This is a genomic window from Pseudomonas sp. BB438 (genome assembly GCF_057180225.1).
In genome coordinates this window covers 1,163,600-1,274,699 of record NZ_CM170001.1, presented here as the reverse complement: position 1 = coordinate 1,274,699, position 111,100 = coordinate 1,163,600, and the positions used below count along the sequence as shown (strand labels likewise).

Annotated in this window: 110 protein-coding genes, 1 other RNA gene, 1 pseudogene and 1 riboswitch (2 of these 113 cut by a window edge); of the genes and pseudogenes, 38 read left to right on the top strand and 74 right to left on the bottom strand. The window is 63.8% G+C overall.

Annotation, left to right across the window (positions count from 1 at the left end; genetic code table 11):
- Both AC1ZV1_RS06115 and AC1ZV1_RS06110 read left to right on the top strand, forming a co-directional pair.
- On the top strand, positions 1–682 hold the 3' portion of the coding sequence (locus AC1ZV1_RS06115; RefSeq protein ID WP_484295943.1) for a pseudouridine synthase. The gene continues 248 nt to the left of window position 1, outside the view; only the last 682 of its 930 coding nucleotides appear in the window; its start codon lies beyond the left edge, outside the window; its stop codon occupies positions 680–682.
- Positions 683–760: 78 nt separating this feature from the next.
- A complete protein-coding gene (locus AC1ZV1_RS06110; RefSeq protein WP_017519380.1) occupies positions 761–895 on the top strand; it encodes a hypothetical protein in 135 nt (44 codons plus the stop codon).
- 180 nt (positions 896–1,075) lie between these two features.
- Here the strand turns inward: AC1ZV1_RS06110 and AC1ZV1_RS06105 are convergent, their stop codons facing one another.
- On the bottom strand, positions 1,076–1,381 hold the full coding sequence (locus tag AC1ZV1_RS06105; protein WP_484295942.1) for a PsiF family protein: 306 nt from the start codon (positions 1,379–1,381) through the stop codon (positions 1,076–1,078).
- 223 nt (positions 1,382–1,604) lie between these two features.
- Here AC1ZV1_RS06105 and AC1ZV1_RS06100 point away from each other — a divergent pair, with 223 nt between their 5' ends.
- The 3 genes from AC1ZV1_RS06100 to AC1ZV1_RS06090 all read left to right on the top strand — a co-directional run bounded on the left by AC1ZV1_RS06100 (position 1,605) and on the right by AC1ZV1_RS06090 (position 4,895).
- Positions 1,605–2,681: a sigma-54 interaction domain-containing protein gene (locus tag AC1ZV1_RS06100; RefSeq protein WP_484295941.1), complete on the top strand. Its 1,077-nt coding sequence runs from the start codon at positions 1,605–1,607 to the stop codon at positions 2,679–2,681.
- 240 nt (positions 2,682–2,921) lie between these two features.
- A complete protein-coding gene (locus AC1ZV1_RS06095; protein ID WP_259759449.1) occupies positions 2,922–3,137 on the top strand; it encodes a hypothetical protein in 216 nt (71 codons plus the stop codon).
- 285 nt (positions 3,138–3,422) lie between these two features.
- A complete protein-coding gene (locus AC1ZV1_RS06090) occupies positions 3,423–4,895 on the top strand; it encodes an inorganic phosphate transporter (RefSeq protein WP_484295940.1) in 1,473 nt (490 codons plus the stop codon).
- Positions 4,896–4,955: 60 nt separating this feature from the next.
- On the opposite strand, the gene AC1ZV1_RS06085 is transcribed toward AC1ZV1_RS06090, so the two are convergent.
- Positions 4,956–7,736, bottom strand: coding sequence for an ATP-binding protein (locus tag AC1ZV1_RS06085; RefSeq protein ID WP_484295939.1), 2,781 nt, complete (start codon positions 7,734–7,736; stop codon positions 4,956–4,958).
- Positions 7,737–7,745: 9 nt separating this feature from the next.
- A complete protein-coding gene (locus tag AC1ZV1_RS06080) occupies positions 7,746–8,216 on the bottom strand; it encodes a TadE/TadG family type IV pilus assembly protein (RefSeq protein ID WP_484295938.1) in 471 nt (156 codons plus the stop codon).
- A gap of 183 nt (positions 8,217–8,399) precedes the next feature.
- Here AC1ZV1_RS06080 and AC1ZV1_RS06075 point away from each other — a divergent pair, with 183 nt between their 5' ends.
- Entirely contained in the window at positions 8,400–8,879 is a 480-nt protein-coding gene (locus tag AC1ZV1_RS06075; protein ID WP_484295937.1) for a prepilin peptidase, read from the top strand.
- A gap of 148 nt (positions 8,880–9,027) precedes the next feature.
- Positions 9,028–9,861 (top strand): response regulator transcription factor, encoded by an 834-nt coding sequence (locus tag AC1ZV1_RS06070; protein ID WP_484295936.1) that lies wholly within the window; start codon positions 9,028–9,030, stop codon positions 9,859–9,861.
- An 18-nt stretch (positions 9,862–9,879) separates the two neighbouring features.
- Here AC1ZV1_RS06070 and AC1ZV1_RS06065 read toward each other — a convergent pair whose 3' ends face one another.
- From AC1ZV1_RS06065 to cpaB, 9 genes are all read right to left on the bottom strand, one after another.
- Entirely contained in the window at positions 9,880–11,655 is a 1,776-nt protein-coding gene (locus AC1ZV1_RS06065; protein WP_484295935.1) for a pilus assembly protein TadG-related protein, read from the bottom strand.
- 17 nt (positions 11,656–11,672) lie between these two features.
- The gene (locus AC1ZV1_RS06060) at positions 11,673–11,954 is read right to left on the bottom strand and encodes a DUF3613 domain-containing protein (RefSeq protein ID WP_484295934.1); all 282 of its coding nucleotides are present in this window, start codon (positions 11,952–11,954) and stop codon (positions 11,673–11,675) included.
- A 19-nt stretch (positions 11,955–11,973) separates the two neighbouring features.
- On the bottom strand, positions 11,974–12,774 hold the full coding sequence (locus AC1ZV1_RS06055) for a tetratricopeptide repeat protein (protein WP_484295933.1): 801 nt from the start codon (positions 12,772–12,774) through the stop codon (positions 11,974–11,976).
- Positions 12,771–13,679, bottom strand: coding sequence for a type II secretion system F family protein (locus tag AC1ZV1_RS06050; RefSeq protein WP_484295932.1), 909 nt, complete (start codon positions 13,677–13,679; stop codon positions 12,771–12,773). Before AC1ZV1_RS06050 ends, AC1ZV1_RS06055 begins: the two co-directional genes overlap by 4 nt.
- A 10-nt stretch (positions 13,680–13,689) precedes the next feature.
- Positions 13,690–14,574 carry a type II secretion system F family protein gene (locus AC1ZV1_RS06045; protein WP_484295931.1) on the bottom strand — a complete coding sequence of 295 codons (885 nt, stop codon included), beginning with the start codon at positions 14,572–14,574 and terminating at the stop codon, positions 13,690–13,692.
- On the bottom strand, positions 14,571–15,818 hold the full coding sequence (tadA, locus tag AC1ZV1_RS06040; RefSeq protein ID WP_484295930.1) for a type 4b pilus Flp biogenesis ATPase TadA: 1,248 nt from the start codon (positions 15,816–15,818) through the stop codon (positions 14,571–14,573). The genes AC1ZV1_RS06045 and tadA overlap by 4 nt, the downstream gene beginning before the upstream one ends.
- On the bottom strand, positions 15,815–16,999 hold the full coding sequence (gene tadZ / locus AC1ZV1_RS06035; RefSeq protein ID WP_484295929.1) for a type 4b pilus Flp biogenesis protein TadZ: 1,185 nt from the start codon (positions 16,997–16,999) through the stop codon (positions 15,815–15,817). The genes tadA and tadZ overlap by 4 nt, the downstream gene beginning before the upstream one ends.
- Positions 17,000–17,064: 65 nt before the next feature.
- A complete protein-coding gene (locus tag AC1ZV1_RS06030; RefSeq protein ID WP_484295928.1) occupies positions 17,065–18,297 on the bottom strand; it encodes a type II and III secretion system protein family protein in 1,233 nt (410 codons plus the stop codon).
- 15 nt (positions 18,298–18,312) lie between these two features.
- Positions 18,313–19,233, bottom strand: a complete 921-nt coding sequence (gene cpaB, locus AC1ZV1_RS06025; protein ID WP_484295927.1) for a Flp pilus assembly protein CpaB — start codon at positions 19,231–19,233, stop codon at positions 18,313–18,315.
- Between the two features lie 368 nt (positions 19,234–19,601).
- Here cpaB and AC1ZV1_RS06020 point away from each other — a divergent pair, with 368 nt between their 5' ends.
- The 4 genes from AC1ZV1_RS06020 (at position 19,602) to AC1ZV1_RS06005 (ending at position 24,372) form a co-directional block, all read left to right on the top strand.
- On the top strand, positions 19,602–19,808 hold the full coding sequence (locus tag AC1ZV1_RS06020; protein ID WP_484295926.1) for a Flp family type IVb pilin: 207 nt from the start codon (positions 19,602–19,604) through the stop codon (positions 19,806–19,808).
- Positions 19,809–19,887: 79 nt separating this feature from the next.
- The gene (locus AC1ZV1_RS06015) at positions 19,888–20,085 is read left to right on the top strand and encodes a Flp family type IVb pilin (protein ID WP_484295925.1); all 198 of its coding nucleotides are present in this window, start codon (positions 19,888–19,890) and stop codon (positions 20,083–20,085) included.
- A gap of 119 nt (positions 20,086–20,204) precedes the next feature.
- Positions 20,205–22,100: a methyl-accepting chemotaxis protein gene (locus AC1ZV1_RS06010; protein ID WP_484295924.1), complete on the top strand. Its 1,896-nt coding sequence runs from the start codon at positions 20,205–20,207 to the stop codon at positions 22,098–22,100.
- Between the two features lie 382 nt (positions 22,101–22,482).
- Complete coding sequence (locus AC1ZV1_RS06005; protein ID WP_484295923.1) at positions 22,483–24,372, top strand: methyl-accepting chemotaxis protein; 1,890 nt, start codon at positions 22,483–22,485, stop codon at positions 24,370–24,372.
- 63 nt (positions 24,373–24,435) lie between these two features.
- Here AC1ZV1_RS06005 and AC1ZV1_RS06000 read toward each other — a convergent pair whose 3' ends face one another.
- From AC1ZV1_RS06000 to AC1ZV1_RS05940, 13 genes are all read right to left on the bottom strand, one after another.
- Complete coding sequence (locus AC1ZV1_RS06000; RefSeq protein ID WP_484295922.1) at positions 24,436–25,920, bottom strand: helicase HerA-like domain-containing protein; 1,485 nt, start codon at positions 25,918–25,920, stop codon at positions 24,436–24,438.
- Between the two features lie 113 nt (positions 25,921–26,033).
- A complete protein-coding gene (gene pncB / locus AC1ZV1_RS05995) occupies positions 26,034–27,233 on the bottom strand; it encodes a nicotinate phosphoribosyltransferase (RefSeq protein WP_484295921.1) in 1,200 nt (399 codons plus the stop codon).
- A gap of 91 nt (positions 27,234–27,324) precedes the next feature.
- Complete coding sequence (locus AC1ZV1_RS05990) at positions 27,325–27,549, bottom strand: hypothetical protein (RefSeq protein WP_081517518.1); 225 nt, start codon at positions 27,547–27,549, stop codon at positions 27,325–27,327.
- Complete coding sequence (locus AC1ZV1_RS05985) at positions 27,546–28,250, bottom strand: lipopolysaccharide kinase InaA family protein (RefSeq protein WP_484295920.1); 705 nt, start codon at positions 28,248–28,250, stop codon at positions 27,546–27,548. The genes AC1ZV1_RS05990 and AC1ZV1_RS05985 overlap by 4 nt, the downstream gene beginning before the upstream one ends.
- Positions 28,251–28,253: 3 nt before the next feature.
- On the bottom strand, positions 28,254–28,925 hold the full coding sequence (locus tag AC1ZV1_RS05980) for a class I SAM-dependent methyltransferase (protein ID WP_484295919.1): 672 nt from the start codon (positions 28,923–28,925) through the stop codon (positions 28,254–28,256).
- A gap of 82 nt (positions 28,926–29,007) precedes the next feature.
- Positions 29,008–30,282 (bottom strand): sensor histidine kinase, encoded by a 1,275-nt coding sequence (locus AC1ZV1_RS05975; RefSeq protein ID WP_484295918.1) that lies wholly within the window; start codon positions 30,280–30,282, stop codon positions 29,008–29,010.
- The gene (locus AC1ZV1_RS05970; protein ID WP_017518075.1) at positions 30,272–30,955 is read right to left on the bottom strand and encodes a response regulator transcription factor; all 684 of its coding nucleotides are present in this window, start codon (positions 30,953–30,955) and stop codon (positions 30,272–30,274) included. Before AC1ZV1_RS05970 ends, AC1ZV1_RS05975 begins: the two co-directional genes overlap by 11 nt.
- Positions 30,956–31,085: 130 nt before the next feature.
- On the bottom strand, positions 31,086–31,406 hold the full coding sequence (locus AC1ZV1_RS05965) for a DUF190 domain-containing protein (protein ID WP_484295917.1): 321 nt from the start codon (positions 31,404–31,406) through the stop codon (positions 31,086–31,088).
- A gap of 41 nt (positions 31,407–31,447) precedes the next feature.
- Positions 31,448–31,831: a fluoride efflux transporter CrcB gene (gene crcB / locus AC1ZV1_RS05960; RefSeq protein WP_448679427.1), complete on the bottom strand. Its 384-nt coding sequence runs from the start codon at positions 31,829–31,831 to the stop codon at positions 31,448–31,450.
- Between the two features lie 64 nt (positions 31,832–31,895).
- Positions 31,896–31,958, bottom strand: a riboswitch (Fluoride riboswitch).
- A gap of 73 nt (positions 31,959–32,031) precedes the next feature.
- Positions 32,032–33,672: a chaperonin GroEL gene (gene groL / locus AC1ZV1_RS05955; protein ID WP_484295916.1), complete on the bottom strand. Its 1,641-nt coding sequence runs from the start codon at positions 33,670–33,672 to the stop codon at positions 32,032–32,034.
- A gap of 48 nt (positions 33,673–33,720) precedes the next feature.
- The gene (locus AC1ZV1_RS05950; RefSeq protein ID WP_009617968.1) at positions 33,721–34,014 is read right to left on the bottom strand and encodes a co-chaperone GroES; all 294 of its coding nucleotides are present in this window, start codon (positions 34,012–34,014) and stop codon (positions 33,721–33,723) included.
- Between the two features lie 226 nt (positions 34,015–34,240).
- Positions 34,241–34,708 carry an FxsA family protein gene (locus tag AC1ZV1_RS05945; RefSeq protein ID WP_484295915.1) on the bottom strand — a complete coding sequence of 156 codons (468 nt, stop codon included), beginning with the start codon at positions 34,706–34,708 and terminating at the stop codon, positions 34,241–34,243.
- Between the two features lie 106 nt (positions 34,709–34,814).
- A complete protein-coding gene (locus AC1ZV1_RS05940; RefSeq protein ID WP_484295914.1) occupies positions 34,815–35,552 on the bottom strand; it encodes a HugZ family pyridoxamine 5'-phosphate oxidase in 738 nt (245 codons plus the stop codon).
- A gap of 107 nt (positions 35,553–35,659) precedes the next feature.
- On the opposite strand from AC1ZV1_RS05940, the gene AC1ZV1_RS05935 reads away from it, so the two are divergent.
- Positions 35,660–36,418, top strand: coding sequence for an SDR family oxidoreductase (locus AC1ZV1_RS05935; protein WP_484295913.1), 759 nt, complete (start codon positions 35,660–35,662; stop codon positions 36,416–36,418).
- 70 nt (positions 36,419–36,488) lie between these two features.
- On the opposite strand, the gene AC1ZV1_RS05930 is transcribed toward AC1ZV1_RS05935, so the two are convergent.
- Positions 36,489–37,490, bottom strand: coding sequence for a DUF481 domain-containing protein (locus AC1ZV1_RS05930; RefSeq protein ID WP_484295912.1), 1,002 nt, complete (start codon positions 37,488–37,490; stop codon positions 36,489–36,491).
- A 193-nt stretch (positions 37,491–37,683) separates the two neighbouring features.
- On the opposite strand from AC1ZV1_RS05930, the gene AC1ZV1_RS05925 reads away from it, so the two are divergent.
- The gene (locus AC1ZV1_RS05925) at positions 37,684–38,058 is read left to right on the top strand and encodes an MGMT family protein (protein ID WP_484295911.1); all 375 of its coding nucleotides are present in this window, start codon (positions 37,684–37,686) and stop codon (positions 38,056–38,058) included.
- A 42-nt stretch (positions 38,059–38,100) separates the two neighbouring features.
- Positions 38,101–39,909 (top strand): AmpG family muropeptide MFS transporter, encoded by a 1,809-nt coding sequence (locus AC1ZV1_RS05920; RefSeq protein ID WP_484295910.1) that lies wholly within the window; start codon positions 38,101–38,103, stop codon positions 39,907–39,909.
- Between the two features lie 84 nt (positions 39,910–39,993).
- Here AC1ZV1_RS05920 and AC1ZV1_RS05915 read toward each other — a convergent pair whose 3' ends face one another.
- Both AC1ZV1_RS05915 and AC1ZV1_RS05910 read right to left on the bottom strand, forming a co-directional pair.
- On the bottom strand, positions 39,994–40,839 hold the full coding sequence (locus AC1ZV1_RS05915) for a mechanosensitive ion channel family protein (protein ID WP_484295909.1): 846 nt from the start codon (positions 40,837–40,839) through the stop codon (positions 39,994–39,996).
- A 142-nt stretch (positions 40,840–40,981) separates the two neighbouring features.
- Positions 40,982–41,461: a YajQ family cyclic di-GMP-binding protein gene (locus AC1ZV1_RS05910; protein WP_259759419.1), complete on the bottom strand. Its 480-nt coding sequence runs from the start codon at positions 41,459–41,461 to the stop codon at positions 40,982–40,984.
- A gap of 136 nt (positions 41,462–41,597) precedes the next feature.
- Between AC1ZV1_RS05910 and AC1ZV1_RS05905 the strand changes: the two are divergent.
- From AC1ZV1_RS05905 to AC1ZV1_RS05890, 4 genes and pseudogenes are all read left to right on the top strand, one after another.
- Positions 41,598–42,587: pseudogene (locus tag AC1ZV1_RS05905) on the top strand (response regulator); the annotation flags it as partial.
- A gap of 38 nt (positions 42,588–42,625) precedes the next feature.
- Complete coding sequence (locus AC1ZV1_RS05900; protein ID WP_484295908.1) at positions 42,626–43,537, top strand: putative 2-dehydropantoate 2-reductase; 912 nt, start codon at positions 42,626–42,628, stop codon at positions 43,535–43,537.
- Positions 43,538–43,599: 62 nt separating this feature from the next.
- Entirely contained in the window at positions 43,600–45,651 is a 2,052-nt protein-coding gene (locus tag AC1ZV1_RS05895) for a sensor histidine kinase (RefSeq protein WP_484297513.1), read from the top strand.
- 3 nt (positions 45,652–45,654) lie between these two features.
- The gene (locus AC1ZV1_RS05890) at positions 45,655–46,227 is read left to right on the top strand and encodes a cob(I)yrinic acid a,c-diamide adenosyltransferase (RefSeq protein ID WP_484295907.1); all 573 of its coding nucleotides are present in this window, start codon (positions 45,655–45,657) and stop codon (positions 46,225–46,227) included.
- Positions 46,228–46,392: 165 nt separating this feature from the next.
- Here AC1ZV1_RS05890 and AC1ZV1_RS05885 read toward each other — a convergent pair whose 3' ends face one another.
- The 4 genes from AC1ZV1_RS05885 to secA all read right to left on the bottom strand — a co-directional run bounded on the left by AC1ZV1_RS05885 (position 46,393) and on the right by secA (position 52,412).
- Positions 46,393–47,343, bottom strand: a complete 951-nt coding sequence (locus AC1ZV1_RS05885) for a Nudix family hydrolase (protein WP_484295906.1) — start codon at positions 47,341–47,343, stop codon at positions 46,393–46,395.
- A 214-nt stretch (positions 47,344–47,557) separates the two neighbouring features.
- Positions 47,558–48,187: a glutathione S-transferase family protein gene (locus AC1ZV1_RS05880; RefSeq protein WP_484295905.1), complete on the bottom strand. Its 630-nt coding sequence runs from the start codon at positions 48,185–48,187 to the stop codon at positions 47,558–47,560.
- A gap of 148 nt (positions 48,188–48,335) precedes the next feature.
- A complete protein-coding gene (argJ, locus tag AC1ZV1_RS05875; protein ID WP_484295904.1) occupies positions 48,336–49,553 on the bottom strand; it encodes a bifunctional glutamate N-acetyltransferase/amino-acid acetyltransferase ArgJ in 1,218 nt (405 codons plus the stop codon).
- A gap of 108 nt (positions 49,554–49,661) precedes the next feature.
- Positions 49,662–52,412 (bottom strand): preprotein translocase subunit SecA, encoded by a 2,751-nt coding sequence (secA, locus tag AC1ZV1_RS05870; protein WP_484295903.1) that lies wholly within the window; start codon positions 52,410–52,412, stop codon positions 49,662–49,664.
- A gap of 290 nt (positions 52,413–52,702) precedes the next feature.
- Here secA and AC1ZV1_RS05865 point away from each other — a divergent pair, with 290 nt between their 5' ends.
- Complete coding sequence (locus AC1ZV1_RS05865; protein WP_484295902.1) at positions 52,703–53,170, top strand: DUF721 domain-containing protein; 468 nt, start codon at positions 52,703–52,705, stop codon at positions 53,168–53,170.
- A 68-nt stretch (positions 53,171–53,238) separates the two neighbouring features.
- On the opposite strand, the gene lpxC is transcribed toward AC1ZV1_RS05865, so the two are convergent.
- The 18 genes from lpxC to rsmI form a co-directional block, all read right to left on the bottom strand.
- A complete protein-coding gene (gene lpxC / locus AC1ZV1_RS05860; RefSeq protein ID WP_015475884.1) occupies positions 53,239–54,150 on the bottom strand; it encodes a UDP-3-O-acyl-N-acetylglucosamine deacetylase in 912 nt (303 codons plus the stop codon).
- 112 nt (positions 54,151–54,262) lie between these two features.
- On the bottom strand, positions 54,263–55,447 hold the full coding sequence (ftsZ, locus tag AC1ZV1_RS05855) for a cell division protein FtsZ (RefSeq protein ID WP_484295901.1): 1,185 nt from the start codon (positions 55,445–55,447) through the stop codon (positions 54,263–54,265).
- A gap of 53 nt (positions 55,448–55,500) precedes the next feature.
- Positions 55,501–56,748 (bottom strand): cell division protein FtsA, encoded by a 1,248-nt coding sequence (gene ftsA / locus AC1ZV1_RS05850; RefSeq protein ID WP_045209630.1) that lies wholly within the window; start codon positions 56,746–56,748, stop codon positions 55,501–55,503.
- 21 nt (positions 56,749–56,769) lie between these two features.
- A complete protein-coding gene (locus AC1ZV1_RS05845; RefSeq protein WP_484295900.1) occupies positions 56,770–57,633 on the bottom strand; it encodes a cell division protein FtsQ/DivIB in 864 nt (287 codons plus the stop codon).
- Between the two features lie 3 nt (positions 57,634–57,636).
- Positions 57,637–58,584 carry a D-alanine--D-alanine ligase gene (locus AC1ZV1_RS05840; protein ID WP_484295899.1) on the bottom strand — a complete coding sequence of 316 codons (948 nt, stop codon included), beginning with the start codon at positions 58,582–58,584 and terminating at the stop codon, positions 57,637–57,639.
- Complete coding sequence (gene murC / locus AC1ZV1_RS05835) at positions 58,581–60,035, bottom strand: UDP-N-acetylmuramate--L-alanine ligase (protein WP_484295898.1); 1,455 nt, start codon at positions 60,033–60,035, stop codon at positions 58,581–58,583. Before murC ends, AC1ZV1_RS05840 begins: the two co-directional genes overlap by 4 nt.
- Positions 60,028–61,101, bottom strand: a complete 1,074-nt coding sequence (gene murG, locus AC1ZV1_RS05830) for an undecaprenyldiphospho-muramoylpentapeptide beta-N-acetylglucosaminyltransferase (protein WP_484295897.1) — start codon at positions 61,099–61,101, stop codon at positions 60,028–60,030. The genes murC and murG overlap by 8 nt, the downstream gene beginning before the upstream one ends.
- Complete coding sequence (gene ftsW, locus AC1ZV1_RS05825) at positions 61,091–62,290, bottom strand: putative lipid II flippase FtsW (protein ID WP_484295896.1); 1,200 nt, start codon at positions 62,288–62,290, stop codon at positions 61,091–61,093. Before ftsW ends, murG begins: the two co-directional genes overlap by 11 nt.
- Positions 62,290–63,636 (bottom strand): UDP-N-acetylmuramoyl-L-alanine--D-glutamate ligase, encoded by a 1,347-nt coding sequence (murD, locus tag AC1ZV1_RS05820; protein WP_484295895.1) that lies wholly within the window; start codon positions 63,634–63,636, stop codon positions 62,290–62,292. Before murD ends, ftsW begins: the two co-directional genes overlap by 1 nt.
- A gap of 13 nt (positions 63,637–63,649) precedes the next feature.
- Positions 63,650–64,732: a phospho-N-acetylmuramoyl-pentapeptide-transferase gene (gene mraY / locus AC1ZV1_RS05815; protein ID WP_081517491.1), complete on the bottom strand. Its 1,083-nt coding sequence runs from the start codon at positions 64,730–64,732 to the stop codon at positions 63,650–63,652.
- On the bottom strand, positions 64,733–66,097 hold the full coding sequence (locus AC1ZV1_RS05810) for a UDP-N-acetylmuramoyl-tripeptide--D-alanyl-D-alanine ligase (RefSeq protein WP_484295894.1): 1,365 nt from the start codon (positions 66,095–66,097) through the stop codon (positions 64,733–64,735). It lies immediately after the preceding gene.
- Positions 66,090–67,553: a UDP-N-acetylmuramoyl-L-alanyl-D-glutamate--2,6-diaminopimelate ligase gene (locus tag AC1ZV1_RS05805; RefSeq protein WP_484295893.1), complete on the bottom strand. Its 1,464-nt coding sequence runs from the start codon at positions 67,551–67,553 to the stop codon at positions 66,090–66,092. The genes AC1ZV1_RS05810 and AC1ZV1_RS05805 overlap by 8 nt, the downstream gene beginning before the upstream one ends.
- Positions 67,553–69,301: a peptidoglycan D,D-transpeptidase FtsI family protein gene (locus tag AC1ZV1_RS05800; RefSeq protein WP_484295892.1), complete on the bottom strand. Its 1,749-nt coding sequence runs from the start codon at positions 69,299–69,301 to the stop codon at positions 67,553–67,555. The genes AC1ZV1_RS05805 and AC1ZV1_RS05800 overlap by 1 nt, the downstream gene beginning before the upstream one ends.
- Positions 69,298–69,591 (bottom strand): cell division protein FtsL, encoded by a 294-nt coding sequence (gene ftsL, locus AC1ZV1_RS05795; protein WP_024764058.1) that lies wholly within the window; start codon positions 69,589–69,591, stop codon positions 69,298–69,300. Before ftsL ends, AC1ZV1_RS05800 begins: the two co-directional genes overlap by 4 nt.
- Positions 69,588–70,529, bottom strand: coding sequence for a 16S rRNA (cytosine(1402)-N(4))-methyltransferase RsmH (rsmH, locus tag AC1ZV1_RS05790; protein ID WP_484295891.1), 942 nt, complete (start codon positions 70,527–70,529; stop codon positions 69,588–69,590). The genes ftsL and rsmH overlap by 4 nt, the downstream gene beginning before the upstream one ends.
- An 8-nt stretch (positions 70,530–70,537) precedes the next feature.
- Positions 70,538–70,993: a division/cell wall cluster transcriptional repressor MraZ gene (mraZ, locus tag AC1ZV1_RS05785; RefSeq protein WP_024764056.1), complete on the bottom strand. Its 456-nt coding sequence runs from the start codon at positions 70,991–70,993 to the stop codon at positions 70,538–70,540.
- Between the two features lie 307 nt (positions 70,994–71,300).
- Positions 71,301–71,657, bottom strand: an RNA gene (gene rnpB, locus AC1ZV1_RS05780) — RNase P RNA component class A.
- Between the two features lie 40 nt (positions 71,658–71,697).
- Entirely contained in the window at positions 71,698–72,546 is an 849-nt protein-coding gene (rsmI, locus tag AC1ZV1_RS05775; RefSeq protein WP_484295890.1) for a 16S rRNA (cytidine(1402)-2'-O)-methyltransferase, read from the bottom strand.
- 127 nt (positions 72,547–72,673) lie between these two features.
- On the opposite strand from rsmI, the gene AC1ZV1_RS05770 reads away from it, so the two are divergent.
- From AC1ZV1_RS05770 to AC1ZV1_RS05755, 4 genes are read left to right on the top strand one after another with little or no spacing between them, the layout of a single operon-like run.
- Positions 72,674–74,488 carry a penicillin-binding protein activator gene (locus tag AC1ZV1_RS05770; protein WP_484295889.1) on the top strand — a complete coding sequence of 605 codons (1,815 nt, stop codon included), beginning with the start codon at positions 72,674–72,676 and terminating at the stop codon, positions 74,486–74,488.
- Positions 74,485–74,862: a YraN family protein gene (locus AC1ZV1_RS05765; RefSeq protein WP_484295888.1), complete on the top strand. Its 378-nt coding sequence runs from the start codon at positions 74,485–74,487 to the stop codon at positions 74,860–74,862. Before AC1ZV1_RS05770 ends, AC1ZV1_RS05765 begins: the two co-directional genes overlap by 4 nt.
- Positions 74,863–74,890: 28 nt before the next feature.
- Complete coding sequence (locus tag AC1ZV1_RS05760) at positions 74,891–75,484, top strand: phosphoheptose isomerase (RefSeq protein ID WP_017518113.1); 594 nt, start codon at positions 74,891–74,893, stop codon at positions 75,482–75,484.
- The gene (locus tag AC1ZV1_RS05755) at positions 75,481–76,059 is read left to right on the top strand and encodes a BON domain-containing protein (protein ID WP_484295887.1); all 579 of its coding nucleotides are present in this window, start codon (positions 75,481–75,483) and stop codon (positions 76,057–76,059) included. The genes AC1ZV1_RS05760 and AC1ZV1_RS05755 overlap by 4 nt, the downstream gene beginning before the upstream one ends.
- Positions 76,060–76,105: 46 nt before the next feature.
- Here the strand turns inward: AC1ZV1_RS05755 and AC1ZV1_RS05750 are convergent, their stop codons facing one another.
- The 7 genes from AC1ZV1_RS05750 to rplM all read right to left on the bottom strand — a co-directional run bounded on the left by AC1ZV1_RS05750 (position 76,106) and on the right by rplM (position 80,900).
- Positions 76,106–76,510, bottom strand: coding sequence for a ClpXP protease specificity-enhancing factor (locus tag AC1ZV1_RS05750; protein WP_413347694.1), 405 nt, complete (start codon positions 76,508–76,510; stop codon positions 76,106–76,108).
- A gap of 11 nt (positions 76,511–76,521) precedes the next feature.
- Complete coding sequence (locus AC1ZV1_RS05745; protein ID WP_413347693.1) at positions 76,522–77,139, bottom strand: glutathione S-transferase N-terminal domain-containing protein; 618 nt, start codon at positions 77,137–77,139, stop codon at positions 76,522–76,524.
- Positions 77,140–77,231: 92 nt separating this feature from the next.
- Entirely contained in the window at positions 77,232–78,014 is a 783-nt protein-coding gene (locus AC1ZV1_RS05740) for a cytochrome c1 (RefSeq protein ID WP_484295886.1), read from the bottom strand.
- Positions 78,014–79,225 carry a cytochrome b gene (locus tag AC1ZV1_RS05735; RefSeq protein ID WP_484295885.1) on the bottom strand — a complete coding sequence of 404 codons (1,212 nt, stop codon included), beginning with the start codon at positions 79,223–79,225 and terminating at the stop codon, positions 78,014–78,016. The genes AC1ZV1_RS05740 and AC1ZV1_RS05735 overlap by 1 nt, the downstream gene beginning before the upstream one ends.
- Positions 79,225–79,815 (bottom strand): ubiquinol-cytochrome c reductase iron-sulfur subunit, encoded by a 591-nt coding sequence (petA, locus tag AC1ZV1_RS05730; protein ID WP_239746514.1) that lies wholly within the window; start codon positions 79,813–79,815, stop codon positions 79,225–79,227. Before petA ends, AC1ZV1_RS05735 begins: the two co-directional genes overlap by 1 nt.
- A gap of 249 nt (positions 79,816–80,064) precedes the next feature.
- Entirely contained in the window at positions 80,065–80,457 is a 393-nt protein-coding gene (rpsI, locus tag AC1ZV1_RS05725) for a 30S ribosomal protein S9 (RefSeq protein ID WP_017518120.1), read from the bottom strand.
- Positions 80,458–80,471: 14 nt separating this feature from the next.
- Positions 80,472–80,900 (bottom strand): 50S ribosomal protein L13, encoded by a 429-nt coding sequence (gene rplM, locus AC1ZV1_RS05720; RefSeq protein WP_015475857.1) that lies wholly within the window; start codon positions 80,898–80,900, stop codon positions 80,472–80,474.
- 245 nt (positions 80,901–81,145) lie between these two features.
- Between rplM and AC1ZV1_RS05715 the strand changes: the two genes are divergently transcribed.
- On the top strand, positions 81,146–82,183 hold the full coding sequence (locus AC1ZV1_RS05715) for an NADP(H)-dependent aldo-keto reductase (protein WP_484295884.1): 1,038 nt from the start codon (positions 81,146–81,148) through the stop codon (positions 82,181–82,183).
- Positions 82,184–82,239: 56 nt separating this feature from the next.
- Here the strand turns inward: AC1ZV1_RS05715 and AC1ZV1_RS05710 are convergent, their stop codons facing one another.
- Positions 82,240–83,385, bottom strand: coding sequence for an acyl-CoA dehydrogenase family protein (locus AC1ZV1_RS05710; protein WP_484295883.1), 1,146 nt, complete (start codon positions 83,383–83,385; stop codon positions 82,240–82,242).
- 253 nt (positions 83,386–83,638) lie between these two features.
- Here AC1ZV1_RS05710 and AC1ZV1_RS05705 point away from each other — a divergent pair, with 253 nt between their 5' ends.
- Both AC1ZV1_RS05705 and AC1ZV1_RS05700 read left to right on the top strand, forming a co-directional pair.
- Positions 83,639–84,538 carry a GlxA family transcriptional regulator gene (locus tag AC1ZV1_RS05705; RefSeq protein WP_484297512.1) on the top strand — a complete coding sequence of 300 codons (900 nt, stop codon included), beginning with the start codon at positions 83,639–83,641 and terminating at the stop codon, positions 84,536–84,538.
- A 91-nt stretch (positions 84,539–84,629) separates the two neighbouring features.
- On the top strand, positions 84,630–85,595 hold the full coding sequence (locus tag AC1ZV1_RS05700; protein WP_484295882.1) for a hypothetical protein: 966 nt from the start codon (positions 84,630–84,632) through the stop codon (positions 85,593–85,595).
- Between the two features lie 73 nt (positions 85,596–85,668).
- On the opposite strand, the gene zapE is transcribed toward AC1ZV1_RS05700, so the two are convergent.
- The 3 genes from zapE to AC1ZV1_RS05685 all read right to left on the bottom strand — a co-directional run bounded on the left by zapE (position 85,669) and on the right by AC1ZV1_RS05685 (position 88,885).
- Complete coding sequence (gene zapE / locus AC1ZV1_RS05695; protein ID WP_484295881.1) at positions 85,669–86,763, bottom strand: cell division protein ZapE; 1,095 nt, start codon at positions 86,761–86,763, stop codon at positions 85,669–85,671.
- 94 nt (positions 86,764–86,857) lie between these two features.
- A complete protein-coding gene (locus AC1ZV1_RS05690) occupies positions 86,858–88,198 on the bottom strand; it encodes a tryptophan--tRNA ligase (protein ID WP_484295880.1) in 1,341 nt (446 codons plus the stop codon).
- 60 nt (positions 88,199–88,258) lie between these two features.
- Positions 88,259–88,885 (bottom strand): alpha/beta hydrolase, encoded by a 627-nt coding sequence (locus tag AC1ZV1_RS05685; RefSeq protein ID WP_484295879.1) that lies wholly within the window; start codon positions 88,883–88,885, stop codon positions 88,259–88,261.
- A gap of 139 nt (positions 88,886–89,024) precedes the next feature.
- On the opposite strand from AC1ZV1_RS05685, the gene AC1ZV1_RS05680 reads away from it, so the two are divergent.
- Positions 89,025–89,465 carry a Z-ring associated ZapG family protein gene (locus tag AC1ZV1_RS05680; protein WP_484295878.1) on the top strand — a complete coding sequence of 147 codons (441 nt, stop codon included), beginning with the start codon at positions 89,025–89,027 and terminating at the stop codon, positions 89,463–89,465.
- Between the two features lie 173 nt (positions 89,466–89,638).
- Here the strand turns inward: AC1ZV1_RS05680 and cysN are convergent, their stop codons facing one another.
- Together cysN and cysD are read right to left on the bottom strand one after the other, a co-directional pair.
- On the bottom strand, positions 89,639–91,540 hold the full coding sequence (gene cysN, locus AC1ZV1_RS05675) for a sulfate adenylyltransferase subunit CysN (RefSeq protein ID WP_484295877.1): 1,902 nt from the start codon (positions 91,538–91,540) through the stop codon (positions 89,639–89,641).
- Positions 91,541–91,552: 12 nt separating this feature from the next.
- The gene (gene cysD, locus AC1ZV1_RS05670) at positions 91,553–92,470 is read right to left on the bottom strand and encodes a sulfate adenylyltransferase subunit CysD (protein ID WP_484295876.1); all 918 of its coding nucleotides are present in this window, start codon (positions 92,468–92,470) and stop codon (positions 91,553–91,555) included.
- Positions 92,471–92,805: 335 nt separating this feature from the next.
- Here cysD and mltB point away from each other — a divergent pair, with 335 nt between their 5' ends.
- The gene (gene mltB / locus AC1ZV1_RS05665; RefSeq protein ID WP_484295875.1) at positions 92,806–93,903 is read left to right on the top strand and encodes a lytic murein transglycosylase B; all 1,098 of its coding nucleotides are present in this window, start codon (positions 92,806–92,808) and stop codon (positions 93,901–93,903) included.
- Positions 93,904–93,962: 59 nt separating this feature from the next.
- On the opposite strand, the gene AC1ZV1_RS05660 is transcribed toward mltB, so the two are convergent.
- Entirely contained in the window at positions 93,963–94,721 is a 759-nt protein-coding gene (locus tag AC1ZV1_RS05660; protein ID WP_484295874.1) for a Nif3-like dinuclear metal center hexameric protein, read from the bottom strand.
- 113 nt (positions 94,722–94,834) lie between these two features.
- Here AC1ZV1_RS05660 and algW point away from each other — a divergent pair, with 113 nt between their 5' ends.
- Positions 94,835–95,983, top strand: a complete 1,149-nt coding sequence (algW, locus tag AC1ZV1_RS05655; protein WP_081517465.1) for a Do family serine endopeptidase AlgW — start codon at positions 94,835–94,837, stop codon at positions 95,981–95,983.
- A gap of 59 nt (positions 95,984–96,042) precedes the next feature.
- Here the strand turns inward: algW and hisC are convergent, their stop codons facing one another.
- The 10 genes from hisC to AC1ZV1_RS05605 form a co-directional block, all read right to left on the bottom strand.
- Complete coding sequence (gene hisC / locus AC1ZV1_RS05650; protein ID WP_484295873.1) at positions 96,043–97,098, bottom strand: histidinol-phosphate transaminase; 1,056 nt, start codon at positions 97,096–97,098, stop codon at positions 96,043–96,045.
- A gap of 3 nt (positions 97,099–97,101) precedes the next feature.
- Entirely contained in the window at positions 97,102–98,424 is a 1,323-nt protein-coding gene (gene hisD, locus AC1ZV1_RS05645) for a histidinol dehydrogenase (protein ID WP_484295872.1), read from the bottom strand.
- 321 nt (positions 98,425–98,745) lie between these two features.
- The gene (hisG, locus tag AC1ZV1_RS05640) at positions 98,746–99,381 is read right to left on the bottom strand and encodes an ATP phosphoribosyltransferase (RefSeq protein ID WP_017518137.1); all 636 of its coding nucleotides are present in this window, start codon (positions 99,379–99,381) and stop codon (positions 98,746–98,748) included.
- Between the two features lie 14 nt (positions 99,382–99,395).
- Entirely contained in the window at positions 99,396–100,664 is a 1,269-nt protein-coding gene (gene murA, locus AC1ZV1_RS05635) for a UDP-N-acetylglucosamine 1-carboxyvinyltransferase (protein ID WP_484295871.1), read from the bottom strand.
- A gap of 19 nt (positions 100,665–100,683) precedes the next feature.
- A complete protein-coding gene (locus AC1ZV1_RS05630) occupies positions 100,684–100,923 on the bottom strand; it encodes a BolA family protein (RefSeq protein WP_017518139.1) in 240 nt (79 codons plus the stop codon).
- Between the two features lie 110 nt (positions 100,924–101,033).
- A complete protein-coding gene (locus AC1ZV1_RS05625) occupies positions 101,034–101,342 on the bottom strand; it encodes an STAS domain-containing protein (protein ID WP_484295870.1) in 309 nt (102 codons plus the stop codon).
- Complete coding sequence (locus tag AC1ZV1_RS05620) at positions 101,339–101,986, bottom strand: Tgt2/MlaC family protein (protein ID WP_484295869.1); 648 nt, start codon at positions 101,984–101,986, stop codon at positions 101,339–101,341. The genes AC1ZV1_RS05625 and AC1ZV1_RS05620 overlap by 4 nt, the downstream gene beginning before the upstream one ends.
- A gap of 11 nt (positions 101,987–101,997) precedes the next feature.
- Positions 101,998–102,471, bottom strand: a complete 474-nt coding sequence (mlaD, locus tag AC1ZV1_RS05615) for an outer membrane lipid asymmetry maintenance protein MlaD (RefSeq protein WP_484295868.1) — start codon at positions 102,469–102,471, stop codon at positions 101,998–102,000.
- A complete protein-coding gene (gene mlaE, locus AC1ZV1_RS05610) occupies positions 102,471–103,268 on the bottom strand; it encodes a lipid asymmetry maintenance ABC transporter permease subunit MlaE (RefSeq protein ID WP_484295867.1) in 798 nt (265 codons plus the stop codon). The genes mlaD and mlaE overlap by 1 nt, the downstream gene beginning before the upstream one ends.
- Positions 103,268–104,077, bottom strand: a complete 810-nt coding sequence (locus tag AC1ZV1_RS05605) for an ATP-binding cassette domain-containing protein (RefSeq protein WP_192431569.1) — start codon at positions 104,075–104,077, stop codon at positions 103,268–103,270. The genes mlaE and AC1ZV1_RS05605 overlap by 1 nt, the downstream gene beginning before the upstream one ends.
- Before the next feature lie 238 nt (positions 104,078–104,315).
- Here AC1ZV1_RS05605 and AC1ZV1_RS05600 point away from each other — a divergent pair, with 238 nt between their 5' ends.
- The 9 genes from AC1ZV1_RS05600 to rapZ all read left to right on the top strand — a co-directional run.
- On the top strand, positions 104,316–105,290 hold the full coding sequence (locus tag AC1ZV1_RS05600) for a KpsF/GutQ family sugar-phosphate isomerase (protein WP_484295866.1): 975 nt from the start codon (positions 104,316–104,318) through the stop codon (positions 105,288–105,290).
- Positions 105,291–105,815 (top strand): KdsC family phosphatase, encoded by a 525-nt coding sequence (locus tag AC1ZV1_RS05595; protein ID WP_484295865.1) that lies wholly within the window; start codon positions 105,291–105,293, stop codon positions 105,813–105,815. It begins immediately after the preceding gene.
- 8 nt (positions 105,816–105,823) lie between these two features.
- Positions 105,824–106,396, top strand: coding sequence for an LPS export ABC transporter periplasmic protein LptC (gene lptC / locus AC1ZV1_RS05590; RefSeq protein WP_484295864.1), 573 nt, complete (start codon positions 105,824–105,826; stop codon positions 106,394–106,396).
- Positions 106,383–106,919, top strand: a complete 537-nt coding sequence (lptA, locus tag AC1ZV1_RS05585) for a lipopolysaccharide transport periplasmic protein LptA (RefSeq protein WP_017518148.1) — start codon at positions 106,383–106,385, stop codon at positions 106,917–106,919. Before lptC ends, lptA begins: the two co-directional genes overlap by 14 nt.
- Positions 106,919–107,644 (top strand): LPS export ABC transporter ATP-binding protein, encoded by a 726-nt coding sequence (gene lptB, locus AC1ZV1_RS05580; protein WP_484295863.1) that lies wholly within the window; start codon positions 106,919–106,921, stop codon positions 107,642–107,644. The genes lptA and lptB overlap by 1 nt, the downstream gene beginning before the upstream one ends.
- 254 nt (positions 107,645–107,898) lie before the next feature.
- Positions 107,899–109,401 (top strand): RNA polymerase factor sigma-54, encoded by a 1,503-nt coding sequence (locus AC1ZV1_RS05575; protein WP_484295862.1) that lies wholly within the window; start codon positions 107,899–107,901, stop codon positions 109,399–109,401.
- Positions 109,402–109,479: 78 nt separating this feature from the next.
- Positions 109,480–109,788, top strand: a complete 309-nt coding sequence (gene hpf, locus AC1ZV1_RS05570; RefSeq protein WP_017518151.1) for a ribosome hibernation-promoting factor, HPF/YfiA family — start codon at positions 109,480–109,482, stop codon at positions 109,786–109,788.
- A gap of 9 nt (positions 109,789–109,797) precedes the next feature.
- Positions 109,798–110,265, top strand: coding sequence for a PTS IIA-like nitrogen regulatory protein PtsN (ptsN, locus tag AC1ZV1_RS05565; protein ID WP_037009823.1), 468 nt, complete (start codon positions 109,798–109,800; stop codon positions 110,263–110,265).
- A gap of 2 nt (positions 110,266–110,267) precedes the next feature.
- Positions 110,268–111,100, top strand: partial view of an RNase adapter RapZ gene (gene rapZ, locus AC1ZV1_RS05560; RefSeq protein ID WP_484295861.1) — the 5' portion only. 25 nt of this gene lie beyond the right edge of the window; only the first 833 of its 858 coding nucleotides appear in the window; its start codon is at positions 110,268–110,270; its stop codon lies off the right edge, out of view.

The window sequence follows — 111,100 nt, the reverse complement described above, 5'->3', positions numbered from 1 at the left end:
CCCCTTCCAGGAAAACATCCTCTACGCCGATGAGCACCTGGTGGTGGCGGACAAGCCGCACTTCCTGCCGGTGACGCCCGCGGGCCAGTACGTCGAGGAAACCCTCCTCGCCCGGCTTGCCAAGCGCCTGGACAACCCGCTGCTGGTGCCGCTGCATCGCATCGACCGGCTCACCGCCGGGCTGGTGCTGTTCTCCACCACCCCGCAGAATCGCGACGCCTACCAGGCGCTGTTCCGCGAGCGACGCATCCACAAGATGTACGAGGCCATCGCGCCGGCGCTGCCACTGCTGGAATTCCCACGGGTGCACCGTTCGCGGATGGTCGAGGGCGATCCCTTCATCCGCATGCAGGAAGTGGACGGCACGCCCAACAGCGAAACCCGCATCGAGGTGCTGGAGCAGCGCGGCGACCTCTGGCGCTACGGACTGCACCCGGTCTCCGGCAAGCGCCACCAGCTGCGCGTACACATGTCCGGCCTGGGCGCGGCGCTGTGCTTCGATCCGCTCTACCCGACCCTGCCGCCGCGCGGCGAGCGCCCGCCGGAAGACTTCGACAAGCCGCTGAAGCTGCTGGCCCGGCAGCTGGCGTTCATCGACCCGGTCACCGGCGAGGCACGGCATTTCAGGAGCCAGCTCGAGCTCTCCTGGCCTTCCATCAATTTCATCGATGGTCACCCTTAAGGCGATCCATTTCCGTCGATAGTGGCCCCGGTGTTTTCATAGCTCCACCCCAAGGAGAGAAAGCATCAGGAGCCGAACATGAGCTACAGCGCCAAGTCCTTTTCCGCCCTCGTCAACGCCCTGCGTGCCGATGGCATCACCCGTCCCGAACAGATGGCCCGCCAGCCCTTCCGCAATGCCCAGGGCTTCTGGTCCGCGGTGGCCAAGAAATGAATCTCGTGCAGCGACTCCCACCTGCGCTGCGCATGGATGCGGTGATCGTCCTGTACGCCCTGGCCACGGCCTGGCTGGTGTTTTCCGGCCTGTAGAAATCGGCCCGCGAATATCAACGCAATAAAAAGGGCAGCCATGGCTGCCCTTTGTCATACCGCGCGGCGCTGCCGCGCTCCATCCTCACTTCTTCAGGCAAGTGCTCATGAACGTCTTGCGTTCATCGCCCTTGAGCGCCTTCTTGGTCGCATCGGCATTGCAGGACTTCATCTTCTCCTGCTGCGGCGTCATTGCCTTGGTATCGCCGCCGGCTTTCAGACAGGAACTCATGAAGGCTTTGCGTTCATCACCCTTGAGCGCCTTGGTGGTGGCGTCGGCGTTGCAGGTTTTCATTTTCTCCTGCTGCGCGGTCTGCGCGGCGGTGGCAGCGAAGCCTTGCGCCGAGAACAGCAGAGTCAGGACGAGCAGCGGAATCCGAACGGTGGTCATGGAGTGGTCTCCCTGGATGGAATTGCCACCCTGAGCGTAGCTCGCAGGCCAGCATTCGCGAGGCCTGCGATGCGATGCAGCGCCCTGCGTCACACGGTCAGGCGCGTCGTTCCCGGCATAAAAACAGAAATGGTTATATATAAATTCGAATTGATAATTTTTTGAAATATTAAAAATGTCGCAGTATGGCGCTGCCACTCACTCGGTACGCCAGGAACCTGCCATGTCGCTGTTGACCCTTCCCAATGCCCGCGAGCAAACCAAATCGGTCCGCGCCACGGTGCTGGTGTTCAAGGACCCGCGCTCGCAGGAACTGCTCAACCGCATCGAGCGCCTGGCGCCCAGCGAAGCCAACGCCCTGATCATCGGCGAGACCGGTACCGGCAAGGAGCTGGTCGCGCGACATATCCACAAGCTGAGCCGACGCAGCACGGCGCCCTTCGTTGCGGTGAACTGCGGCGCCTTTTCAGAGACGCTGGTGGAAAGCGAGCTGTTCGGTCACGAGAAAGGTGCCTACACCGGCGCCACCAGCAGCAAGGCAGGCTGGTTCGAATCGGCCAATGGCGGCACCCTGTTCCTCGACGAGATCGGCGACCTGCCGCTGAACATGCAGGTGAAGCTGCTGCGCGTGCTCCAGGAGCGCGAAGTCGTGCGCCTGGGTTCGCGCACGCCGGTGCCGATCAACGTGCGGGTCGTGGCCGCGACCAACGTCAACCTGGCGGACGCCGTGGTGGCCGGGCACTTCCGCGAGGACCTGTTCTACCGCCTGCACGTCGCCACCATCCGCCTGCCCCCGCTGCGCGAACGTCCCGGCGACATTCTGCCGCTGGCCGAATTCTTCCTCGAGGAGCACTGCCAGCGCCTGGGCTACAACCGCGCCTCCCTAAGCCCCGAGGCCGAGCGCAAACTGCTGGGTCACACCTGGCCAGGCAACATCCGCGAGCTGGAGAACGCCATCCACCACGCACTGCTGGTCTGCCGCAACCAGCAGGTGCAACCGGGCGATCTGCAGTTGGCCGAGTTGCCATCGGCGCCGCGCCACGATCACCTGCGCCACGAATCCTTCCCCCACGCACTCGCCCCGCGCGTCGAGGCCACTCTGGAGCAAGCACTGCTGGAGCTGTTCGAGAGCAACAAGCCCGACCTCTACGAACATGTCGAGGAAGTGCTGTTCCGCACCGCTTACCACTTCTGCCACGGGAACCAGCTGCAGACCGGCCGCCTGCTCGGCATCAGCCGCAACATCGTCCGCGCGCGCCTGGAGAAAATCGGCGAACTGAACCTCAGCCGCACCGGCTGAGGTGCTTTCAGCCCGCGCCAGCTCTGGCCTGAAACCGTCCGTCGGCGATCCTCGCCCGGCGTCCCCCTGCGAAAGGTTATAATCCGCGCCGGCTCTGCGGCCGGCACGCCAGTGCACACTGAGCGTCTACACTGGCAGAACGCCGTCCACGTGGACGACGGTCGCCAGTGAATGGCCCGCCGTTATCAGCGTCTCGTCATCATCTTCAAGTCATCAAGCTTTTTGTCATCAGGAACCATCGTGACCAAAGACGAACTGCGCGCGGAACTCGAGCGCCAGGAGCAACGTTTCAAGGATGAACAGGGCGGCGAAGTGACCCTTTATGCCGCCCAGCCCGAACCCGAAAGAAAGCCCTGGCGCAAGCGACCCAGCGTGCAGGACAAGGCCTTCGACCGGGAGCTGGAAAGAATCGAAGAAGAACGACTGAAAAAGGATCAGGAAGCCGCTTCCCTTTAAATCGCAGGTACGGCGCCAGGCTGAAAGACGCATCCGACTCTGCTGCCGGGCGTCTTGAGCTGAAGGGCGAGCAGCGCTCCGTGGGGGAGCCCGCCAGCCGACCTGCACACACTCATCCGATGGGCCGGCAGCCCGCGTGGAAGCATTGCAAACTTTTTCCACCCTGCCTGAAAGCGCCGTGCGACGAGGCGTCGCGCAAATTGGAGAAACCGTTTCAGCCTAAATACGGTGCTCCAAGCTTCTGGCATAATCGCCGCCCCGTCTCCGACCGGTCATAGAATCTTCATGTTCGATCTCTTCAGCGGACTCGATGTCTGGGTGGGTATCAGCCTGGTGCTGGCACTCACGTTCGTCCTGGCCTTCGAGTTCATCAACGGCTTCCACGACACCGCCAACGCGGTGGCCACGGTCATCTACACCAAGGCCATGTCCCCGTACCGCGCGGTGATCCTCTCCGGCATATTCAACTTCCTCGGCGTGTTGCTCGGTGGCGTCGGCGTCGCCTACGCGATCGTCCACCTGCTGCCGGTGGAGCTGCTGATCAATGTGAACACCGGCCACGGCCTGGCCATGGTGTTCTCGCTGCTCGCCGCGGCCATCACCTGGAACCTGGGCACCTGGTACTTCGGTATCCCCGCCTCCAGCTCGCACACCCTGATCGGCTCGATCCTCGGCGTGGGCCTGGCGAATGCCCTGCTCAACGGCGTGCCGGTGGCCGACGGGATCAACTGGGGCAAGGCCATCGACATCGGCCTGTCGCTGATCTTCTCGCCGCTCGCCGGCTTCATCGTCGCCGGCGCCCTGCTGATCGGCCTGAAATGGCTGTACCCGCTGTCGAAGATGCACAAGACGCCGGAAACCCGCCGCGACGTCGACGAGAAGAAGCATCCGCCCTTCTGGAACCGCCTGGTGCTGGTGATCTCGGCCATGACCGTGAGCTTCGTGCACGGCTCCAACGACGGCCAGAAAGGCATCGGCCTGATCATGCTGGTGCTGATCGGCATCGTCCCGGCCAAGTTCGTCCTCGACCTGAACAGCACCACCTACCAGATCGAGCGCACCCGCGACGCCGCCATCCACCTGCAGCAGTTCTACAACCGCCACTCCGACACCCTTGGCGAGATGCTCGCCCTGGGCAAGGCCGGCGAAGCGGACATGCCGGACCTGTATCGTTGCGAGCCGAAGCAGACCGAAGCGACCCTCAAGGGCCTGCTGAAAGACCTGCATGGCGTCTCCAGCTATACCGAACTGAACGACGACGAGCGCGTGCAGGTACGCCGCTACCTGCTGTGCCTGGACGACACCGCGAAGAAGGTCGGCAAGCTGTCCGAGCTGCCGTCCCGCGAGAAGGCGGACCTGGAGAAGCTGCGCAAGGACCTGACCAGCACCACCGAGTACGCGCCCTTCTGGGTGATCATCGCGGTGGCCCTGGCCCTGGGCATCGGTACCATGGTCGGCTGGAAACGCGTGGTGCTCACCGTTGGCGAGAAGATCGGCAAGCAGGGCATGACCTACGCCCAGGGCATCGCCGCCCAGCTCACCGCGACCGCCGCCATCGGCATGGCCAACATCTACAGCCTGCCGGTCTCCACGACACACGTGTTGTCCTCGGGCGTCGCAGGCACCATGGTAGCGAACCGCAGCGGCCTGCAAGGCAGCACGATCCGCAACATCCTCATGGCCTGGGTACTGACCCTGCCCGTGTCGATCGCGCTGGCCGCCGGCCTGTTCTGGCTGTCCTCGCGCTTCGTCGGCTGATCCCGCGCCGCGCACCACGAAAAACGCCTGCATCTGCAGGCGTTTTTCATTTCCGGCGGCTCAAAGGCTGATCACCTGCCGCGGCAGGCGGATCACGAATCGCGCTCCACCCTTGTAGTTATCCACAGACAGGCTGCCCCCCATGTTGCGGATCAGGTCGTGGCTCACCGACAGGCCAAGACCGGTGCCCTTGCCGATGGGTTTGGTGGTGAAGAAGGCCTCGAAGATGCGCTCGATCACTGCCGGCGGGATACCACCGGCGTTGTCACGTACGTGCACCTCGACCCAGCCATCGTCCGTACAAGGTTCCTGCGACACACCGATCCACCGTGCGCCCTCCTCCCCCCGTGCGAGCAGCGCATCGCGGGCGTTCGCCAGCAGGTTGATCAGCACCTGTTCGAGCTGGTCGGCGTAGCCGCGGACCACCACCCGCTGCGCTGGCGGCCGGCATTCAAGGCTGATGCCCTGCTGCGTCAGGCTCTCGCCCAGCAGCGCGATGGCACCCTCACAGGCATCGTAGGGATCGAAGGGAGCAGCCTCCAGCTCCGACTTGCGGCTGAACACGCCCATGTGGCTGATCACCCGCGACAGCCGATCGATCTGCGCGTCGGCGCGCTCCAGCTTTTCCTTCAGGTATTCCGGCTCGCCCAGCTTCTGCCGGGCGTTATAAAGAGACATCCGCATGACATGCAGCGGCTGCTTCATCTCATGGGCCATGCCACTGACCATCTCGCCGAGGCTCGCCATCTTCGCGCCCTGGGCCAGCTGCTGCTGGGCGTGGCGCACGGCGGTGTTGTCGCGGCCCACGGCCTGGACCTCCACCAGTTGCCCCTGGGCGTCCAGCAATGGCCGGTCCGACCAGATCAGCCAGAGATTGCGCTGGCCCGGCAGGCAGAAACGCAGCTCCCAGGAATCGTCCGCCACGCTCTGACCACCACCGACCAGGCGTGCGCGCAGGGCGCTGCAGTCCTGCTCCGAGAGCCAGTCATCCAGGCGCCGGCCAAGCAGCGCGTCCACCGGCTCGCCGAGCACCTGGGCGAAGGTGTGGTTGACGAAGGTCAGTTGCAGATCCGGGTCGTAGCGACAGATCAGCGCCGGCGAGTCTTCGACCAGTACGCGGTAGCGCTCCTCGCTCTCGGCGATCTGCAGCGCGGCGAGGTGCTGCTCGGTGACGTCCAGCCAGAGGCCGACAGCCTCCTGCGGAATGCCCTGGATGTCGCGCAGCAGCTTGGCTTCGTCGTACAGCCAGTGCCATTCGCCGGCGCTGTCGCGCAGGCGGTATTCGGTGCGCACGCGGCCCTCGCGCAGGAGCTCACGACCGCGATCAAGGAAAGTTTCCAGATCCTCCGGATGCACCCGCTCGGCCAGCGCTTGCCAGTTCTGGCCCTGCAGGTCGAGACCGAGCAGGTTGCCGGCGCTCTCGCTGTAGAACTCCGGAATCAGGTGGCCCTCCTCCACACGCTGCACGTAGATGACCACCGGCGCGCTATCGATCAGGTTGCGCAGCCGCGCGTGGGCGGCCAGCGCCTGCTCTTCCTGCAGCTTGCCCTCGCTGATATCCAGCAGCACGCCATCCATCAGCTGGTCGCCGGCGCGCGCCTGCCGCCGCCCCTGCAGGCGCAGCCAGCGGCGGGTCTGGGTGGAAGCGCCACCGCGCAGGCGCAGGTCCTGCACCAGCCGCCCACCGGGTTGCAGGTTGCGCAGACGCAGACTGAGCTCGTCGGCATCGGCCGGGTGCAACTGACTCAGCAGGTCACCCAGCGCCAGTTGCAGTTGGCCGGCAGGCAAGCCGAGGCTGGCCGCGACGGCCGGCGACAATTCGAACAGGCCCTCGTCGACCCGCAACCGCCACCAGCCACCGCCGACCATGTCCTGCAACAGACTCAGGCGCCGGCTGCTGTCGCGCAGGCTGTGCAGCTCGGTGCGCTCGTGCACGAGGTTGGTGAGTATCTCCGCCAGGTACTGCCAGTCGCTCGGCGCCAGCCCCGGCCAACTGCCGCCATGCTCCATGGGCTCGGCCAGCAACCCGGCCAGCCGGCCGCCACGCACGGGCGCCGGAATCAGGTAGAGCTGCTCGCAACACAGCGAATGAAGCAGCGCCGACGGACTGTTATCCGCCCCCAGCAGACAAGCCGCGCTGGCAGCGCGCAGTTCGTCGCCGGGTAGCGCCAGGTTTTCCCGCAGCAGGCTGTCGAAGCCAGGCTTCACGTAGCAGGCAAAGACCCGCAGGATCTGGTCCGGCGCCTCCAACAGCAGCGCCATGCTGCGCATGTGGAAGTTGCTGCAGAAGGCTTCCAGCACCTCGCCGACCGCCTCGCCAAGGCGGCGCTGCGAGCTGTGACGCAGGCGCGCCAGCAGCAGCTTGCTGAGGCTCAGGCATTGCAGCTTGTGCTGCTGGCTGTCGGACTGCCAGTTCAGGTCGGAGATGTCCGTGCCCAGCAGGAGGCAGTGCTCGTTGGCCTGCAGCACGGCCTGGAAGCGGCAGACCAATGGCAGGTCGCCGGTGCTGCGCAACACCAGATCGAGCCGCTCGCCGCCGCGCAGGCCGGAGACCTGCATGCTGCCGGGGATACGCCGATCCAGGTAATCCCCCAGTACCGGCAGTTCACCGTTTCCCGGGGACGGCGGGAGCAGCCGATGGGCCAGGCTGCCGCCGCGCGCGATGATGCGATCCCGGCTGTCCAGCTCCAGCCAGAGATCCCAGTGTCCGGTGACCACCGGCTCCGCGACCTCCGAAGGCGGCAAGGCAGGACGTCGCCGCGCCGCCAGGGGGCGATTGGGCGGCGGGTTGTCGGCCCGTTCATGTTGGGCCGAGGACCGGGAGCGCCAGAAATCGAACATGCAACCGCCTCAGAGCAGGACGCTGGCGGTGCCGCTGAGCACGTCGGGCAAGCGTGGCACCGTGCCGATCCCTGGCAGGGTCAGCAGCGGCACGATGGGTGAGGCGGCGTAGGGATAGCTGACGCACACCTGCACACGCGTGTAATCGTGCCCTGAGACGGTTTGCGTGACTGGCGTGTCCATGAACTCCCCGCCATAGCAGCCGTTGCGCCAGCTGGCCGGCATCCAGCTCAGGCGCTGGGTCACGGCGCTATTCACGGCCGCCTTCAACGCGGCGTTATAGCCACCAGCGGCCTGGGGATTCACCGACACGGCAACCCGTGCGCCAGCCGCCGCGGCATCATTGAACGCCTGCAGCATCAGCAAAGGCACGCAATATCCAAGCAGGCCATAGAGCACGGCGAAGAACAGGACGAATACCGCGGCGAACTCGATGGCTACCGCGCCGCGCTGGCGGCGGGAACGACTGCATCCTTTCATGTGCACTACGCCTCGAACCTTTTCGAAAGTTGCACTACCGGTAAGTTATCGGCTTGCCTTCCCGGTTCCAAAGTACCGTTTCGCTATTGGAGCACCTGAAGATCAATACTAGATTCTACTGCTGAAGAAACTAGTTCTCGGCACAAGTATTAATTCCCCTTCCAGGAATAAGGACATTCCCCCATGTTATCCAAATTCCTGCTCCTGGCCTGCTTCGCAGTCGGCGCCTATCAGGATGTGCGAAACCTGCAAGTAAGCAACTGGCTGACCCTGGGCGGCGGGCTGGCGGCGGGCACCTGGCTGCTCGCCAGCGGCCACAGCCTGACCGGCCACACGCCGCTGGTGGTGCTGCTCGGGCTGGGGTTGGCGCTCGTACTGAGCGTCCCAGGCTACCTGCTGGGTCGCTTGGGCGCAGCCGACGTCAAAGCCCTGGCCGCCCTCGCCCTGGCCAGCGATCCGCGCACCCTGCTCTATACCCTCGCGCTGGCCAGCCTGATCAGCGTGACAGTGATGTTCGCCAGCAAACTTTTGATTGATTCGGATAAGTTGCCGGCTAATTGCAAAACGAAATTAGCGAGACTGCAACCGTCAAAGTTCAAGTCATTCCCCTTCATCTTTGCGCTATTCGCCGGTCTTCTGACGAGTCTCGCAATTCTCCATTAAATGATCCCGACAATTGGCAGAATCCAAACTTAACGACTATATGCTAAGGGTTAATACCACCTATCGCCTGATGGGACGATCCGGCTACGGATATTGAACGGCCGGACGATAAAAACAATGGATAAAGTCTTTCAAGGAGCGTGCAGTCATGGATAAAACGGCCAATCGCCGTTTCAGCGTGCTGGTCATCGACGACGAGCCCCAGGTCACTTCCGAGCTTTCCGAACTGCTGGAGAACAGCGGCTACCGCTGCCTGGTCAGCGACAGCAAGGACAGCGCCCTGCAGAAATTCCGCGATGACGCATCGATCGGCCTGGTGATCTGCGACCTGGGCCTGGGTCGCGACAATGGCATCCGCGTCGTCGAGGCGCTGAAGGAGATCGCCGGCTCGGCGCGGTTCTTCGAAACCATCATCCTCACGGGCCAGCAAGGCAGCCAGGAAGTGATCGAGGCCATGCGCGTGGGTGTCGCCGATTATTACCAGAAGCCGGTGGCGCCGATGGACCTCATCAAGGGCCTGGAGCGCCTCGAAAGCCGACTGCACGAACGTATCCGCAGCCAGCTCAGCCTGAGCCACGTGAACCAGCGCCTGGAGTACCTCGCCGAATCGCTCAACTCGATCTCGCGGGACATCCACAAGATCAAGTACGAAGTCCATGGCGGCGGCCAAGCTGCCAGCAGCAGCGTGCTGAAGCAGGAACAGCCCGAGCCTGCGCCCAGCGCTACGCCGAGCAGCGCCGAGCAGATGACGCCGGTGGTCAACAATCCGCTGTTCAACAAGCTCTCGCCGCGCCAGCAGGCCGTGGCGCGCCTGGTGAGCAAGGGGCTGACCAACTACCAGATCGCCTACGACCTGGGGATCACCGAGAACACTGTCAAACTCTATGTTTCCCAGGTGCTGCGGCTGATGCACATGCACAACCGCACGCAACTCGCCCTCGCCATTTCGCCCAACGCCTCGCAGAGCAGCGCGGTGCACTGACCCTCCGTGGGCCAACCTTCAGATCAGCAGCTCTGCGCCGCCGGTCTGGAGGTCGATAAGGCGTACGTCGAGGATGCCGGTCTGGATGCCCAGGAGTTTGAGCAGCGGATCGATGAGCGCATTGCCCAAGGCCGTGACTAGATCCGCCAGGGCCTTCGTTAACAGCTTGTTCAGGTCGGTAATGGAGTTGATCACCGTGCCGGCAAGGTTATCCACAAGCTTACCCAGATCACACAGCAGCCAGCCCAGAAGCGGATTGCACAGCAGTCCCTGCGAGCCCAGCGTCACAGTAATCTTCAGTCCGCTGCTCAAACTCGCCAACCCTGCTCCCAGTGAGGCACCGAGGGGGCTTTGGGCACGCTGAACGGAACTGGGCAGGTCGCCAGGGCTGGCAACGGTGTATGTCAGCTCAGTCGGAGTCGAAGTGGCGACCGTCACTGGCCCCGAAGGCGTGGTGATGTCGGCCGTGGCCAGATATCCCGATCCCAGATTAACCAGCTTGACCGAGGCTCCGAGACTCAAGGTAGCGATGCCAGGCTGCGCTTGCACGCCCACCGTCACCGGTTTTCCAACCCCACCACACTGGATGCTCTCCAACGCGGCAGAACCTGGCGCGACAGCAGCAACCAGGGTCACATCTGACGTCACAAGACCCAGGTTGAGCAGATCCACGCTGGCCCTGACCGTCAGGTTGATCTGCGACGAGCGCGCCTGAGTCCTCCAGGAACCATCGACATTGCGACCGGGATAACCAATGGCGATCTGCGGAGGACTGATCACCGTCAGGCTGAGGCTCTGCGTGAGCAAGCCGGGCAACGCGAGCTTCTGAGTGGGAATAGTGACGGCATTGTTCTTGTTCGCCACCAACGCCGTGGCCATCAAAAGATCCAGTAGGTTGACCCCGGCATTGAGCGCCGTATCGCGTACGCTGTCCGGCGCCACCACGGTGAGAATCTGTCCCAGAGTCAACTGCGCCGTCGGCACGTTGATGGTCGCCAGCGCGGTGCGCAGTAACGCGGTATTCACTCCGGCCAACTGCGAGGAATCCGCCGCGTTGACCATCGCCTGCAGCAACTGCACAGCCGTGACGTTGGCGCCCAGCAGGCTGTCGATCTTGCCCAGTTCCAGGTTCACCCCGGCCGCCTTGAGTTGCTGGCTCAAGGCGAGCAACGAGACGTTCGCCCCGGCGATGCCCTGGTAGGTGACGACGTCCAGGTTGAGGTTGGTGCCCAGTAGGCTGCCAAGCAAGGCGTTGAGCAAGGGCGAGTTGCTCGAGTCCAGACTCAGCACGCCGCTACCGGCAGAGATCCCCGCTATTGCCGAGCGCCGTGCCACGGCCTGGGCACTGAGCACCGTGGTGCTCGACGCACCGCTGAACAGGTTGGCGACGTTGAGCACCAAGCTGGACGGCACGCTGTGCGTTGCCTGCACCCGAACCGAATCGGCAAGGTCGCCGCCAGCGTTGAAAACCCTTTGAGAGTTGGCGCTACCGTATCCGGCCGTGAAGCTGACACTCCCCAGTGTGCCCACCAGGGAATCGCCAGAGCCGGGCACGAAGCCGTTCTTCGCCGCGCTGGCGATGACATAACCCTGGATAACACCAGCCAGCTGCGAGCCGCACATACCTCCTTGGGTCGCGGCCTCCAGGGCCGCCATGTCCGCCACGCGCTGCAGTTTGCGCTGTTCGAAGTACAGCCGACCGGTGTCGATCACCAGGGCCAGGCAGATCAGCGCCAGCAGCAGCGTTCCAGCCGCCATGACGCCAATTGCGCCCCGCTGCCGTTCGCGTCCCATGGCACGCTCCCGAAGTTCTACTTCTTGTCGGTGCTGAAGCCGTTGTTGTCGTCGAGCAGATACTCCGGAATCTCGCGGGTATAGCTCTTCAGGTAACGCTGGTAGGCACGGTCCCGTTCGGCCGGCGTGGCGCTTTGCCGATTGCTCGAGGCCGCTCGGCCGCTGCTCTGCAGCTCCAGCCAGGTCAGCACTTCCTGCTGGTCACGAGCCGTGGTGCCCGGCTCGGCATGGGAGTTCTCCACCGCCACGGCCGGCAAGGGCGAACACAGCAGCGTACAAGCCAGAATCCATGTCTTCATCCTGTCCTCCCTGCCCATCTCAGCGGGCCTTCACCAGCAACTTGGCGTCGTGCGCCACCGCCGGGGTCGAATCGACCAGGGCCGGGTGCGCATCGTCCACCGGGTCGTCCACGTAGCTCACACTTTCCGCCTGCACCGCCGGTTGGCTGGCGGGGCTGGCAGGGCTCGCCGGATGCAGATCCCGGGCCTGATCCTGGGCCGCCCGGACCTGGTCGGCGGACAGCCCGACGCTCTGGATCAATCGGCTCGCCTCGCTGTTCTCACCCTGGATGAACATGACGCTGAGCAGGTTGGTCGCCGGCAGCTTGTCGTGCTCGTTCAGCTCCATGGCCGTGATGAATTCGAAGCGCGCCTTCTCCAGATCACCGCGCCGCATCAGGACGTAGCCCAGGTCGTTGCGCAGCGCGCTGTCAGTGGGCTGCAGGCGCGCCGCTTCACGTAGCTCGCGCTCCGCCTCCACGGTATTGCCACCGCGCATGGCGATCTGCCCCAGGCCGTGATGAGCCTCGGCCGACTTGCAGGTGCCCAGCAGCCCCTCATAGACGATCCGGGCCTTGGGGTCCCCAATACGGCGCAGGGCCAGCGCCTTGCTTTCGCGCACTTCCAGTGAGTTGGGCGGCAGGGTTTCCAGGTTGGCCAGGGCGGCGTGGGCGCGGCCGTTGTCGAGCATCTCGCGGGCCAGGTTGAGCTGCAGCTCTACCGCCTGGCCGAGCTTCTCGTCGCAGTTCTGCCCGACGCTCGGCCCACCACCGAGGGTGTCGAAGTTGGCGCAGCCGCCGAGGGTCAGCCCCAGCAGGCCGATCACGCATGCGTTTCTCATCCCATTCCCCCCATGGCCTTTGTAATCGCGAGGAAGCCTGGCCCGGCGAGGATGATCAGCAGCGCCGGGAACAGCAGCAGCATCATCACCAGGCTCATCTTCGCCGACAGCTTGCTGACCTTTTCCTGCAGGCCGGTCAAGCGACGGTCCTCGAACAATTGCTTGAGTGTCAGCAACGAGCTACGGGCACTACCGCCCTGGCGCACCATCTGGCGCAGTACGTTGCAGCAGTCGGTCAGCTCGCTCACCTGCAAGCGGCGGCTCAACTGATCCAGCTCGTCCGCTAGGTCCATACCGCTGTCGGTGTGCGTCAGCACATTCCCCAGCTCAGAGGACAGGACAGGGACGATGCTCAGCCCCTCCCGGCAGACCACGCGCAGGCTCTGCTCTACGGTCAAACCGGAATCGAAAAGGATGCGGATCAACTGAATGAACAGAATCACTTCTTCGGCCAGGCGCAGCCGGCGCTTTTCGGCAAAGTACGCCAGAACCCGCTTGGGCAGCAGGAAGCCGATCCCCGCGGCAAACAGCAACGGCACTACCGGCGAAGACGTACTGGTGCCAGGCATCGCCTGGTAGATCACGACAATCCCCATCAGCAGCACAGGACAGAAGATCAGGGACATCAGATAGACGCTGCGAGGCGTGCTGCCGCTCCAGCCGGCCTGGTTCAGCAATACACGGACTTCCTCATCGCGCAGGTGCAGCCGCTTGCCCAGCCCGCTGCCACTCATTCGCTCGACAAGATCAGAGACGCGACGAGTGCCCGGGCGCGTCAGAGGCTCGCTGCCCAGTCGCTGCTCGATCAGACGTTGCTCGCGCCCTGCCGTGCGACTCTGCGAGAAAGCCAGGAAAGCGGCAGCAAGCAGCAGGATCAGGACCATCACTCCGTAGAGAACGGGCATGACAGCCTCCTCATATGCTCTTGAGCATGCGCCAGAGCGTGTAGCACCCCAGCACCTGCAGCCCAAGGGAAGTCAGCAGCAGCCAGCGGCCACCGCTGTCGAGCCACATATTCATCAGGTAGCCCGGATTGGTGAAGAGAATGTATCCCCCCAGGCTGACCGGCAGTACCGCCAGGACGAATGCGCTCAGGCGCGTCTCGCCGGTCATGGCACGCAGCTGTCGGCTGAGTTTCTCCCGTTCGTGGATGACCTTGATGATGTTTTCCAGCAGGTCGGTGGTGTTGCCTCCATATCGATGATTCACCGCCACCCCCAGAGAGAACACGTGCAGTTCCTCCACGTCGTAGAGTTCGGCGACCTCCTGCAGCGCCTCGGGCAGGCTGATGCCCAGCAGCACATGGTTGTTCACCAACGAGAAAATTTCCCGAAGCGGATCGTCGGCGGCGATCACTGCCTGAGCGATGGAGTCTCCCAGAGTGCGACCGGAATGAAGGCTGCGCACCACCTGATCGAGGAAGTTCGGCATCTGCCGGATCATCTTCTGCAGGCGGCGCTGGTAGAGCACGTTGAGCAGTACGTGGAACCCCAGAATCGCCAGTGCCATGCCGCACAGCGCACCTGTCGGCCCGGCCAATCGCTGTCCCAGCACGGCCAGCAGAACGGCCGCCACGCCCAAGCCGAGGAACCAACCGCGCATGTCTGCGATGCCCGCACGCCGCATCCGCCGCGCCAACCAGTGACTGCTGCGTACACGACCGGTCTGAGCCATCGGCTCACCGCTCAAGCGCCGCATCACCTGCTCGTTGTGCCGCGCACGCACGCTCATGCCACTGAGCACTACGCCGAACAGGGCCAGAGCCAGACTGACCACTATCAACAGCGCCGCGCTGGTCATATCAGCACCTGACGAAACTTCAGTCCGCTCGGCTGGGCAGTGCGGACAAATTGCCCGGTGCCACGCCGGTCGAGGCTGAACAGGGAATTGGTGACGTAGACACCGTCGCGTACTTCGAGTACTTCGAGGATCTCGCTGACGCAGCGGCGGCCATTGGACAGGCGGGTGATCTGCACGATGATGTCCAGCGCCGAGCAGAGCATCTGCCGCAGGGTCTGCTCCGGCACGCGCTGGCCGGTAAGGCCCACCAGCATCTCCAGGCGCAGCAACGAATCCATCGCCGAGTTGGCGTGCACGGTGCTCATCGAACCGTCGTGGCCGGTGTTCATCGCCTGCAGCACGTCGAGCACTTCGACGCCGCGGATCTCGCCAAGGATGATGCGGTCCGGGCGCATCCGCAGGGCATTGCGGATCAGGTCGCGGGCCGTGACCTCACCGAAGCCTTCGGCATTCGGCGGGCGGGTTTCCAGTCGCACGACATGGTCATGGCCCAGTTGCAGCTCGGCGGTGTCCTCGATGGTGACGATGCGCTCGCGTTCGTCGATGAAACTGCTCATCACGTTGAGCAACGTGGTCTTGCCGGTGCCGGTGCCGCCGCTGATGAGAATGTTGCAGCGGCTCGCCACTGCCTGGCGGAGGAACGCCAGCATGGCCTCGTCGACGCTCTGGTAGCCCAGCAGGTCGGCGCTCTTGAGCAACTCCTTGCTGAATTTGCGGATCGACAGGCAAGGACCATCCAGCGCCACCGGCGGGATGATTGCGTTGACCCGGCTGCCGTCAGGCAGGCGCGCGTCCACCATCGGACTGGATTCGTCCAGGCGCCGGCCCAGGGGCGCGAGGATGCGCTGGATGACGCGCTGCACATGGTGGTCGTCGATGAAACGCAGGTCGCTCTGGTACAGCCGGCCTTCGTGCTCGATGAACACCCGGTCCGGGCCGTTGACCAGGATTTCCGAGACGCCTGGATCACGCAGGAGTATCTCCAGCGGACCGAAGCCGGTCAGCTCGTCCACTACCTCTTCGGCTAGGCGGTCCAGCTCGTAGCGGGAGATTGCCAATTGGCGGCGCGAAGCGTACTCGCAGACCTTCTCGGAGACGTACTGCGCCACTGCCGGCCGCGCGCCCTCCAGCAGGTTCATGCCGTCTTCGTCGATCTCGTCGATGATGTAGCGGTGCAGGCGCATCTTCAGTGTCTGCAGGTCCTGATCATGGCGGCCATGACCGCCGCCGTAATGCTGGCTCATGGGCGCGCAGCCTTCGCACGGCCGATCCAGCTGAACAGGCCGCGCTTCTCGGCAACACCCGCGCCGAGCGCCTCGGTTAGGTCACGCAGCTTCACCGTCAGTGGGTCTCGCGGCGCCAGGTCGAACAGGCTCTGGCCAACGTTCTTGGCGCGCAGCCGGGCCTCGGGCGAGGCCGGCAGTACGCCGAAGAGCTCCAGGCCGAACATTTTTCCCAGCGCGGGAGCATCCGGCGGCACCGAGGCCCAGTAGCGATCGATCAGCAACTCGACGCGCGGCAGCGAAGGCGTACGCTCACGCAGGCGGCGCAGGCGTTCCAATCCCTTCTTGCACGACGGCACGCTCTGGTCCACCAGCCACAGCACGCGGCTGGCCTGCATCAGCAGTTGACCACTGAGCTCGCCTTCGGCGACGCCGGTGAGGTTGATCAGGATATGGCTGAAGGCGCTGCGCAGATTGCCCAGCAACAGGTACAGCTCGGCGGTGGTGATGCGCTCCAGCACGCCGGGCTCATCCGACAGGCTGAGGACTCGCAGGCCGGATTCGTGGCGGGTGAAGGCGCTGTCGATCAGGGTCTGGTCCAGGCGCCGCAGGTTGCGCAGCGCATCGGCGAAGGTGAAGGCCGGGTCCATGCCAAGGATGGCCAGCGCTTCGCCGGTGGGCTGGCCGATGTCCACCAGCAGCACGCGGTGCTCGGGCTGGCGTTGCAGCGCCAGGGCCAGGTGCAGCGCGACGAAGGCGCCATCGGCGTCCGGCCGGGCACTGACCAGGCTGATCAACTCACCCTGCTGGGTGGCGCTCACCGGCACCGTGGGCAGGCGCCCACCGAGGCGGCGGACCAGCCCGCTCAGCTCACTGGCGCGGGCGCCATAGGTGACGAAATCCCGGGCGCCGGCGCGCATCGCCGCCAGCACCAATTGGTTATCCAGGCCATCGCCGACAGCCACCACCGACAGCAGCGGCCGCGCGGAGACCAGCCCTTCGATCAACGAGCCCTGGGAGACCAGGTTGGCCTTGTTCAGGCTGGTGAAGAGCACCGTCGCGCCGGTGACATCCAGCAGCGACAGCAACTCTTCCAGGGTCCCGCTGTTGGCCAGCACCACCTGCCCGCAGCCGGCCAGGCTGCTCTGCAGCCACTCCTGCTCACCGGGATGCTGGATCAGCGCCACGAAAGTCTGACTCATGCCCGTGCTCCCTTGCTTTTCCTTGCCTCCCGCTCTGGGGCGGGTCAGCGCTTCGTAGAGTTCCATCAGTGCGACATCCCGCTGCTGGCCTTGCGCTTGTCGAAGCGACCGTCCTCGAGGAAATAGAACTCGCCGAAGCCCGGGTCGTAGTCCCGCAAACCCTCGCCGGGCAGTTTCGGCAGCGCGGCATTGGCGGCCAGCGGCTGAACCAGATGCGGCGTGACGATCATCAGCAGTTCACGGTCGTCCTTGTCCAGGTTCGAGGAGCGGAACAGCGCACCGATCACCGGGATGTTGCCCAGGAAGGGGAACTTGTCGACGTTGCTGATGGTGCTGCTGCTGATCAGTCCGCTGATCACGAAGCTTTCACCGTCGGCCAGCATCACGCTGGTGTCGGTGCGCCGAACCGTGAGTGCGGGCACGGCGATGTTGTTGGTGCGGATGCCGCTGGTGAAGTCCAGTTCGCTGACTTCCGGAGCGACCTTGAGCGCGATGCGCTTGTCGTTCATCACCGTCGGGGTCAGGGTCAGGCGTACGCCGAACTCCTTGTACTCGATGGTGATGTTGTCGCTATTGCCATTGGGCACGGGGATCGGGAACTCGCCACCGGCCAGGAACGAGGCGCTCTGCCCGCTGGTGGCTACCAGGCTGGGGCGCGCCAGGGTGTAGGCGAAGCCGCTGCCTTCCAGGGCGTTGATGAAGCCCAGCCATTTGCTGCTGCCTCCACCCCAGATGATGTTGAAGCCATCACTTGAGCCGAAGGTTCCTCCATCCAGGATGCCTCCAGGGGAAACCTTCAGGCCGCTCAAGCTACCCGGGGAGCCCAGCACAAAGGTGTTGGAGCCTTGGCGAATCAGCGATGTGCTGGCCTGCTTGAGCTTGCTGCGGCTGACTTCGACGAAGCGGATATCGGTCTGCACCTGGTTGGCCAGATTGCCGGCACCGACGCCGGATGCCCCTGCTACATCGCTAACTGTGCGGGCACCGACGCGCACCACGGTGCGTATCGGCTGGTTGCTGCAGCTGGTCCAGATCAGCAGGCTGGTCAGGCCTTCGGCCTTGCCGGTAACAAGGAAGTCGCGCTTGTCGAGTACCTGCACGTCGGCAATGTTCGGATCGCCGATGGCCAGACGCTTGATCGGCACCGGCAGTTGCTGGTCGCGCTGGGCACCCTGCTCGACGTCGAGGTTCAGTTGCTGGTCAGCGAAGCCCGCGCAGGCGCTCGGCACAGCCTGCGCCACGGAGTGAACGGTACAAGCCAGCAAGGCGAACAGGGGAAGGATGAAGCGCTTGGACATCGATGCACTCCTTGCTCAATGTGCTTCACGGGTAACGGTCGTACCGCGGTAGACCACCACGCCAGCGTCCACCTGCGGTGCGGAGACCTGGTGCACAGCGGGAGCCTGGGCCTGGCGCGGCATGCCAATCAGCTGTTCGAGGGTGATCGGCGGGCTGCTGGTAGAGCCCATCGAGGCCTGGAGATAGCCGCCCTCTTCTGCTTTCTCGTAGAGCTTCTCGTCCTTGCTGCGCACCGCCAGCCGCAGGGAGCCCGCCTGGGCGGCAAGCATCAGGCGTGACGCGGCTTCGGCCGGCACGGCCAGTACGGCAGTACGCGGCGGGCGCGGGGTTTTGTCCTTGGGGTCGCCGGCATTGCGCGCCTGGCCATCGCTGGCGACCGCAATCTGCTCGCCATAGGTCAGCACCCGCACGCCCGGCAGCACCACCTGGGCGCTGATGTTGCGCTCGGTGCTCTGCTGGTCCTGGACGAAAAGCATGACGTCCACGTAGTCGCCGGGAAGCACGAAGCCGCCGCCACCGATCACCTCGTCCACGGCAATCGCCATGGCGCGCTCGTTGGGCCGGATAGTGCGGGCCAACGGCCCACCAGGCTCGACCACTGCGGCGGACAGAATGCTTCCGGCCGGCACCGCGATCCAGACACGCTGGCCGATGAGGGATTCAGGTTTTGGGTAGCTGCCGGCCGGAGCCGTGCGCAGCATCTCGATGATGAGATCGTCCTTGCCAATGACAGCCAGCGCCGGCAGGTCGCGAGCCGCCACCACCACCGGCGTGCGCTGCAACTTGTCGGCCTCCGCCATGGCGGCAGGCGCTACGTCCTGAGCGGTACCGGCGACCGGCGTCACCGGCTTGCCGACCTTGAGTCCCAGATATCCCACTACACCGGCGCACAGCAGCAACAGCCCGGCGAAAACCATCAGCACCTTGCTATTCATGACCAAATCCCTGGGGCGATAGCGGGAGAGAGGACCGGAGGTCCGCAGCCTTGTCGGAAGTCACTGCGCCGGGGGTTCCGGCATACGTCCTTCAGACCTTTATTGTTTTTCGGCCAGCGACGAAAGTTCGATAAGAATCATTCCTCATATTCAAACATCGCTAGTTCCAAAGCAGAATTTAGTAGCTGCGTTAATAGCGTCAAATGCCCAGGATGAATTTACGCTCTGCAATTACTTATATGCCGACATGACTATAACTTTGGTATTAGCGCTATTTGAACAATTGCATTCGGCCACACTGCGCATAGCCTGACGATGAAGTCAGGGCACCCGCCCTGTATGCACTCGGCGTGCACGGAGCTACGGCCATGGAAAAACAAACCGACGTAAAACAACTTCCGCAGAACTTCCTGGGCAAACTGAAGACCTTTGTCCGTGATCGCGAAGGCGCCACTGCCATCGAATATGCCGTTATCGCAGGTCTTATCTCCATTGCGCTGCTCACCGCCGCCACGCCGATCGGAACCAAGATCGGATCGCTGATGACTGCGATAAAGACCGCCATCGGTGCCTGACTCTCCTGGCTCGAAGCGTTAGCGGAGCCGACTCAAGCTTCCGCGACCACTGCTGTCAGTTGCCCGGAGGGCTACGTATATGGAACGCGCTATCGACTCAGTGAAACGTCACTGCAAGGGACTCCGCACTTTTCTGGCTGACCGCGAAGGGGCGACTGCCATTGAGTACGCCGTGATCGCCGGCCTGATCTCCATCGCCCTGCTCACGGCCGCCAGCCCCATCGGCACCAAGGTCGGCTCGCTCATGACCCAGGTGCAGACCGCACTCGGACTGTAACGCCTGGAAAACGGGGCGGTGCGATTCCGCTCCCGTTTCCTCACACTCACACTAAAGTTCCTCCCAGAACGGCCGATACATCCTGCTCTCTCTTGTTTCACCTGCAGGATGCTTCTCCAATGCTTCGTTCGCTGTCCTTCTCCAGGAAGATTCTCCTGGCAGCCTCCCTCGTTGTGACCTTCGCCTTCGCCTGCTTCATCCTCTTCAACGATTTCCGCCAGCGCCAGGCAATCCACTCCGACACCGAGTCCTATCTCTCCGAGGTGGGCAGCCTGACTGCCAGCAATATCCAGAGCTGGCTGGAGGGCCGCATTCAGTTAGTGGAAGCGGAAGCGGCGCAACTGGCCGATGGCGAGCCGACGCCCGAGCGCATCCAGCATGTACTGGAGCAGCAGGTGTTCCAGAAGAACTTCGAGTCGGTCTACCTGGGTGAAGCCACCAGCGGCGTGTTCACCATGCGCCCCTACGCACCGATGCCCGATGGCTACGATCCGCGCACCCGCGGCTGGTACAAGGATGCCGTGGCCGCCGGCAGGCTGATCGTCACCGAGCCCTTCCTCGATGCCGGCACCAACGAACAGATCCTCGCCATGTCGATGCCGGTGATGCGCAACGGCCAACTGGTTGGCGTGGCCGCTGGCGACATGAAGCTGGAAACCATCACCGCGATCATCAACTCGCTGAAGTTCGACGGCGATGGCTACGCCTTCCTGGTCAGCGACGCCGGCAAGATCCTCCTGCACCCGGACAGCAGCCTGATCTTCAAGAGCCTTGGCGAGGTCTATCAGCAAGGCGCACCCAAGGTGCAGCCGGGCGTGCAGGAAGTCAGTATCAACGGCGTCGACCAACTGGTCTCCATGACCCCGGTAAAAGGCCTGCCGGGCGTGACCTGGTACGTCGCGCTGGTGCTCAACAAGGACTCCGCCTACGCGATGCTGAGCGACTTCCGCAACACCGCCATCATCGCCACCGTGATCGCCATCATCGCCATCCTGCTGCTGCTGGGCATGCTGATCCGCGTGCTGATGGCGCCGCTGACCGACATGGGCCGCGCCATGCAGGACATCGCCCAGGGCGAAGGCGACCTGACCAAGCGCCTGTCGGTCGCCAGCAACGACGAGTTCGGCGTGCTGGCCAACGCCTTCAACCGTTTCGTCGAGCGTATCCACGAGTCGATCCGCGAAGTGGCCTCCACCGCGCGCCAGCTGCATGACGTCTCGCAGTTGGTGGTGAACGCCTCCAACTCCTCGATGAGCAACTCCGACGAGCAGGCCAACCGCACCAACAGCGTGGCAGCCGCGATCAACGAGCTGGGCGCCGCCGCCCAGGAAATCGCCCGCAACGCCGCCGATGCCTCGCACCACGCCACCGATGCCTCGCACCAGGCCGGGGACGGCCGCCAGGTGGTCGAGCAGACGATCAGCGCGATGAACCTGCTGTCCGACAAGATCAGCTCCGCCTGCGCCAACATCGAAGCGCTGAACAGCCGCACGGTGAACATCGGGCAGATCCTGGAGGTGATCAAGGGCATCTCCGAGCAAACCAACCTGCTGGCGCTCAACGCCGCCATCGAGGCTGCTCGCGCCGGTGAAGCAGGCCGTGGCTTCGCCGTGGTGGCAGACGAGGTGCGCAACCTCGCCCACCGCGCTCAGGAGTCCGCACAGGAAATCCAGAAGATGATCGAGGAGCTGCAGATCGGCGCCCGCGAAGCCGTGGACACCATGACCGAGAGCCAGCGCTACAGCCTGGAGAGCGTGGAGATCGCCAACCGCGCCGGCGAGCGCCTGGCCAGCGTCACCCACCGCATCGGCGAGATCGACTCGATGAACCAGTCGGTCGCCACTGCCACCGAGGAGCAGACTGCCGTGGTCGACTCGCTGAACATGGACATCACCGAGATCAACACCCTCAACCAGGAAGGCGTGGAAAACCTGCAAGCCACCCTGCGCGCTTGCGCCGATCTGGAAAACCAGGCCGGCCGCCTGCGTCAGCTGGTGGACAGTTTCCGCATCTGATCGCGGCAGCCGTGAAAAAGGCGCCCGCGGGCGCCTTTTTTCTTGTCCGCCGGATGCTTGTCGTACAGCTCGAGTGGCCAACTGCCGGCTATCTGTATCACCGCTGAAACACCCGCCCCAGCGCCATACCTACCGTTCGTCCGACTCTTTCAAGCTTCCTCCGGGAGCGCCGAAATCAAGGGTGAAGGCCTTTGATAGCAACCAACAAACCGGGCCTGTCGTCTCAGCCGGGACAGGGGAGTTCCGGCCAAGCCTGCACGGCTACCCGCCGCGCCGGCGCCGTCCGTTTCACACCACGGGACGGACGCTCTGTGGCGACACCGGATCTGTCGCCCGGACCCACGCCGATCAGGCATCCCACTACTTCCGGACTCGACGCAGCATGATCAAGAGCCTGAAATTCAGCCATAAGATCCTCCTGGCCGCTTCTCTTGTTGTTTTCTCGGCATTCGCCCTCTTCACCCTCTACAACGACTACCTGCAGCGCAACGCGATCCGCGAGGATCTGGAGAGCTATCTGCGGGAAATGGGCGACGTCACCGCCAGCAACATCCAGAACTGGCTGAGCGGCCGGTTGCTGTTGATCGAAAGCACCGCCCAGACCCTCGCCCGCGACAGCTCCCCCGAGCATCTGAGCGGGCTGCTGGAGCAGGACACCCTGCGCAAGACCTTCAACTTCACCTACCTGGGTCAGGAAGACGGCACCTTCACCATGCGCCCGAACAGCGCCATGCCCGACGGCTACGACCCGCGTACCCGCCCCTGGTACAAGGACGCGCTCGCCGCTGGCGGCACCACGCTGACCGAGCCCTACATCGACGCGGCCACCCAGCAACTGATCATGACCGTCGCCACCCCGGCCCGCGCCGGCGGCAAGGCACTCGGCGTGGTCGGCGGCGATCTCGGCCTGCAGACCCTGGTGCAGATCATCAATGCACTCGACTTCAGCGGCATGGGCTACGCCTTCCTGGTCAGCGGCGACGGCAAGATCCTCGTCCACCCGGACAAAAACCAGATCATGAAGACCCTGGCCGATATCTACCCGCAGAACACGCCGAAGATCGGCAGCGGCTTCAGCGAAGCCGTACTCAACGGCCACGAACGCATCCTCAGCTTCACCCAGGTGAAAGGCCTGCCGTCGGTCAACTGGTACATCGGCCTGTCGATCGACAAGGACGCGGCCTACTCCATGCTGAGCAAGTTCCGCGCTTCGGCCATCGTCGCCGCCGCCATCGCCATCGTCGCCATCCTGCTCCTGCTGGGCATGCTGATCCGCGTGCTGATGCAGCCGCTGACCACCATGGGCCGCGCGATGGAAGACATCGCCCAGGGTGAAGGCGACCTGACCAAGCGCCTGAAGGTCGCCAGCAACGACGAGTTTGGCGTGCTGGGCAATGCCTTCAACCGCTTCGTCGAGCGTATCCACGAGTCGATCCGCGAAGTGGCCTCCACGGCGCGCCAGCTGCATGACGTCTCACAGTTGGTGGTGAACGCCTCCAACTCCTCGATGAGCAACTCCGACGAGCAGTCCAACCGCACCAACAGCGTCGCCGCGGCGATCAACCAGCTGGGCGCCGCCGCTCAAGAGATCGCGCGTAACGCCGCCGATGCCTCGCACCACGCCACCGATGCCTCGCACCAGGCTGGTGATGGCCGCCAGGTGGTCGAGCAGACCATCAGCGCGATGAACCTGCTGTCCGACAAGATCAGCTCCGCCTGCGCCAACATCGAAGCGCTGAACAGCCGCACGGTGAACATCGGGCAGATCCTGGAGGTGATCAAGGGCATCTCCGAGCAAACCAACCTGCTGGCGCTCAACGCCGCCATCGAGGCTGCTCGCGCCGGTGAAGCAGGCCGTGGCTTCGCCGTGGTGGCGGACGAGGTACGCAACCTGGCGCACCGCGCCCAGGAGTCTGCCCAGCAGATCCAGAAGATGATCGAGGAGCTGCAGATCGGCGCCCGCGAAGCCGTGGACACCATGACCGAGAGCCAGCGCTACAGCCTGGAGAGCGTGGAGATCGCCAACCGCGCCGGCGAGCGCCTGGCCAGCGTCACCCACCGCATCGGCGAGATCGACTCGATGAACCAGTCGGTCGCCACTGCCACCGAGGAGCAGACTGCCGTGGTCGACTCGCTGAACTTGGACATCACCGAGATCAACACCCTCAACCAGGAAGGCGTGGAAAACCTGCAAGCCACCCTGCGCGCTTGCGCCGATCTGGAAAACCAGGCCGGCCGCCTGCGTCAGCTGGTGGACAGCTTCCGTATCTGATCTGGCGGACACAAGAAAGGCGCCTTCGGGCGCCTTTTTTGTTCGCGACAGACGGCTCCGCCATTACCGCCGCTTGCTACCGCCCAGCAACGCGCCCATCAGGCCGCGCACCAGCTGTCGACCGATCTGGTTAGCCGCCTGGCGCACTACGGTCTTGCTGACCTGACTGGCCAGGGAGCCCAGGATCTCGCCGGCAATACCGCCAAAATCGGTGCCGCTGCCCTTCTCTTCCTTTTCCTGGGTCGGCGCCATCTTGTCGTCGGCGCGACCGGTGAGTTTCTCGTAGGCGGACTCGCGGTCGATCGGCTGGTCATAGCGTCCCGCGAGTGGTGAGCGGCGGATGACGTCAGCGCGCTCGGCATCAGTCAGCGGGCCGATGCGCGATTGCGGTGGCGCCACGGCCACGCGCTGGACCATCGCCGGCGTACCCTTCTCTTCCAGCGTGCCGACCAACGCCTCGCCGATGCCCAGTTCGGTGAGCACCTTCAGGGTGTCGAACGCCGGGTTGGGACGGAAGCCATCGGCGACTGCGCGCAGGGACTTCTGCTCCTTGGCAGTGAACGCTCGCAGGCCATGCTGGATGCGCAGGCCCAGTTGCGCCAGGACGTCGTCCGGCAGGTCTCCGGGCGACTGGGTGACGAAGTAGACGCCCACGCCCTTGGAACGGATCAGACGCACCACCTGTTCCAACCGGTCCTGCAGCGCCTTGGGCGTGCCGTTGAACAGCAGGTGCGCCTCGTCGAAGAACAGCGCGAGGATGGGTTTGTCCGCATCGCCGCGTTCCGGCAGTTGCTCGAACAACTCGGCCAGCAACCAGAGCAGGAAAGTGGCGTACACCTTGGGCGCGTCATGCACCAGCTTGCTGGCGTCGAGCAAGTGGATGCGCCCACGGCCGTCGGCTTCGGGACGCAACAGGTCTTCCAGTTGCAACGCCGGCTCGCCGAAGAAATCCTCGGCACCCTGCTGTTCCAGCAGCGCCAGGCGCCGCAGCAATGCCTGGGACGAGGCAGCGGTAAACAGCGCACGATCCTCGCCGAGGACGTCCGGGTGCTCCTTGAAGTGGTTGAGCAGCGCCTTGAGGTCCTTCAGGTCAAGCAGCAGCAGACCTTCACGGTCCGCGACCTTGAATGCGGCGAACAGGGCGGCCTGCTGGCTCTCGGTCAGTTCCAGCAGGTTGGACAGCAGCAGCGGGCCCATTTCCGAGAGCGTGGTGCGCAGCGGGTGGCCGGTCTTGCCGGCCACGTCCCAGATACTCACCGGGTAGGCCTGGGGCTTGTGGTTCAGCCAAGGCATGCTGGCGATGCGCTCAGCCACCTTGCCCTGGGGATTGCCGGCAGCAGCGATGCCACACAGGTCACCCTTGATATCGGCGGCGAACACCGCAACACCGGCGTCGCTGAAGGACTCGGCGAGGTGCTGCAGCGTCACCGTCTTGCCGGTACCGGTAGCGCCGGCGATCAGACCGTGGCGGTTGGCGAGCTTCCAGGACTGGCCGACCGGCTGTCCGTCGGGACCCGCACCGATGATGAGTTCGTTCGTGGCTGACATCCGTTGTTCCCCTTCAGTGGGCCTGTCGCGCCAGAGGGCCTGTCGCGTTGGCTGCTTCAGCAAGAGTGGCGCGTCGTGCGGCGCTGCGCAATCGACTACTTCGGTGCAATCAACTACCCGGACACTTTGAAGACGTGCTTGAGGTAGTGCAGGAAATTCTCGTCCTTGCACTGGGTCTTGCCCGGCGCGTCGGATATCTTCGCCACCGGGTGGCCATTGCAGGCGGTCATCTTCAGTACGATGTTCATCGGCTGTACCCCCGGCACATCGCAGGTGAAATGCGTGCCGATGCCGAAGCTGATGTCGATGCGCTCGCGCAGCGCCCGGTAGATTTCCAGCGCACGCGGCAGGTTGAGGCCGTCGGAGAACACCAGGGTCTTGGTCAGCGGATCGATTCCCAGGCGCTCGTAGTGCCGGATCGCCTTTTCCGCCCACTCCAGCGGGTCGCCCGAATCGTGGCGCAGACCGTCGAAGAGCTTGGCGAAGTACAGGTCGAAATCCGCCAGGAAGGCATCCATGGTGATGCAGTCGGTCAGTGCGATACCCAGTTGCCCGCGGTACTCGCGAACCCAGGCATCCAAAGCGGCCGCCTGGCTGTCGATCAACCGCGGACCGAGCTGCTGGTGCGCCATCAGCCATTCGTGGGCCATGGTGCCCAATGGCTTCACGCCGAGCTCCCGCGCCAGGTGCACATTGCTGGTTCCAACGAAATGGCCGGGGAAGCCATCGCGCAGGTCCCGCACCACCGCTTCCTGCACCGGGTAGGAGAAGCGTCGGCGAGTACCGAAGTCGGCCATCTTGAAGCCGGCCAGCTCTTCGGCGCCGGCCTCCTTGCGCAGCCAGTCGAACTTTTCCTGCAGGCGCTCGCGGACCATCGTCAGTGTCGTGCCAGGGTGGCGGTGGCGGTTGCGCACTTCGCTGATACTCGCCAGCAGCGGCACCTCGAAGAGAATCACGTGCAGCCACGGGCCCTTGAGGCGCAGGAACAGCTCGTCGTTCTCCACTCCCAGCTGCACATAGCAGGGATTGAAGCGGAACAGGCCAAGGAAGCGGATGAAGTCGGGCTTGAAGAACGGGATGCGCTCGAGGAAGACAAGATCCTGCGGCGAGAATGACAGCTCGGCAAGGCGCTCGATCTGCTCCCGCAGAGGGTCCAGGTAGGCCCGCAGGTCCTCCTCGTTGCGGCAGCGGAACTCCCATTCCACCTCGGCGTTGGGGTAGTTGTGCAGCACCGCCTGCATCATGCTCAGCTTGTAGAAATCGGTATCCAGCAGGTTGTGCACGATCCGCCGGGAAAATGCGCTGTCGCTCATGCTTGTCTCGTTGCAGGCTTTGAACCGGCAGTCTAAACCCGTCGCCCACAAAAAACCCCGCCGAGGCGGGGTTTTGAGTTTGAATCAGAAATCAGCGTGCTTTGCTCTGCGACATCCCGAACAGGAAAAGCAGCAGGTCGTCATCCGGTCGGATGTCCTGTTGCTTGGCGCGCAGGTTGGGCGGCATGGGACAGCTGTCCAGGCCGCCTTTTCCGGAAATGACCGAAGGCCCAGGCTCATGCCAGGCCGCCGCCGCCAGGGTCGCCACCCCGAGCGCGCCGATGAGGAGCAAACCTCGCGTAATTTCTAACTTCATGTCTGCAACCCTTTGATGGCGCTGCCAAACGCCGCTTGGTAACCATAGACAAAGGCCTGCCATTGCGCCTCTGTCCACGACGAGCGGCGTTTTACCTGGCGAAGATCGTGACGGGCGGCACGCTGGGCGCTGAAGCGCTGGCGGGCTTTTTCCATGTCAATCAGGGCCACTTCGATCTTGTCGCCGTCCACCTTCACGAACACGTGCTTGAGGTAAAGGCATCCGTGTTGCCAGCGGCCGGCGTTAAGCTTGGCAAGGGTACTACCGTAATGTTGCAGAATTCTTTGGTGCAGCGCTTCGCCCCAACGCTCCTGGTCACCTCGGGCGTAGCAGTCTTCCAGGCTGGTGAAGCCGTCCAGCGACTCAGTGACCAACAGGGCCTGCCATTCGCCATCCACCTTGCGGCAGCCGGCGTAGACCAGGGTGGGCACGCGCACGCCCAGCGCTTCGGCGGCCTTGAGCGCATTACGCTCGCGAATCGCGGTGGGATAACCGAAGGGATGCAGCAGATCGCGGTAGATGTGTCCCATCTGCTGCTTGCGATAGAGCATACGGCCGTCGGAGGTCAGGACTCGCTGCACACCACTCTCGCCACCGCGCCGACGGTTAGGCTCCTCGACCCATTTACCGGGTACCTGGAGCCAACGGTCGATGGCGTTCTCACCGGAAATTTGCTGCAGCGAAGCCAGATCAACGGCCATCCATCACTCCTTACGCAGAATATAGACCCGCCACATGTGTACGAGCGGGACGAAATCAATGTGATCCTGGACCTTGAAACCAGCCTGGCGGAACTCCGCCTCGATGGTTTTGGCGGGAATCACAAAGCGGTTCTGGTAGGCGTGTTTCTTGCGAGTTGCCTCGGCGCGCGCACGTTTCCAGGACTTGAAATTGCCATCAACCCACATCGATAGGATCACGGAGTCACGAGTTACGCGGTGAAATTCGCGCAACATCGTCAAACGATCGTCAGATTCGCCGATGTGGTGCATCAGGCGCATCGAGAAGATGCTATCGACGGCGTTGTCCGGCAGATCAATGGCAAACGCGGAAGTCTGCAAAGGTCGGACGCGTTTGACAACCTCATTCGGTTGTCCGGCGCAGGCAACGGCAATCATGTCCGGGGAATTGTCCGCCCCGATGATCACTCGATTCTCCTTCTCGGCCAGCATCGGCCAGAAGCGTCCGGCGCCACACGGCAGGTCCAGCACCAGGTTGGGCTGGCCAGCCAGCTTAAGCGCCTGGCGACCTATCTGGACATCGCGCCAGTGGGAAAGTTTCCTGGACAGCCCGGCCTGGTGCTTGCGCAGGTAACGCTCTGCGTGCTCACGGTCGTACTTTTGGGAGAACTCCAGGTCGACGGATTTGTCACTCATCGGATTAACACCTTTCCCGAATTCAGGGCGAACGATACGAACCAGCCTGTCACAGCCGGGTCATGCACTTGTGAAGATTTCGTCAAAGGACGGCTAGGCGAACTTCGAAGCGACAGCCATGGGGTTCCACGGGACGCAGCGTGACGTCCCAGCCTTCGGAGGCGCAAATCCGCTTTACCAGCGAGAGGCCCAGCCCAAGCCCTTCACCACGCGGGTTCTGGCCACGAACGAAGGGTTGGAAGACGCGCTCGCGCTGTTCTTCCGGGATGCCCGCGCCGGTATCCTCAACCCAAAAACCGTTCGGCCCAAGTTGTAAGCGGATGCTGCCGCTCTCGGTGTAATGCATGGCATTGCGCAGTAAATTGCTCATTACAGAACGAAGAAAAGTACCATTGAACCGACCTGGCATCGCCTCTGCAGCGTCGTATTCCAATGTAAGACCTTTCTCTTCAATCGAACCTCGCCACTGGACGACCAGATCGTCAGCAATCTGCCGGAGCTCGGCCTGAGGAACGATGCTCGCGTCCTTGCGCTGGGCACGGGCCAGCAAGAGGAAGGTCTGCACCAGGTCGCGCATCTCCTCGGAGGCACCACTGATACGCCCCAACTGGGCGCGCGCCCGCGCGCTCAATCCCGGCTCCTCCTCCAGCAGTTCGCAACTGGTGGCGATCACCATCAGCGGCGTTCGCAGTTCGTGACTGACGTCGCTGGTAAAAAGCTTCTCCCGGGTCAGCACATCGTGCAGCCGCCCCATCGCGTAGTCGAAGGCCGCCGCCAGCTCGCCAACCTCGTCGTTGGCATAATCCGGCGACATGGGTGGCGCCAGCTCCAGCAACTGGTCGCGGTGGCGAACCTGGCGCGCCAGGCGCGAGACCGGCTCCATCACCTTGCGCGCCAGCAGCCAGCCCAGTACACCGGACAACGCCAGGCTGAGGACATAGCCGGTGACCACCGCGGCGTAAAGAATCTGCTCGCGCGCTTCGAAGTCGCTCTGGTCCTGCAGCAGGACGAAGCGGCGGCCATCGACGTCTCGCGCCAGCGCATGGAAGGACAGTTCACCGTCGAAGACTTCATGGAACCCTTCATCCAGCCGGCGCAGCGCCGGCGGCATGGCGTATACGCCCGCGCCATCGCTGATGAAGAAGCGCATGCCGGGATCGAGCTTCGGCGCCTGGCCATTACTCAGGTCCTCGTTGAGGATCCGATCCAGCTCGCCACCCAGGTCACGGGAAATCAGGCGTTCTTCGACGATATGAACGACGCCGACGATTCCTACCGAAAACAGGCCGCCAACGGCGGCGGTCATGAGTACGAAGGCAAAGACAATCCGTCGGGAAAGGCTCTGCTTATACTCCATGCGCTTCCTCCGCCAGCTTGTAGCCGACGCCGTGCACCGTGTGCAGCAGGGAGGAACCAAAAGGTTTGTCGATCACCTGGCGGAGCTGGTGGACGTGGCTGCGCAGGCTGTCGCTGTCGGGGCAGTCATCGCCCCATACGGCTTCCTCGAGCACATCACGGCGCACCACGTGCGGGCTCTTCTGCATCAGCACCGCCAGCAGCTTGAGTCCGATGGGGTTGAGCTTGAGAGGTTTACCGGCGCGATTCACTTCGAGGGTGTCGAGGTTGTAGCTCAGGTCCGCAACTTGCAATTCACGCCGCCCGCCGCCCTGGCTGCGGCGCAGCACCGCTTCGATGCGAGCCGCCAGCTCGGAAAGTGCGAAGGGCTTGAGCAGATAGTCGTCAGCACCGGAGCGGAAGCCCTGCAGGCGATCGTCCAACTGGTCACGGGCGGTGAGCATGATCACCGGAGTGTCGCGGCGCGCGTCTTCGCGCAGGCGGCGACACAGGGTGAAACCGTCCAGCCCCGGCAGCATCACGTCCAGCACGATCAGGTCGTAGTGCGACGTCGCCGCCAGGTGCAATCCGGACAGGCCGTCCTGGGCGCAATCCACCGTGTAGCCCTTCAGGCCCAGGTAGTCGGCCATATTGGCCAGGATGTCCCGATTGTCTTCAACCAACAAAATGCGCATATGCTCTCCTCGAACGCAATGCACGTTAGCCTAACCAGCTTAAATAGAACTTAAACGCCTTTGACGAAATTTTCACATTCCACCTGCCGATTTCCTCTGCTGCGGGTGAAATGTGTCCCTCAGCGACAATTCAGGCGTCCTCGCCCGTCACGCCGAACTCGATCGGGGTCTTCACGTAGAACAGCTTTACACCGGCCTTGCGGATGACCGCGAAGATGCGCTCGGACTCTTCCTCGCTGACTGCCATGGTGACTTCCTGGGGTTGGTCCGCCAGCTCGAAGAAATGTGCATAGTGAATGCGTCCGGTCTTGCCGAAACCTTCGCTCGCCGTCATCAGGGTGGCGCCTCGAACGCCCTCTCGACGCGCCTCTTCCAGCAACCACTGGGCCGGCGGCAGACCGGCATGCTTGCGATCCTGCTGGGTGAAGAACTTCAACTGATAGCCGTTCATTTCTTCCTCCTGAGGCCTGTGGCGTCTGCAGCACGGGTGTCTCAGCGCCCCATCAGGGCCTGTACCGACCACAGTCCTGCCAGGGTCATCAGCAGCGAACCGGCAAGGTGCGTGGCGACGGTGCCCATCGCCCAGGCCAGCCGGCCCTGCTGCAACAGCACGACGACTTCAGCGGAAAAGGTCGAGAAGGTCGTGAGACCACCGCAAAAGCCAGTGATGATCAGTAATCGCCATTCTGGCGCTACGCCGGGGGTATTGGCGAAGAAGGCGATAGCCGCGCCGATGACGTAGCCGCCGACCAGATTGGCGACCACCGTGCCCGGCGGCATGGAAGGCAGGAGGGTATTGAGCTTCAGCCCGAGCACCCAGCGCAGCAGTGCACCGAGGGCGGCTCCGAGGGAGACGGCGAGAATGGATTTCCACATGGTCCTGTCCTGGGGAAAGTGTCTTGGACAGGCTGCAGGCGAGCGCCTACGCGCCTTTCCAGGTCTATGCGTAGGCATCATCAGCCACAAGGGCGGTTGAAGGAGGAATGCCATCTCCTGCCGCGCAGTCTGGCATATCCGACGCCCATGAAAAAGCCCCGCCTAGGCGGGGCTTTTTCTTACAGCAGGTGCCGGGTGGCTTACATCATGCCGCCCATGCCACCCATGCCGCCCATGTCCGGCATGGCCGGAGCAGCCTTGTCGTCAGCCACTTCGGCAACCATGGCCTCGGTGGTGACCATCAGGCCGCCGATGGAGGCAGCAGCTTGCAGGGCCGAACGGGTGACCTTGGCCGGATCGAGGATACCCATCTCGATCATGTCGCCGTACACGCCGGTAGCAGCGTTGTAGCCGAAGTTGCCCGAACCTTGCTTGACCTTGTCGACCACGACGCTCGGCTCGTCACCGGAGTTGGCAACGATCTGGCGCAGCGGAGCTTCAACAGCGCGACGCAGCAGAGCAATACCAACGTTCTGGTCTTCGTTGTCGCCCTTCAGGCCTTCGATGGCCTGCAGAGCACGAACCAGAGCGACACCGCCGCCAGGAACCACGCCTTCTTCCACCGCAGCACGGGTAGCGTGCAGGGCGTCTTCAACGCGGGCTTTCTTCTCTTTCATCTCGACTTCGGTGGCAGCGCCAACCTTGATCACGGCAACACCGCCAGCCAGCTTGGCCAGACGCTCTTGCAGCTTCTCACGGTCGTAGTCAGAGGAAGTCTCTTCGACCTGCTTGCGGATCTGCAGGACGCGAGCTTCGATGTCGGCTTGAGCGCCAGCGCCATCGATGATGGTGGTGTTTTCCTTGCTCAGGACGACGCGCTTGGCGTTGCCCAGGTGCTCCAGGGTGGCGCCTTCCAGGCTCAGACCGACTTCTTCGGAGATGACGGTACCGCCGGTCAGGATGGCGATGTCCTGCAGCATGGCCTTGCGGCGGTCGCCGAAGCCCGGAGCCTTGACGGCCGCGACCTTGACGATGCCACGCATGTTGTTGACGACCAGGGTAGCCAGGGCTTCGCCTTCGACGTCTTCAGCCACGATCAACAGCGGACGGCCGGCTTTGGCAACGGCTTCCAGGACCGGCAGCATTTCGCGGATGTTGGAGATCTTCTTGTCGACCAGCAGCAGCAGCGGGCCGTCGAGCTCGGCCACCATGGTGTCCGGCTTGTTGATGAAGTAGGGGGACAGGTAGCCACGATCGAACTGCATGCCTTCTACGACGGACAGTTCGTTTTCCAGGCCCGAGCCTTCTTCAACGGTGATCACGCCTTCTTTACCGACTTTCTCCATGGCTTCGGCAATGATGTTGCCGATGGAGTCGTCGGAGTTGGCGGAAATAGTGCCGACCTGGGCAATGGCCTTGGTGTCGGCGCACGGCTTGGCCAGGTCTTTCAGCTGGGCAACGATGGCGACGGTGGCCTTGTCGATGCCGCGCTTCAGATCCATCGGGTTCATGCCGGCAGCGACGGCCTTCAGGCCTTCGTTGACGATGGCCTGAGCCAGGACGGTAGCGGTGGTGGTGCCGTCACCGGCAGCGTCGTTGGCCTTGGAGGCAACGTCTTTCACCAGCTGGGCGCCCATGTTCTCGAACTTGTCTTTGAGTTCGATTTCCTTGGCAACGGAAACGCCGTCCTTGGTGATGGTCGGAGCACCGAAGCTCTTGTCCAGGATGACGTTACGGCCTTTCGGGCCCAGGGTCGCTTTGACCGCGTCGGCCAGGACGTTTACGCCGACCAGCATTTTCTTGCGAGCGGAATCGCCGAACTTAACTTCTTTGGCAGCCATGTTCTGTTTCCTCTAAATCGAATTCGGTGGGGAGTGGACGGACTGAAATCAGTCTTCCAGGACGGCGAGGATCTCGGACTCGCCCATCACCAGCAGTTCTTCGCCGTCGACCTTGATGGCGTTGCTGCCGGAGTACGGACCGAAGACCACCTTGTCACCGACCTTCACGGCCAGGGCGCGAACTTCGCCGTTGTCCAGGACGCGGCCGGCACCAACAGCGACCACTTCACCGCGGTTCGGCTTCTCGGCGGCGGAGCCCGGCAGCACGATGCCGCCTGCGGTCTTGGTCTCTTCCTCGCTGCGACGGATGACGACGCGGTCATGCAGAGGACGAAGCTTCATAGTCGTAACTCTCCCAAACTGTGATTTCCAACGGCCGGATCAATGCCCGGCAGGTTTTGTTGAATCCGGCGGCGCCGGTTTGCGACCCGACAGGCGAGTCGCGAAAAGAGCAGCCTGTCGTAGACAGGGACCTTGCGGTGACCGGTACATAAGGTCGCCACAAGGCATTTCAAGGGTGTGACGAAAAAAATTTTACAGGCGCAGGGCGGCGGGAGCTGCCCGCGGGTCAACGCAGGCGGTCGCGGTCTTCCTCGCGGCGCTGGTATTCGCCTTCGATGATGCTGGGGCCGCTGCGGTGCTGGGCGGCCGGGTCATCGGCGAACGCGCGTCGGCGCTCGGCCTGCTCCTGCATGCGCTGACGCACGCGACCGAGCATCAGGCGGCGGGTGAAGGGGATCAGGCAGAGCAGACCGACGACGTCGCTGATGAAGCCCGGCAGCATCAGCAGGCCGCCGCCGAGGGCGATGACCAGGCCTTCGAGCATCTCCTGCTCGGGCAGCTCGCCGCGGTTCAGGCGCTCGCGAGCACGCAGCGCGGTGGCCACACCGGCCACGCGCAGCACTGCCGCGCCGATGAAGGCGCCGGCGATGATCAGCAGAAGGGTCCAGCCCACGCCAATCACGCTGCCGACCTTGATCATCACGGCCAGCTCGATCAGCGGGAACAGAAGAATCAGAAACAGGGGAACTCGCATCGATGAATCCTTGGCGGGGTCATTGCCCGGGTAGAAAGCAAGGTGGCGACGCCCCGCCCCGATTTCAAGGGATCAGCCACGGGATCAGCCGAGGAATCGGGACTGCTCAGGCCTGGATCACTTCGTTACCCGGCCAGACCTCCGACCTGGCCAGTTGCACCAGCGCCTGGCGCACCGCGCCGGCGTTGCCGCAGGGCGCGGGGAACGGCAGCCAGTACAGGCCCTGGCCGATGCGCAGGTGGAAACCTTCTGAATCAATTCCCGCCAGTTGCGGGTTCTTGCCGGCGGGCAAACCGGCCAGTTGGACGTAGTGCTCGATGGCATTGGCGTGGTCGCTGTTCATGTGCTCGACCATGCTCCTCTCCACCTCGCCGACGAAGGGGTTGGCCAGCGGCACGCTGTCGGCGCCCAGCCAGTGGATATCGCCGAAGCCGCCGATGAAACGCCACTGCACCGGCTCCAGGACCCAGAAATCGAAGTCATGGACGATGTGGTAGTCCTGCGAGCCAGGGAAATACCGGTAGTAGCGCTCGGCGGCGCCGGCAATCGCGTCGACGTCCTCGATCAGCAGCGCTTCGGCCAGCAGGGTCAAGCGACCGGCAGCCTGGATATCATCGACGCCGCGTTCGCCCACGAGCAGCGAGCATTTACCGTCCATCTGCAGGTTATGGGTGTGCTGGGCGATGCGACTGATCAGGATCAGAGGCCGCCCCGCCTCATCCAGGCAATAGGGCACCACGGAGCCGAAAGGAAAACCGGGCCACTTCTTCGAGTGGGTGGAGAGAACGCCGCGGTATTCCTTGAGCAGCAGTTCTCGGGCATGCTTGGCAGCTTTCACGCTCAACTTATGACTCCTCGCAAAGAATCCGTCGTAAACGGACGGGCAGGACTGACTCTGTGCACAGCTGCCGGCGGGGCCTTTCACCAGAAACTGTTCGTGGGGTTGTTCCGATGCAATTGAAAGACAAGGTCATCATCATCACCGGTGGCTGCCAGGGCCTGGGCCGCGCCATGGGCGAGTACCTCTCCGGCAAGGGCGCGCGCGTCGCGCTGGTTGACCTCAATGCCGAAAAACTGGACGAAGCCGTCGCTGCCTGCAACGCCGCCGGCGGTGACGCCCGCGCCTACCTGTGCAACGTCGCCAATGAAGAACAGGTTACCCACATGGTGGCCCAGGTCGCCAGCGACTTCGGCGCCATCAACGGCCTGGTCAACAATGCCGGCATCCTGCGCGACGGCCTGACCATCAAGGTCAAGGATGGCGAGCTGAGCAAGATGAGCCTGGCCCAGTGGCAAGCCGTGATCGACGTCAACCTGACCGGCGTGTTCCTCTGCACCCGCGAAGTGGCGGCCAAGATGATCGAGCTGAAGAATGAAGGCGCAATCGTCAACATTTCCTCCATCTCCCGCGCCGGCAACATGGGCCAGGCCAACTACTCCGCAGCCAAGGCCGGTGTCGCCGCCGACACCGTGGTATGGGCGAAGGAACTGGCGCGCTATGGCATTCGTGTGGCGGGCGTAGCGCCCGGCTTCATCGAGACCGACATGGTCGCCAGCATGAAGCCCGAGGCCCTGGAGAAGATGACCGCCGGCATTCCGCTCAAGCGCCTGGGCAAGCCGCTGGAAATCGCCCACTCGGTGGCCTATATCCTCGAGAACGACTACTACACCGGTCGTGTGCTGGAACTGGACGGCGGCCTGCGCCTGTAATCCGCCCGCCCATGAAAAAGCCCCGCCAGGTGCGGGGCTTTTTTGTACTCGCTTTCAGGACGTAACGGCCTTACCAGCCGACCCCCAGGCCCAGGGTATAGCGGCGCTCGTTGACGTCGCCATCGTTGCCGCTGAGCTTGTCCCATTCGGCCTTCAGGCTCAGCGACGCCCAGGAGGTCAGCTTGTAGCGGATACCCGCCTCGCTCTCCAGCTCGTACTCCACATTCGACTCCAGCGGCTTGCTCACTTCGCCGTTGGTGAACACCTCGAACTGCTTGGCCAGCAGGTAGCGGTTGTAGTCCCACTTCACGCTGGTGCTGTAGAAGTGCGACTTCTCGTCGTCGACGAACTCGTAGTCGTTGCGGTTGACCAGGGTTGCCAGCGAGAACGCGCCCAGTTCGTTGTCCCAGAACTGGTAGCCTGGGCCGGTACCGAGAGTGCGCTTTTTCTGCAGATCCTCGACCCAGTCGCGCTTGTACTGCGCCTGGCCCTGCCAGAACCAGTGCTCGTCGAGGAAGCGGTCCAGCGCATACTGCGCCGAGTAGTTGTTGGTGCTGACCGAGTCGTTCTTCTTCTCGCGGTTGTATTCCCCCTGCAGATTGTGGCGCCAGCGACCGTGGCGGGCGTTGGTCTTGAAGTCGACGTCGTAGTCCTCGACATCGTTCTCCGCCTGCTTGTGGTCCAGGGAGAAGTCGACGTTGCCGGTCCACACCCAATCTTCCAGGATCGGCTTGGGCGGCATCATCTGCTCGATCTTCGCCAGCTCCACCGTGCGCGACTCGCCATTGACCAGCGTGACCTTGCCCTGGTCGGACGCCTTCAGGCCCTTGGAATGCTCGCCGGTTTCCTCGTCGTACTTCACCAGGAGATTCTGGTCGGTTTCCAGCGTCTTGATCTTGTCCCACTTCAGGGCGATCTCCCCGCCATAGTCGGTCGCCAGGAGCAACTTGCCGCCGTCATACAGCTTGATGGTGCCGGTGAGGCGGTCACCATTCTTCAGCCAGACGGTATCGGCGAAGACGGGCAGGGAGCAGGACGCGAGGGCAATACAGAGCAGGCTTCTGGAGAACATGAGTCGAATTCAACTGGATTGAATGGGCAAAAAGCCGGGCATTATCCAGATACCCGACACTAGAGCAACGACTGACCGACCCAGTTGCACGGAGTTCACAATGACTGACAGATGGGTCGGAACAATCTCTCGACTTGTCAGGCCCGCGCCAACCGATATCCTGAGCGTCAGCCCCTCTGTCACGGTGCCTTCGATGCCCAAGCCCATGCCCCCGGCCAGCACCCCGCCTCCCGATCTCGGGCTGGAAAGTCTGCAGGTGCGTCGCGAAGCGATCTACCTGGTGATCGCCCAGGTTCCTGAAGGCTGCGTCATCACCTACGGCGATGTCGCCCGGCTGGCCGGCCTGGGCCGCGCCGCACGACTCGTGGGCCGCGTCATGGGGCAGTTGCCCGAAGGCACGCGCCTGCCCTGGCACCGGGTGATCGCCGCTGGCGGGCGCATCAGTCTGCCGCTGGGCACTGTTTCGGGTAACGAGCAGCGCGCACGATTGCGGGCAGAGGGTGTCAGAATCCATAACGATCGGGTGGACATACGTCGGCACGGCTGGCCTAGCGGCGAGCAGTCCTAGTAGAGTTCGCGTAATTTTTCGACCTGCTGGAAAACACCCCCCATGAAAGAGCATTCCTGGCGAGAGGCATGGATTGCCTACAAGTCTCCCGCCAGCCTCGCGCTTTTGCTGCTGGGTTTCGCCGCCGGCCTGCCTTACATGCTGGTGCTTTCCACCCTCTCGGTGTGGCTGCGTGAAGCGGGTGTCGCCCGGGAAACCATCGGATTCGCCAGCTGGATCGGGCTGGTGTACGCCTTCAAGTGGGTATGGTCGCCCATGCTCGACCAATGGCGCCTGCCCTTCATTGGCCGCCTGGGTCGCCGCCGCTCCTGGCTGGTGTTCTCCCAGGGGCTGATCGCCATCGGCCTGCTCGGCATGGCCCTCTGTAACCCGCAAGCGCACCTGAACTGGCTGATCTCCCTGGCGATGGTGGTGGCCTTCGCCTCGGCGACGCAGGACATCGCCATCGACGCGTATCGCCTGGAAATCGCCGAGAACACCCGTCAGGCCGCGCTGGCTGCCTGCTACATGACTGGCTACCGGGTCGCCGTGCTGTTTGCCACCGCTGGCGTACTGTTCCTCGCCGAGTGGGCCGGCTCCAGCGCCCTGCACTACAGCCAGTCGGCCTGGGCACTGACCTACGCGGTCTGCGCGCTGGCCATCCTGCCCGGCCTGATCACCACCCTGCTGATGAAAGAGCCGCCGGTGAATGTGCAGCCGCAGGCCGGCAGCTCGGCCTTCGCCTTCAACCACCAGTTGCTCTCGGTGCTGACCCTGCTGGTGCTGCTGATCTCGGTGCCGGCCATGCTCACCGCGCTGACGGCCCAGGCCTGGCCACGCGCTGCGCTGTACGGGATCTTCATCGGTATCTGCATGACGCCCCATGGCCGCCGGCAGATCCGCCCCGTGCGCGAATTGCTGTCGAAGGTGCGCCGCCCGCTGCTGCTTGCCGTGCACGGGCGCGGCCTGCCGCAGTTCGACTTCGTCCACCAGGCGGTGTCGGTGATCGTGCTGATCATCCTGCTGGTTACCGGCACCGCGTTCATCAACATGGTCGAAGCCGCCAAATGGTGGCTCGCCACCCTGTACCTGCTGATCGCCCTGAGCTGTATTTCCGCCCCAGGCCGCCTGCTGATGGCGCCGGTGCTCACGCCGATCACCGAGTTCGTCCGCCGCTACCGCTGGCAGGCGCTGCTGCTGCTCGGGCTGATTTCCACCTACCGCATGTCCGACACCGTCATGGGCACCATGGCCAGCGTGTTCTACATCGACATGGGCTTCTCCAAGGACACCATTGCCACTGTCAGCAAGCTGTTCGGCGTGGTGATGACCCTGGTCGGTGCGGCAGCGGGCGGCGTGCTGATCGCCCGTTTCAGCATCCTGCCGATCCTGTTCATCGGTGGCGCGGCTTCGGCGGCGACCAACCTGCTGTTCGCCATGCTGGCGCAGATGGGCGCGATCGATGATCCGCATCTGATGGGAGAAAACGTCTTCGCCCTGCTCAAGGTGCTGGAGCCCCACGTCACCATGCTGGTGGTAACCATCATGCTCGACAACTTCAGCGGCGGCCTCGCCACCTCGGCCTTCGTCGCCTACCTGTCGAGCCTGACCAACCTGAAGTTCTCCGCCACCCAGTACGCCATGCTCAGCTCCACCATGCTGCTGCTGCCGCGTTTCATCGGCGGCTATTCCGGCGCCATGGTCGAGAGCATGGGTTACGAGCGGTTCTTCTTCTTCACCGCCGTGCTCGGCGTGCCGACACTGCTGCTGATCGGCTGGCTGTGGCTGCAGCGCAAGAACGACATGACCAACGGCGCCATCGCGGAGCCCACGGAAGCGCCTGCACAGCACACCAGTGCCGAGCGTCACTGAGCCTTGCGCAAGAACCTGCGTTCATGAACGGTGCCCATGAAAAAGGCCGGCAATTGCCGGCCTTTTTCATGTCTGCGAGCAGGATCAATCCGCCAGAGCGGAAGCCTCTTCGCCCTTGACCACCCGCACCACCTTGTTCGGCGCCAGGTCGATACCGGCGTCGCGCAAGCGCAGGCGCACCTGCTCGTTCAGCATGAAGGTCACGGCCCAGTAGTCGGCGTTGGCAGTCCACAGGCGAAGCGACAGGGTCACAGAGTTCTCGCCCAGGCCCGCGACCACCACCACCGGCACCGGCGACTTGAGCACGCGGGGGTCTTCGGCCAGTTCCTTGAGAATGCCGCGGGCGCCATCCAGGTCGGCGTCGAAGGCCAGCTTCACGTCGAAGGTCACCTGGCGGGTCGTCTGGGTCGAGGTGTTGGTGATGATGCCGTTGGACAGCGCACCGTTGGGCACGATCACCGTGCGGTTGTCACCGGTGCGCAGCACGGTGTGGAAGATCATGATGTTATCCACGGTGCCGGAAACGCCCTGAGCCTCGATCCAGTCGCCGATCTTGAACGGACGGAACAGCAGGATCAGCACGCCGCCGGCAAAGTTCGACAGGCTGCCCTGCAGCGCCAGGCCGATCGCCAGGCCGGCAGCACCGATGGCGGCAACGAAGCTGGTGGTCTGGATGCCGATCATCGACGCCACGCTGACCATCAGCAGGATCTTCAGGATGATGTTCACCATGCTGCCGATGAAGCCTTGCAGCGTCTTGTCCACATGCTTGGTGGACAGCAGCCCGCCCACGCGCCGTGTGAACAGGTTGATCACCCACCAGCCGATCAGCAGGGTCAACAGCGCCAGCACGGCATTACCCAGGTAGGTCAGTGCTATCGGAGTCCAGGCCTCCGCACTGTTCATGATCTGCTCGTAATTCATATCCATGGATGCAGGCCCCTTGTCTATTGCCATTCCAAAAACAAAACCGCCATGGCAAGCCATGGCGGTCGGGAGTTCGCCGAGCGACTCTTCTACTGCGACGTCGCGCGGGCGATGAGGTTCCGCCGCTCTGACGCCGGAGTGCGCATCAGTCGCGGAAGTTGTTGAACTGCAAGGGCATGCCCAGGGACTCGCCGCGCAGCAGCGCGATGGCTTCCTGCAGGTCGTCGCGCTTCTTGCCGGTGACGCGGACCTGCTCGCCCTGGATGGCGGCCTGCACCTTGAGCTTCTTGTCCTTGATCAGCGCGACGATCTTCTTCGCCAGATCCTTGTCGATGCCCTCGCGGAAGTTCACTTCCTGCTTCACCACCTTGCCGGAGGCGAAGGGATCCTTGGTCTCGATGCACTGCACATCGATCTTGCGCTTGACCAGGCTGGAGCGAAGAATGTCGAGCATCTGCTCGAGCATGAAATCCGCCTCGGCGGTCAGGGTGACGGACTTGTCCTTGGTTTCAAAGCTGCACTTGCCCTTCAGGTCGAAACGGCGGTCCAGTTCCTTGGCAGCGTTATCCAGGGCGTTGGTCAGTTCGTGTTTGTCCAGTTCGGACACCACGTCGAACGAAGGCATGACATCTCTCCAGATGGACGGCGCGATGCGGTTCACAGTCAGCATCGAGCCTGGCTTGACGATAAAAATGCGCGGTCATTATAACTGACAGATACGACCGCGCCCGGCCTCTGACAGCGAGAGTCGGCATTTCCCACCCGTTTGCGAGACATTCCTTTTCATGCCAACCAACCATCTCAGCATCCTGGTGGTCGACGATGCCAAGTTCTCCAGCGCCATGATCGGCCGCGCACTGAGCCAGGCAGGCTATCAGAACGTACGCTTTGCCAGCAGTGCCAGCGAGGCGCTCGACCTGCTGGAAAAGGAACCGGTCAGCGTCCTTCTCGCCGACTGGTTGATGCCCGAGATGGACGGCCTGGAACTGACCGCCCGGGTGCGCCAGCTCGACGAGAGTGGCGATCATTACACCTACATCATCCTGCTCACCGGCAAGGAGGGTGACAACGCCCTGGCCGAGGCCTTCGACCGCGGCGTGGACGACTTCGTCAGCAAGTCCTCGATGAACGAGCAACTGGTGCCCCGGGTCCTGGCTGCCGACCGCCTGAGCAATACCCTGCAGCGCCTGCTGATGGAAAACCGCCTGCTTACCGAGAACATCACCAGCCTGGAAGAGCGCAACCTGGTGGACAGTTCCACCGGCCTGGGCAACCAGCGCTACCTGAAGCAGAAGCTGGCCGACAGCATCCGCCAGGTGGAATCCCGTGGCGGTGCGGTGTGTTACATGCTGATCGGCCTGCCGGAGCTGGCCGAACTGGGGCAGAAGCACGGCCAGCCGTTCCAGAACGAACTGCTCCATGGTGTCGCCCGCCGGCTGCAGCAACTGGTGCGGCCACTGGACGTGCTGGCGCGTCTCGATCACCAGCACTTCGCCCTGATCACTTTGCTCGAAGATCTGCAGGAATGTTCGCCCAGCAGCTTCCGCCGTCTGCACGAAGGGCTGAACCTCAAGGCCTTCAAGACCAGCGAGGGCTTCATCACCCTCAAGGCCGGCATCAGCCTGGTCGGCCTGGACGCCAAGGCGCTGCCCCTGGAAGTCGATCAGGTAATGCAGCAGGGCCGCGCGCTGCTGCCTGACGCCTTCGCCAGCGGACGAATCAATGCCAGTCGCCTGACCGGCCTGCGCTAAACTTCGCGGTAAGCCCCCGAACCCGCGAAGTTCCTCCCATGACCTGGACCATCCTCGGCGCTGGCAGCCTCGGTTGTCTGTGGGCCGCCCGCCTGTCCCGCGCCGGCCTGCCGGTGCGCCTGCTGTTACGCGACCGCCAGCGCCTCAACGCCTACCGTAGCCTCGGCGGCATCACCCTGGTGGAAGACGGTCGCGAAAGCCTTTACCCGATCCCCGCGGAAACCGCTGCCCAGGGAGCGCCGATCCAGCGCCTGCTGCTGGCCTGCAAGGCCTATGACGCCGAAACCGCCGCGGCCAGCGTGGCGGCACGCCTGGCCCCGGGCGCCGAGCTGATCCTGCTGCAGAATGGCCTGGGCAGCCAGCAGGCGGTCAGCGCGCACCTGCCGCGCGCTCGTTGCCTCTATGCCTCCAGCACCGAAGGCGCATTCCGCGAGGCCGACTTCCGTGTCGTCTTCGCGGGCCAGGGACAGACCTGGCTGGGCGACGAACAGGGCGGCGACGAACCGGCCTGGCTGTCAGACCTGCGCCGCGCGGAGATTCCCGTGCAATGGAGCGACGACATTCTCGAGCGCCTGTGGCGCAAGCTTGCCCTGAATTGCGCGATCAACCCGCTCACCGTGCTGCACCAGTGCCGCAACGGCGAACTGGCCAGTCATCCCGATGAGGTCGCCGGGCTCTGCGACGAGCTGGGCCAACTGCTCCATGCCGCCGGTTACGCCTCCGCCGCGCGGGAGCTGCAGGGCGATGTAGAGCGCGTGATTGCCGCCACCGCGGCGAACTTCTCCTCGATGTACCAGGACGTCGCCCAGGGCCGGCGCAGCGAGATCGCCTACCTGCTCGGCCACGCCTGCCGCGAAGGCGACCGCCTGCGTCTGGCCCTGCCACAGCTACGCGCCCTGCACGGGCGCCTGCAGGCCTGCCTGGTGGCGCGCGGATTGCCCGACAACTGATGGCGGGCTACCCTGCCCGCCTCTTCCGTTTTTCTCTCTTCGACGCGCCCATGCCTTCACCCATGAACCTGCGCCAGCGCCTGGAAGACCTGCCGGTCGGCCAGAAAATCCTCGCCGCCCTGCTGGTGCTGCTGGCGACCGTGATGCTGGTGGCCAACCTGGCCTTCATCAGCGCCGCCTACTGGATTTCCCAGGACAGCGTTGCCCCCCAGGCGCTGCAGACCATCGGGCGGCTGATCGCCAACCCCGCGCTCAGTGAGCCGGCGCTGTCCTCGCCGACCCAGGCCCAGGTACTGTTGCGCCAGCTGGACGACTATCAGCCGCTGCGCGCCGCCGCGCTCTACGACAGCAATGGCGAGCGTATTGCGCAGACGCCGGGCAACGGCCCGATTGCCCTGCCGGAGCGCCTTGATCATCTCGAACGCTGGCGCGAGCACGAATACCGCCTCAACGCCCTGTTCGAGCTGCCCCAGGCCGGTCGCAACAGCGGTTACCTGCTGCTGGTAGCCAGCAGCGAGCTGCCCGGCGCGTTCTATACCGGCACGCTCACCGCCAGCCTGGTGATCCTCGCCGTCTCGGTACTGCTCTGGCTGCTCATCGCCCAGCAGATCCGCCGCCTCATCACCCGACCGATCCGCAGCCTGGAGGAGCTCTCGCGCCAGGTCACCCGCGAGGAGAACTACGCGCTGCGCGCCGAGCGCGGCAATGCCGACGAGATCGGCCGCCTGGCCGACGCGTTCAACACCATGCTCACCCGCATCGAGGCACGCGAGCAGCAGCTCAAGCGCGCTCGCGACGACGCCCAGGAAGCCGTCGAGCAGGCCCAGTCGCTGGCCGAGGAGACCCGCCGCTCGAACCGCAAGCTGGAGCTGGAAGTCCAGGTGCGCGGCAAGATCGAGAAGAAGCTCACCGGTTTCCAGCACTACCTCAACAGCATCATCGACTCCATGCCCTCGGCGCTGATCGCGGTGGACGAGCAGCTCTACGTCACCCAGTGGAACCAGGAGGCCAGCCAGCTTTCCGGCACCAGCCTGGACGACGCGGTGAACCAGCCGGTGTTCCTCGCCTTCCCTTCTCTCAAGCCGTTCCTGCCGCAGCTCACCCGCGCGGCCGAGCAGCACAAGGTCGAACGCGTCGAGCGCGTGACCTGGGCGCTCACCGACGCCCCGCGCCACTATGCGCTGACCTTCTACCCGCTGATGGGCGGCACCGGACGTGGCGCGGTCATCCGTATCGACGACATCACCGACCGCCTCGGGATGGAAGAGATGATGGTGCAGTCGGAGAAGATGCTCTCGGTCGGCGGCCTCGCTGCCGGCATGGCCCACGAGATCAACAACCCGCTGGGCGCCATCCTGCACAACGTGCAGAACATCCGCCGGCGACTGTCACCGGACCTGCCGAAGAACCTCGAAGTGGCCGGCGAAGTGGGCGTGCGCCTGGACGACCTCAACCACTACCTGGAGGCACGGGAGATTCCCAAGCTGATGGATGGCATCCAGTACGCCGGATCGCGCGCAGCGAAGATCGTCACCCACATGCTCTCCTTCAGCCGCCGCAGCCACCGCCAGATGGCCGCCTGCGAGCTGCCGGCATTGCTGGAGCAGGCCGTGGAAATCGCCGGCAACGACTTCGACCTCACCGGCGGCTTCGACTTCAAGTCGCTGGAAATCGTCCACGAGTACGATCAGCGCCTGGGCCCGGTGCCGGTGATCGCCAACGAGATCGAACAGGTCCTGCTCAACCTGCTGAAGAACGGCGCCCAAGCCATCCACCTGCGCGACGACGAAGAGGAAGGCGAATACGGCCGCATCACCCTGCGCACGCGGCTCAATCCTCCGTGGGCGGAAATCCAGGTGGAGGACAACGGCTGCGGCATGCCGGAGAACGTGCGCAAGCGCATCTTCGAACCGTTCTTCACCACCAAGGAAGTCGGCCAAGGCACGGGACTGGGCCTGTCGGTCTCGTACTTCATCGTTACCAACAACCACAAGGGGCAGATGGAGGTGCAATCCGAGCTGGGCGTGGGCACCTGCTTCACCATCCGCCTGCCGCTGGCCGCCGAGATTTCCCCGCCGCTGCCGCTCTTGGCGCGCGACGACAAGGAGCAATGAGCCATGGGCAATCGCCTGTCGAAGATCTACACCCGCACCGGCGATGCCGGTGAAACCGGCCTGGCCGATGGCCGCCGCGTGCCCAAGCACCATCCGCGGGTGGAAGCCATGGGCGCAGTGGACGAGCTGAACAGCTACCTCGGCCTGCTGCTGGCCGGGCTGCACGAGGCGCGCAGCAGCGCACTGGAGGAAGCGATCGGTGTGCTGGGCCCGATCCAGCACCGCCTGTTCGACCTCGGTGGCGAGCTGGCAATGCCGGAGTACCGCGCGCTGAACGACGCCGAAGTGGAGCGCCTGGAGCAGGTGATCGACCGGTGGAACGAAGAGCTCGGGCCGCTGAAGAACTTCATCCTGCCGGGCGGCTCGCGCCTGGTGGCTCTCGCCCACCTGTGCCGCGCCCAGGCGCGCAATGCCGAACGTCGCTGCCAGCAGCTGAATGCCGAAGAGCCGCTGGAAGGCGCGGGCCTGCGTTACCTGAACCGGCTGTCCGACCTGCTGTTCGTCGCCGCGCGGTTCATCGCCCGTCGCCAGGGCGTGGAAGAGATTCTCTGGCAGGCGGCCGAAAAGCCGGCCTGATCGACGTGACAGGCCACTCAAACCGGGAAATGACGCAGCCAACCTGGAGGAGCGCGCCATGCGGGCGATCGCGGGCATGGCCCGCACTTACAGTGAGCACGGCGGTATTTCGTAGGATGGTGTGGAGCGAAGCGATACCCATCGCCGCCCCACGTAAAGTGCCGATCAGCCTTCGCTTTTCGGCCAGAACGCGCGAATACCTGCCACGCCCTGCGCACCCGCCTGCCAGGCGCGCTCGACATCCTGCGGACCGACGCCGCCGAGCAGGAACACCGGCTGGCTGAAGCCATCGATCAGCTCCGCCGCTGCTTCCCAGCCCAGTGCCGGCTCGCCCGGATGGCTTTCGGTCGGCTGCACCGGCGACAAGGTGACGAAATCCACCCCCATGCGCGCCGCGAGCTCCAGCTCCTCGGCGTTGTGGCAGGACGCCGCCAGCAAGCGCTCGCGGGGGAACGGCCGGCCATTGGGGGCGTATTTGCGCAGCTGCTCGGAAGTGAGGTGCCAGCCGGCCGCCGGGAAGTCGCCCAGCCATTCCAGCGGCCCCTTGAGCATCAGCTGCGCCTTGCCGGCGCACAACCCCTGGACGTCGACGGCAAGGTCGCGGTACTCGGGGCTGTACATGTTCGGCGCGCGCAGCTGGATCAGGCGGATACCGTTGGCAACGGCAGCGCGTACACCCTGCACCAGTTGCGGGACTTCCAGGCCGTCGGGAGTAATCAGGTAACGATCCGGCAGGCGCGCCGCCTGTACGATGGGCTCGTTGGCCGCCGGGAACTCGTAATCCGGCAGGTCGCGCGGGGCAACCCAGGCCAGCGGCTGGCCCTCTGCGCCGTGAGGCGCGCCGGAAAAGGCGGAGACTTCCCAGACATCCAGCAGCACGTGCTTGTCGCTGTAGTCGTGCTGCACGCGGATCAGCGGACGCGCCTGCTCGACGTCGATGCCCAGCTCTTCCTTCAGCTCGCGGGCGAGGGCGACCTGCACCGCCTCGCCCTCCTCCACCTTGCCACCGGGAAACTCCCAGAGACCGCCCTGGTGCTTGTCGTCCGGACGGCGGGCGATCAGCACCCGGCCATCGAGTCCGCGAATCACGGCGGCGGCGACATGTACTCGTTTCACAGTGCTACTCCTCAATCCGATTCAGGCAGGGCCCGCGCACAGGACCTGCTTACACTCTCGCGACCTGGGGAAGAGCAAGGCGAAATCGGTTGAGGGAGCACAGTTTACAGACCGTAAATGAGCATCCCGAAACCGATTTCAACGCAGCTGTTCCGACGCGCAGCAGATCGTCAATGGGTTACTGCGGGCATTCTACCGTCATTGGAGCGTCGCTTCAGGCGCGTTCGACCATCGCCGCGTCCAGCCAGGGACGGAAGGCCGGCCAGGCGTAGATCGCGTCGACGTAGTTCTGCGCCTCGATGGGCAGCGTCACGCAGTAGCTGCGCAGGCGCGTGGCGATGGGCGCATAGAAGGCATCGGCAATGCTGGCATGGCCGAACAGGAATGGGCCGTCCTGGCCAAACTGCTGGCGGCAAAGCGCCCAGAGTTCGACCACGCGGGCAATATCGGCTTCCACCGCTTCGGGCACCTCGGCCAGCGGCTGGTTGCGCTGGATGTCCATGGGCATGTGCGAGCGCAGCGCCATGAAGCCACTGTGCATCTCGGCGCAAACCGACCGCGCCAGGGCGCGGGCAGCTTCGCCACGGGGCCAGAGGTGGGCTTCGGGAAAACGTTCGGCGAGGTATTCGGCGATCGATAGGGAATCCCAGATCAGCCCGTGCTCGCACTTGAGAGCCGGCACCTTGCCGCTGGGGGAATGCTCACGGATACGCCGCGCGGTGTTCTGGCCGCCCAGGGGAATCAGGATTTCCTCGAACTCGGCGCCGGTGAGCTGCATGGCCAGCCAGCCGCGCAGGGACCAGGAGGAGAGATTCTTGCTGCCGATGATCAGGGTAAGGGACATGGACGCGATGCTCTTGAGGGTCAATCAGGAGACCTTAGAGCGCGGCAGCCATGAAAACAAATTCCCGATTTTCATCCATCGATGAAAATCGGGAATGCGAGCGATGCGAGGCGCCAACGTGGCATCGACGCCCGAGCTCATGCGGTGATCAGGTGCGGTATTCCGCGTTGATCTTCACGTACTCGTGGGACAGGTCGGTGGTCCAGATAGTCTCGCTGCAGGTGCCGCGGCCGAGATCGATGCGGATGGTGATCTCTTCCTGAGCCATGACCTTTGCACCCTGATCCTCTGTGTAGCTGGCGGCACGGCAGCCACGGCTGGCGATGGCCACGTCATCCAGGAACACGTCGATCAGGCTCACGTCCAGGTCCGGCACGCCGGCACGGCCGACGGCGGCGAGGATGCGCCCCCAGTTCGGGTCGGACGCGAACAACGCGGTCTTGATCAGCGGCGAGTGGGACACGGCGTAGCCGACGTCCAGGCACTCCTGGTGAGTAGCGCCGCCGTTCACCTGCACGGTGACGAACTTGGTGGCGCCTTCGCCGTCACGGACGATGGCCTGGGCCAGCTCCATGGAGACGTCCAGCACCGCCTGCTTCAGCGCGGCGAACAGCGCACCGGAGGCGACGGTGATTTCCGGCAGCGCGGCCTGGCCGGTGGCGATCAGCATGCAGCAGTCGTTGGTCGAGGTATCGCCATCGATGGTGATGCGGTTGAACGACTTGTTCGAGGCGTCGCGCAGCAGGTCCTGCAGCACGGCCTGGGCAACCTTGGCGTCGGTGGCGATGTAACCGAGCATGGTGGCCATGTTCGGCTTGATCATGCCGGCGCCCTTGCTGATGCCGGTGACGGTAATGGTCACACCGTCGTGCTCGAACTGGCGGCTGGCGCCCTTGGGCAGGGTGTCGGTGGTCATGATCCCGGCAGCGGCGTCAGCCCAGTTATCCACAGAGAGGTTGGCCAGCGCGGCAGGCAGTGCGGCTTCGATCTTCTCGACCGGCAGCGGCTCGCCGATCACGCCGGTGGAGTACGGCAGCACGGCACTTTCCGGTACGCCGGCCAGTTCGGCCAGCTTGGCGCAGGTACGGGTGGCATTGGCCAGGCCCGGCTCGCCGGTGCCGGCGTTGGCGTTGCCGGTATTGGTCAGCAGGTAGCGTACCGGCCCCAGGAAGCGCTTGCGCGCCAGGATCACCGGGGCAGCGCAGAAGGCGTTGGTAGTGAACACACCGGCCACGGTTGAGCCTTCGGCGCAGCGCATCACCACGATGTCCTTGCGGCCGGGTCGCTTGATGCCGGCGGAGGCGATGCCAAGTTCGAAACCGGGGACCGGGTGCAGGGTGGGCATGGGGCCGAGACCAACAGCCATGTGGCGCGCTCCTATCTAGTCAGTGAATCAGCTGATCGGTGGATCAAATGAGAAAAACGCCGCGAGCGGCAGGGCCGGTCGCGGCGTTGGTATCAGGGTCGGGAGGCGTTATTCCACCTGACCGTGGCAGTGCTTGTACTTCTTGCCCGAACCGCATGGGCACGGCTCGTTGCGGCCGATCTTCGGTTCGTTACGGACGGGTTCCATCGGCACAACGTTGTCAGTCGGTACTTCACCCTCTTCTTCCGGCTCGGCGGTGACCTGCTCCATGGACGGAGCGGCGGCGTGCTGGAACTGCATGCGCTTGGCCATTTCCTCGGCTTCGCGGCGCAGACGGGCTTCTTCCTCTGCCGGGTCTTCGCGGCGAACCTGGACGAAGGACAGCACGCGAATGGTGTCGCGCTTGATGGAGTTCAGCAGATCCTGGAACAGGTTGAACGACTCGCGCTTGTATTCCTGCTTCGGGTTCTTCTGCGCGTAGCCGCGCAGGTGAATGCCGTGACGCAGGTGATCCATGGTGGACAGGTGGTCCTTCCAAAGATCGTCCAGAACGCGCAGCAGCATCTGCTTCTCGAAGGTGCGCAGGGCTTCTTCGCCGGCGAGCTCTTCCTTCTCGTGGTAAGCGGCCACCAGCTCGGCGAGAATCTTCTCGCGCAGGGTTTCCTCGTAGAGCTTCTCGTCGTCATCCAGCCATTGCTGGACCGGCAGCTTGAGGCCGAAATCGCTGTACAGCGCGGCTTCCAGGCCAGCCACGTCCCACTGTTCGGGCAACGACTGCGGCGGGATATGCTCACTGACGGTGTTGTTCAGGGTCTCTTCGCGGAACTCGGCGATGGTCTCGCCGATGTTGTCGGCCGCAAGCAGGGTGTTGCGCATGTGGTAGATCACCTTGCGCTGCTCGTTGGCGACGTCGTCGAACTCCAGCAGTTGCTTGCGGATATCGAAGTTGCGGCCTTCGACCTTGCGCTGCGCCTTTTCGATGGCGTTGGTCACCATGCGGTGCTCGATCGCCTCGCCCGGCTGCATGCCGAGGGCTTTCATGAAGTTCTTCACCCGGTCGGAGGCGAAGATGCGCATCAGGTGGTCTTCCAGCGACAGGTAGAAGCGGCTGGAGCCCGGGTCGCCCTGACGGCCGGCACGGCCGCGCAGCTGGTTGTCGATACGGCGGGATTCGTGGCGCTCGGAAGCGATCACGTGCAGGCCGCCCGCCTCGATGACCTGCTGGTGGCGCTTCTGCCAGTCGGCCTTGATCTGGGCGATCTGCTCGTCGGTGGGGTTCTCCAGCGCGGCGACTTCGACTTCCCAGTTACCGCCCAGCAGGATGTCGGTACCACGACCGGCCATGTTGGTGGCGATGGTAACCGAGCCCGGACGACCGGCCTGGGCAATGATCTCGGCTTCCTTCTCGTGGTACTTGGCGTTCAGTACCTTGTGCTCGATGCCGGCGTTCTGCAGCAGTTGCGAGACGTATTCGGAGGTCTCGACCGACGCGGTGCCCACGAGGATCGGACGACCCAGCGCCTGGCACTGCTGCACGTCGGTGATGATCGCGGCGTACTTCTCGTCCTGGGTCAGGTACACCAGGTCGTTGAAGTCCTTACGGGCAACCGGACGGTGGGTCGGGATCACCACCACGTCGAGGCCGTAGGTCTGGCGGAATTCGAAGGCCTCGGTGTCGGCGGTACCGGTCATGCCGGCCAGCTTGGTGTAGAGGCGGAAGTAGTTCTGGAAGGTGGTCGAAGCCAGGGTCTGGCTCTCGGCCTGGATCGGCAGGTTCTCCTTCGCCTCGATGGCCTGGTGCAGGCCCTCGGAGAGGCGGCGGCCCGGCATGGTACGGCCTGTGTGCTCGTCGATCAGCAGGACCTGATCGCCCTGGACGATGTATTCCACGTTGCGGTGGAACAGGGTGTGGGCGCGCAGCGCGGCGTAAACGTGGGTCAGCAGGCTGAGGTTGTGCGCCGAGTAGAGGCTCTCGCCCTCGGCCAGCAGGCCGTTCTGGGTCAGCAGCTCCTCGACGTAGGCATGGCCCTGCTCGTTGAGCTCGACCTGGCGGGTCTTCTCGTCGATGCTGTAATGGCCCTGCTGGGTCACCTGGCCTTCGACTTCCTCGATATGACGCTTCAGGCGCGGGATCAGCTTGTTGATCTTGATGTACAGCTCGGAGCTGTCTTCGGCCTGGCCGGAGATGATCAGCGGAGTCCGCGCCTCGTCGATGAGGATGGAGTCCACTTCGTCGACCACGGCGAAGTTCAGTTCACGCTGGAACTTGTCCTCCAGGCTGAACGCCATGTTGTCGCGCAGGTAGTCGAAGCCGAATTCGTTGTTGGTGCCGTAGGTGATGTCGGAGGCGTAGGCTGCGCGCTTCTCTTCCGGCGGCTGGAACGGGCTGACGATGCCCACGGAAAGACCGAGGAACTCGTACAGCGGGCGCATCCAGTTGGCGTCGCGGCGGGCCAGGTAGTCGTTCACGGTGACCACGTGCACGCCTTTGCCGGACAGGGCGTTCAGGTAGACGGCCAGGGTACCCACGAGCGTCTTACCCTCACCGGTACGCATCTCGGCGATCTTGCCTTCGTGCAGGGTCATGCCGCCGATCAGCTGGACGTCGAAGTGGCGCATGCCCATCACGCGCTTGCCGGCCTCGCGGGCAACGGCGAAGGCTTCCGGAAGGATCTGGTCGAGGGTCTCGCCCTTGGCGACGCGTGCCTTGAACTCTTCGGTCTTGGCCTTCAGTTGCTCATCGGAAAGCGGGACCATCTGGGGCTCGAGTGCATTGATGGCCTGAACCAGCTTGGCCATGCGCTTCACTTCGCGCTCGTTCTTGCTTCCAAAGAGTTTTTTCAACAAAGGCGCAAACATATCGACTGGGTCATCCGAACTGGAGAATTGGAGGGCTGCCCGACTGGCTGGCCGCGGCGCGGAACGGCAATGAAGCGGGCATTCTACCCGGAAACTTCCACGAGAAAAGTGTCGAAGTCATTCTTGGAAGCTTCGCATTCTGCGCCGTCAGGGGCAATGCATGGGCGGACAACTTTCGATCCGTGTGGCTGATATGGTGACGCAGGCAGGTAACTTCAAGGGTCGACGGTGGCATCTGGCCCAGGCCGCATCTGTTACCATCCTTCTTCATTCATTCCCGGTAGTTCCTCATGGCCTTCCGCCCCCTGCCCGCCAAGGCGATGACCAAGCTGCTGCGCGAAGCCAAGCCGCTGCAGTCGCTGTTCGCCGAGGCGCAACGCCTCTCGCGCCTGCAGGAACTGCTCGATTCTCAACTGCAACCAGCCGCGCGCCCTTACTGCCGTGTCGCGTCGTGGCGCGGAGGCAGCCTGCTGCTGGTCGTCACTGACGGCCACTGGGCCACGCGCCTGCGCTACCAGCAGAACCGACTGCTGCGGCAACTGGCCGCGTTCGAGGAATTCCAGGGACTGGCGCGCATTCTGTTCAAGGTGCAACCCACGGTCCAGACGCCAACACGGGTGAACACCAACCGGATCACCGAATCCGCCTCCGCCACCTTGCACGAAGCCGCCGAAGGTATCAGCAATCCGCAGCTGAAAGCCGCTCTCGAACGCCTTGCCAGTCGCAGCCGCAAGCCTCCGGAACCGGACGCGGAATAAAACGCAGGCATAAAAAAAGGCCACCCTGAGGTGGCCTTTGAAGTTGTAGCTGAAAGGAGGAGGTTTCCTTATACGGCCGCAGCGGGTCGCATATAGGAGATCGGCGCAGTCTTGGCGTCTTCGAAGGTCACCACTTCCCAAGCGTCCTTGTCTGCGATGAGGGTACGCAGAAGACGGTTGTTCAGGGCGTGACCGGACTTGTAGCCGATGAACTCGCCGATAAGGCTGTTACCCAGCAGGTACAGGTCACCAATGGCATCCAGGATCTTGTGCTTGACGAACTCGTCCTCGTAACGAAGACCATCTTCGTTGAGCACTCGATACTCGTCGACCACGATGGCGTTCTCCACGCTGCCACCCAGAGCCAGGTTCTGGGAACGCAGCATCTCGATGTCGCGCATGAACCCGAAGGTGCGGGCGCGGCTGACTTCCTTCACGAAGGACGTACTGGAGAAATCCACCACGGCTTTCTGGGTGCGACCACGGAAGACCGGGTGATCGAAATCGATCTCGAAGCTCACCTTGAAGCCGTCGAACGGAACGAAGGTGGCGCGCTTGTCGCCCTCTTCCACCGTCACTTCGCGCTTGATGCGGATGAACTTCTTGGCCGCTTCCTGCTCTTGCAGGCCAGCGGACTGGATCAGGAATACGAAGGGACCTGCGCTGCCGTCCATGATCGGTACTTCCGACGCAGACAGCTCGACATAGGCGTTGTCGATACCCAGGCCGGCCATGGCCGAAAGCAGATGCTCCACGGTATCCACTTTGACGTCACCCTTGATCAGGGTAGTCGACATGGTGGTTTCGCCGACGTTCGAGGCCCGTGCAGGAATTTCCACCACAGGGTCGAGGTCAGCCCGGCAGAACACGATGCCAGTATCGACGGGAGCCGGCTTCAGGGTCAGGTAAACCTTCTCCCCGGAATGCAGGCCGACACCGGTCGCCCGGATGATGTTCTTCAAGGTGCGTTGTCTGATCATGGCTTTGGCCGCTTTCGCGCAAGTTGCGAACTGTTGTCAACAATGGGCGGCGATGATAGCAGAACCGCCCTTTGCTGAACACCAATCACATTGATACTCCTGATAAATCGACTCAATCGGCCTGACGACGCAGGAAGGCCGGGATGTCCAGGTAGTCCAGGTCGTCCTGCGGGTTCAGCTTGGCCGCGGTGGCTGCGCCGCCGTGGCTCTGGTTGCGCATGACGGTCGGGCGGTCCAGGTCACGGTAGTTCACCGACTGCTGCTCGCGCTGAACCGGAGACTGAGTGCTGACGGCCTGGGTCTGAACGGTGTTGTCGACGACCTTGACCGGTTTCTCCAGGCGCGCGCCCAGGCCGGTGGCGACCACAGTGACGTGCAGCTCGTCGCGCATGTCCGGATCGATCACGGTGCCCACTTTCACGGTGGCGTGCTCGGATGCGAACTGCTCGATGATATTACCCACGTCGGAGTATTCGCCCAGGGAAAGGTCGGGACCGGCGGTGATGTTGACCAGGATGCCGCGGGCACCCTGCAGGTTGACGTCTTCCAGCAGCGGGTTGCGGATCGCGGCTTCGGTCGCCTCGCGAGCGCGGTTCGGGCCGCTGGCGCAGCCGGTACCCATCATGGCCATGCCCATTTCGCTCATGACGGTTTTCACGTCGGCGAAGTCGACGTTGATCATGCCCGGGCGCTTGATGATGTCGGAGATACCGCGAACGGCACCGGCCAGTACGTCATCAGCCTTGGCGAAGGCGGCTAACAGGCTCGCGTCCTTGCCCAGGATGGTCAGCAGTTTTTCGTTCGGGATGGTGATCAGCGAGTCGACGCTTTCTGCCAGCGAGCGGATGCCCTCGTCGGCGATCTGCATGCGCTTGCGGCCCTCGAACGGGAACGGACGGGTGACCACGGCCACGGTGAGGATGCCCATTTCCTTGGCAACCTCGGCAATGATCGGCGCAGCACCGGTACCGGTACCGCCACCCATGCCGGTGGTAATGAAGACCATGTCGGCACCTTCCAGGACTTCGGCGATACGCTCGCGGTCCTCGATGGCGGCCTGACGACCCACTTCCGGGTTGGCGCCAGCCCCCAGGCCCTTGGTCACGCCCGGGCCGAGCTGCAGCACGGTGCGCGCGGCGATGTTCTTCAACGCCTGCGCATCGGTGTTGGCGCAAATGAATTCGACGCCATCAACGTTGTTCTTGGCCATGTGGTTCACGGCATTGCCGCCGCCACCACCTACGCCGATCACCTTGATGACTGCTGTTTGCGGGACGTTATCTACCAGTTCAAACATTTCCCCTCTCCTTCCTTTCTAGTTGTGTTGCCTACGTTTACCGCGGTGGTAAATCAGAAATTGCCCTGGACCCAGCGTTTGAGCTTTTCCAGTACCGGTGTCTTGGGTTCGTCGCTGCTGAAGCTGCTGCCGGACATGGAAATGCCGTCGGATTGTTTCTGCAGTCCGTACAGGAGCAGCCCCACACCGGTGGAATAGATAGGATTGCGCACGACATCGGCCAATCCCTTGACGCTGTGGGGTACGCCGAGGCGTACCGGCATGTGAAAAATCTCTTCGGCCAGTTCGACGGCGCCTTCCATCTTGGAAGTACCGCCTGTCAGGACGATCCCGGCTGGAATCAGGTCCTCGTAGCCACTGCGGCGCAGTTCGGCCTGAACCAGGGTGAAAAGCTCGTCGTAACGCGGCTCGACCACTTCGGCAAGCGCCTGGCGCGACAGTTCCCGCGGCGGACGATCTCCGACGCTGGGCACCTTGATGGTTTCGCCCGGACCGGCCAGCTTGGCCAGCGCACAGGCGTATCGAATCTTGATTTCCTCAGCGTACTGAGTCGGAGTGCGCAACGCCATGGCGATGTCGTTGGTGACCTGATCGCCGGCGATCGGGATTACCGCCGTATGGCGGATCGCGCCTTCGGTGAAGATGGCGATGTCGGTGGTACCGCCACCGATGTCCACCAGGCACACGCCCAGCTCCTTCTCGTCCTCGGTGAGCACGGAGTAGGCCGAGGCCAGCTGCTCGAGGATGATGTCGTCCACCTCCAGACCGCAGCGGCGCACGCACTTCTCGATGTTCTGCGCAGCGTTCACCGCACAGGTCACCACGTGCACCTTGGCTTCCAGACGCACACCGGACATGCCCAGCGGCTCGCGAACGCCTTCCTGGTTGTCGATCACGTAGTCCTGGGCCAGGGTATGCAGCACACGCTGGTCGGCCGGGATGGCCACGGCCTGGGCCGCGTCCAGTACGCGCTCGATGTCCGCGCCGCTGACTTCGCGATCACGAATCGCCACGATGCCGTGGGAATTCAGGCTGCGGATATGGTTACCGGCGATACCGACGAAGGCCGAGTGGATACGGCAGCCAGCCATCTGCTGGGCTTCATCGATGGCGCGCTGGATCGATTGCACGGTGGACTCGATGTTGACCACCACACCTTTTTTCAGGCCGCGCGACGGATGCGTCCCGATGCCGACGATTTCCAGCTTGCCATCAGCCGCTACCTCGCCCACCAGTGCCACCACCTTGGAGGTACCGATGTCCAGGCCGACGACCATTTTGCCGCTCTGCACGCTTGCCATGTTTATAGAAGTCTCCTCAACTCACTGCGCGGCGGTGGTCTGAGCCACCGTCGCTTCCGGCACCGGATCTCGCCATGCCACGGCCAGGCCGTTGGGATAGCGCATGTCGATGCGGGCAATTTTCGTAATCTGGTCTTTCAGCGCCTTGTCGTAGATGGTCACGAACCGGCGAATCTGTTCTACCGCGTGATCGCGGCCCAGCATGATCTCCACGCCTTGCGCGGTGCCCAGGGTCCAGGCGCCGCGCGAACTCATGTCCAGGCTGGCGATGGTGAAGCCCAGCGGGCGGAGCATCTGGCTGAGAATCTGGTACTGCTGCATTACCTGTTGCTGAGCACGCTGCGGGCCGGATAGGCGCGGCAGGTGTTCGTAGTTGGCCACTTCCCGCGGAGCGAATGCCTGCCCCTGGTTGTTCAGCAGCGCTTCGTCCCCCCAACGGGCGATGGGCAATTGCTCGTCCAGGCGAATCACCACCTGGTCGGGCCACAGACGGCGCACCTCGGCGTGGGCGATCCAGGGCATCTGCTCCAGCTCCTGGCGCATACCGGCCAGGTCAATGGTGAAGAAGCTGGCCGACACGTAGGGGCTGATCCGCTGCTGCACCGCCGCCTGGCTGATGTAGCTGAGATCGCCTTCCACGCTGACCTTGGCGATTGGCCGGTCCGCATAGGGCAGCACGTACTGCGCGCCGTAGTAAGCACCACCGCCAAGCACACCCAGCACCAGGGGCCACAGCAGCACTTTCAGGAAACCGAAGCTGGGCTTGGGCATACGGGCGCTGAGCGGCTCCTTGGCCACCAGACGGCTGGCGCCGCGCGGCACCGGCTTGCGTGCAGGTGCACGGCCGACTCCGGGATTCTGGTGACGAAGCTGCGCGCCGTTCATGACTTACCCCCTTGCCTCGACGCTGTCGGCGAGGATCGCCAGCACAAGCTGCTGGAAATCCAGGCCGGCCACGCGCGCGGCCATGGGCACCAGGCTGTGGTCGGTCATGCCCGGTGCAGTGTTCACTTCCAGCAGCCAGAAGCGCCCCTGGGCGTCCTGCATCACGTCGGCCCGGCCCCAGCCCTGGATGCCAAGAGCATCGCAGGCGCGCGCGGTCAGGTCCTTGAGTTCCTGTTCCTTGTCGGCATCGAGGCCGCAGGGAATCTGGTACTGGGTATCGTTGGCCAGGTACTTCGCGTCGTAGTCGTAGAAGGTATGCGGGGTGCCCAGGCGAATGGGCGGCAGCACCTGGCCACGCAGGACAGCGATGGTGAATTCGGGACCACTGATCCACTGCTCGACGAGCACCTGCGGATCGTATTTCGCAGCACCAGCCCAGGCGGCGATCAGTTCCTGCTCGCTATTCACCTTGGCCATGCCAATGCTCGAACCCTCGTTGGCCGGCTTGACGATCAGCGGGAAGCCCAGCTTCGCGGCGGCGGCGCGGCAATCGTCCTCGCTGGCCAGTACGGCGTGGTCCGGCGTCGGCAGGCCGAGGCTCAGCCACACGCGCTTCGTGCGCAGCTTGTCCATGGCCAGGGCCGATGCGAGCACGCCGCTGCCGGTGTAGGGAATGCCGGCGATTTCCAGCAGGCCCTGCATGGTGCCGTCTTCACCGCCGCGGCCGTGGAGGATGATGAAGGCGCGGTCGATCTTCTCGCGGGTCAGACGCTCCAGCAGATCGTCGCCCACATCGATGCCGAAGGCGTCGACACCTGCATCCTGCAGAGCCTGCAGGACCATGGCGCCGGACTTCAGCGACACCTCGCGCTCGGCACTCTTGCCGCCGTACAGCACGGCGACGCGACCGAAGGCGCGGGGCTCGAGGGCGGACTTGAGGGCGTCACTCATTGTTTCTTCCCCTCGGCGCCAGCATTGGCGACGCCGAACATCGGATTCTTGATCAGTGCCGGAGCCAGCCCGCCGATATCGCCGGCGCCCTGGCAGAGCAGGATGTCGCCCGGACGCAGCAGCGGCTTGAGCAGCGAAGCGAGGTCCCCGCCGCGCTCCAGGTAGATCGGGTCGAGCTGGCCACGCTGACGGATGCTGTGGCACAGGTGACGGCTGTCAGCACCGGGGATCGGCTCTTCACCGGCCGGGTAGACCTCCATCAGCATCAGCACGTTCGCCTCGCCCAGCACCTGCACGAAGTCGTCGTACAGATCGCGGGTACGGGTGTAACGGTGCGGCTGGTAGACCATCACCAGACGACGCTCCGGCCAACCACCGCGCACGGCCTTGATCACCGCCGCGACTTCGCGCGGGTGGTGGCCGTAATCGTCGACCAGCATCACGCTGCCGCCCTCCACCTGCAGGTCGCCATAGACCTGGAAGCGTCGGCCAACGCCCTGGAAACCGGACAGACCCTGGACGATCGCCTCGTCGGAGATGCCTTCGTCGGTAGCGATGACGATGGTCGCCAGCGAATTCAGCACGTTGTGCAGGCCGGGCATGTTCACCGAGACGTCCAGCGGCTCGCGCTCGGGGCGCAGCACGGTGAACCAGGTGCGCATGCCTTCCTGGCGGATGTTGATGGCGCGGACGTCGGCATCCTCGCTCAGGCCGTAGGTCACGGTCGGACGAGCGACCTGCGGCAGGATCTCGCGCACCACTGGGTCGTCCACGCAGACCACGGCCAGGCCGTAGAACGGCAGGTTGTGCAGGAAGTCGACGAAGGTGCGCTTCAGCTTGTTGAAGTCACCGCCGTAGGTGCTCATGTGGTCGGCGTCGATGTTGGTGACCACCGAGACCATCGGCTGCAGGTGCAGGAAGCTCGCGTCGCTCTCGTCGGCCTCGGCCACCAGGTAGCGGCTGGTGCCCAGCTGCGCGTTGGTACCGGCGGCGTTCAGGCGGCCGCCGATGACGAAGGTCGGATCCAGGCCGCCAGCGGCGAATACCGAGGCGATCAGGCTGGTAGTGGTGGTCTTGCCGTGGGTACCGGCGACCGCGATGCCATGGCGGTAGCGCATCAGCTCGGCGAGCATCTCGGCGCGCGGCACGACCGGCACGCGGCGGTCCAGCGCGGCAGCGACTTCCGGGTTCGACTTGTTCACTGCGCTGGACACCACCAGCACGTCGGCGCCGTCGGAGTTCTCCGCACGGTGGCCAATGAAGATTTCCGCACCGAACTTCTGCAGGCGCTCGGTGACCGGCGACGCCTTGAGGTCGGAGCCGGAGACTTCGTAGCCGAGGTTGAGCAGCACTTCCGCGATACCGCACATGCCCACGCCACCGATGCCGACGAAGTGGATGCGGCGGATGCGCCGCATGGTGCGGGTGACGCCAGTGGGTTCTTTAACCACGGGCCACCTCCAGGCAGGCATCGACTACCGTGCGGGTAGCCTCGGGCTTGGCCAGGCTGCGTGCGCGAGCGGCCATGCGGGTCAGGGAATCGGGATGCATCAATACCTCGGACAACTGCGCGGCCAGTTCGGCGGCGCTGGTAGATTTCTGTGGCAGCAGGTGGGCCGCGCCCTCCCTCACCAGGAATTCGGCGTTCTTGGTCTGGTGGTCATCGATCGCGTGGGGCAGCGGCACCAGGAAGGACGGCAGGCCAGCAGCGGTCAATTCGCTGACGGTCAACGCACCGGCGCGGCAGATCACCAGATCGGCCCAGGCGTAGGCGGCGGCCATGTCGGCGATGAACGGAGCTACGTCCGCTTCGACACCCGCTGCGCGATAACGCTCCGCCGTAATGTCGTCATGCTGACGACCGGCCTGATGGCGAATGGCCGGGCGAATCTCCGCCTGCACCTGCGCCAGCGCATCGGGCAGCAGCTTGTTCAGCGGCTCGGCACCCAGGCTGCCACCGAGCACCAGCAGGTTGACGCGGCGGCCGGCCAACGGCGCGCGGGCGCCCTCTTCCAGGAACAGCTCGACACGCACCGGGTTGCCGGTGGTCAGGCGCTTGGCGCTGCTGTCGAAGGTATCCGGGAAGGCCTCGCAGACCCGCTTGGCCAGCGGCGCAAGGGTGCGGTTGGCGGTGCCGGCGACGGCATTCTGTTCATGGATCACCAGCGGCACGCCGGACAGCTTGGCAGCCAACCCGCCCGGGCCGGTGACGTAGCCGCCCAGGCCGAGCACGCAGACCGGCTTGAGCTGGCGAACCACCCCCAGGGCCTGGAACAGCGACTTGAGCAGATCGAACGGCGCACGCAGCAACGACTTGATGCCCTTGCCGCGCAGGCCGCTGACGTTGATCAGGTGCAGCGGCAGGCCGGCCTTGGGTACCAGGTCGTTCTCGATGCCGCGCGGGGTGCCCAGCCAGTGCACGCTATAGCCACGCGCCTGGAACTCACGGGCGCAGGCCAATGCCGGGAACACGTGTCCACCGGTGCCGCCTGCCATGATCAGGACGTTACCTTTCATCGGCAAAGTCCTCTTCGCTGAATTCATATTCCTCGCTGCCCATCACGGTGCGGCGTTCCCATTCGATGCGCAGCAACATTCCCAGACAGGCGCAGCAGATCACCAACGAACTGCCGCCATAACTGAGGAACGGCAGGGTCAGGCCCTTGGTCGGCAGCAGGCCGACGTTCACGCCCACGTTGATCAGGAACTGGCCGATCCACAGGAACGCCAGGCCATAGGCGACGTAGGCGGAGAAGTACTGTTTCGACTGCTCGGCCCAGATGCCGATGTACAGCGCGCGCAGGCTGACGAAGACGAACAGGCCGACGGTGGCCATGGCGCCGACGATGCCCAATTCTTCGGCCAGCACGGCGAACACGAAGTCGGTGTGCGCCTCCGGCAGGTAGAACTGCTTCTGGATGCTGTTGCCCAGGCCCATGCCGGTCCAGCCGCCACGGCCGAAGGCGATCAGCGCCTGGCTGAGCTGGTAGCCCGCGCCGAACTGGTCGGCCCAGGGGTCGGTGAAGTTGGTCAGGCGCGCCATCCGGTAGGGCTGGGTCTGGATCAGCAGCACTACCGCGCCGACCGCCAGCGCGACCATCAGGCCAAAGCGGAACAGGCCGACGCCGCCGAGGAACAGCATCGCGGCGGCCGCGCCCATCATCACGACGGTGGCGCCGAAGTCAGGCTCGCGCAGCAGCAGGCCAGCCATCGGCAGCAACACCACGAAGGGCTTGAAGAAGCCCAGCCAGCTCTCGCGCACCTCTTCCTGGCGACGGACGAGGTAGCCGGCCATGAAGATCACCACGAAGACCTTGGCGATCTCCGAGGGCTGGATGTTGAACAGGCCGAAGCCGATCCAGCGCATGGAGCCGTTCACCTCGCGACCGATGCCGGGCGTGATCACCATCACCAGCAGCACGAAGGCCACGGCCAGCAGCTTCCAGCCCAGGCGCTGCCAGGTCTCCATGGGCACCATCATGGTCACGCCACAAGCGACGAAGCCGATGGCCAGGTAGATCAGGTGGCGGACCGAGAAGTACAGCGGGTTGCCAGACTGCGCCGCGGCGACTTCGGAGGACGCCGAGGTGACCATCACCAGGCCGAGGCCGAGCAGCGCCAGACAACCCGCGAGCAGCGGGAAGTCGATGTCGATGCCGTTACGGCTGATCAGCGGGGACGGATAGGGGCGCAGGAAGGAGAACATCAGGCGAGCTCCTCCACGGCCTTGGCGAACAAGCGTCCGCGTTCTTCGTAGTTCTTGAACATGTCCAGGCTTGCGCAGGCAGGGGACAGCAGCACCGCGTCCCCCGGCAGGGCCAGGTCGGCAGCGTGCGCGACGGCTTCGTCCAGGGTATTGACGCGCACCTTGGGCACCACATTGCCGAGGGCAGCGCCCACCCGCTCTGCGTCGCGGCCCAGCAGCACCACGGCACGGCAGTGCTGCGCGACCGGATCACGCAAGTCATTGAAGTCGGCACCCTTGCCGTCGCCACCGGCGATCAGCACCAGCTTGCCGTCGATGTCTCCACCCAGGCCTTCGATCGCGGCCAGGGCGGCGCCGACATTGGTGGCCTTGGAGTCGTCGTAGTAGCTCACACCGTTGCGCTCGCGCACCCACTGGCAGCGATGGGCAAGGCCGGCGAATTCACGCAGGGTCTGCAACATCGGCGCGAACGGCAGGCCGACGGCGTGACCCAGCGCCAGCGCAGCGAGAGCGTTGGACTGGTTGTGCGCACCACGGATCTTCAGCTCGCGAGCCGGCATCAGCTTGTCGAACTGGAAGGCCAGCCACTTCTCACCGTCTTCCTCGATCAGGCCGAATGCCTTGAAGTCCGGCTTGTTGGTACCGAAGGTCCAGCACGGCACGGTGTCGGCGATCAGCGGGCGGCTGAGCGCATCGGCACGGTTCACCACGACCTGTCTGGCCCCCCGGAAGATGCGGTGCTTGGCCAGGTGGTAGTCGGCCATGCCGTCGTAGCGGTCCATGTGGTCTTCGCTGACGTTCAGGCAGGTGGCGACCTCGGCGTTCAGGCGTTCACAGGTTTCCAGCTGGAAGCTGGACAGCTCCACCACGTACAGCTCGACGTCATCGGCCAGCAGGTCCAGCGCCGGGGTGCCGAGGTTGCCGCCCACGGCGACACGTTTGCCGGCAGCCTTGGCCATGTCGCCCACCAGGGTGGTGACGGTGCTCTTGGCATTGGAGCCGGTGATGGCGACGATGGGCGCCTTGGCGTGACGCGCGAACAGGTCGACGTCACCGGACAGGCGCACGCCGCGGGCGGCGGCTTCGATCAGCGCCGGCACGCGCAGCGACAGGCCGGGGCTCACGTAGAGCTCCTGGGCGCGGCAGAGGAAATCGGCATCGAGGTCGCCGCAGCGCACCTCGACCTGCGGATACTGCTCGCGCAGGGTCGCCAGCTCCGGCGGATTCGCGCGCGTATCAGCCACGGCAAACGGCACGCCCTGGCGCGCCAAGTAGCGCGCCAGGGACATGCCGCTCTTGCCGAGGCCGACAACGATGCGGAATTGGTCGGAAGCGATCAGGCTCATGCTCGATCAGTCCTCAACGCAGTTTCAACGTGGCCAGGCCGATCAGCACGAGAATCACCGTGATGATCCAGAAACGCACGATCACACGCGGCTCCGGCCAGCCTTTGAGTTCGAAGTGGTGGTGGATCGGCGCCATGCGGAACACCCGCTTGCCGGTCAACTTGAAGGAGGCGACCTGGATCACCACCGACAGGGTTTCCATGACGAACACGCCACCCATGATGAACAGCACGATTTCCTGGCGGACGATCACGGCGATGGTGCCCAGCGCGGCGCCGAGGGCCAGTGCGCCGACGTCCCCCATGAACACCTGGGCCGGATAGGTGTTGAACCAGAGGAAGCCCAACCCCGCGCCGACGATGGCGCCGCAGAAGATGATCAGCTCGCCTGCGCCCGGAACGCTCGGGATGAACAGGTATTCGGCGAATTTGATGTTGCCCGACAGGTAGCAGAAGATCCCCAGCGCGCCGCCGACCATTACGGTGGGCATGATCGCCAGGCCATCGAGGCCGTCGGTCAGGTTCACCGCGTTGCTGGAGCCGACGATCACGAAGTAGGTCAGCACCACGAAGAAGATACCCAGCGGGATCTCGACGTTCTTCAGCATCGGTACGATCAGGGTGGTCTCGACCGGGGTCTCGGCAGTCATATAAAGGAAGATCGCCGCGCCCAGGCCGAATACCGACTGCCAGAAATACTTCCAGCGGCTCGGCAGGCCGCGGGAGTTCTTTTCGATCACCTTGCGGTAGTCATCCACCCAGCCGATGGCGCCGAACAGCAGGGTCACGGCCAGCACGACCCAGACATAGCGGTTCGACCAGTCGGACCACAACAGGGTGCTGATGGCGATCGCGGTGAGGATCAGCGCGCCCCCCATGGTCGGCGTGCCTTTCTTGGACAGGTGCGATTGCGGGCCGTCGTTACGCACCGACTGGCCGATCTGACGGATCTGCAGGGTGCGGATCATCCACGGGCCCAGCCAGAGCGACAGGGCCAGCGCGGTCAGCACGCTCAGGATGCCGCGCAGGGTCAGGTACTGGAAGACGCCGAAGCCCTTGTAGAACTGTTGCAGGTACTCGGCGAGCAGCAGCAGCATTTAGTGACTCTCCTCGGAGGAACCGCACAGCGCCGCGACGACCTTGTCCATCGCCGCGCTGCGGGAACCCTTGATCAGAATGGTGGTTGTCGAAGCTTCGTCGGCCAAGGCACTGATCAGGCTGGCCTGATCGGCGAAGTGCCGGCCCGCGGAACCGAACGCCTGCACGGCGTGGCTCATCAGCGGTCCGACGGCATAGAGCGCGGTGACTTTGCCAATGGCGTAGGCCCCCACCTCCCGGTGGGAAGACTCCGCCCAGGCACCCAGCTCGCCCATGTCCCCGAGGACCAGGACGGTCCGGCCGGAAAAGCCGGCGAGTATATCAATCGCCGCGCAGATTGAAGCCGGGTTGGCGTTGTAGCTGTCGTCGATCACGCGCATGCCATTCGTCGCCAGCTGGGCTACGGCGCGCCCCTTGACCGGCTGCAGGTTCTGCAGGCCGGAAACGATGCCGACCAGCGGCACGCCAAGGGCATGAGCGGCAGCGGCAGCAGCCAGCGCGTTGGTGACATTGTGCTCACCCAGCAGGTTCAGCTGAACGGCAGCCTCGCCGGCCGGGCCCTGCAGGGTGAATCCCGGGCAACCACGGGCATCACGCTTGACGTCGCTGGCGCGGAAATCGGCGCGGGCGTCGTGCAGACCGAAGCTGGAAATGCGGCGGCCGGCGGCGCGGGCCTGCCAGGTATCAAAAGCCTTGTCGTCGCGATTGAGAATGGCCACGCCGTCGCCAGCCAGCCCCTCGAGAATCTCGCCCTTGGCCAGGACGATCTTGTCCTGCCCACCGAACTCGCCCACATGGGCGGTGCCGGCGTTGGTGATGATGGCGACCTGCGGGCGGGTCAACGCGACCGTGTAGGCAATCTCGCCGACACGGTTGGCGCCCAGCTCGATGACCGCACTCTTGTGCTCAGGGGCAAGCCGCAACAGGGTCAGCGGCGCACCAAGGTCGTTGTTCAGGTTGCCGCGAGTCGCCAGGACTTCGCCCTGGGTCCGCAGGATGCTGGCGAGCATCTCCTTCACGGTGGTCTTCCCGCTGGAGCCGGTCACGGCAGCCACGCGGCCGGTGAAGGCAGTGCGGTTCAGCGCGCCGAGCTGCCCCAGCGCGATACGGGTGTCTGCCACAAGCAATTGCGGCAGCGGCGCGTCGGCGACCTCGCGCTCGACCAGGGCGGCAACCGCGCCCTTGGCGGCCACGTCGGCCAGGTAATCGTGACCGTCGAAGCGCGGGCCGGTCAGGGCGATGAACAGCTGGCCGGGCACGATGGCGCGGCTGTCGGTGCTCACGGCGTCGAAGCGGGCGTCGGCACCGACCACACGGCCTTGCAGCGCACCTGCGACTTCGTTGAGCGACAGGGGTTTAAGCACGCTTCACCTCCCAGGCAGCCAGCGCCTTGGCGGCTTGTTCCAGATCGGAGAACGGGTGGCGAACGCCGTCGATCTCCTGGTAATCCTCATGCCCTTTGCCCGCCAAGAGCACAACGTCATCGACGCCCGCAGAGGCGATCAGGCGGGCGATAGCGTCGCCACGACCGGGAATGAACTCGACTGTCTCGGGTTTGGCGAAACCGGCACGGATGTCGGCGATGATCGCCTCGCTCTTCTCGGTACGCGGGTTGTCGTCGGTAACCAGCACGCGATCGGCATGCTGCTCGGCGATCTGCGCCATGATCGGCCGCTTGCCGCTGTCACGGTCACCGCCACAGCCGAACAGGCAGAGCAACTGACCCTGCACGTGCGGGCGCAGGGCCAGCAGTACTTTTTCCAGCGCATCCGGGGTGTGGGCGTAGTCCACGACCACCAGCGGCTTGTCGCCACCACCCAGGCGCTGCATGCGACCGATGGGACCTTCGAGTTGCGGCAGTAGCTTGAGCACATCACCCAGCGGGTAATCCAGGCCCAGCAAGGCGCCGACCACGGCCAGCAGGTTGCTCAGGTTGAACTTGCCCAGCAGCGAGCTGCGCAGCAGGCCTTCACCCTGCGGGGTGACGATCTGCGCCTGCACGCCGGCGTCGCTGAAGGTCGCTTCGCGGCAGTAGATGTAGGCCGACGGGTCACTCAGGCTGTAGCCCATCAGGCGGGATTCGTGGGACTCGGCGGCCAGTTGGCGGCCAAAGTCGTCGTCCAGGTTGATTACCCGGCAACGCAGCCCCTGCCAGGCGAACAACTTGGCCTTGGCGGCGCCATATGCCTCCATCGAGCCGTGGTAGTCGAGGTGGTCGCGGGACAGGTTGGTGAACACCGCCACATCGAAGCCCAGCGCCGCGACGCGGCCCTGCTCCAGGCCGTGGGACGACACTTCCATGGCCACGGCTTTGGCGCCGGCCTGCTTCAGGCGCGCCAGGGTGGCCTGCACCGCCAGCGGATCAGGCGTGGTGTGTCGGCCGCTTTCCAGCGCGCCATAGAAACCGGTACCGAGGGTGCCAACAATGCCGCAGCGCTCACCGAGCAGATCCAGCGCCTGGGCCACCAGTTGGCTGACGCTGGTCTTGCCGTTGGTGCCGGTCACGCCCACCAGCTCGACGCCACGGCTGGGTTCGCCATAGAAGCGACCCGCGATGGCAGACAACTGCTTGGCGAGGCCCTTGATGGCGATCATCGGCACATCGCTGGGCGGCAGGTCGACCGCACCTTCTGCCTCATAGGCAACGGCGGCGGCGCCCTGGGTCAGCGCCGCGGCAATGTGCCCGCGGCCGTCCTGGCGACCGCCCGGTACGGCCAGGAACAGGTCGCCCGGCTTGACGGTACGGCTGTCCAGGGTCAGTTCACGGATCAGTTCTCCGCTTTCGGCTTGCGGCAGCAATTGGTTCAGGCTCATCGGCATCAGCCACGCCCTCCTTTGGCAGCGGGCGCAGCATCGGCTTGTTGCTGCGGAGTCGCCGGCAGGTTGTCCGGCGGCACATTCATCAGTCGCAGCGTTCCGGACATCACCTTGCTGAACACCGGCGCGGAAACCAGGCCACCGAAGTAGCCGGCCTTGCTGGGTTCGTCGATGACGACCACGGCGACGTAACGCGGGTTGTTCATCGGCGCGAAACCGGCGAACAGGGAACGATAGGAGTTCTCCGCATAGCCTTTGGCGCCGGTGGCGGTCTTGCGCGCGGTACCCGACTTGCCGGCCACGTGGTAACCCGGCACTTGGGCGCGGTATACACCGTTCGGTGCTTCGATCACTTGCTGGAGCATGCCCTGCATGGTCTTGGCGACCGCCTCAGGAATGACCTGGACAGCGTCCGCCGGGCGGTCGGCGCGGACCATGGTCAGCGGCACGCTGCGGCCGTTGTTGGCCAGCGCCGCGTAGGCATGGGCCAGCTGGATGGCAGTCACGGACAAGCCGTAGCCGTAGGACAGCGTCGCCGTCTCGGCCTTGCGCCACTCGCGGTAGTTCGGCAGGTTGCCGACGCGCTCGCCGGGAAAGCCCAGGCCGGTGTCCTGGCCGAGACCGACCTTCTGCATCACGTTGTAGATGGCCTCGCCACCGATATCGAAGGCGACCTTGCTCATGCCGACGTTACTGGAGCGGATCAGGATACCGGTCAGGTCCAGCACCGGGCCCTCGGTACGGGACACGTCGCGGATGGTGTAGCGGCCGATCTGCAGGGTGCCGGGGTAGACCTCGACCTTGTCGGTGGGCTTCCAGCGACCGGTTTCCAGCGCCGCGCTCATGGAGAACGGCTTCATGGTCGAACCCGGCTCGAACACGTCGATCATGGCACGGTTACGCATCATCGCCGGCTGCAGGTTGCGACGGTTGTTCGGGTTGTAGGTCGGCTGGTTGGCCATGGCCAGCACTTCGCCGCTCTTCACGTCGAGAATCACCAGGCTGCCGGCCTTCGCGCCGTTTTCCACCAGCGCGTTGCGCAGCTCACGGTTGGCGAGGTACTGCAGGCGAAGGTCGATGGACAGGGCGAGGGTCTTGCCAGCCTTGGCATTGCGAGTGACCTGTACGTCACGAATCAGATGGCCGCGGCGGTCCTTGAGCACCTGGCGCTTGCCCGGAACACCCGCCAGCCAGCTGTCGAAGGCAAGCTCGACGCCTTCGCGACCACGATCGTCGACGTCGGTGAAGCCCACCACCTGCGCGGCGACTTCGCCGGACGGGTAGAAGCGGCGGAACTCCTCGACCGAATAGACGCCGGGGATGCGGTGGGCCTTCACCTGAGCCATCACGGCGTCGCCCTGCTCCGGCGTCAGGCCACGGACCAGGTAGATGAACTCCTTGTCGGCGTTCGCTTCCAGGCGCTCGGACAAGGCCGCTTGCGGCTGACCAAGAGCATCGGCAAGGAAGCCCCATTTTTCACGCTCGAGCACCAGCTCCTTGGGGTTGGCCCAGAGCGTGGCGACCGGAGTACTGACGGCCAGTGGCTCGCCGTTGCGGTCAGTGATCAGGCCCCGATGCGCAGGAATGGAGATATGCCGCACGCTGCGCGCATCGCCCTGCCCCTTGAGGAAATCGTGGTCGATGACGTGCAGGTCGACGATCCGCCAGGCGATCGCAGCCACCATCGTCATCAGCAGCGCGATGACGACGCGGAAGCGCCAGGGATAGCGAGCGCCGGCCAGGTCTCTCATGGCGCCACCATGATGATTTCGGTCGGGTCGGGTACGCGCATCTTCAGCTGGTCGGTCGCCAGGCCTTCGATACGGCTATGGGCTGTCCACGTGCTCTGCTCGAGGATCAGGCGGCCGTATTCGGCCTGCGCCTTGTCACGCACATTGAGCTCGGTGTACAGCGAGTTGAGCAGCTGACGATTCCAGTACGCGCTGTACGAGACAGAGATGGCCGACAGCAGCACACCGATGAACAGCAACAGCATGAAGAAGCTGCCGGTCGGCAGGCGCTTGGAGAAGAGACGGCTCATCTCAGCTTCTCCGCAATACGCATGACCGCGCTGCGCGAGCGCGGGTTGGCCTTGAGCTCAGCCTCGGAAGCGTAGACCGGCTTGCCGATCAATTTCAGGCGCGGATCAAAAGGCTTGACCTGGATCGGCAGGTTGCGTGGCAGGTTGTCCGCCTCGCCCTTCACCTGCTTGCGCATGAACTGTTTGACGATGCGGTCTTCCAGCGAGTGGAAGCTGATCACGACCAGGCGACCGCCCACAGCCAGACCTTCCAGCGCGGCTTCAAGGCCACGCTCCAGATCGCCCAGCTCGTTGTTGATGAAGATGCGCAGCCCCTGGAAGGCGCGAGTGGCCGGGTTCTTGCCCTTCTCCCAGGCCGGATTGGCCTCGGTGATCACGGCAGCCAGGTCGGCAGTGCGCTCGAACGGTGCTTCCGCTCGGCGCTGCACGATAGCGCGGGCCATGCGCTTGGCGAAACGCTCTTCGCCGTAATCCTTGAACACGCGGGCGATCTCGTCTTCCGCCGCCGTGGCGATCCACTGCGCGGCACTGACGCCCTGGCCCGGGTTCATGCGCATGTCCAGCGGGCCGTCATTGAGGAAGCTGAAACCGCGCTCGGGGTCATCCAGCTGCGGCGAGGACACGCCCAGGTCCAGCAGAACGCCATTCACACTGCCCTGCAGGCCACGCGCCGTGAACTCTTCCCCCATCTCGGCGAAGGACCTTTGCACAATGACGAAGCGGCCGTCTTCGGCCGCCAGTGTTTTTCCCGTCGCGATGGCTTGGGGATCCTTGTCGAACCCGAGCAGTTGACCGCCCGGGCCGAGCTTGCCGAGCAAGGCCCGGCTGTGCCCTCCCCTTCCGAAGGTTCCATCCACATAGCGGCCGCCCTCCAGGGGGGCCAGCGCTTCGACGGCCTCCTCGAGCAGAACGGTGATGTGTTGGAAGGTACTGGTCACAGGCAGGCTCACAGAATAAGGTCGCGCAGTTCATCCGGCAGACCGCCGGGTTCTTTGATGGCTGCGAGATCGGCCTCGGCAACCGCATTCCATTTGTCTTCGTCCCACAACTGGAACTTGTTCAGCTGGCCGACCAGCATCGCTTTCTTGTCCAGGCCGGCGTATTCACGCAGGCGCGGCGGAACGAGGAAGCGCCCGGCGCTATCCAGTTCCAGGTCAACGGCATTACCAATCAACAAACGCTGCAGGCGCCGCGTTTCTTCACGCAGCGACGGCAGTTCACGCAGCTTGGCTTCAATGAGCTCCCATTCGGGGAGGGGGTAAACGGTGAGGCAGGTGTCGACGGCATCGATGGTGACGATGAGCTGGCCATTGCAACGCGAAACGAGCTCATCACGATACCGACTCGGCATCGCGAGGCGCCCTTTGGCGTCGAGACTGATGGCGTTAGCTCCGCGAAACACGTCAGCGCTTCCCCTGTGGTTGGCTATCCATGCCTGTTGATCCCACTTTTACCCACTTCGTACCACTTCCGCACACTATAGAAATCCGCGCTCCCCACCGTCAAGGTAAGCCCGAGGGGAAAAATCCTTACAGGACCGAGATTTAGCGTGCTTTTGCGATGTTCGGGGAGGGAATTGGACGCGCTAGAAAAGAGAAAAGCCCAGTGTTTTCAAAACACTGGGCTTTCATACTTAAAGTGATTTCTTAAGTTTGCAGCTTCTTCCGATCAGCGACAAATGGTCATGTGGGAAGAAGTGGCAGAAAAGTGGTGAGAGTCGATCTGTAAGCCGGGTTCTGTCGAGGACAGCCATTCCTCTGGGACATACATCACTGCATGCCTCAAGCGATCTACCCGAACCCAACGCGGGCCGCGCCAATGGGTTCCTATTTGATCTTGCTCCGAGTGGGGTTTACCTAGCCACGAACTGTTGCCAGCCGTGCGGTGCGCTCTTACCGCACCTTTTCACCCTTACCGGCGCTTGCGCGCTTAGGCGGTTATTTTCTGTGGCACTTTCCGTAGGCTCGCGCCTCCCAGGCGTTACCTGGCACTCTGCCCTATGGAGCCCGGACTTTCCTCCACCCCGTGATGGAACACCACGGAACAGCGACTGTCCAATCGACTCTCAGTCCGCAAGGTTAGCGGCTGACGACGCTCAGGACAAGCTCAAGCCTTACCCTGACGCTCCAGCGCGATCTGGTAAAGCTGGTTCTTGCGCGCCCCGGTGATCTCCGCGGCCAGGGCTGCAGCGCGCTTGACCGGCAGCTCCGCCAGCAGCAGATCGAGCACCCGCAGGGTCTGCGCATCCACCGCCTCGTCACCTTCCGGCGTCGGCTTGCCGGCCACCAACAGCACACACTCGCCACGCTGCTGATTGCTGTCGGATGCCACGAATTCGCGCAACTCGCCCAGCGGCAGCCCCTTCAGGGTCTCGAACGTCTTGGTCAGCTCTCGGGCCAACAGTGCCGGCCGCTCGTCGCCGAAGATCGCCGCCATATCCTCGATGCACTCAAGGATACGGTGCGGCGCTTCGTAGAAGATCAGGGTGCGCGGCTCATCCAGCAGCGCCTCCAGACGACCACGGCGGCCAGCAGCCTTCGCCGGCAGGAAGCCTTCGAAGACGAAGCGATCCGACGGCAGCCCTGCCGCGGACAGCGCCGCAATCAGGGCGCAGGCACCGGGCACCGGCACCACCGCGATCCCCGCCGCGCGCGCCTGGCGCACCAGGTGGTAGCCCGGATCGGAAATCAGCGGCGTGCCCGCATCGGAAATCAGCGCGACATCCTCCCCGGCCTGCAGCTTGGTGAGGAAACGACCACCCTGCTCTCGCTCGTTGTGCTCGTGACAGGCCGCCAGTGGCGTCTGGATCCCGAAATGCTGCAGCAGGCGCACGGAATGACGGGTGTCTTCGGCGGCGATGAGCGCCACGTCAGCCAGCACCTTCAGTGCACGAGCACTGATGTCGTCCAGGTTGCCGATGGGAGTGGCCACCACATAGAGAGTGCCTAGGGTCACGCGGGAGAACCTCACCGGAAGTGTCGGAAAAGACGCATTGTATCCCGATTCCGGCAGCCGCCATCGCGTCACCCTCGCCGCTTGGGTACAATCGGCAGCTCTTTGAATGCGTCACGAGAAGCCCGATATGATCGCTCGCCTGCGTCCGCTATCCGCTCTGTTCCTGGCCGGCATGCTCGCCGCCTGTGCGTCCTCCCCGTCGTCCAATCTCGGCGAACTGCCGCGCACCCCGGACGCCAGCATCGAACAGCTGCTGCAGCAGGCCTCCACCGCCAAGCCAGACGAAGCTGCCGTGCTGCGCCTGTCCGCCGCGGACCTCGCCTACAAGCAGAAGGACCTCGGCCGCTCCACGCAGATCCTCGATCAGATTCCGATGGACAGCCTGAAGCCCGCCCAGCAGGTCTTCGCCAGCACCCTGCGCGCCCAGCTCGAACTCGCCCGCAACAAGACCAAGGCAGCCCTGAAGGCCTTCGACAATCCCAACTTCCAGCGTCTGGGCGAGATGCCCGTGGACCTGCAGGCCCGCGCCGGCATGGTCAAGTCCCTGGCCCTGGCCGCCGACGGCCAGCCCCTGAGCGCCGCCCGCGAACGCGTCTTCATCGATCCACTGCTCAACGCCGAGGCCAGCAAGGCCAACCATGAGGAAATCTGGAAACTGGTTTCCAGCCTGCCGCTGGACCAGATGCAGGCGAGCAGCAATGAAGGCGACCTGAACGGCTGGCTGGAACTGGCGCGCATCACCAAATCCTCCTCGACTCTGAAGGAGCAGCAGTCAAACATCGACAACTGGGTCGCGCAGAATCCGGACCATCCGGCCGCCAAGGAGTTGCCGGAAGCCCTGACCAAGCTGAAATCACTGGCTGCCCAGCCGCTGAACAAGATTGGCCTGCTGCTGCCGCAACAGGGTCAGCTCGCCTCGGTTGCCCGCGCCCTGCAGGACGGCTTCCTGGCCGCCTATTACCAGGCCCAGCAGAGCGGCCAGGCACAGCCGGCGATCAAGCTGTACGACAGCAGCCAGGTGCGCTCGCTGGACGAGTTCTACCGCCAGGCCCAGGCCGACGGCGTGCAACTGGTGGTGGGACCACTGGAGAAGAACCTGGTCAAGCAGATGAGCAGCCAGCCGCAACTGCCGATCACCACCCTGGCGCTGAACTACGCCGACGGCAATCAGGAAGGCCCGGCCCAGCTGTTCCAGTTCGGCCTGTCCGCCGAGGATGAAGCCCGCGAAGTCGCCAACCGCGCTTGGAACGACGGCATGCGGCGCGCCGTGGCCCTTGTCCCGCGTGGCGAGTGGGGCGACCGCGTACTGGCGTCGTTCAGTCGCAACTGGCAGGCCGCCGGAGGCACACTGATCGCCGCCGAGCACGTCGACCAGCCGGTGGAACTGGCCCGCCAGATCGCCGACCTGTTGCAACTGCGCCAGAGCGAAGGCCGCGCCAAGCGCCTCCAGGGCGTACTCGACAGCAGCGTCGACACCCAGCCGTCGCGCCGCCAGGACATCGACTTCATCTTCCTTGCCGCCACCCCGCAGCAGGCTCGCCAGATCAAGCCGACTCTCGCCTTCCAGTACGCAGGGGACCTGCCGGTCTATGCCACTTCCAACCTGTACACCGGCGTGAACAACCCGGCCCAGGACCAGGACCTGAACGGCATCCGCTTCTGCGAAACCCCGTGGCTGTTGACCCCCAACAACGCCTTGCGCCAGCAGGTCGCTGCACAGTGGCCGGCCGCCAACGGCAGCCTTGGCCGCCTGTACGCCATGGGCGCTGACGCCTACCAGCTGGCCCCACGCCTGCCGGAGCTCAAGGCCGTGCCGAGCATGCAGGTAGACGGTCTGACCGGCACACTGAGCGTCAGCGCCGGCCAGCGAGTGGAGCGCCGCCTGCCCTGGGCGGAGTTCAGGAATGGCCAGGTCCAGCCGCTGGAGAACAGCGGTATTTGATCGGCAACAGCCCCACCCAGAAGGCCGGGCAGCAGGCGGAAGCCACCGCCCTGGCCCATCTGGAACAGCATGGATTGCGCCTCCTGGCGCAGAACTGGACGTGCCGCCGAGGCGAGCTTGATCTGGTCATGCTGGACGGCGATACAGTAGTATTCGTCGAAGTTCGCTCCCGCCGGCATTCTGCCTGGGGAGGAGCGCTGGAGAGCGTGGATTGGCGCAAGCGTGAGCGCCTGGCCATCTCCGCCGAACTCTTCCTGCAACAGAACGCCCGCTGGAGCAGTCATCCCTGCCGGTTCGACATCGTCGCCATCAACGCGCGCACTCAAGGCTCCGCAGGGCACTTGAACTGGATTCCCAACGCTTTTGACACCTGATCAGACGCCCGAAGAAAGGTCACACCTGATGGACATGCAATCCCGTATCCGCCAGCTCTTCCATGCCAGCATCGAGACCAAGCAACAGGCTACCGAGGTGCTCATCCCGCATATCGAGCAGGCCAGCATGGTCATGGTCAATGCCCTGCTGAACGAGGGCAAGATTCTCTCCTGCGGCAATGGCGGCTCCGCCGGCGATGCACAGCACTTCTCCTCCGAACTGCTGAACCGCTTCGAGCGCGAGCGCCCGAGCCTTCCGGCCGTCGCCCTCACCACCGACAGCTCGACCATTACCTCGATCGCCAACGACTACAGCTACAACGAGGTCTTCTCCAAGCAGATCCGCGCCCTGGGCCAACCGGGTGACGTGCTGCTGGCGATTTCTACCAGCGGCAACTCGGCGAACGTCATTCAGGCGATCCAGGCCGCACATGATCGCGAAATGGTTGTCGTAGCTCTGACCGGCCGCGACGGCGGCAACATGGCATCGTTGCTGCTGCCCGAAGACGTGGAGATCCGCGTTCCGGCCAAGGTCACCGCACGCATCCAGGAAGTCCACCTGCTGGTCATCCACTGCCTGTGCGACCTCATCGACCGTCAACTGTTCGGGAGTGAAGAATGACCCGTACCCCTCTGATCGCAGCCGCACTGGCCGTGACCATGGCTCTGGGTGGCTGCAGCAGCTTCGTCAGCGCCACCCGCGACAAGCCGATCGACGACGACAAGGGCACCCGCACCCTTGGCAGCAAGATCGACGACTCGCTGATCGAAACCAAGGTGGCAGTCAACGTCGCTAAGGCCGATCCGGACCTCGACCGCAATTCCCACGTCGTGGTGATCAGCTACAACGGCGTGGTACTGCTGGCCGGCCAGACCCCGCGCGCCGACCTGAAGAACAAGGCCGAGCAGGCCGCCAAGGAAGTGCAGAAGGTCAAGACCGTGCACAACGAGCTGCAGATCCTGCAGCCCTCCTCCCTGGCTGCCCGCAGCAACGACACCTGGCTGACCACCAAGATCAAGAGCCAGATGCTCGCCGACGCCAACGTGCCCTCCACCCGCATCAAGGTCCTGACCGAGAACGGCATCGTCTACATGCTCGGCCTGGTTACCCGCAGGGAAGGCGACCTGGCAACCCAGGTGGTCCAGGGCGTGGACGGCGTGCAGAAGATCGTCCGCCTGTTCGAGTACATCGACTGATCTGGATCGCAGGCATGAAAAAGGCGACCCTCGGGTCGCCTTTTTATTACTTCACCACCTTGAGACTCGGTCGGCCACTGGGGCGCGGCGGCTCGTCGGATGGGCCGTCATCCGGCAATTCCTCGTCGTCGGTAGGTACCGGCGGTTCCAGATCGAAGACCATGCCCTGGCCATTCTCCCGCGCGTAGATGGCCATCACGGCCTGAGACGGGATGTACAGGCTCTGGGCAACACCACCGAAACGCCCTTCAAAGCTGACCGCCTCATTATCCATCTGCAGGTGACGTACCGCGGTCGGCGAGACGTTGAGCACGATCTGGCCGTCGCTGGCATAACCCGGCGGCACCCGCACTCCCGGATACTCGGAATTCACCAGGATATGCGGGGTACAGCCGTTGTCGACGATCCACTCATAGAGGGCTCGCACGAGGTAGGGACGACTGGAGTTCATCAGCAGGCTCCTTAGCGCATATCACGTTCGATAGAGGACAGGCTTGCACGGAAAGTTTCCCGTGCAAACTGTCGCTCCATGTAATCCAGCAGCGGCTTCGCCGGCCGCGGCAGCTCGATACCCAGGATCGGCAGGCGCCAGAGGATCGGCAGCAGACAGCAATCCACCAGGCTGAGCTCATCACTGAGGAAGAACGCCTTATCGGCGAACAGCGGCGACACCCCTGTCAGGCTCTCACGCAATTCCTTGCGCGCCAAGGCTCGTTCTGCGTCCTTGCGGCGGGTATCGAGGATGCGATCCACTAGGCTGCACCAGTCGCGCTGGATACGGTGCATCAGCAGCCGGCTGTTTGCGCGGGCGACCGGGTAGACCGGAAGCAGCGGCGGGTGCGGATAACGCTCGTCGAGGTACTCCATGACCACCGTCGACTCATAGAGCGCGAGATCGCGATCCACCAGGGTCGGCAGGCTGCCATAGGGATTCACTTCGGCGAGTTTGGCCGGGATGTTGCCGGCGGGTACGTCAATGATGTCGGCAACGACACTCTTCTCGGCCAGCACCAGGCGCACGCGATGGCTGTAGTGACAGGCAGGGTCGGAGAAACAGGTGAGCTTGTTGATTGCGGCCATGCCGCGCGCCTCCTCGCAGGATTTCTTGTGGGAGGTAGAAAAACGCACGCGCGCCCCGTAGGGCGCGCGCTTGTTACTACGACGGGTGGTGCTTAGTGCACGTCCTTCCAGTATTCACGCTTGAGCAGGTAGGCGAATACGAAGAAGAAGGCCAGGAACAACAGGACGTAGGTACCGATGCGGTGAGAGTCCAGCTTGTTCGGGTCAGCCGAATAAGCCAGGAAGGTCACCAGGTTCTTCACCTTCTCGTCGAACTGGGCTTCGGTCAGCTGGCCGGATTTCGGCACGATGGTCAGCTGGTCGCAGGCCTCGTGGGTCAGCGGGGTTCCCGTCAGAGGATCGTACTGCTTCTTGCCATCCTCGACGACCTGGACCTGCTTGCAGCCGACGACCTGACGACCCTGCAGGCTTACCAGCACGTTCGGCATGCCGACGTTCGGGAAGACCTTGTTGTTCACGCCCCACGGACGCTTGGGATCTTCGTAGAACGAACGCAGGTAGGTGTACAGCCAGTCAGTGCCGCGTACGCGGGCTACCAGAGTCAGGTCCGGCGGTGCAGCACCGAACCAGACCTTGGCGTCAGCCGGTTTCATGCCGATATCCATGTGGTCACCGATCTTCGCACCGGTGAATACCAGGTGACTCATCATCAGCTCTTCCGGAATACCCAGATCACGGCCGACACGCTCATAACGCTGGAACTTGGCGCTGTGGCAGCCCATGCAGTAGTTGGCGAAGGTACGCGCGCCATCCTGCATGGCGGCCTTGTCGGTCAGGTCGATATCGACCTTGTCCAGGGCCGGACCATGGCCTTCGGCAGCGAAGCCGAAGACGGGCAGCAGAGCCAGAACAAATGCAGCGAATTGCTTTTTCATCAGCCAGTCACCCTTTCCGGAACCGGTTTGGTTTTCTCCATCCGGGTGTAGAACGGCATCAGGATGAAGAAGGCGAAATACAGAATGGTGCACAGGCGGGACAGCGTGGTACCCAGCGGCGAAGGCGCTTGCGAGCCGTAGTAGCCGAGGATCACGAAGGAAACCGCGAAGATCACCAGCCAGATCTTGCTCAGCCAGCCCTTGTAGCGGATCGAGCGAACCGGGCTACGGTCCAGCCACGGCAGCACGAACAGCACGGCGATGGCAGCGCCCATGGCGATGACACCCATCAGCTTGTCCGGAACGGCGCGCAGGATGGCGTAGAACGGAGTGAAGTACCAGACCGGGGCAATGTGGTCCGGGGTCTTGAACTGGTTCGCCATCTCGAAGTTGGGCTTCTCGAGGAAGAATCCGCCCATTTCCGGGAAGAAGAAGATCACGGTGCAGAAAACGAACAGGAAGACCACGACACCGACGATGTCCTTCACGGTGTAGTACGGGTGGAACGGAATGCCATCCAGCGGGATGCCGTTCTCGTCCTTCTTCTTCTTGATGTCCACGCCGTCGGGGTTGTTCGAACCGACTTCGTGCAGTGCCAGGATGTGCAGCACGACCAGGCCGAGCAGGACGATCGGCAGCGCGATCACGTGCAGGGCGAAGAAGCGGTTCAGGGTGATGCCGGAGATCAGGAAGTCACCGCGGATCCACTGGGACAGGTCTTCGCCGACAACCGGAATGGCACCGAACAGCGAGATGATCACCTGGGCACCCCAGTACGACATCTGGCCCCACGGCAGCAGGTAGCCCATGAAGGCCTCGGCCATCAGGGCGAGGTAGATCAGCATGCCGAAGATCCACACCAGCTCGCGCGGCTTCTGGTACGAACCGTACAGCAGGCCACGGAACATGTGCAGGTAGACGACCACGAAGAACGCCGATGCACCGGTGGAGTGCATGTAGCGGATAATCCAGCCGTAATCTACATCTCGCATGATGTACTCGACGGAAGCGAAAGCTTCTTCCGCCGACGGGGTGAAGCTCATGGTCAGCCAGATACCAGTGAGGATCTGGTTCACCAGGACCAGCAGTGCGAGGGAGCCGAAGAAGTACCAGAAGTTGAAGTTCTTCGGGGCGTAGTACTTGCTCAGATGGTCTTCCCACATCTTGGTCGCGGGGAAGCGGGCATCGACCCAAGCCATGAACTTGTTCATCAGGCTTTCTCCTGGTCCACACCGATGGTCAGCTCGTCACCATCCAGCGTATAGGGCGGAATCGGCAGGTTCAGGGGCGCGGGCTGTCCCTTGTAAACGCGGCCGGCGAGGTCGTAATGGGAGCCGTGGCAGGGGCAGAAGTAGCCACCCTTCCAGTCCGGACCGAGGTCCGCGGGAGCGACTTCCGGGCGGAAGGTCGGCGAGCAGCCCAGGTGGGTGCAGATACCGACGATCACGGCCAGTTCAGGCTTGATCGAGCGCAGCTTGGGATCGACGTAAGCCGGCTGCTCCGAAGCCTTCGACTCGGGATCGGACAACTGACCTTCGAGGGTTGGCAACGCGTCGAGCATTTCCTTGGTGCGATGCACCAGGAACACCGGCTTGCCCCGCCACTCGGCCACGACCTGCTGGCCCGGCTCGATCTTCCCTACGTTGACCTTCACCGGCGCGCCAGCGGCCTTCGCCTTGGCACTGGGGAACCATGACCCCACGAACGGGACCGCAGCTCCGACCGCTCCTGCCGCACCTACCACCGAAGTGGCCGCGACAAGGAAGCGACGCCGGCCTGCATTCACGCCGTCATTACTCATTCAGTCGTCTCCCATCAGCTTCAAGCCTGTTCAAATCAGGCTTTTAAGTAAAAATTCGAGCCGCGCAAAAAATTCGCCAAATGGTAAAGAAAAGCCCTTGTGATGACAAGGTAATAGCCTGTTACGCAACCCCCGAAACCCTTGCGCCGCGCGGCTTGCGCGGATGCGACACCTTGCCGCACGAACTTATTGAAGACATAAAAAAACGCCCAGTCCAAAGGATCTGGGCGTTTTTTTCGAAGCGTCGTATTAACGCTTGGAGTACTGCGGACGCTTACGCGCTTTACGCAGACCGACTTTCTTACGCTCAACTTCGCGAGCATCGCGAGTGACGTAGCCGGCTTTACGCAGCGGGCTGCGCAGAGTCTCGTCGTACTCGATCAGGGCGCGGGTGATACCGTGACGGATCGCACCGGCCTGGCCGCTTACACCACCGCCAACGACGGTGACGTAGATATCGAACTTCTCGGTGTTCTCGGTCAGCTCGAGCGGCTGACGGACAACCATGCGAGCGGTCTCACGACCGAAGAACTGCTCGATGGAGCGGTTGTTGATGGAGATCTTGCCAGTGCCCGGACGCAGGAAGACGCGAGCGGTAGCGGTCTTACGACGGCCAGTGCCGTAATTTTGAGTCGCCGACATAATGAGCTATCCCGTTAAATCTTCAGTTCTTGAGGCTGCTGAGCGGTGTGCGGGTGGTTGGCACCCTTGTACACTTTCAGCTTGCGGTACATGTCGCGGCCCAGCGGGTTCTTCGGCAGCATGCCTTTGACGGCAGTCTCGATAACGCGCTCAGGAGCCTTGGCGATCAGCTTCTCGAAGTTGATCGACTTGATACCGCCCGGGAAGCCCGAGTGATGGTAGTACATCTTGTCGGTAGCTTTGGCGCCAGTGACACGAACCTGCTCGGCGTTGATGACGACGATGTAGTCGCCGGTGTCAACGTGCGGGGTGTATTCCGGCTTGTGCTTGCCGCGCAGGCGGGTAGCAATCTCGGTAGCCAGACGACCCAGGGTCAGGCCAGCAGCGTCGACGACGAACCAGTCGCGCTTAACAGTTTCTGGTTTCGCGGTATAAGTTTTCATTCGTTATAGCCTCAGGGGCCGCCTGAAAATAAGACGGCGAATCTTACTGGACAGTGGTTGCCTTGACAAGTCAAGGACAGCCGAAGACAGACACGAATTGGGGCTCGGGTCGGTGTGCGTCCGTAACGACTAGATGTATCGATCGGCAGGCGTGGCATCCCCCACCGATGAAAGGCTGCGGAATTATGCAGATTCCGGCAGAATTTTCAACCATATGACGCACTTGTTTTCATGAGGAGACCTGCATGGAGTACCGCCCGCTCGGCCGCACCGAATTGAAAGTCAGCGCCCTCTGCCTGGGGACCATGACCTGGGGCGAGCAGAACACCCAGGACGAAGCGTTCGCCCAGATCGAGCGGGCCAAGGCCGCCGGTCTGAATTTCATCGATACCGCCGAGATGTACCCGGTCCCGCCGCGCGCGGAAACCTATACCCGCACCGAACAGATCATCGGCAACTGGTTCGCCCGCCGCGGCGATCGCGTCGATTGGGTCCTCGCCAGCAAGATTGCCGGCCCTGGCAACTCCATCAGCCATATCCGCGATGGCCAGCCCAAGCTCGACCGCAAGAACATCGTCGCGGCGCTGGACGGCAGCCTCAAGCGCCTGCAGACGGACTGGATCGACCTCTACCAGTTGCACTGGCCCGAACGCAGCACCAACTTCTTTGGCCAGTTGGGCTACCAGCACAAGGAAGAAAGTTTCACCGCACTGGAAGACACTCTGGAGGCGCTCGACGAGCAGGTTCGCGCCGGCAAGATCCGCCATGTCGGCCTGTCCAACGAGACCCCCTGGGGCACCATGCGTTTCCTGCAGATCGCCCAGGAGCGCGGCTGGCCCCGTGCGGTGTCAATCCAGAACCCCTACAACCTGCTCAACCGCAGCTTCGAGGTGGGCCTGGCGGAAATCGCCATCCGCGAGCAGATCGGCCTGTTGGCTTACTCTCCCCTGGCCTTCGGCATGCTATCGGGCAAGTACTTTGGCGGCGCACGCCCAGCCAACGCACGGATCACCCTGTTCAGCCGCTTCACCCGCTACACCAACCCGCAAACCGCCAGCGCTTGCGACCGCTATGTGAGCCTTGCCCGCGAGCACGGCCTGGACCCGGCACAGATGGCACTGGCCTTCGTCACCAGCCGGCCCTTCGTGACCAGCAACATCATCGGCGCGACCAACCTCGAGCAACTGGAAGCCAACCTCGGCAGCTTCGAGCTGAAGCTCTCCGACGAGGTGCTGGCCGGCATCGAGGCGATCCACAAGGACCAGCCGAACCCGGCGCCCTGACCGCCCCGCAAACGAAAAAGCCCGGCAATACCGGGCTTTTTTTTCATCCGCGACGGTTACAGCGCGCGGGCGATGATTTCCTTCATGATCTCGTTGGTACCCGCGTAGATGCGCTGCACGCGCGCATCGGCCCAGGCGCGGGCGACCGGGTATTCCCACATGAAGCCGTAGCCACCGTGCAGCTGCACGCACTCATCGAGCACCTTGCACTGCAGGTCGGTGGTCCAGTACTTGGCCATCGCCGCGGTGGGGACGTCCAGCTTGCCCTCCAGGTGCAACTCCAGGCAGCGGTCGACGAAAACACGGCCGACCTGGATTTCGGTGGCCATTTCCGCGAGCTTGAAGCGCGTGTTCTGGAAATCCGCGACGGATTTTCCGAAGGCCTTGCGGTCACGGGTGTAGTCCAGCGTCCATTTCAGCGCGGCCTCGGCCGACGCCAGTGCGCCGAGGGCTACGGTCAGGCGCTCCTGGGGAAGCTCCTGCATCAGGTAGATGAAGCCCTGTCCGTCCTTGCCCAGCAGGTTTTCCTTGGGAATGCGCACGTCCTGGAAGAACAGCTCGGAGGTGTCCTGGGCCTTCATGCCGACCTTCTCCAGGCGCTTGCCCTTGCTGAAGCCCGGCGTCCCCGCCTCCACCAGGAACAGGCTGGTGCCCTTGGCGCCGGCCTTGGGGTCGGTCTTGGCGACCACGATCACCAGGTCGGCCAGCCAGCCGTTGGTGATGAAGGTCTTCGAGCCGTTGATCACGTACTCGTCGCCATCCAGCATGGCGGTGGTCTTCACACCCTGCAGGTCGGAGCCGGCGCCCGGCTCGGTCATGGCGATGGCCGAGACCATCTCGCCGGAAATCAGCTTCGGCAGGTAGCGCTGCTTCAGCTCTTCGCTGCCGTAGTGAAGGATGTAGGGCGCGACGATGTCCGAATGCAGGGAGAAACCGATGCCGGTCAGGCCCAGGCGACCGATCTCCTCGATCACCACCGCGCTGTACAGAAAGTCCGCCGCCATGCCGCCATACGCTTCAGGCAGATGTGAGCAGAGCATCCCGGCCGCGCCGGCCTTATTCCACAGCGCGCGGTCGATGTGACCGTCCTTTTCCCACTGGGCGTGGAAGGGAACCGCCTCCTGTTCGAGGAACTTGCGGACGCTGTCACGAAACAGCTCGTGGTCGGAACTGAACAGGGTTCTCGGAATCATGCGGTGCACCTGCGGATCGGTTGTAGGAATTATTGGAAGGCCGACTGTAGGCCAAGCACGAACCGCTCTGCACTGGACACTTTCGCCAAAAAATAAGACGATCCAGCCGCATCATGACCGCTTTAGCGTCATGCAAAGACATCCATAAGAAGTACAAGAATCGATGCCCAATCCAGCTTCCCGCGTGCTGCGCCGCGTCAGCATCCTTGCCACCCATGGCGTCTTCGGCTCCACCCTGATGCAGGCCAAGGACTTCTTCCACATGGCCGCCCTGCGTCACGGCCGCCAACAGGGCCTCGGCCTGCTGCCCAGTTTCGAGACCCGCATCGTCAGCCCCGACGGCCAGCCGGTAATGAGTTTCAGCGGCGATCTCTTGCCAGTACACGGCGCCCTCGACGAGCCGGAACTGATCATCCTCCCCGCCTTCTGGGGCGACTTCGACGAACTGCTCTCGCTCTACCCGCAAGTAATGCCCTGGCTGCGCGAACGGCACGGCGCCGGCAGCGTGCTGTGCGGTGAAGTCTCCGGCGTGTTCTGGCTGGCCGAAGCCGGCCTGCTGGACGGCAAGGAAGCGACCACCTATTGGCGCTTCTACCGCGAATTCGCCGAGCGCTACCCCAAGGTGCTGCTCAACCAGGACAAGCACATCGCCGACGCCGACAACATCTACAGCGCCAGCGGTCTCACCTCGGTGCGCGACCTGTACATCTACCTGATCGAGCATTTCTGCGGTGCCGCCGTGGCCCAGGGCGTGGCCCGCGACATCCTCTATGAGGTACAGCGCACTTACACGCCGGGACGCCTGGGTTTCGGCGGACAGAAGCTGCACCACGACCCAGCGATCCTGCAGATCCAGCACTGGCTGGAAGAACACTTCTGCGACAAGTTCCGCTTCGAGGACGTCGCCCGCGAGCACGGCATGAGCATCCGCAACTTCATGCGGCGCTTCCAGGCGGCCACTGGCGACAAGCCACTGCACTACCTGCAGCGCCTGCGCATCGAGACCGCGCGCAATCTGCTGTCCACCAGCCGCAAGAGCATCAAGACCATCAGCTACGAGGTCGGTTACGACGACGCCAGCTTCTTCGCCCGCCTGTTCAGGCAGCACACCGGGCTGTCGCCGAATCATTACCGTCGACAGTACGAACAGAAGGAAGCCTGAAACAGGCCATCCCTAGGATGGGTCCGCGGACTCGGGTGCCGCCCTATGATCAGGGCAGCAACCGACAACAAGAACCCAACGGGATATCGCCATGCGCCGCTTTCTGCTTGCCCTGCTGGCCGTCTTCAGCCTGAACGCTGTGGCGGACGACACCTGGAAACCCTTCCCCTACGACCAGAGCGCCTTCGACTACAGCGGCGACAAGCTGCGCGAGGCCTGGCCGCGACTGACCCGTGGCTTCGGCGCCAACTACCCTTTCCCGGACGCGGACTGGGTCGTGACCATGGCCACGAAGCATCCCGATGCCCTGGAGAAGACCGTCACCGCCGGCACCGGCTTCAGCGGCAAGCCGGAAGAAGCACAGGCCTACGCCGAGAAGCTGCAGGACGTGTGGCGCAAGGTATTCCGGGGTGACTTCGCTCAGGCCAAGAAAGACGGCCTCGCGCTGGGCGTCGGCGGGCAGGTGCCGGGCATGTTCGCCCAGGTGCTGTATGCCATGTTCCTCGCGCCCACCCAGGACGAGAAGCAGCGCCTGCTGGAGGAAGTCATCAGTTACACCGACGAGGCCGGCCCGCTGCTGAATGCCGACCCGATCGCCCAGTTCGGCCGCGCCTACGCCAAGGCCCGTCTGGCCGAAGACCTGCCGGTGCCGGTCGTGCTCAAGCGCGGCTACACCAGCGAGATCCCCAAGGAACTGGACGCCCTGCTCGCCAAGCAGCCGAACCAGCCGTTTGCCCTGGCGCTCTACGGTGGCTATGAGGCGGGTGTGATCCGCAAGGTTGGCAAGCTGGTGGGCAAGATGACCTACGGTGTCAGCACGGACAAGATGGAGCAGTACTTCGCCCGCTCCTTCCGAGCCGCAGACGATCTTCCTATCGGTCACTACGAATACGCCAACGCGCTGGGCTACGTGTATGGCGAGGACGAGGAGCAGAAGGCGCTGGATCAGTTGAAGAAGGCCGTGGCGATCAAGCCGATCAACGCCATGGAGGCGCTGGAAGTGGCCCACGCCCAGCAGCTGCTGAAGAAAGCGCAGCAGGAGATGGCACAGCGCTGACGTTGTATCGGCAGGAGCGAGCTGGAAACAAAAAGGCTGCCCAAGGGCAGCCTTTTTTGCTTTCGCGGGACCATCAGGGACGGTGCGGGCGGCTCAGGTACTCGTGGGACTGCATTTCCAGCAGGCGACTCAGGGTACGCTGGAACTCGAACTCCAGACGGCCGCCAGTGTACAGGTCCTTGAGCTCCACTTCGGCGGAGAGGATCAGCTTGACGTTGCGGTCGTAGAACTCGTCCACCAGGTTGATGAAGCGTCGGGCCATGTCGTCCTTGGCCACCCCCATCTGCTCCACGTTGGAGATCAGGATGGCATGGAAGATCTTCGCCAGCTCGATGTAGTCGTTCTGACTACGCGGGCCATCGCACAGCTCGCGGAACTCGAACCAGGCTACATCGTCGCAGGTCAGGCGCGCGCGGATTTCGCGGTTCTCGACCATCAGCACGTCGTCGCGGGTAGCGCCGGCGCATTCCGGGGTCAGCGCCTTGAAGTCGCGAGCCATGGCCTGGTCGGCCTGCTCGGACAGGGGCCAGTGGTACAGCTCGGCCTGCTCCAACGCGCGCAGACGATAGTCCACGCCGCTGTCGACGTTGACCACTTCGGTGTACTTCTTGACCAGGGCGATGGCCGGCAGGAAGCGGGCGCGCTGCAGGCCGTCCTTGTACAGGCCGTCCGGCACGATGTTGGAGGTCGCCACCAGGCTGACGCCGTTCTTGAACAGCTCCTCCAGCAAGGTCGCGAGGATCATCGCGTCGGTGATGTCGGAGACGAAGAATTCGTCGAAGCAGATCACCCGCGCCTCGTCGGCGAAGCGCTTGCCGATGATGGTCAGCGGGTTCTTCTCGCCCTTGAGGGTTTTCATTTCCTCGTGGACGCGCTTCATGAAGCGATGGAAGTGCGTGCGCATCTTCTGCTTGAAGGGCAGCGCTTCGAAGAAGGTATCCACCAGATAGGTCTTGCCACGGCCGACGCCACCCCAGAAATACAGGCCCTTCACCGGCTCCTGGGACTTCTTGCCCAGCAGCTTGCCGAACAGGCCGGTCTTGCCCTTATCGGCGGCGACCAGGTCGTCGTAGAGGCGTTGCAGGTGCTTCACGGCGTTCGCTTGCGCGGCGTCGTGGAAGAAATCGGGGCGTTTGAGGTCTTCCTGGTAGCGCTGAAGAGGCGTCATGATCGGTAGCAAGGCAACGAAAACGGGGGCGCACACTTTAGCGGCGCCCCCGTTGCTTGGCAATTGGCCGGTAGTCGGACCGGCCTGCTGCGCCTCACTCCTGGGGAGCGAGAGCCTCGCGCAGACGCTGCATGGCGGCGTCCCGCTCCGCGTCGGTGGAGAACTCCGGGCTGTACGCCACAGCTTCGCCATCCAGGCGCACGCTGAAGGCGTTCAGTTCGGCGTGCAGCTCCAGTTCCTCGGACTGCAGGCGCTTGGTCACCTGGCCGGCGGCCTTGCCGTCGGCAAAGGCAATGGAGAGCAGCAATTGCTCGCCAGCGGCATCCAGCAGGCGGAAGCGGAAGCCGTCATCCTCGCGGAAGCTGACGAAACGCGCCGCCTTGGCGGCCTTCTTCTTGCCTTCGCTGGCCACCTGCACCTGCTCGCGGAACGAGCGCAGGCCGACGGACTCGCGCAGTTCGCCGAGGAACGGCGTGGCGATGCGGCGGGCCTTGGCGGCGCCGGCCAGGAGGATGTCTTCCAGGTCTGCCGGGCGGGTGATCAGCGCGTGGTAGCGCTCGCGGGCCTCGCCCAGCTCGTTGTCGAGCAGTTCGAACAGGCGCTGCTTGGCTTCGCCCCAGGCCAGGCCATCGAGCAGCTCGGCGCGGAACGCAGCCTGTTGCTCGTGGGTGGAGAAGGCCTGGTACAGGGTGAACAGGTGTGAGTTGTCCGGGTCCTTCGGCTCACCCGGCGCGCGGGAGTCGGTGACGATGCGCGCCACGGCGTCCTTGAGCTGCTTGGCGCTGCCGAACAGCGGGATGGTGTTGTCGTAGCTCTTGGACATCTTGCGACCGTCCAGGCCCGGCAGGGTCGCCACGTCTTCCTCGATCACCACCTCGGGCAGGGTGAACAGTTCCTTGCCATTGCCGAACAGGTGGTTGAAGCGCTGGCCGATGTCGCGGGCCATCTCCACGTGCTGGATCTGGTCGCGGCCGACCGGCACCTTGTGGGCGTTGAACATCAGGATGTCCGCGGCCATCAGCACCGGGTAGCTGTACAGGCCCATGGTGACGCCGGCGTCCGGGTCTTCGCCGGCCTCGACGTTCTTGTCCACCGAGGCCTTGTAGGCGTGGGCGCGGTTGAGCAGGCCCTTGGCGCTGACACAGGTGAGCAGCCAGGTCAGTTCGGGGATTTCGGGAATATCGGACTGGCGATAGAAGGTCGCCTTGTCAGCATCCAGGCCGCAGGCCAGCCAGGTGGCGGCGATTTCCAGCCGCGAACGCTGGATGCGCGCCGGGTCGTCACACTTGATCAGCGCGTGGTAGTCGGCCAGGAAGTAGAAGGAGTCTGCCTGCGGATCGCGGCTGGCGACGATGGCCGGGCGAATGGCGCCGGCGTAGTTGCCCAGGTGCGGAGTACCGGTGGTGGTGATGCCGGTCAGGATACGGGTCGTCATGGGAATCCAGGAATCAACACAATTGAAATGGCGGGCCGGATGGTAACGCGGCTTGGCGGCCTAGGCGAGCCGGGCCTGTATCAGGTCCTTGAGCTCGATCAGCTTGCCGTGGAAGAAATGGCTGCACTCGGGGATGCGGATCAGCTCGTGGGGTTTGCTCAGCTCTGCGCTCCACGCGTAGACACGCTCGGGCGTGACCACTTCGTCGGCTTCGGGCTGAATCACGGTCAGCGGACAGCGCTCGGGCAGCTCGACGTCGAAGCGCTCTACCGGCGGCGCCAGCATGAACAGTTGCGCGAGCTCGGCGCCCTGCTCTTCCAGGCGCTCGGCGGCATTGCCGGCCACGCAGGAGCCAAAGGAAAAGCCCATCAGCGTCAGCGGCAGGCCCGGGTGCTGCTCGGCAAGCCAGTGCGCGACGGCCAGCGCGTCGTCGACCTCACCGCGGCCTTCGGCATAACTGCCGGCGCTCTGACCCACGCCACGAAAATTGAAACGCAGGGTGGCGTATCCTGCATCGCGTGCGGCGCGCTGCAGGGTAGCGACCACCTTGTTCTGCATCGTGCCGGCGAACAGCGGATGCGGATGACAGATCAGCGCGACGCCCTTGGCGTCGGGCGTGGCAAGGTGCAGGGCTTCCAGCTGGCCGTCGGGGCCATCGAGGAACAGGGGGATTTCGCGGGTGGTCAAACAACAGCTCCGTGACCCCGTGGCGGGTCGTCTCGTCTAGCTCAATACCTGCGCAGGCGGCGAAGCATTCGCCACGGTATACAAGCACAGGTGCAAGCCGCTAACGTAAAGCAAAGCCGTCTATAGAGGAAGGATTCGCGTGGAACAGTCCCTCACCACCTGGTTGCTGCCGCTACTCGCCCTGATCGTCGGGGTCGGCATCGGCTTTCTGATCGCCCGTCTGCTGCCCAACGCCGCGCCCAACAAGCTGCAGCGTCAGGTGGATGACATGCAGGATCGTTTCGATAGCTACCAGCGCGAAGTGGTGACCCACTTCAGCACCTCCGCCAGCCTGATGAAAAAGCTCACCCAGAGCTATCAGGATGTGCAGGAACACCTGTCCGAAGGCGCCGAACGCCTGGCCCTGGACGAACAGACCAAGCAGCGCCTGCTGGCCGCCCTGCACACCGACGAGTACCCCGAGCGCCGCGAGCGCCTGACTCCGCCAGCCAACAACGAAGCGCCGCGTGACTACGCACCCAAGAGCGACGATGGCCCAGGCACCCTGGACGAGACATACGGGCTGAAGAGCAAGTACTAACGCCCCGCCCCTCAAAGCCCCGCAAAAGCGGGGCTTTTTCATGCGTGCACATCCATGGCCTGCTGCGAAGTCGCTCGCGAACCACTGGGTGCCGGATTTTCGAGCAAGCTCGCCCCTTCACGAACAAAAAAAGCCCCGCGTATGCGGGGCTTTTTCACTTCTGCGCCGTGCGATCAGATCGCGCCGCGCTGGCGGAGCAGGTCGAGGACCGCCTTGACGCCGTCTTCCACCGACTGGCTCTGGGTGTCGATCACCAGATCGGCATCCAGCGGCACGTCGAACGGGAAGGACTCGCCCGGGATGTTGTCCTGGCCGGCGGCATACAGGCCTTGCGGATCACGCTCACGGCAGACCTGCGGGGAAGCCTGGACGTAGACGGTGACCAGCCGCTCGGCGCCGATCAGCGACTTGGCGCGCTCGCGACCTTCGGCGCTCGGAGCGACGAAGGCGCACAGGCTGATCAGGCCGGCTTCGTTGAACTGACGGGCCACATGGGCAGTACGCCGCCAGTTCTCGGTGCGACCGGCGCGATCCTGCGGCAGGCCCTTGTTCAGGTCGTGACGCAGATTCTGGCCATCCAGCACGTAGACCGCGCGGCCCATGTCGAACAGCTTGCGCTCCACGGCGTAGGCCAGGGTGCTCTTGCCAGCGCCGGAGAGGCCGCTGAACAGGACCGTCGCAGGCTGCTGGCCGAAGCGTGCAGCGCGCTCCTCGCGAGCTACATGGGCGTTCGCACCATGGTGGGCGACGTTGCCATGGCTCGACTGCGGGGCGGCGATGATCATGCCGGCGCCGACGGTGCCATTGGTCAGGCGGTCGATGACGATGAAGGCACCGGTGGTGCGGTTCTCGCCATAGCCATCCAGCGCGATCGGCGCATCCAGGCTGACCTTCACGCGGGCGATCTCGTTGAGCTTGAGCTCGCTGGCCGCGGTCTCTTCCAGGGTGTTCACGTCCACCTTGTGGGTGATGCTCGGAATCGAGCCCGGTACGTAGCTGGTGGCGCGTTTGATGTCGTACTTCTTGCCCGGCAGCATCGGCTCTTCGGCCATCCACACCAGCATGGCATCGAAGCCGTCGGTCACCTGCGGACGGTTGTCGGCATGGACCAGCATGTCGCCGCGGGAGACGTCGATCTCGTCTTCCAGGGTCAGGGTGATGGCCTGCCCCGGGCCGGCCTGTTCCAGCTCGCCTTCGAAGGTGACGATGGACTTGACCTTGCTGCCCTTGCAGGACGGCAGCGCCACGACTTCGTCGCCCTTGCGCACGATGCCGCTCGCCAGGGTGCCGGCGAAGCCACGGAAGTTCAGGTTCGGACGGTTGACGTACTGCACCGGGAAGCGCATGTCGTCGAGGTTGCGGTCGCCGGCGACTTCCACGGTCTCGAGGATTTCCATCAGCGACTGGCCAGTGTACCAGGGCGAGCGCTCGGACTTGTTGACCACGTTGTCGCCCTTCAGTGCCGACATCGGCACGAAGTGCAGGGAGTTGGTCTTCAGGTTGATCTTGTCGGCGAACTGCAGATAGTCGGCCTTGATCTGCTCGAAGACGCCCTGGTCGAAGCCCTTGAGGTCCATCTTGTTGATGGCGACCACGATGTGCTTGATGCCCAGCAGCGAGGCGATGAAGCTGTGCCGGCGAGTCTGGGTCTGCACGCCGTAGCGGGCGTCGATCAGAATGATGGCCAGGTCGCAGGTGGACGCGCCGGTGGCCATGTTGCGGGTGTACTGCTCATGGCCGGGGGTGTCGGCGATGATGAACTTGCGCTTGGCGGTGCTGAAGTAGCGATACGCCACGTCGATGGTGATGCCCTGCTCGCGCTCGGCCTGCAGGCCGTCGACCAGCAGCGCCAGGTCGACGTCATCGCCGGTGGTGCCGACTTTCTTCGAGTCACGGGTGATGGCCTCGAGGTGGTCCTCGTAGATCATCTTGGAGTCGTGCAGCAGGCGCCCGATCAGGGTGCTCTTGCCGTCGTCGACGTTGCCGCAGGTGAGGAAGCGCAGGAGTTCCTTGCGCTCGTGCTGGGCCAGGTAGGCGAGGATGTCCTCGCTGATCAGATCGGATTGATGCGACATGGTGCGAGAACCTTAGAAGTAGCCCTGACGTTTCTTTTCTTCCATCGAACCCGCGGCATCGTGGTCGATGACCCGGCCCTGGCGTTCGGAAGTCCGCGTCAGCAGCATTTCCTGGATGATTTCCGGCAGCGTGGTGGCGGTGGACTCCACCGCGCCGGTCAGCGGGTAGCAGCCCAGGGTACGGAAACGCACCATCTTCTTCTGGATGCTGGCCTTCTGCTCGGGCGTGAGGTGCTCGAGGATGCGCTCGTCGTCGATCATGATCAGCGAGCCGTTCATCTCGATGACTTCGCGCTCTTCGGCGAAGTACAGCGGCACGATCGGGATCTGCTCCAGGTAGATGTATTGCCAGATGTCCAGCTCGGTCCAGTTGGACAGCGGGAAGACGCGGATCGACTCGCCCTTCTTCACCTTGCCGTTGTAGACGTTCCACAGCTCCGGACGCTGGTTCTTCGGGTCCCAGCGGTGCTTGCTGTCACGGAAGGAGTAAACGCGCTCCTTGGCGCGGGACTTCTCCTCGTCGCGGCGGGCACCACCGAAGGCAGCATCGAAGCCGTGCTTGTCGAGGGCCTGCTTGAGACCTTCGGTCTTCATGATGTCGGTGTGCTTGGCGCTGCCGTGGGTGAACGGGTTGATGTCCTGAGCCACGCCATCGGGGTTGATGTGGGTGATCAGGTCCAGGCCCAGTTCCTCGACCATCTTGGTGCGGAACGCGTACATCTCCTGGAATTTCCAGCGGGTGTCGACATGCATCACCGGGAAAGGCAGCTTGCCAGGGAAGAAGGCCTTGCGCGCGAGGTGAAGCATCACCGCGCTGTCCTTGCCGATCGAGTACAGCATCACCGGGTTGTCGAACTCGGCGGCGACCTCGCGGATGATGTGGATGCTCTCGGCCTCCAGCTGTTTCAGATGCGTCAGTTTGTCGACCATGGCTACTCACGGAATTGCTTATGGACGGCCGGCGGGCCGTAGACGAGCGCGCACTCTATCACAGCGCAAGGCTCTAACCGGCGGGCGGGTTATACCGAAAAAATATACCGATATAGCCATACGCGCTCAGTACAAAAACAGGCTCCGCCTGGTCCCTGAACGGCGTCGACAGGCTGTTCGAACCCGACAGGGCAAAGGTTCGCAGCGCGCCCCGGAAGCACCTCCGGGACTTTTCCTGCAACACAGGCAAACCCCATCACGGCACGTTCCCAGCTTGTGCCCACGCGGCACTGCGCTAGCATAGCGGGATGATTTCCTGCCCCAGAAGATTTCCCATGCGCCGCATCGCTTTTGCCCTGCCTCTGCTTGTCCTCCTCTCCGCGTGCAGCAGCAAACCAACTCCCGCTCCACAGCCGACCCAGAAGCCGAAGGCACCCACCCTGATCACGCCCGATGCCCACCCGGCGTTCGGCTCGGTGCAACCGATCACGCCGCTGCGCGGCGACTTTGCCGGCAACGCCAGCGCCCAGCGTTTCATCGACCGCATGGTGAGCCAGCACAACTTCAACCGCCAGGACCTGCAGGATCTGTTCGCCCAGACCCGCGAGCTGGACTGGGTGATCCGCCTGATGGACCGCCAGGCGCCGAGCTACACCCCGCCCAGCGGCCCGAACGGCGCTTGGCTGCGCTACCGGAAGAAATTCATCACCCCGGACAACGTGCAGAAAGGCGTGCAGTTCTGGGACGAGTACGAAACCGACCTGCAACGCGCCTCGCGCACCTATGGCGTCCCCTCGGAAATCATCGTCGGCATCATCGGCGTCGAAACCCGCTGGGGTCGTGTGATGGGCAAGACGCGGATCATCGACGCGCTGGCCACCCTCTCGTTCTCCTACCCGCGCCGCGCCGACTTCTTCAGCGGCGAGCTGGAACAATTCCTCCTGCAGGCCCGCAAGGAAGGCGACAACCCGCTGGAGATGCGTGGCTCCTATGCCGGCGCAATGGGCTATGGGCAGTTCATGCCCTCCTCCTTCACCCGGTACGCCGTGGACTTCGACGGCGACGGCCACATCGACCTGTGGAACCCGCGCGACGCCATCGGCAGCGTGGCCAACTACTTCAAGCAGCACGGCTGGGTCACCGGCGATCCGGTGGCGATCCCGGCCTCCGGCCAGGCCCGCTCGCTGGAAGACGGCTTCAAGACCCAGTACCCGATCAGCGCGCTGTCCGCCGCCGGGCTGCGTCCCCAGGGCTCGCTGGGTAACCACCAGAGCGCCAGCCTGCTGCGCCTGGACATGGGTAATACCTACCAGTACTGGTACGGCCTGCCGAACTTCTATGTGATTACCCGCTACAACCACAGCACCCACTACGCCATGACCGTGTGGGAGCTGGGCAAGGCGGTCGACCGCCAACGCCACGGCTACCGCTGAGGCAGAAACGAAAAAGGCCGGCTCATTGAGCCGGCCTTTCTGTTGGCCTCGACGAACGCTCAGGCCGGGTTCGGGCAATCGATGAACAGGTGCTCGATGGCGAAGCGCTTGGCCAGATAATCGCCCAGCGCCTGCACGCCGTAGCGCTCGGTAGCATGGTGGCCGGCGGCGATGAAGCTGATGCCGTTCTCCCGCGCGCTGTGCACGGTCTGCTCGGAGACCTCGCCGGTCAGGTAGGCATCGACACCCGCAGCAATCGCCTGGTCGATATAACCCTGGGCGCCGCCGGTGCACCACGCGATGCGACGGATCGGCTGTCCGCCGTCGACCAGCAACGGTTCGCGGCCCAGCACATCGCGCACATGCAGCGCCAGATCACTCGGCAGCAGGGGCTCGGCCAGCGAGCCGACCAGCACAATGGAGCGCGGGTTTCCCGGCTCCAGCGGCCCTTCGATTTCGAAGCCGAGCTGACGACCCAATTGCACGTTGTTGCCAACCTCGCCGTGCAGGTCCAGCGGCAGGTGATAAGCCAGCAGGCTGATGTCATGGGTCAGCAGGGTCTTCAGGCGACGCTGCTTCATGCCCACCACGCGAGCGTCCTCGCCCTTCCAGAAATAGCCATGGTGGACCAGCACCACATCGGCGTCCGCTTCCACGGCGGCATCCAGCAACGCCTGGCTGGCGGTCACGCCGGAAACGATGCGACGCACCTGCGGGCGCCCTTCGACCTGCAGGCCGTTGGGGCAGTAATCCTGGATCTTCGCCGCCTCCAGGAAACGGTCCGCTTCCTCGACCAGCGTGCTCAGTGCGATTGCCATCGAAATTCCTCCAACATCGGCTGCGCGCGTCTATTTTCTTGTCTCGCCGCCCGTATAATGGCCGCCACCCTATCGGCCATCCCCCGGCCAAGCAACCCCAAGGATTTTCTTCGATGCTGAAGGCCCTGCGTTTCCTCGGCTGGCCCGTGCTGGTTGGCGTCCTCCTGGCGCTACTGATCATCCAGCATAACCCGCAATGGGTCGGCCTTCCGCAGCAGGAAGTGCACCTGCAACAGGCTCCGCTGCTCAGCCGTCTCCAGCAAGGTCCGGTGAGCTACGCCGACGCCGTGACCCGCTCCTCGCCCGCGGTCGCCAACCTGTACACCACCAAGATGGTGAGCAAGCCGAATAACTCGATGCTCGACGATCCGCTGTTCCGGCGTTTCTTCGGCGATAACCTGCCGCAGCAGAAGCGCATGGAATCGAGCCTGGGTTCGGCGGTGATCATGAGCCCCGAAGGCTACCTGCTGACCAACAACCACGTGACCTCTGGCGCCGACCAGATCGTCGTGGCCCTGCGCGATGGCCGCGAGACCATCGCCCGCCTGGTGGGCAGCGATCCCGAAACCGACCTTGCGGTACTGAAGATCGACCTCAAGGACCTGCCCTCGATCATGCTCGGCCGTTCCGACGGCATCCGCACCGGCGACGTCTGCCTGGCCATCGGCAACCCCTTCGGCGTCGGCCAGACCGTCACCATGGGTATCATCAGCGCCACCGGCCGCAACCAGTTGGGCCTGAACACCTACGAAGACTTCATCCAGACCGACGCCGCGATCAATCCGGGCAACTCCGGTGGTGCGCTGGTAGACGCTAATGGCAACCTGATCGGCATCAACACCGCGATCTTCTCCAAGTCCGGCGGCTCCCAGGGCATCGGCTTCGCCATCCCGACCAAGCTGGCCCTGGAGGTCATGCAGTCGATCATCGAGCACGGTCAGGTGATCCGTGGCTGGCTCGGCGTCGAAGTCCAGCCGCTGACCCCGGAACTGGCCGAGTCCTTCGACCTCAAGGACAAGGCCGGCATCGTCGTCGCCGGTGTCTACCGCGACGGCCCCGCCGCCAAGTCCGGCCTGCTGCCGGGCGACATCATCCTGAACATCGATGGCGAGGCCGCCAGCGACGGTCGCCGCTCGATGAACCAGGTGGCGCGCACCAAGCCGGGCGAGAAGATCACCATCGAAGTGCTGCGCAATGGCAAGCCGGTGACGCTCAATGCCGAGGTCGGCCTGCGTCCGCCGCCCGCCCCCAACGGCAATTGATCCCGCAATGAAAAACGGCGCCCTCGGGCGCCGTTTTTCATTTGCACAGACAAACAGCCTTACAGCTTCAGCCGCAGGGCATCGATCAGAGCCTGGTTCTGCTCCTCGGTGCCAATGCTGATACGCAGGAACTGGTTGATCCGCTGCTGCTTGAAGTGACGCACGATCACGCCCTCCTCGCGCAGGGCCGCGGCCAGTTCGGCGCCGTCGCGCTGCGGGTGGCGGGCGAAGATGAAGTTCGCCGCCGATGGCAGTACGTCGAAGCCCAGGGTCTTGAGCTCGGCCACCAGTTTCTCGCGGCTGCGGATCACCGCGTCACAGGTCTGCTCGAAGTAGGCCTGGTCCTCGAAGGACGCCACCGCGCCGGCCAGGGCCAGGCGGTCCAGCGGGTAGGAGTTGAAGCTGTTCTTCACCCGCTCCAGCGCTTCGATCAGGTCCTCGTGACCGACCGCGAAGCCGACCCGCAGGCCCGCCAGCGAACGCGACTTGGACAGGGTCTGCGCCACCAGCAGGTTCGGATAGCGGTTGACCAGGGCAATTGCGGTCTCGCCGCCGAAATCGACATAGGCCTCGTCCACCAGTACCACGCTGTCCGGGCTCGCTTGCAGCAGGCGCTCGATGGCCTCGAGCGGCAGCAGGCAGCCAGTAGGGGCGTTGGGGTTGGGGAAGATGATGCCGCCGTTCGGCCGCGCATAATCCTCGACGCGGATCTGGAACTGCTCGTCCAGCGGCAGCGCGTCGAAGTCGATGCCGTAGAGACCGCAGTAGACCGGATAGAAGCTGTAGGTCACGTCGGGGAACAGCAGCGGCTTGCCGTGCTGGAACAGCGCGTGGAAGGCGTGGGCCAGGACTTCGTCCGAGCCGTTGCCGACGAAGACCTGGGAGGTCTTCACGCCGTGGTACTTGGCGATGGTCTGCTTCAGGCGATCGGCGTTCGGATCCGGATACAGGCGCAGCGTGTCGTTCAGCTCGGCCTGAATCGCGGCGACCACCTTAGGCGACGGGCCGTAGGGGTTCTCGTTGGTGTTCAGCTTGACCAGCTTGGCCAGCTTCGGCTGTTCGCCCGGAACGTAGGGCACCAGTTCCTTGACGAAGGGACTCCAGAACTTGCTCATGGGTTACTCACTCTTGCCGTCAAGGATGCGGAATTCGGCGCTGCGCGCGTGAGCGGTCAACGACTCGCCGCGGGCCAGGATCGATGCAGTCTTGCCCAGCTCGGAAGCCCCCGGTGCGGAGCAGAAGATGATCGACGAACGCTTCTGGAAGTCATACACGCCCAGCGGCGAGGAGAAGCGCGCAGTGCCGGAGGTCGGCAGCACGTGGTTCGGGCCGGCACAGTAGTCGCCCAGCGCCTCGGCGGTGTAGCGGCCCATGAAGATGGCACCGGCATGGCGGATCTTCGGCAGCCAGCTTTCCGGGTCTTCCACCGACAGCTCCAGGTGCTCCGGGGCGATGCGGTTGGCAACCTGGCAAGCCTGCTCCTGGTCGGCGACGAGGATCAGCGCGCCACGGTTGGTCAGCGAGGTGCGGATGATCTCGGCACGCTCCATGCTCGGCAGCAGCTTCTCGATGCTCGCGGCAACCTTGTCGAGGAAGGCCGCGTCCGGACTGACCAGGATCGACTGGGCGTCCTCGTCGTGCTCGGCCTGGGAGAACAGGTCCATGGCGATCCAATCCGGGTCGGTGCCGCCATCGCAGACCACGAGGATCTCGGAGGGGCCGGCAATCATGTCGATACCGACCTGGCCGAACACGTGGCGTTTGGCGGTGGCGACGTAGATGTTGCCCGGGCCGACGATCTTGTCCACCTGCGGCACGCTCTCGGTGCCATAGGCCAGCGCAGCCACGGCCTGGGCGCCACCGATGGTGAAGACGCGGTCCACGCCGGCAATGCAGGCAGCGGCCAGGACGATCTCGTTGATCTCGCCACGCGGGGTCGGCACCACCATCACCACTTCGGCGACACCGGCAACCTTGGCCGGAATGGCGTTCATCAGTACCGAAGACGGGTAGGACGCCTTGCCGCCGGGCACGTACAGGCCGGCGCGATCCAGCGGGGTGACCTGCTGGCCGAGCACGGTGCCGTCGGCTTCGGTGTAGCGCCAGGAGTCCTGCTTCTGCTTCTCGTGGTAGTTGCGCACACGCTCGGCGGCCGTTTCCAGCGCTTCTCGCTGGGCCGGGGTGATGCGCGTCAGGGCCAGTTCCAGGCGCTCGCGCGGCAGGATCAGGTCGGCCATGGTCTTGGCGTCGACGCCGTCGAAGCGCTGGGTGAATTCCACCACGGCAGCATCACCGCGGCTGCGCACGTCGGCGATGATGTCCAGAACACGCTGGTTCACCGACTCGTCGGACACGCTTTCCCAGGAGAGCAGATGGTCCAGATGACGCGCGAAGTCCGGATCGGCGGCATTGAGTCGACGGAGTGCGAAGGGTGCGGTCATAGCTGGCCTCTTTAATTGGCATGATTAGGACCTGCCCCTGGTCGTCGCGAGCGATGATCAGGCACGGCGAAAACAGATGAGGAAGCGGAGTTCACGTGCTGTGAATGAGCATGACTCGCTTCGCTCACCCCTTCGGGCCGCACTGAAGTGCGTTAGCCGCCAGCGGCTTCCGAAAGCGTTTTCAACGCCGCCTGATCGAGTGCAGCAGATCAGGGGCAGGTTCTCGGGCGCCGCAAGACTATCAAGCCTACCGTGCGGGCACCCGAGAAAATTTGGCTATGACACGGATAGGCGGGCGCGGCGGGAAGGCCGCGCAGGGAATTACGCCCGGTGTCGAGACTCCACCGCTTCGCGCAGGGTGTCGATGAGGGCCTGGATGCGCGCATGCTGCATCTTCATGGAGGCCTTGTTCACGACCAGGCGCGAGCTGATGTGCGCGATCAGTTCCTGAGGTTCCAGGCCGTTCGCACGCAGGGTGTTGCCGGTATCGACCACGTCGATGATCTTGTCGGCGAGACCGACAAGCGGTGCCAGCTCCATGGAGCCGTACAGCTTGATCACGTCGACCTGGCGGCCCTGTTCGGCATAGTAGCGCTTGGCGACATTGACGAACTTGGTGGCCACGCGCAGGCGACCTTTGGGTTCCGGCGCGCCGACCGCACCAGCGGTCATCAGCTTGCAGTTGGCGATCTTCAGGTCCAGCGGCTCGTAGAGGCCCTGGCCACCGTACTCCATGAGCACGTCCTTGCCCGCCACGCCGAGGTCGGCGGCGCCGTGCTCGACGTAGGTTGGCACGTCGGTAGCGCGCACGATCAGCAGGCGCACGTCATCAAGGGTGGTGGGGATGATCAGCTTGCGGCTCTTGTCCGGATTCTCGGTCGGCACGATGCCCGCCGCGGCAAGCAGCGGCAGGGTGTCGTCGAGGATACGGCCCTTGGACAGGGCAATCGTCAGCATTGTCTGGCTCAGCCCTAGCCCGGCACGCGGCGAATCTTCGCCCCGAGCAGTTGCAGTTTCTCTTCGATGCACTCGTAACCACGGTCGATGTGGTAGATGCGATCGATCATGGTGTCGCCTTCGGCCACCAGGGCAGCAATCACCAGGCTGGCGGAAGCGCGCAGGTCGGTCGCCATGACCGGTGCGCCCTTGAGCTGCGGAACGCCAGTGACGATCGCGGTGTTGCCTTCGACCAGGATCTGCGCGCCCATGCGGTTCATTTCGTAGACGTGCATGAAGCGGTTCTCGAACACGGTCTCGATGACCGCGCCGGTACCTTCGGCGATGGCGTTCAGGGAGATGAACTGCGCCTGCATGTCGGTGGGGAATGCCGGGTACGGCGCGGTGCGGATGTTCACCGCCTTCGGCCGGTTGCCCTTCATGTCCAGTTCGATCCAGTTGCTGCCAGTGGTGATGTGCGCACCCGCTTCGACCAGCTTGGCCAGCACCGCTTCGAGGATAGTCGGATCGGTGTCCTTGAGCTTGACGCGGCCACCAGTGGCTGCCGCAGCGGCCAGGTAGGTGCCGGTCTCGATGCGGTCGGGCATGACGCTGTACTTGGCCCCGCCACCCAGACTCTTTACGCCGTTGATCACGATGGTGTCGGTGCCGGCGCCCTGCACATCACCGCCCATGGCGTTGATGAAGTTGGCCAGGTCGACGACCTCGGGTTCGCGCGCGGCGTTTTCCAGCACGGAGCGGCCATTGGCCAGCGCAGCAGCCATCATGATGTTCTCGGTACCGGTCACGGACACGGTATCGAAGAAGAAGTGCGCGCCCTTCAGGCCGCCGGCCGGAGCCTTGGCCTTGATGTAGCCGCCTTCGACGCTGATCTGCGCGCCCATGGCTTCGAGGCCACGGATGTGCAGGTCCACCGGACGCGAGCCGATGGCGCAACCGCCGGGCAGCGCGACTTCGGCTTCACCGAAGCGGGCGACCATCGGGCCGAGCACCAAGATCGACGCGCGCATGGTCTTGACCAGCTCGTACGGCGCCACCAGGGTCTTGATGGTGCTGGCGTCGACTTCGACGTTGAGCTTCTCGTCGATGATCGGCTGCACGCCCATGCGGCCGAACAGCTCGATCATGGTGGTGATATCGTGCAGGTGCGGCAGGTTGCAGACAGTCACCGGGGTATCCGCCAGCAGGGTCGCGGCGAGAATCGGCAGCGCAGAGTTCTTCGCGCCGGAGATGCGGATCTCGCCATCGAGACGAGTGCCGCCGGTAATGATCAGTTTGTCCATTGCTTATTTCCCCGTGGGCTCAGGAACGCTCGGCCCAGGCGGCGCGGCTGAAGAATTTCATGGTGACGGCATGGATGGCACCGGAGGCGATCCATTCGTTCAGGTGGGCGTAGATCTGTTGCTGGCGCTTGACCGGGCTCAGGCCTGCGAGCTCGTCGCTGATCAGGTTCAGCTGGAAATTGCAGCCTTCGCCTTCCACTTCGATCTGGGTACCTGGGAGTTTCGATTCCAGGAAGTTTTTGACTTCTACGGCCTGCATGCTCAACCTCGTTCGGCGCCCTACGCGCGCGGGTCGGCCATGATACAAAAAAGCCCCCCGCCTGCGAACCCCGGCAGGGGAAGTCGCGGACGGAGGGCCCTCTCAGTGTTTCAATGCTGTAACGGCAGAATCTCCAGGAGCTCGCCAACCTTGGCGATTTCCTGCATGTCCTTGGGCAGGCCAGAGATATGCAGGCTCTTGCCAGCCTTGCGCGCATCACGGGTGTACGACAGCAGGAGCGACAATCCGACGCTGCTGGAGCGCTCGACCGACGAGCAGTCCAGGCGCAACGCGCTGGCCTTGCTGGCGGCGATCAGGCGGGAGCCCTGCTGACGCAGCGCGGGGCCGGTGCTGTAGTCCAGCACGCCGGCGAGGGCCAGCTCGCCCTCGCTACGTTCCGTGATACTGCCCTGACTCATTCTTCGCCGCCCTGCGGCTGGCCCTTGGCAGCATCCTTGGCCTTGGCGACTACCTGCCCCCAACCGGCAATGGTCTTCTCCAGGTCATTGCGATTCTTCTGCATGGAGTCGGCGAACTGGTCGCGGAACAGCTTGCCGATGTTGATACCGTTGATGATCACGTTACGCAGGCGCCACTGGCCGCCCTGGTTGACCATGGTGTACTGCACCGGATAGACGGCACCGTTGCCACCCACCACTTCCATGTTCACCGAAGCGCGATCCTGGTCCTGCTTGCCGGTATTCAGCACGCGGATGTCCTGGTTGTCGTATTCCAGCAGCGCGTTGCCGTAGAACTGGAACAGGCTGTTCTTGAAGGTTTCCTCGAAGCGCTTGACCTGCTCCGGCGTCGCCTGGCGGGAGTACTTGACCGTCATCACGCCCTTGGCGATGCCCTCGGAATCCACGACCGGTCCGAGAATACGGTTCAGGGTGTCGTAGAACGCCTGGGGATTGGCCTTGTAGCTGGCCTTGTTGGTTTTCAGGTCGGACAGCAGGCTGTCGACGGTCTGCTGCACGACCTGCTGGGCGGTCTGCTCGGCGTGGGCGAACAGCGGAAGGATCGCGAGCAGAACCAGGAAGCCACGGCGCAAGGTTTTCAACATGGAATGAGTCCTCATTTCTTCGAGTCGTCTTTGTTGACCGAATTCAGCAGGAACTTGCCGATCAGGTCTTCCAGCACGAGTGCCGACTGGGTGTCCTTGATGGTATCGCCCTCTTTCAGCAGCTCCTCATCGCCACCGACGCTGATGCCGATGTACTTCTCGCCCAGCAGGCCAGCGGTGAGGATGGAGGCGGTCGAATCGTCCGGCAGGTTATCGACCTTGCGATTGATTTCCATGGTCACACGACCACGATAGCTGTCATGGTCCAGGTCCACCGCAGTGACCTTGCCGATGGTAACGCCAGCCATGGTGACCTTGCCGCGCACGGTGACGCCGGCGATGTTGTCGAAGTAGGCGTACAGCTTGTAGGTATCGCCCGAATTGCCGATGGTCAGTCCGCTGACACGCAGGGCCAGCAGCAGCAGGGCCAGCAGGCCGGCCAGAATGAACAGGCCTACACCGATTTCCAGGGTGCGGGTTTGCATCAGAAGTCTCCAAACATCAAGGCGGTCAGGATGAAGTCCAGCCCCAGCACTGCCAGGGAGGCATACACAACGGTACGGGTGGTGGCGCGGCTGATCCCTTCGGAGGTGGGTTCGCAGTCATAGCCCTGGAACACGGCGATCCAGGTCACGACGAAGGCGAACACCACACTCTTGATCACGCCATTGAGAATGTCCTTGGTGAACTGCACGCTGTTCTGCATGTTCGACCAGTACGAACCGTCATACACACCCAGCCAGTCGACGGCGACCAGGGCTCCGCCCCAGATACCGACAACACTGAAGATAGCTGCCAGCAGCGGCATCGAAATGAAGCCGGCCCACAGGCGCGGGGCAATGATGTACTTGAGCGGGTCGACGCCGATCATTTCCAGGCTGGAGAGCTGTTCGGTGGATTTCATGTTGCCGATCTCGGCGGTCAGCGCCGAACCGGCACGCCCAGCGAACAACAGGCCTGTCACCACCGGCCCCAGTTCACGCAGCAGCGTGAGGGCGACCATCTGGCCGACCGCCTGCTCGGAGCCGTAGCTCGCCAGGATGTTGTAGCCCTGCAGGGCCAGCACCATGCCGATGAACAGGCCGGAAACAACGATGATCGCCAGCGACAGCACGCCAACCGAGTACAACTGCTTGATCAGCAACTGGAAAGCGCCGCTGTGCACGCGGCGACCAAAGATGGCGTGGACCAGGAAGAGGCTCGAACGGCCCAGCGACTCAAGGACATCGAGGCCCGCGCGCCCGAGCAGGCGAACGCGCTCGAGCGGTGAAGTCTTGCGCATCAACGTTCTCCCAGCAGGTCGGCGCGGTAATCGCGAGCAGGATAATGGAACGGCACCGGACCATCCGGGATGCCCTTCATGAACTGGCGCACCCGCGGATCATCGAGCCCCTGCAGGTCTGCCGGCGTTCCGTGACCAAGCACGCGGCCGTCACCGACGATATAGATGTAGTCGGCGATGCTCGCGGTCTCCGCCAGATCATGGGACACCACGATACTGGTGATACCCAGCGCATCGTTGAGCAGGCGAATCAGACGCACCAGCACCCCCATGGCGATCGGATCCTGGCCCACGAAGGGCTCGTCGTACATCAGGATCTGCGGGTCCAGCGCAATGGCACGGGCCAGCGCCACGCGGCGCTTCATGCCCCCGGACAGCTCGTCCGGCATCAGGTCCACGGCACCGCGCAGGCCGACGGCCTGCAGCTTCATCAGGACGATATCGCGGATCATGTCCTCGGGCAGTTCGGTGTGCACCCGCAACGGGAAGGCCACGTTCTCGAACACATCCAGGTCGGTGAACAGTGCACCGCTCTGGAACAGCACGCCGAACTGCTTGCGCATGTCGAACAGGTCGCTGCGGCCCAGCGTGGGGAGGTTCTGGCCATTGACCCATACCTCACCACTCGCCGGACGCAACTGGGCGGCGATCAGTCGCAGCAAGGTGGTCTTGCCACAGCCCGACGGCCCCATGATCCCGGTGACCTTGCCGCGTGGAATGCGGATGTCCACGTTATCGAAAATCTTACGCGTGCCACGCTTGAAGCTCAGGCCCTTCAGCTCGACCGCGTATTGGTCATTGGTGCTCATAGAACTCCTTTCATCACGGCGCTGTCCGTTGCCCCGTCTGTCACACGGCAGAAACACGGCGCGGCAGCCCGAACGGCCGCGAACTATAACACCCCGCGAAGCCACGCCCCAAGGGCTGCTAAGCCGCCGTTAAGGAGCAGTTCAGCAAAATGCGCTCAACATTGAGATGCCGGTGATGAAGCCTTTGCCGCTTTCCCGTTATAATCTCGCACTTCATTTTGCCCCGCGCCTTTCGAACATGAGCCAGAATCACGATTTCATCCAGTCGGCACAACGCACCATCCGCCTCGAGCGCGACTCGGTGGATGCCCTGCTGCCGCGCATTGGCGCCGATTTTTCCCTGGCCTGCGAGCTGTTGCTGGGCTGCAAGGGCCGCGTGGTCGTGGTCGGCATGGGCAAGTCGGGGCACATTGCTCGCAAGATCGCAGCCACCCTGGCCAGCACCGGCACACCGGCGTTCTTCGTGCACCCGGCCGAAGCCAGCCATGGCGACATGGGCATGATCACCAAGGACGACGTCGTCCTAGCCCTGTCCAACTCCGGCTCCACCGCGGAAATCATTACCCTGCTGCCGCTGATCAAGCGCCTGGGCATCACCCTGATCAGCATGACCGGCAACGCCGAGTCACCGCTGGCCAAGGCCGCCGAGATCAACCTGGATGCCAGCGTGGAGCATGAAGCCTGCTCGCTGAACCTGGCGCCAACCTCCTCCACCACGGTTTCCCTGGTGATTGGCGACGCGCTTGCCATCGCCCTGCTGGAAGCCCGCGGCTTCACCGCCGAAGATTTCGCTTTCTCGCATCCGGGCGGGGCACTGGGCCGTCGATTGTTGCTGAAAGTGGAAAACATCATGCACGTGGGTGAAGCATTGCCGCAGGTTTCCCCCGGCACATCGCTCAGCGGCGCGCTGCTGGAGATGACCCGCAAGGGCCTCGGCATGACCATCGTGCTCGGCGAAGACGGCCGCCTGGCCGGGATCTTCACCGACGGCGACCTGCGCCGCACCCTGGACAAGGGGCTGGACGTGCGCCAGGTGACCATCGACCAGGTGATGACCGTGCACGGCAAGACCGCGCGCCCGGACATGCTCGCCGCCGAAGCCCTGAAAATCATGGACGACCACAAGATCAACGTACTGGTCGTGGTCGACGACAAGGATCATCCGGTCGGCGTCCTGCACGTCCACGACCTGACTCGCGCGGGAGTCATCTGAATGACCGTTGACCTGCTGCAGCGCGCGAAACCGGTTCGCCTGGCGGTGTTCGACGTCGACGGCGTGCTCACCGACGGCAAGCTCTACTTCCTGCCCGACGGCGGCGAGTTCAAGACCTTCAATACCCTGGACGGCCAAGGTATCAAGATGCTCATGGCCTCCGGCGTCCGCACCGCGATCATCACCGGCCGCTCGAGTCCGGTCGTCGAGCGCCGCGCGAAGAACCTGGGCATCAACCACCTGTTCCAGGGGCGGGAGGACAAGCTGGTCGCTCTCGACGAGTTGCTAGCCGAACTGGGACTAGGCTATGAAGAGGTCGCCTACCTGGGCGACGACCTGCCCGATCTGCCGGCCATCCGCCGCGTCGGCCTCGGCATGGCGGTCGCCAGCGGCGACGCCTTCGTGCGTCAGCACGCAGATGGCGTGACCCAGGCCCGCGGCGGCGAGGGCGCTGCCCGCGAGTTCTGCGAACTGATCCTGCAGGCCCAGGGCAACCTTGAAGCCGCCCAGAACGCGTACCTCTAGAGCCGAACATGCCCAAGACATTCCAACAGAAGCTGTTGCTCGCCCTGATCGCCATCCTGCTGATTGCCCTTGGCTATTACTGGAACGTGCGCCTGGACTTCAACGAGCGGCAACTCAAGTCGCAGACCAGCGATGCGGTCGACTTCTATGTGGTGAATGCCAAGAGCGTTCAATACCGCCTCGACGGTTCCCTCGCCTACGAGATGACCGCCGACAAACTCGAACACCTGAAAGCAACCGACGTGACCCTGGTCACCACGCCCGACCTCTATCTCCACCGGGAGAACGAGCCTCAGCCGTGGCACGTCCAGAGCGTTCGCGCCGAAGTGGCCCCCGAAGGCAAGCAGGTCGAGCTGATCGACGACGTGCGCGTTGCGCGCACCGACGCCCAGCAGCGCACGCTCCTGCTCAACACCTCGCGCATGACGGTGTTCCCAGACAAGGACTATGCGCAGACTGACCAGCCCGTGAAGATCACCGAGCCCAACGGTGTGACCACGGCAGTTGGCATGAAAGCGTATCTGAAAGACAGCCGGATGCTCCTGCTGTCCAACGTAAGAGGTCAGCATGAGGCTCGTTAACACCCTCCCCCTTCTTTTCAGCCTCGCCGCCGCCATCGGCAGCTCTGCCGCCTGGGCTCTTCCCACCGATCGGGAACAGCCGATCCGGGTCCAGGCCGACAGCGCCGAACTGGATGACAAGCAGGGCGTGGCCGTGTATCGCGGCGACGTGGTGGTGACCCAGGGCAGCATGAAGCTGACTGGCAACACCGTCACGCTCAAGCAGAACAAGGATGGCGAAATCGAGGTCGTCACCTCGGTCGGCAAGCCTGCCTACTTCGAACAGAAGCCGGCACCGGACAAGCAGATCACCCAGGCCTATGGCCTGACCATCCAGTACTTCGTCTCGCAGAACCGCGTCGTACTCATCGACCAGGCCAAGGTAATTCAGGAAGGCAACACCTTCGAAGGCGAGAAGATCGTCTATGACACCCAGCGCCAGATCGTCAACGCAGGCCGCGCCACCGGCTCCCAGGTGACCACGCCGCGCCCGCGTATCGACATGGTCATCCAGCCCAAGAAAAAGCAGGATCAAGCGCAGTAATGGCTACGCTAACCGCCCAGCACCTCGCCAAGAGCTACAAGAGCCGGCAAGTCGTCCGCGATGTCAGTATCAGCATCGAAAGCGGGCAGATCGTCGGCCTGCTCGGCCCCAACGGAGCGGGCAAGACCACCTGCTTCTACATGATCGTCGGCCTGGTCCGTGCCGATCAGGGCGTCGTGCGCATCGACGAGCAGGATGTCACCCACCTGCCCATGCACGGCCGCGCTCGCGCCGGCATCGGCTACCTGCCGCAGGAAGCCTCGATCTTCCGCAAGCTGTCGGTGGCAGACAACATCGGCGCCATCCTCGAGACTCGCACCGACCTGGATCGCGCCGGCCGCCAGGAATCCCTGGAGGGCCTGCTCGAGGAGTTCCACATCCACCACATCCGCGACAACCTCGGCATGAGCCTGTCCGGTGGCGAGCGCCGCCGCGTGGAAATCGCCCGCGCACTGGCCAGTTCGCCGAAATTCATTTTGCTGGACGAACCCTTCGCCGGCGTCGACCCGATCTCCGTGGGCGACATCAAGCAGATCATCCACCACCTCAAGGCCAAGGGCATCGGTGTACTCATCACCGACCATAACGTCCGCGAGACCCTGGACATCTGCGAAACGGCGTACATCGTCAACGACGGTCAACTGATCGCCGAAGGCAACGCCGAAAGCATCCTCGCCAATGACCTGGTGAAGGAAGTCTACCTGGGTCACGAGTTCCGCCTCTAAAGCCCCGAGCCGCGCCTTGCCTGGGCGTGGCAGCTCCATCCCTCCCCCACGCGTGGTGCGGTCTGCCGGCCGCTCCGCGACGTATTCGGCTGCCTGGCCTACCCTGACGCAACCGGGTTGTAACGAAAGGTCGACAGGCCCTAGGCAAAGCGTCCAAACTCAGGCATATAATTTGCTTCCTCGCGGCGCCCTGGCGTCCGTAGTCGTGGATATGGCGCGCTTCGCGCCAGCGAACAAGGTGCCTAGTTCCTGCCATGAAACCATCGCTAGTCCTCAAGATGGGCCAGCAGCTGACGATGACTCCGCAGCTGCAACAGGCCATCCGACTGCTCCAGCTCTCCACGCTGGACCTCCAACAGGAAATCCAGGAAGCCCTGGAGTCCAACCCGATGCTGGAGCGCCAGGAAGAAGGCGAGGACTTCGACAATAGCGACCCCATGGCCGATGGTGCCGAATCGGGCGCCAACGGCAGCACCAGCACGTCCCAGGACAATTTCCAGGAAAGTACCACGCCCAACGCCGACAGCCTCGACGAGGACCAGTGGGCCGAACGCATTCCCAACGAGTTGCCGGTCGACACCGCCTGGGAAGACATCTACCAGACCAGCGCCAGCAGCCTGCCCAGCAACGATGACGATGAGTGGGACTTCACCTCCCGCACCTCCGCCGGCGAAAGCCTGCAGAGCCATCTGCTGTGGCAACTCAACCTGGCGCCCATGTCCGATACCGATCGGCTGATCGCCCTGAGCATCATCGACGGCATCAACGACGACGGTTACCTGGAAGAGTCCCTCGACGACATCCTCGCCTCCATCGACCCGGAGCTGGGTGTCGAGATGGATGAAGTGGAAGTCGTGCTGCGCCGCGTACAGCAGCTCGAGCCCGCTGGCGTCGGCGCGCGCAACCTGCGCGAATGCCTGCTGCTGCAACTGCGCCAGATGCCCACCAAGACCTACCTGCTGGCCGAAGCCATCCGTCTGGTCAGCGACCACCTGGACCTGCTCGGCAGCCGCGATTACACCCAGCTGATGCGCCGCATGAAGCTCAAGGAAGACGAGCTGCGCGAAACCATCGAGCTGATCCAGTCGCTGCACCCGCGCCCAGGCTCGCAGATCGAGTCCGGCGAAGCCGAGTACGTGGTGCCGGATGTCATCGTTCGCAAACACAACGACCGCTGGCTGGTGGAGCTGAACCAGGAAGCAGTGCCGCGCCTGCGCGTGAACTCGCAGTATGCAGGCCTGGTGCGTCGCGCCGATTCCAGCGCCGACAACACCTTCATGCGCAACCAGTTGCAGGAAGCGCGCTGGTTCATCAAGAGCCTGCAGAGCCGCAACGAGACCCTGATGAAGGTGGCGACCCAGATCGTCGAACACCAGCGCGGCTTCCTCGAGTACGGCGAGGAGGCGATGAAGCCCCTGGTCCTGCATGACATCGCCGAAGCGGTGGGCATGCACGAATCGACCATCTCGCGCGTCACCACGCAGAAATTCATGCACACGCCGCGTGGCATCTTCGAGCTGAAGTACTTCTTCTCCAGTCACGTCAGTACCTCCGAAGGCGGCGAATGCTCGTCCACCGCGATCCGCGCGATCATCAAGAAACTGGTCGCGGCGGAAAGTCCGAAAAAGCCATTGAGTGACAGCAAGATCGCTGGTTTACTGGAGGCACAGGGCATTCAAGTGGCACGTCGTACCGTCGCCAAGTACCGGGAGTCCCTAGGAATCTCTCCCTCGAGCGAGCGCAAGCGACTGGTGTGACGTTGATCCACGCCAAGGTGTTCCGGCGGCAGGCCCCATAACCTGCCACTTACACACGGGCAACAAGGAGAAAGCGGTATGCAAGTCAACATCAGTGGACATCAACTGGATGTGACCGACGCCCTGCGCGACTATGTCGGCGAGAAACTTGGCCGACTGGAGCGCCACTTCGACAAGATCACCAATGTTCAGGTCATCATGGAGGTCGAGAAGCTGAAGCAGAAAATTGAAGCCACCCTCCACATCGCCGGTGGCGAAGTGGTGGCCTGCGCCGAACATGAAGACATGTACGCGGCTATCGACCTGCTCACCGACAAGCTCGACCGCCAACTGATCAAGCACAAGGAAAAATACCTCGAACGCCAGCAAGGTGTTGGCGTCCGTTAACCCCTCTCTATGATCCGACTTGAGCAAATCCTGACCCCCGGCCGTTCCCTCGTGAACGTGCCGGGCGGCAGCAAGAAACGCGTCCTCGAACAAATCGCCAACCTGGTGGCTCGTGAGCTGCCGGGTTTCGATTCCCAAGACATCTTCGACAGCCTGGTGGCCCGGGAGCGCCTGGGTTCCACCGGTTTCGGCAATGGCATCGCCATTCCGCACTGCCGCCTCCCCGGCTGCCAGTCGCCCATCAGTGCCATCCTGCACCTCGATCACCCGGTAGACTTCGACGCCCTCGACGGCGCGCCGGTGGACCTGGTGTTCGTGCTGCTGGTGCCCGAGGCAGCCACCGAGGAGCATCTGGAACTGCTGCGACAGATCGCCTCCATGCTCGACCGTTCCGACGTTCGCGACCGCCTGCGTCACGCCGCCAACGGCGAGGACCTGTACCGGATCGTCGTGGACTTCCAGAACAACGGGCACTGATCATGCGCCTGATCATCGTCAGCGGAAGATCCGGTTCGGGCAAGAGCACCGCGCTCAACGTGCTCGAGGACAACGGCTTCTACTGCATCGACAATCTGCCGGCCAGCCTCCTCCCGGACCTGGCCCAGCGCGCGCTGCTGCACACCGAACTGCTGCACCCGCAGGTCGCCGTCTCCATCGATGCACGCAACCTGCCCAGCCAGTTGCAACGCTTTCCCGAATTGCTGCAGGAAGCTCGCGACAAGCACATCCAGTGTGACGTGCTGTACCTCGATGCCGATGACGAAACCCTGCTCAAACGCTTTTCCGAGACTCGCCGGCGCCACCCGCTGACCACCGACACCCGCTCCCTGGCCGAGGCCATCAGCGACGAGTCGAACCTGCTGGCACCGATCGCCGACCTGGCCGATCTCAAGCTCAACACCACGAACCTGAATCTCTACCAGCTACGCGACGTGCTCAAGCTGCGCCTGCTGAACAAACCCGAACTGGGCACCGCCTTCCTGGTCGAATCCTTCGGCTTCAAGCGTGGCATGCCGGTGGACGCCGACCTGGTGTTCGACGTGCGCTGCCTGCCCAACCCGTATTGGAAGCCCGAACTGCGCGAGCACACGGGACTGGAGGCGGACGTCCAGGAGTACCTGGCGGCACAACCGGACGTCGAGGAGATGTACCAGGATATCCTCGGCTACCTGAACAAATGGCTGCCGCGCTTCGCCGCGAGCAACCGGGCCTATGTGACCATTGCCATCGGCTGCACCGGTGGCCAGCACCGTTCGACCTACATTGCCGAACGCATTGGTCAGGCCCTCAAGGAAACCCTCACCAACGTACA

Bases quoted from the DNA above. Each gene is read 5' to 3' on its own strand.
- AC1ZV1_RS06010 (WP_484295924.1), top strand. From the start codon at position 20,205: ATGCTTCGTTCGCTGTCCTTCTCCAGGAAGATTCTCCTGGCAGCCTCC.
- AC1ZV1_RS06045 (WP_484295931.1), bottom strand. From the start codon at position 14,574: ATGACCAGCGCGGCGCTGTTGATAGTGGTCAGTCTGGCTCTGGCCCTG.
- AC1ZV1_RS06060 (WP_484295934.1), bottom strand. From the start codon at position 11,954: ATGAAGACATGGATTCTGGCTTGTACGCTGCTGTGTTCGCCCTTGCCG.
- AC1ZV1_RS05705 (WP_484297512.1), top strand. From the start codon at position 83,639: ATGGCCGCCCTGCGTCACGGCCGCCAACAGGGCCTCGGCCTGCTGCCC.
- ftsZ (WP_484295901.1), bottom strand. From the start codon at position 55,447: ATGTTTGAACTGGTAGATAACGTCCCGCAAACAGCAGTCATCAAGGTG.
- AC1ZV1_RS05600 (WP_484295866.1), top strand. From the start codon at position 104,316: ATGAGCCAGAATCACGATTTCATCCAGTCGGCACAACGCACCATCCGC.
- AC1ZV1_RS05745 (WP_413347693.1), bottom strand. From the start codon at position 77,139: ATGGCCGCAATCAACAAGCTCACCTGTTTCTCCGACCCTGCCTGTCAC.
- AC1ZV1_RS05895 (WP_484297513.1), top strand. From the start codon at position 43,600: ATGAACCTGCGCCAGCGCCTGGAAGACCTGCCGGTCGGCCAGAAAATC.
- lpxC (WP_015475884.1), bottom strand. From the start codon at position 54,150: ATGATCAGACAACGCACCTTGAAGAACATCATCCGGGCGACCGGTGTC.
- groL (WP_484295916.1), bottom strand. From the start codon at position 33,672: ATGGCTGCCAAAGAAGTTAAGTTCGGCGATTCCGCTCGCAAGAAAATG.
- AC1ZV1_RS06030 (WP_484295928.1), bottom strand. From the start codon at position 18,297: ATGTCCAAGCGCTTCATCCTTCCCCTGTTCGCCTTGCTGGCTTGTACC.
- AC1ZV1_RS05735 (WP_484295885.1), bottom strand. From the start codon at position 79,225: ATGAACAAGTTCATGGCTTGGGTCGATGCCCGCTTCCCCGCGACCAAG.
- AC1ZV1_RS05975 (WP_484295918.1), bottom strand. From the start codon at position 30,282: ATGGAGTATAAGCAGAGCCTTTCCCGACGGATTGTCTTTGCCTTCGTA.
- hisD (WP_484295872.1), bottom strand. From the start codon at position 98,424: ATGACCGCACCCTTCGCACTCCGTCGACTCAATGCCGCCGATCCGGAC.
- cpaB (WP_484295927.1), bottom strand. From the start codon at position 19,233: ATGAATAGCAAGGTGCTGATGGTTTTCGCCGGGCTGTTGCTGCTGTGC.
- ftsA (WP_045209630.1), bottom strand. From the start codon at position 56,748: ATGGCAAGCGTGCAGAGCGGCAAAATGGTCGTCGGCCTGGACATCGGT.
- AC1ZV1_RS05715 (WP_484295884.1), top strand. From the start codon at position 81,146: ATGGAGTACCGCCCGCTCGGCCGCACCGAATTGAAAGTCAGCGCCCTC.
- rplM (WP_015475857.1), bottom strand. From the start codon at position 80,900: ATGAAAACTTATACCGCGAAACCAGAAACTGTTAAGCGCGACTGGTTC.
- mlaD (WP_484295868.1), bottom strand. From the start codon at position 102,471: ATGCAAACCCGCACCCTGGAAATCGGTGTAGGCCTGTTCATTCTGGCC.
- argJ (WP_484295904.1), bottom strand. From the start codon at position 49,553: ATGGCTGTTGGTCTCGGCCCCATGCCCACCCTGCACCCGGTCCCCGGT.
- AC1ZV1_RS05865 (WP_484295902.1), top strand. From the start codon at position 52,703: ATGGCCTTCCGCCCCCTGCCCGCCAAGGCGATGACCAAGCTGCTGCGC.
- AC1ZV1_RS05760 (WP_017518113.1), top strand. From the start codon at position 74,891: ATGGACATGCAATCCCGTATCCGCCAGCTCTTCCATGCCAGCATCGAG.
- mraY (WP_081517491.1), bottom strand. From the start codon at position 64,732: ATGCTGCTGCTGCTCGCCGAGTACCTGCAACAGTTCTACAAGGGCTTC.
- cysN (WP_484295877.1), bottom strand. From the start codon at position 91,540: ATGTCGCATCAATCCGATCTGATCAGCGAGGACATCCTCGCCTACCTG.
- AC1ZV1_RS05800 (WP_484295892.1), bottom strand. From the start codon at position 69,301: ATGAGAGACCTGGCCGGCGCTCGCTATCCCTGGCGCTTCCGCGTCGTC.
- pncB (WP_484295921.1), bottom strand. From the start codon at position 27,233: ATGAGCGACAGCGCATTTTCCCGGCGGATCGTGCACAACCTGCTGGAT.
- AC1ZV1_RS05990 (WP_081517518.1), bottom strand. From the start codon at position 27,549: ATGAAGTTAGAAATTACGCGAGGTTTGCTCCTCATCGGCGCGCTCGGG.
- algW (WP_081517465.1), top strand. From the start codon at position 94,835: ATGCTGAAGGCCCTGCGTTTCCTCGGCTGGCCCGTGCTGGTTGGCGTC.
- AC1ZV1_RS06070 (WP_484295936.1), top strand. From the start codon at position 9,028: ATGGATAAAACGGCCAATCGCCGTTTCAGCGTGCTGGTCATCGACGAC.
- AC1ZV1_RS06065 (WP_484295935.1), bottom strand. From the start codon at position 11,655: ATGGGACGCGAACGGCAGCGGGGCGCAATTGGCGTCATGGCGGCTGGA.
- AC1ZV1_RS05880 (WP_484295905.1), bottom strand. From the start codon at position 48,187: ATGTCCCTTACCCTGATCATCGGCAGCAAGAATCTCTCCTCCTGGTCC.
- AC1ZV1_RS05750 (WP_413347694.1), bottom strand. From the start codon at position 76,510: ATGAACTCCAGTCGTCCCTACCTCGTGCGAGCCCTCTATGAGTGGATC.
- tadA (WP_484295930.1), bottom strand. From the start codon at position 15,818: ATGAGCCAGCATTACGGCGGCGGTCATGGCCGCCATGATCAGGACCTG.
- mlaE (WP_484295867.1), bottom strand. From the start codon at position 103,268: ATGCGCAAGACTTCACCGCTCGAGCGCGTTCGCCTGCTCGGGCGCGCG.
- AC1ZV1_RS05920 (WP_484295910.1), top strand. From the start codon at position 38,101: ATGAAAGAGCATTCCTGGCGAGAGGCATGGATTGCCTACAAGTCTCCC.
- lptA (WP_017518148.1), top strand. From the start codon at position 106,383: ATGAGGCTCGTTAACACCCTCCCCCTTCTTTTCAGCCTCGCCGCCGCC.
- AC1ZV1_RS05845 (WP_484295900.1), bottom strand. From the start codon at position 57,633: ATGAACGGCGCGCAGCTTCGTCACCAGAATCCCGGAGTCGGCCGTGCA.
- AC1ZV1_RS05630 (WP_017518139.1), bottom strand. From the start codon at position 100,923: ATGCAGGCCGTAGAAGTCAAAAACTTCCTGGAATCGAAACTCCCAGGT.
- AC1ZV1_RS05740 (WP_484295886.1), bottom strand. From the start codon at position 78,014: ATGAAAAAGCAATTCGCTGCATTTGTTCTGGCTCTGCTGCCCGTCTTC.
- AC1ZV1_RS06100 (WP_484295941.1), top strand. From the start codon at position 1,605: ATGTCGCTGTTGACCCTTCCCAATGCCCGCGAGCAAACCAAATCGGTC.
- AC1ZV1_RS05840 (WP_484295899.1), bottom strand. From the start codon at position 58,584: ATGAGTGACGCCCTCAAGTCCGCCCTCGAGCCCCGCGCCTTCGGTCGC.
- AC1ZV1_RS05945 (WP_484295915.1), bottom strand. From the start codon at position 34,708: ATGCGAGTTCCCCTGTTTCTGATTCTTCTGTTCCCGCTGATCGAGCTG.
- AC1ZV1_RS06050 (WP_484295932.1), bottom strand. From the start codon at position 13,679: ATGCCCGTTCTCTACGGAGTGATGGTCCTGATCCTGCTGCTTGCTGCC.
- mltB (WP_484295875.1), top strand. From the start codon at position 92,806: ATGCGCCGCATCGCTTTTGCCCTGCCTCTGCTTGTCCTCCTCTCCGCG.
- AC1ZV1_RS05935 (WP_484295913.1), top strand. From the start codon at position 35,660: ATGCAATTGAAAGACAAGGTCATCATCATCACCGGTGGCTGCCAGGGC.
- ftsW (WP_484295896.1), bottom strand. From the start codon at position 62,290: ATGTTCTCCTTCCTGCGCCCCTATCCGTCCCCGCTGATCAGCCGTAAC.
- AC1ZV1_RS05930 (WP_484295912.1), bottom strand. From the start codon at position 37,490: ATGTTCTCCAGAAGCCTGCTCTGTATTGCCCTCGCGTCCTGCTCCCTG.
- AC1ZV1_RS05805 (WP_484295893.1), bottom strand. From the start codon at position 67,553: ATGCCGATGAGCCTGAACCAATTGCTGCCGCAAGCCGAAAGCGGAGAA.
- AC1ZV1_RS06075 (WP_484295937.1), top strand. From the start codon at position 8,400: ATGTTATCCAAATTCCTGCTCCTGGCCTGCTTCGCAGTCGGCGCCTAT.
- AC1ZV1_RS06085 (WP_484295939.1), bottom strand. From the start codon at position 7,736: ATGTTCGATTTCTGGCGCTCCCGGTCCTCGGCCCAACATGAACGGGCC.
- AC1ZV1_RS06080 (WP_484295938.1), bottom strand. From the start codon at position 8,216: ATGAAAGGATGCAGTCGTTCCCGCCGCCAGCGCGGCGCGGTAGCCATC.
- AC1ZV1_RS05970 (WP_017518075.1), bottom strand. From the start codon at position 30,955: ATGCGCATTTTGTTGGTTGAAGACAATCGGGACATCCTGGCCAATATG.
- lptB (WP_484295863.1), top strand. From the start codon at position 106,919: ATGGCTACGCTAACCGCCCAGCACCTCGCCAAGAGCTACAAGAGCCGG.
- crcB (WP_448679427.1), bottom strand. From the start codon at position 31,831: ATGTGGAAATCCATTCTCGCCGTCTCCCTCGGAGCCGCCCTCGGTGCA.
- cysD (WP_484295876.1), bottom strand. From the start codon at position 92,470: ATGGTCGACAAACTGACGCATCTGAAACAGCTGGAGGCCGAGAGCATC.
- hisC (WP_484295873.1), bottom strand. From the start codon at position 97,098: ATGAGCAAGTTCTGGAGTCCCTTCGTCAAGGAACTGGTGCCCTACGTT.
- AC1ZV1_RS05625 (WP_484295870.1), bottom strand. From the start codon at position 101,342: ATGAGTCAGGGCAGTATCACGGAACGTAGCGAGGGCGAGCTGGCCCTC.
- murD (WP_484295895.1), bottom strand. From the start codon at position 63,636: ATGAGCCTGATCGCTTCCGACCAATTCCGCATCGTTGTCGGCCTCGGC.
- murA (WP_484295871.1), bottom strand. From the start codon at position 100,664: ATGGACAAACTGATCATTACCGGCGGCACTCGTCTCGATGGCGAGATC.
- tadZ (WP_484295929.1), bottom strand. From the start codon at position 16,999: ATGAGTCAGACTTTCGTGGCGCTGATCCAGCATCCCGGTGAGCAGGAG.
- AC1ZV1_RS06090 (WP_484295940.1), top strand. From the start codon at position 3,423: ATGTTCGATCTCTTCAGCGGACTCGATGTCTGGGTGGGTATCAGCCTG.
- AC1ZV1_RS05980 (WP_484295919.1), bottom strand. From the start codon at position 28,925: ATGAGTGACAAATCCGTCGACCTGGAGTTCTCCCAAAAGTACGACCGT.
- rpsI (WP_017518120.1), bottom strand. From the start codon at position 80,457: ATGTCGGCGACTCAAAATTACGGCACTGGCCGTCGTAAGACCGCTACC.
- petA (WP_239746514.1), bottom strand. From the start codon at position 79,815: ATGAGTAATGACGGCGTGAATGCAGGCCGGCGTCGCTTCCTTGTCGCG.
- hpf (WP_017518151.1), top strand. From the start codon at position 109,480: ATGCAAGTCAACATCAGTGGACATCAACTGGATGTGACCGACGCCCTG.
- AC1ZV1_RS05770 (WP_484295889.1), top strand. From the start codon at position 72,674: ATGATCGCTCGCCTGCGTCCGCTATCCGCTCTGTTCCTGGCCGGCATG.
- lptC (WP_484295864.1), top strand. From the start codon at position 105,824: ATGCCCAAGACATTCCAACAGAAGCTGTTGCTCGCCCTGATCGCCATC.
- AC1ZV1_RS05595 (WP_484295865.1), top strand. From the start codon at position 105,291: ATGACCGTTGACCTGCTGCAGCGCGCGAAACCGGTTCGCCTGGCGGTG.
- AC1ZV1_RS05950 (WP_009617968.1), bottom strand. From the start codon at position 34,014: ATGAAGCTTCGTCCTCTGCATGACCGCGTCGTCATCCGTCGCAGCGAG.
- AC1ZV1_RS05915 (WP_484295909.1), bottom strand. From the start codon at position 40,839: ATGGATATGAATTACGAGCAGATCATGAACAGTGCGGAGGCCTGGACT.
- AC1ZV1_RS06015 (WP_484295925.1), top strand. From the start codon at position 19,888: ATGGAACGCGCTATCGACTCAGTGAAACGTCACTGCAAGGGACTCCGC.
- AC1ZV1_RS05985 (WP_484295920.1), bottom strand. From the start codon at position 28,250: ATGGCCGTTGATCTGGCTTCGCTGCAGCAAATTTCCGGTGAGAACGCC.
- AC1ZV1_RS06005 (WP_484295923.1), top strand. From the start codon at position 22,483: ATGATCAAGAGCCTGAAATTCAGCCATAAGATCCTCCTGGCCGCTTCT.
- AC1ZV1_RS05690 (WP_484295880.1), bottom strand. From the start codon at position 88,198: ATGACGACCCGTATCCTGACCGGCATCACCACCACCGGTACTCCGCAC.
- AC1ZV1_RS06105 (WP_484295942.1), bottom strand. From the start codon at position 1,381: ATGACCACCGTTCGGATTCCGCTGCTCGTCCTGACTCTGCTGTTCTCG.
- AC1ZV1_RS05605 (WP_192431569.1), bottom strand. From the start codon at position 104,077: ATGAGCACCAATGACCAATACGCGGTCGAGCTGAAGGGCCTGAGCTTC.
- secA (WP_484295903.1), bottom strand. From the start codon at position 52,412: ATGTTTGCGCCTTTGTTGAAAAAACTCTTTGGAAGCAAGAACGAGCGC.
- murG (WP_484295897.1), bottom strand. From the start codon at position 61,101: ATGAAAGGTAACGTCCTGATCATGGCAGGCGGCACCGGTGGACACGTG.
- AC1ZV1_RS05620 (WP_484295869.1), bottom strand. From the start codon at position 101,986: ATGTTGAAAACCTTGCGCCGTGGCTTCCTGGTTCTGCTCGCGATCCTT.
- ptsN (WP_037009823.1), top strand. From the start codon at position 109,798: ATGATCCGACTTGAGCAAATCCTGACCCCCGGCCGTTCCCTCGTGAAC.
- ftsL (WP_024764058.1), bottom strand. From the start codon at position 69,591: ATGAGCCGTCTCTTCTCCAAGCGCCTGCCGACCGGCAGCTTCTTCATG.
- AC1ZV1_RS06110 (WP_017519380.1), top strand. From the start codon at position 761: ATGAGCTACAGCGCCAAGTCCTTTTCCGCCCTCGTCAACGCCCTGCGT.
- AC1ZV1_RS05755 (WP_484295887.1), top strand. From the start codon at position 75,481: ATGACCCGTACCCCTCTGATCGCAGCCGCACTGGCCGTGACCATGGCT.
- AC1ZV1_RS05575 (WP_484295862.1), top strand. From the start codon at position 107,899: ATGAAACCATCGCTAGTCCTCAAGATGGGCCAGCAGCTGACGATGACT.
- AC1ZV1_RS06055 (WP_484295933.1), bottom strand. From the start codon at position 12,774: ATGAGAAACGCATGCGTGATCGGCCTGCTGGGGCTGACCCTCGGCGGC.
- hisG (WP_017518137.1), bottom strand. From the start codon at position 99,381: ATGCTGACGATTGCCCTGTCCAAGGGCCGTATCCTCGACGACACCCTG.
- AC1ZV1_RS05900 (WP_484295908.1), top strand. From the start codon at position 42,626: ATGACCTGGACCATCCTCGGCGCTGGCAGCCTCGGTTGTCTGTGGGCC.
- AC1ZV1_RS05925 (WP_484295911.1), top strand. From the start codon at position 37,684: ATGCCCAAGCCCATGCCCCCGGCCAGCACCCCGCCTCCCGATCTCGGG.
- AC1ZV1_RS05910 (WP_259759419.1), bottom strand. From the start codon at position 41,461: ATGCCTTCGTTCGACGTGGTGTCCGAACTGGACAAACACGAACTGACC.
- AC1ZV1_RS05890 (WP_484295907.1), top strand. From the start codon at position 45,655: ATGGGCAATCGCCTGTCGAAGATCTACACCCGCACCGGCGATGCCGGT.
- AC1ZV1_RS05660 (WP_484295874.1), bottom strand. From the start codon at position 94,721: ATGGCAATCGCACTGAGCACGCTGGTCGAGGAAGCGGACCGTTTCCTG.
- AC1ZV1_RS05700 (WP_484295882.1), top strand. From the start codon at position 84,630: ATGCGCCGCTTTCTGCTTGCCCTGCTGGCCGTCTTCAGCCTGAACGCT.
- zapE (WP_484295881.1), bottom strand. From the start codon at position 86,763: ATGACGCCTCTTCAGCGCTACCAGGAAGACCTCAAACGCCCCGATTTC.
- AC1ZV1_RS06020 (WP_484295926.1), top strand. From the start codon at position 19,602: ATGGAAAAACAAACCGACGTAAAACAACTTCCGCAGAACTTCCTGGGC.
- AC1ZV1_RS06000 (WP_484295922.1), bottom strand. From the start codon at position 25,920: ATGTCAGCCACGAACGAACTCATCATCGGTGCGGGTCCCGACGGACAG.
- AC1ZV1_RS05965 (WP_484295917.1), bottom strand. From the start codon at position 31,406: ATGAACGGCTATCAGTTGAAGTTCTTCACCCAGCAGGATCGCAAGCAT.